Genomic DNA, 86379 nt, shown 5'->3' with positions numbered 1-86379 from the left:
GCTTGTCCGCGCCCCGGGTCACAAGCCCCGCCGTCTCACATTCTCAAGCGTTCCCGCCGGCCGCCTCACGCCTGGGCCCCGGTCCTCGGCCCCTGGCCGAAACCAGGACGACGGCCGTGGGCGATCTCCGTACGTCGGGCAAATCCGTCGCCTTGGGACTGGGCGACACCGCCGCACTGGCCCGTCCGTTTCGGCCTTGTCCGCGCCACAGGTCCGCGCCACTTAAGCGCAACACCGCCCAACTGTCGGAAGATCGCCGTGACCCAGCCCAACGCCGTTATCGAGATCAAGGCGCCGACCGGCGCGCCGGTCCGGATCGGCAACGCCGAACGCCTGTCGCTCATCGCCGGCCCCTGTCAGATGGAGAGCCGCCAGCACGCGCTGGAAACCGCGCATGCGCTCAAGGAAGTCGCCGCGCGGCTGGGGATCGGCCTGATCTACAAGACCTCCTACGACAAGGCTAACCGCACCTCGGCCAACGCCCAGCGCGGCATGGGCCTGGATAAGGCCTTGCCGGTCTTCGCCGAAATCCGCGAAAGCGTCGGGCTGCCGACCCTGACGGATGTCCATGAGATCGAGCACTGCGCCCTCGTGGCCGACGTCATCGACGTGCTGCAGATTCCCGCCTTCCTCTGCCGCCAGACCGACCTCCTGGTCGCCGCCGCGCGCACCGGCCGGGCGATCAACGTCAAGAAGGGCCAGTTCCTGGCGCCCTGGGACATGAAGAACGTCATCGCCAAGATCACCGGCGCCGGCAATCCCAACGCCATGGCCTGCGAGCGCGGCGTGAGCTTCGGTTACAACACTCTGGTCTCCGACATGCGGGCCCTGCCGATCATGAGCCAGATCGGCTGCCCGGTGGTGTTCGACGCGACCCACTCGGTGCAACAGCCGGGGGGGCAGGGGACCTCGTCCGGCGGCCAGCGCGAATTCGTTCCGGTGCTGGCGCGCGCGGCCGTGGCCGTGGGAGTCGGCGCGGTCTTCATGGAGACGCACCCCGATCCGGACAACGCGCCCTCCGACGGGCCCAACATGGTGCCGATGAACGAGTTCGAGCCCCTGGTGCGCGAGCTTCTCGACTACGATGCGCTCGCCAAGCGGCGCATGCAGGCCGCTTGACCGGCGCGGCGACGCGCGCGACAGGCTGATCCATGGATCTTTCGGCTCTGCAGCAGGTGCTGGCCGCCGTCTCCGGCGCCCGCGTGGCCTGCGTCGGCGACCTGATGGTCGACCGCTTCGTCTACGGCGAGGTCACCCGGGTTTCGCCCGAGGCCCCGATCCCCGTCCTGGCCCGCGCCCGCGAGCTGGTGATGCTGGGCGCGGCGGGGAACGTCGCGCGCAACGTCGCCGCCCTGGGCGGTTCCGTCGCCTTGGTGGGGCTGATCGGCGGCGACGCCGAGGGCCACGAGGCCCTGCGCCTGGTGGGGGGCGAAAGCGGCGTCGAGGGGTTCCTGGTCAACGACCCGACCCGCCCGACGACGCTGAAGACCCGCTTCGTGTCGGGCGGCCAGCAGCTCCTGCGGGTGGACCTGGAAGAGAGCCACGCGGCGACCGGCGAGGTCGAGCACCGGCTGGTGCGGACCATCCGCGACGTCGCCAAGGGCGCCGGCGTGATCCTGATCTCCGACTACGGCAAGGGCGTGGTCACGCCGGCGGTGATCGAGGCCTGCCACGAAGCCTCCCGGCAGGGGGCCCGGGTGATCGTCGATTCCAAGGCGCGTAGCTTCGCCCGCTACGGCGCCGTGGACATCATCAAGCCCAACGCCGCCGAACTGGCCTACGCCACGGACATGCCGGTCTCGACCGACGCCGAGATCGAGGCGGCCCTGGCCCGGGCGCTGGAGCTGTGCGAGGCGCGCGCCGTGCTGGTGACGCGCGCGGCCAAGGGCATCTCCCTGGCGGTCCGCGGCGAGCCCGTGCGCCATTTCGCCGGCGTGCCGCGCGAGGTGTTCGACGCCTCCGGGGCGGGGGACACGACCCTGGCGGCTCTCGGCCTGGCGCTCGCGGCCGACGCGCCGATCGAGGCGGCGGTGCAGTTCGCCCAGCTCGCCTCCGGCGTTGCGGTGGGCAAGATCGGCACCGCCACCGTCTCTCCGGAGGAACTGATCGAGGCGGCCATCAGCGCCCACCTCGCGCCCGCGGAGGCCAAGATCGCCACGCCCCAGCGGCTGGCCGAGGAGGTGGCGCGCTGGCGGGCCAAGGGGCTGAAGGTGGGCTTCACCAACGGCTGCTTCGACATCCTTCACCGCGGGCATGTGGCCTACCTCAGCCAGGCGCGGGCCTGGTGCGACCGGCTGGTGGTCGGCCTGAACAGCGATGCTTCGGTGCGCGCGCTGAAGGGCGAGGGCCGTCCGGTCAACGATCTGGAGAGCCGCGCCCTGGTGTTGGCGGGGCTCGGCTCGGTGGACCTGGTCGTGCCGTTCGACGAGGACACTCCGCTCAAGCTGATCGAGATCGCCCGGCCGGACGTCCTGGTGAAGGGCGCCGACTACACCGAAGATCAGGTGGTGGGCGCGCGCGAGGTGCGCGCCTGGGGCGGGGACGTGAAACTGGCCCCCGTGGTGGAGGGCTATTCGACGACGGCGGCGATCGCCAAGCTGTCGAGCAACAAGGAGACGGCCGGATCATGAACCGCCGCATCGCCTTCGTCACCGGCGGGGCCGGTTTCATCGGCTCCAACATCGTGGCCAAGCTGGCCGAGGACCGCAGCCTCGACGTGGTGGTCTGCGACCGGCTGCGGGAGGCCGAACTCGGCAAGTGGCGCAACATCGCCAAGCATCCGATCGGCGACTTCGTCGCGCCGGACGCCATGTTCGAGTGGCTGGAGAAGCGCTGGCGCGAGGTGGAGGTGGTGATCCACATGGCCGCCATCTCCTCGACCACCGAGCCTGACGCCGACAAGATCGTTCAGCAGAACTTCGGCCTCAGCCGCGACCTGTTCCGCTGGTGCGCCGACCACCAGCGGCGCTTCATCTACGCCTCCTCGGCGGCCACCTACGGCGACGGCGCCCAGGGCTTCGCCGACGACGACAGCTACGACGCGCTGATGAAGCTGCGGCCGCTGAACACCTACGGCTGGTCCAAGGCGCTGTTCGACCTGTTCGCCGCGCGCCAGGCCGCGCGCGACTATGCGCCGCCGCAATGGGTGGGGTTGAAGTTCTTCAACGTCTACGGCCCCAACGAAGAGCACAAGCACTCGATGAAGTCGGTGGCCTCGCAGATCTGGCCGCACGTGCGCGACGGTCAGTCGGTGCAGCTCTTCAAGTCCTACCGCGACGACGTGCCGGACGGCGGCCAGAAGCGCGACTTCGTCTATGTGCGAGACGTCGCCGAGGTGGTGGAGTGGCTGGTGGCCAGCCCGCAGGTCAACGGGATCTACAACCTGGGCTCGGGCCAGGCGCGGACCTTCGAGGACATGGCCCGCGCGGTGTTCGAGGCGGCCGGCAAGAACGCCCAGATCGACTACACGCCGATGCCGCCGGCGATCCGCGACAAGTACCAGTACTTCACCGAGGCCCAGATGGGCCGCCTGCGGGAGGCCGGCTACGCCAAGCCCTTCACGCCGCTGGAGGAGGGCATCTCCGACTACGTGACCCGCTTCCTGTCCCAGCCCGACCCGTATCGCTAGAGGGTGTTGCTGGCGGCCTCGCGCTTCGTGTAGGCAGGGGCCATGGCGGAGAGGCCCAAGGGGTTCAAGCGTTGGCTCGTCGCGGGCCTGGCGGCGTTCACGGCGCTGATCGTGGTCGCCAGCTTCGTCTGGCGCGACGACATCCAGCGGACCGGGCTGGACCCGAAAGTGCCGTTCCAGACCTATAACCCGCCGCCGGCGCCGGACTACGCCGAAGGCTCGGCCTGGTACCTGGCGCCCAATCCGCGCAACGCCTGGAAGGCCTCCGACCCGCCGGCGGACATCTTCTTCATCGCGCCCACCACCTTCGACGGCGGCGGCGACTGGAACGGGCCGATCAACGATGCGCGGGCCGAGCGGCTGTTCCGCCGGACCATGGCGCCGAACTACGCCGGGCCCTTCGTGCGGGTCGGGCGGATCTTCGCGCCGCGCTATCGGCAGGCGAGCCTCTACAGTCTGCTGACCCTGCGCGACGATGCGCGCGACGCCCGGCGCTTCGCCTATGAGGACGTCGCCGCCGCCTTCCGCCAGTATCGCGACGAGTACAACAAGGGCCGGCCCTTCATCATCGTCGGGGTCGAGCAGGGCGGCACCCTGGGCGCCCGCCTCCTGGCCGAGGAGGTGGTCCCGCATGCCCGGATGAGCCGGCTGATCGCCGCGGCCTACCTGATCGAGACCGCCGTGCCGGCCGATGCGCCGCCGTTGAAGCCCTGCGACCGCCGAGCCGAGCCGGCGTGCCTGGCGGCCTGGGTGTCGGCCGGGCAGGGCGACCTGGAGGCGGTGCGCAACGTGCTGGACCGTTCGCTCGTCTGGGGGCCGGGCGGGCAGCTCGACAACCTGAACGGCCGCGAGCCCTTGTGCTTCAACCCCCTGCTTGGCGCGGTGAGCGACGCGCCGGCGCCGCCGCGGCTGAACCAGGGAGCGGCCAACGCGACCGGGCTGGAGTGGGGTGCGCGGCCGCCGTTCCTGACCCGCCAGGTGGCCGCCCACTGCGAGGACGGCGTCCTGCGGGTGACCCGGCCCAAGTCCACGGCCCTGAAGCCGACCGGCTCCTGGTCCGATCGCCGAAAAGTGCCTGGATACAATCTGTTCTATGCGGATCTTGAGGCGGACGCCAAAGCCAGGCTGGCCGCCCTGATGGCCGAGCCGGAGTTCGAGGCGGCCAAGCCCTCGGAGATCGAGGTCGTCGACATCACCAACACGCCCCTGCGCCGCATCGACTGAACGCTTGGCGGACGGGCCTGGAGCGGGCCATGGTCGGGGCAAGCAGGAACGAGCCTACACCCGAGGGAGCGAGCGCATGGCCGGGACGAACCGACAGATCGTGCTGGAGTCCATTCCGCAGGGACGCCTGGGCCCCGAGCACTTCCGCCTGACCGAGACCGAGCGGCCGAGCCCGGGGGAGGGCGAGGTGCTGCTGAAGGCCCGCTACATCTCGCTGGACGCGGCCAACCGCGCCTGGATGCAGGGCGCCACCTACCGCTCGGCCCTGTCGGCCGGGCAGGTGATGGCCGGCGGCGCCTTGGCCGAGGTGGTGGAGAGCCGCGCCCCCGGGCTGTCGCCTGGAGACCTTGTGTTCGCCGACATGGGCTGGCGCGACTATGCGGCGCTGCCGGCCAAGGGCTTGGCCAAGCTGCCGGCGATGGAGCCGCTGACGCATCTGCTCAGCGTCTACGGCGTGGCCGGGCTCACCGCCTATTTCGGCCTCCTGGAATGCGGCCGGCCCAAGCCGGGGGAGACGGTGGTGGTCTCGGCCGCGGCCGGCTCCGTGGGCTCGATCGTCGGCCAGATCGCCAAGATCAAGGGCTGCCGGGTGGTCGGCGTCGCCGGGGGCGCCGAGAAGGGGGCCTGGCTGACCGGCGAGCTCGGCTTCGACGCCGCCGTCGACTACAAGGCCGGCGCGCTGCGCCAGGAGCTGCGCGCGGCCTGCCCGGCCGGGATCGACGTCTATTTCGACAACGTCGGCGGCGACATCTTCGAGACCTGCCTGTTCGCCATGAACGTCCATGGCCGCATCGCCTGCTGCGGGGCGGTCTCGCAGTACGACGGCGCGGCGCCGGCCCACGGCCCGCGGGGGGTTCCGGGACTGATCGTCACCAAGCGCCTGACCCTGCAGGGCTTCATCGTCTCGGACTTCTACGACAAGCGCGAGGCGGCGCTGGCGGAGCTGAAGTCTTGGGTGGAGAGCGGTAGGCTGAAGGTCCAGGAGGACGTCATCGAGGGGCTGGAGAATACGCCGGCCGCGCTCGTGGGCCTGCTGCACGGCGAGAACCGCGGCAAGCGCATGGTCAAGGTGAGCTGAGGGCTCAGCCCGCGTCGCTGAGCTTTGCGCCCGGCCGCCAGTCGAACAGCTCCTGCAGGATCCGCAGGGCCTGCCCGCGGGCGCTGGTGAGCTGAGGATCGCGAGCGACGATCAGGCGGGCGTCGTCCCCGGCCGCGGCGATCAGGTCGCGGTGGGCGAAGGGATCGACGAAGACGTAGTCAGGAAAGCCCGACTGCCGAAGCCCCAGGGCGTCGCCGCCCCCGCGCAGCTCCAGGTCGGTTTCGGCGATGACGAATCCGTCGTCGGTGCGGCGCAGGATGTCGAGCCGGCGCTGGGCGACCTCGGAGAGCGGCGGGTCGTAGAGCAGCACGCAGGCGCTCTCCCGCCGGCCGCGGCCGACCCGGCCGCGGAGCTGGTGAAGCTGCGCCAGGCCGAAGCGCTCGGCCTGCTCGATGACCATGATGGTGGCGTTGGGCACATTGACCCCGACCTCGACCACCGTCGTGGCCACCAGCACCTTGATGACCCCGTCGGCGAACTCGGCCATCACAGCGTCCTTCTGGGCCGGCGGCATCTTGCCGTGGATCAGGCCGACCGAGGGGCCGATGCGCTCGCGCAGCTCGGCGTCGCGGACCTCGGCGGCCTTGAGGTCGACGGCTTCGGACTCTCCCACGAGCGGACAGATCCAGAAGGCCTGGGCGCCCTCGGCCACGGCCTTGCGCAGGCGCGCCTCGACCTCCTCGACCCGGGGCATGGGCACGGCCCGGGTGGCCACCGGCGTGCGGCCGGGGGGCTTTTCGTCGATCCGCGAGACGTCGAGATCGCCGTAGAGGGTCAGCTCCAGGGTGCGCGGGATCGGCGTGGCGGACATGGCCAGCAGATGGACCGCCCGGCCCTTGGCCTGCAGGCGCTGGCGCTCGTTGACGCCGAAGCGGTGCTGCTCGTCGACCACGGCGAGCTGCAGGCGCTGGAAGTGCACGTCGTCCTGGAAGAGGGCGTGGGTGCCCACAGCGACCTGGATCGCGCCCGACGCCAGGCCGCGCAGCTTGTCCGCCCGGCCGGCGCCCTTGTCGCGGCCGGTGAGCAGGATGGCGGCGACGCCATGGCTCTCCAGCGGCGCGCAGAGGGTTTCGAAGTGCTGGCGGGCGAGGATCTCGGTGGGCGCCATCAGCACCGCCTGTCCGCCGGCGGCCACCACGTCGGCCATGGCCAGCATGGCGACGACCGTCTTGCCCGAGCCGACGTCGCCCTGCAGCAGCCGGCTCATGCGCTCCCCCGAGGCGAGATCGCCGCGGATCTCGCCCAGCGCCCGGTCCTGGGCGCCGGTGAGGCGGAACGGCAGGTCCGCGCGGATGGTCTCGGCGATCCGGCTCGCCGGGGCCGGCGCCGCCGGTTCGGCGCGGCGCTCGGCCTTGCGCTGGGCCATGGCGAGCTGGTGGGCGAGGAGCTCGTCGTAGGCCAGGCGCCGCTGGTGCGGGGCGAGGGGGGAGAGATCGGCCTCGCCGAGGGGGCCGTGCAGACGGGCGAGGGCCTCGCGCCATGCGGGGAAGCGCTCGCGCTGGAGCCACGCCGGGTCCTGCCACTCAGGAAGTTCGGGCGCACGTTCCAGGGCCTCGTGCGCAAACCGGCGCACGCTGCGGGCGGGCAGGCCGGCCGAGGCAGGGTAGACCGCCTCCAGCAGGGGAATGGCGTCGGCCTGATCGGGCGGGACGAGGTGGTCGGGGTGGGCGATCTGCCACTCCGAGCCGAACCGCTCGACCTTGCCGGACACCAGACGGCGGGCGCCGACGGGATGGCGCGCTTCGAGCTGGCCGCCATAGCCGCCGAAGTAGACCAGCGTGAGGAACCCCGTCCCGTCGAAGGCGCGTACCTTCCAGGGCTGGGCCGGCGTGCGCGGCCGCTGATAGGCCTCGATCTCGACCGTGAAGATCTGCACCTCGCCTTCGACGGCGTCGGCGACGGTGGCCTGGCGGCGGCGGATCAGGCCGTGGGGCTTCAGGAACAGCACGTCGCGCACGATCGGTCCGGCCAGCTTCTCCAGCACCGGCGCCACGCGCGGCCCCACCCCCTTCAGCGAGGTGATGGGCGCATAGAGCGGAAACAGAATCTCGGGCCGCATGGGTCCAGCTTATCGCCGATCCGGCGGCGATTGGGCGCCCGCCTCGCGCGGGGTGGCGCTCGGCGCAAAGGCGGCCTATATCCGCCGCGCCTTCATGACGACCGACGACGCACGCCTCCGACGGCTGAAGTTCCGGGCCTGGCACCGCGGCTTCAGGGAAGCGGACCTCATTCTGGGGCCGTTTGCGGACACGCACGCCCATCTCCTGAACCCAAGTCAGATCGAGGAGTTTGAGCGCCTGATGGAGGCGCCGGACCACGATCTGTACAACTGGATCGTCGAGCGGGATCCCACGCCGCCTGAGATGGATGGCGAAATCATGCGGATGCTGAAGGCGTTCCGAGACCAAGCTTACAGCGCAAGGGAGCCCGGCCGTGGCGGCTGACGACGCGCGCCCGGCGCAGGGCGCGCAGATGAAGCGGATCGTCCAGGACGACGGCCGCCTCGACCTGATCGGCGCGCCGGAGGGGTTCGACGCCCTGGTGATGGGCGACATCGCCCGCGGGCGGGGCGGCCTGTCGGTGTTCGTGGCGCGGGATGGATCGCGCCTGTCGGCCTTCGTCGACGCCTTCGCTTTCTTCGCTCCAGAGATCGAGGTGCTGCAGTTCCCGTCGTGGGACTGCCTGCCCTACGACCGCGTCGGCCCCTCGCCGGGCGTCGCGGCCCGGCGGATGACCACCCTGGCGCGTCTGGCGCAGGGACTGGAGCCGGGCCGGCCGGTGCTGCTGGCCACCACCGTCCCGGCGCTGATGCAGCGCACGCCGCCGCGGTCGGCGATCAAGGACGCGAGCTACTCCGCCCGGGTCGGCAACGTCGTCGAGATCGCCGACCTGGAGCGCTATTTCGCGGTCAACGGCTACTCGCGGGCGTCCACCGTCTCGGAGCGGGGCGAGTTCGCCATCCGCGGCGGGGTGATCGACGTGTTTCCGCCGAGCGCCGAGGAACCGGTGCGGCTCGACCTGTTCGGCGACACCCTGGAATCGATCCGCGCCTTCGATCCGGAGACCCAGCGCTCGACCAAGCAGCTCAAGGAGGTCGAGCTGCTGCCGGTGAGCGAGGCGCTGCTGGACGCCGAGGCGGTGTCGCGATTCCGCACCGGCTATCTGGAGACCTTCGGCGCGCCCGGCGACGATCCGCTCTATGCGGCGGTCAGCGAAGGCGGCCGGCGGGCCGGCATGGAGCACTGGCTGCCGCTGTTCTACCCGCAGCTTGAGACGCTGTTCGACTACCTGCCGCCGCATACGGTGATCGGCCTCGACCACCTGGTGGAGGACGCCCGCGAAGAGCGCTGGAGCCAGATCGCGGACGCCTTCGAGGCCCGCGCCCAGGCCGAGCGGCGGGTGCACTATCATCCCCTCGAGCCCGAGCGGCTGCACCTGCCGGCCGCCGAGTGGACGGCGCGGATCGCCCATCGGCCGACGCGCCGCTTCTCGGCGTTCCAGGAGATCGAGAGCGAGACGGCGGTCGACATGGGCGCGCGCATGGGCCGCACCTTCGCCGCCGAGCGCGCCCAGGACAGCGTGAACCTGTTCGAGGCGACCGCCGCCCACGCCGCGGCGCTGGCGGCCAAGGGCAAGCGCGTGCTGTTCGCCTCCTGGTCGGAGGGATCGTCGGAACGGCTGGGCTCGATGCTGGCCGACCACGGGCTGAAGCGGCTGCCCTTCGCCCCCTACTGGCAGGCGGCCAAGGCCAACGATCCGAAGGTCCCGCAGCGGGTGGTGCTGCCGCTGGACTCCGGCTTCGAGACCCCCGACCTGGCGGTCATCTCCGAAACGGACATTCTGGGCGACAGGCTGGCCCGCCCGCGGCGGCGGCGGCGCGCGTCCAACTTCCTGGCCGAGGCGTCCTCGCTGACCCCGGGCGACCTCGTCGTGCACATCGACCACGGCATCGGCCGCTACGAGGGCCTGAAGACCTTGGAGGTGCAGGACGCGCCGCACGACTGCCTGGAGCTGCAATACGGCGGCGAGGCCAAGCTCTATCTGCCGGTCGAGAACATCGACCTTCTGACGCGCTACGGCTCGGACTCCGAAGGCGTGGTGCTGGACCGCCTTGGCGGGGCGGCGTGGCAGGGCCGCAAGGCCCGTGCCAAGGCGCGCCTGCGCGAGATGGCCGAGGGCCTGATCCGCATCGCCGCGGAGCGGGCCACCAAGACCACCGCGCCGGTGGATCCGCCGCACGGGGTGTTCGACGAGTTCTGCGCGCGCTTCCCCTACGAGGAGACCGAGGACCAGCTCAACGCCATCGGCGACGTGCTGGAGGACCTGACGGCCGGCAAGCCCATGGATCGGCTGATCTGCGGCGACGTCGGCTTCGGCAAGACCGAGGTGGCCCTGCGCGCGGCCTTCGTGGTGGCGATGAGCGGCCAGCAGGTGGCCATCGTCTGCCCGACGACGCTCCTGGCGCGCCAGCATTTCAAGACCTTCGAGCAGCGCTTCCAGGGCTGGCCGGTGCGAGTGCGTCGCCTTTCGCGGCTGGTGCCCGCCAAGGAGGCGGCCGAGACCCGCGAGGGGCTGAAGAAGGGCGAGGTCGAGATCGTCGTCGGCACCCACGCGGTGCTGTCCAAGCAGGTGGAGTTCAAGAACCTCGGGCTGGTGATCGTCGACGAGGAGCAGCACTTCGGCGTCAAGCACAAGGAGAAGCTCAAGGAGCTCCGCGCCGACGTGCACATGCTGACGCTGACGGCCACGCCGATCCCGCGGACCCTGCAGATGTCGCTGTCGGGCATCCGGGAGATGTCGATCATCGCCACGCCGCCGGTCGACCGGCTGGCGGTGCGCACCTACGTCACGCCCTGGGACCCGGTGGCGATCCGCGAGGCGCTGCTGCGCGAGAAGTACCGCGGCGGCCAGAGCTATTTCGTGACGCCGCGGATCAACTACCTGCCCGAGCTCGAGCGGTTCCTGCGCGAACAGGCGCCGGAGGTGAAGTTCGTCGTGGGCCACGGCCAGATGTCGGCGACCCAGCTCGAGGAGGTGATGAGCGCCTTCTACGACGGGCAGTACGACGTGCTGCTGTCGACCACGATCGTCGAGAGCGGCCTCGACATCCCCACGGCCAACACCATGATCATCCACCGGGCCGACATGTTCGGCCTGGCCCAGATGTACCAGCTACGCGGCCGCGTCGGGCGGGCCAAGGCGCGGGCCTACGCCTATCTCACCACGCCGGTGGAGAAGCCGATCACCCTGTCGGCGGAAAAGCGGCTGAAGGTGCTGCAGTCGCTCGACAGCCTGGGCGCCGGCTTCCAGCTCGCCAGCCACGACCTCGACATCCGCGGCGGCGGCAACCTCCTGGGCGAGGAGCAGTCGGGGCACATCCGGGAGATCGGGGTGGAGCTCTACCAGCAGATGCTGGAGGACGCCGTCGCCGAGCTGAAGGAACGCGGCGGCGAGGGCCTGGTGGACCGTGGCTGGTCGCCGCAGATCAACACCGGCGCGGCCGTGCTGATCCCCGAGGACTACGTGCCGGACCTGAACGTGCGCCTGGCGCTCTATCGCCGCCTGTCCGACGCCGAGAAGGCGGCGGACCGCGAGGCCCTGGCGGCGGAGCTCATCGACCGGTTCGGGCCGCTGCCGCCGGAGGCGGGCCAACTGCTGAAGGTGGTGGCGATCAAGGGGCTCTGCCGCGAGGCCAACGTGGCCAAGATCGACGTCGGGCCGAAGGGCGCGGTGGTCAGCTTCCGCGGAGACGAGTTCAGGAACCCCGTGGGGCTGGTCGGCTACGTCCAGCGCCATGCGGCCGTGTGGCGGGTCCGGCCCGACAACAAGGTGGTGGTGAAGGGCGAGTGGGAGACCCCCACCGAGCGCCTGAACGCCGCCGAACGCATCCTGGGGGAACTGGCCAAGCTGGCGGCTTAGCCTGGACCGCCGGCCCGGCCGGAACGAAGCGAAGACCCGACGCGCGGGTGCGACTGTGAGCCCCTTTCGCCGCCACGGCGGGGAGGGCCTAATGCGAGCTGATTCTGAGACCTGCCTGACATGACCAAGCACACTCCGCCGCCGTCCGACGGGGACGGCGACCGCATCATCGAAGAGCCGCTCGCCGAGGCCCTGTCGCGGCGCTACCTGGCCTACTCGCTCTCGGTCATCACCGGGCGGGCGCTGCCGGACGTGCGCGATGGGCTCAAACCCGTGCAGCGGCGCGTGCTCTACGCGATGAACGAGATGCGGCTGAACCCGGAAACCGCCGCGCGCAAGTGCGCCAAGGTGGTCGGGGAAGTGATGGGCGGCTATCACCCGCACGGCGACCAGGCGATCTACGACACCCTCGTGCGGATGGCCCAGTCCTTCGCCCAGCGCTACCCGCTGGTGGACGGGCAGGGCAACTTCGGCAACATCGACGGCGATAACGCCGCGGCCATGCGCTACACCGAGTGCCGGCTGACCGAGGCCGCCAAGCTGCTGCTGGACGGCATCGACGAGGACGCGGTCGACTTCAAGCCCACCTACGACGGCGAGGACACCGAGCCGGTCGTCCTGCCCACTGGCTTCCCCAACCTCCTGGCCAACGGCGCCACCGGCATCGCCGTGGGCATGGCCACCTCGATCCCGCCGCATAACGCCGCCGAGCTGATCGACGGCTGCCTGCTGATCCTGGACAAGCCCGACTGCACCACCGCCGACCTGATGGCGCACGTGAAGGGGCCGGACTTCCCCACGGGCGGCGTGATCGTGGAGTCCGCCGCCTCGCTGCTCGAGACCTACGAGACCGGGCGCGGCGGCGTGCGCACCCGGGCCCGCTGGGAGAAGGAGGAGACCGGGCGGGGGACCTACCAGATCGTCGTCACCGAGATTCCCTACCAGGTGAAGAAAGCCGACCTGGTCGAGCAACTGGCCGGGCTGATCGAGGCCAAGAAGGCCCCGCTGCTGGGCGACGTGCGCGACGAGAGCGCCGAAGACGTGCGCCTGGTGCTGGAGCCGAAGAGCCGCAACGTCGAGCCCGAAGTCCTAATGGAGAGCCTCTTCAAGCTCTCCGACCTGGAGACCCGCTTCTCGGTGAACATGAATGTGCTGGACGCGCGCGGCACGCCGGGGGTGATGGGGCTGAAGCAGGCGCTCAAGGCGTTCCTGGACCACCGCCGCGAGGTGCTGGTGCGCAGGGCGCGCCATCGGCTGGAGAAGATCGAGGCCAGGCTGCACATCCTGGACGGCCTGCTGATCGCCTACCTGAACCTGGACGAGGTGATCCGCATCGTCCGCTACGAGGACGAGCCGAAGGCGAAGCTGATCGCCGCGTTCGGACTCTCGGAGATCCAGGCCGAGGCCATCCTCAACACCCGCCTGCGCCAGCTCGCCAAGCTGGAGGAGATGGAGATTCGCCGCGAGCACGGCGAGCTGTCGGAAGAACGCGACGGCCTGTTGAAGATGCTGGCCTCCGAGACCCAGCAGTGGAAGCTGGTCGGCGTGGGCCTGAAAGCCGTGCGCAAGGTGCTGGGGCCGGACACGGCCCTGGGCGCCCGCCGCAGCCAGTTCGCCGAGGCGCCGCAGGTGGACGCCGAGGCGGCGATCGAAGCGATGATCCCTCGCGAGCCGATCACCGTGATCCTGTCCGAGCGCGGCTGGATCCGCGCCGCCCGCGGCAAGGTGGACGATCCCTCGGAGCTGAAGTTCAAGGAGGGGGACAAGCTCGGCTTCATCGTGCCGGCGGAGACGACGGACAAGCTGCTGATCTTCGCCTCCGACGGGCGCTTCTTCACCCTGGGCTGCGACAAGCTGCCGTCGGCGCGCGGCCACGGCGAGCCGCTGCGGCTGATGCTGGACCTGGACGACAAGGTCGAGATCGTCGACGTCTTCCCGCACCGGCCCGGGACCAAGCGCTTCGTCGCCTCCCGCGCCGGCTACGGCTTCATCCTGCCGGAGGAGGAGGCGATCGCCTTCCGCCGCGCCGGCAAGCAGGTGCTGACCGTCGACAAGAAGGGGGCGGCCTTCGCCATGCCGATCACCGGCGACCACGTGGCGGTGATCGGCGACAACGGCAAGATCCTGGTGTTCGAGGCCGCCGAGTTGCCGGAGATGCCGCGGGGCAAGGGCGTGAAGCTGCAGGCCTACCGCGAGGGCGGCCTGCGCGACGCGACGATCTTCGCCGCCGCCGAGGGCGCGACCTGGATCGACGGCGCCGGCCGCACCCGCGCCTGGCCCGAGTGGCGCGAATGGCTCGGCAAGCGCGCGGCGGCCGGCAAGCTGGCGCCCAAGGGCTTCCCGACCAGCAAGCGGTTCCGCCCCAAGTAGCCGCGGACGTGCTTGCCGCGCGCGGGGCGGACGCTAAGCTCGGCTGAAGCTCGCGCCGGAGTCGCGAGGTTGTCCGGGGGTCTGTCCACATGAAGTTCCTGCGTGCGCGGCTGGTCGCCGCCGCCCTGGCCGCGACCACGGCCCTGTGTCCGCCCGCCGCCGTCCTGGCGCGCGAACCGGCGGCCCTGGCCCAGGCGGCGAGCCCCGAAAGCGTCGGCTTTTCGTCCGAGCGGCTGAAGCGGCTGGATGCGGCGATGCAGAAGGTGGTGGACGACGGCCGGGTGGCCGGCATGACCACCCTCTTGGCCCGCCACGGCCAGGTGGTTTCCTTCAATACCTACGGCAAGGCGAGCCAGGCCACCGGCCAGCCGATGCCCAAGGACGAGATCTTCCGCATCTATTCGATGTCCAAGCCGATCACCGGCGTGGCGATGATGATCCTGTTCGAGGAAGGCAAGTGGCGCCTTGACGATCCGGTGACGCGCTACATCCCGGAGTTCAAGGACCTCAAGGTCATGAAGATCGACGCGGACGGCAAGCAGACGCTGGTTCCGGTCGAACGTGCGCCGACCATGCGCGAGCTGATGAGCCACACGGCCGGCTTCGGCTACGGCCTGTCGGACAAGCATCCGGTGGACGTCATGTTCCGCGAGCAGAACGTCTTGTCCTCCAACGGCCTGGACGAGATGGTGCGCAAGGTGGCGGGCATCCCCCTGATGTTCCAGCCGGGCGAGACCTGGTACTACAGCGTCGCCGTCGACCTGCAGGGCTACATCGTCGAAAAGCTCTCCGGCATGCCGCTTGGCCAGTTCATGGACGAGCGGATCTTCAAGCCGCTGAAGATGAACGACACCGGCTTCGTCGTGCCGCAGGACAAGGCGGGCCGGCTGGCCGCCGTCTACGCCGGAAACAAGGACACTGGCCAGATCGAGGAAGCCAAGGCGATCTTCGATTTCGAGCTGCCGGACTACACCAAGCCCCAGCCCCTGGAATCCGGCGGCGGCGGGCTGTTGTCCACTACCAGCGACTACGCCCGCTTCGCGCAGATGATCGTCAACGGCGGCGAGCTGGACGGCGTGCGGATCCTTTCGCCGGCCTCCGTGGAGCTGATGGGGACCAACGCCATTCCGGAGAAGGCGCTGGTGACCTTCAACGGCTCCAACGCCGCCGGCTTCAACGAGGCTGTGGGCTTCGGCCTGGATTTCGCGGTCGTGAACGACCCCCGCAAGGCCGGAACCCTGGTGGGCAAGGGAACCCTGAGCTGGGGCGGGGCGGCCGGCACCTGGTTCTGGGCCGACCCGACGAACGACGTCGTGTTCGTGGGCATGATCCAGCGCTTCGGCGGGACGGGCGGCGACGACCTGAGCGAACTGACCCGCACCCTAGTCTACCAGGCCCTGGTCGATCCGAAAAAGTAGGCGAGGCATGATCATGATCGACCCGCTGATCGCGGCCGCCTTCCAGCCCTACCTGCAGAGCGGGGAGCGGATCGTCTGGACCGGGCGGCCGCGGGGCGGGTGGATTCTGCGCCCGATCGACGCCTGGCTTATCCCGCTCAGCATCATTTGGGGCGGGTTCATGTTCTTCTGGGAAGCCACGGTTTCTTCTGGGAAGCCACGGTCCTGAGGCTTGCGCCTGCGGCGTCTGCGACGCCGCTCGTCCTGATCTTTCCGCTGTTCGGCCTGCCGTTCGTCGCCCTTGGCCTCTACTTGATCGTCGGCCGCTTCGCCGTTGACGCGTGGGCGCGCAAGAAGACCGTCTACGGCTTGAGCAACCAGAGGGCCCTGCTATTGCGACGGCTCAGGAACGAGCGGCTCCTGACGCAGCCGCTCGGCGGCGAACTGAGGCTGACCGGTCAGGGCCCGCGCTACGGCGCCCTGACGTTCGGCCGGCCCGCAAATCCGTTACTTTCGACGAACGGCTTCAAGATGTGGACCCCAGCCCTCAGCGACGAGGTGAGCTTCCAGGAGGTCGAGGGGGTGATGGACGCCTATCGACTTGCCTCGATCCCGCCCGGGGCGCCCCCCGCGCCTTGACAAGAGTCAGGCTACATGCGCCCTTCCGCGCCTCAATTTTCCTGAAGTTTCGCGAACGCCCATGCACGCCTACCGCACCCACACCTGCGGCGCGCTCCGCGCCGCCGACACGGGCTCGACCGTCCGCGTTTCCGGCTGGATCCACCGCAAGCGCGACCATGGCGGGTTGGTCTTCATCGACCTGCGCGACCACTACGGCCTGACCCAGCTGGTGATCGACCCGGAGACTCCGGGCTTCAACGTGATCGAGCGCCTGCGCGCCGAAAGCGTGATCCGCGTGGACGGCGAGGTGGTGGCGCGCTCGCCCGAGACCGTGAACCCCAACCTGCCCACCGGCGAGGTCGAGGTGCGGGTGCGCGCCGTCGAGGTGCTGTCCGAAGCCGCCGAGCTGCCCCTGCCGGTGTTCGGCGAGCCGGAATACCCCGAGGAAATCCGGCTGAAGAACCGGTTCCTGGACCTGCGCCGCGAGACCCTTCACCGCAATATCGTGCTGCGCTCGAACGTCATCGCCTCGATCCGGCGGCGGATGATCGCCCAGGGATTCATCGAGTTCCAGACGCCGATCCTGACGGCGTCCTCGCCCGAGGGCGCGCGGGACTTCCTGGTCCCCTCGCGCCTGCACCCCGGCAAGTTCTATGCGCTGCCGCAGGCGCCGCAGCAGTTCAAGCAGCTGCTGATGGTGGCCGGCTTCGACCGCTATTTCCAGATCGCCCCGTGCTTCCGGGACGAGGACTTGCGCGCCGACCGTTCGCTGGAGTTCTACCAGCTCGACGTGGAGATGAGCTTCGTCACCCAGGAGGACGTATTCGCCGCCATCGAGCCGGTGATGCACGGCGTCTTCACCGAGTTCGGCCAGGGCAAGCGCGTGTCGCCGATCGACCAGCCGATGAGCTACGTCGACGACTTCGGCCGGACCATCGAGCACAAGGGCTTCGAGCGGCTCACCTATCTGCAGTCGATGCAGCGCTACGGGACGGACAAGCCGGACCTGCGCAACCCGATCGTCATGCAGGACGTCTCCGAGCGGTTCCGCGGCGGCGGCTTCGGCCTCTTCGCGCGCATCCTGCAGGACGAGAAGAACGCCGTCTGGGGCGTGCCGGCCCCCAAGGGCGGCAGCCGCGCCTTCTGCGACCGCATGAACTCCTGGGCCCAGGGCGAGGGCCAGCCTGGCCTCGGCTACATCTTCTGGAGCGAGGACCAGGGCGGCTGGGGCGGGCCGATCGCCAAGAACCTCGGGCCGGAGCCGACCGAAGCGCTGATGGCCGAGCTCGGCATGGGCAAGGGCGACGCGGCCTTCTTCGTGGCCGGCGATCCCAAGGCGTTCGTCAAGTTCGCCGGCGCTGCGCGCACCAAGGTCGCCACCGATCTTGGGCTGGTGGACGAGGACCAGTTCCGCTTCTGCTGGATCGTCGACTTCCCGATGTTCGAGTGGAACGAGGACGAGAAGCGCGTCGATTTCTCGCACAACCCCTTCTCGATGCCGCAAGGCGGGCTCGAAGCCCTGAACACCCAGGACCCGCTGAGCATCCGCGCCTTCCAGTACGACATCGTCTGCAACGGCTATGAGCTGTGCTCGGGCGCGATCCGGAACCACCTGCCGGAGGTGATGCTCAAGGCCTTCGAGATCGCCGGCTACGGCGCGAACGTGGTGGAGGACCAGTTCGGCGGCATGCTGAACGCGTTCCGCCATGGCGCCCCGCCGCACGGGGGTCTTGCGCCCGGCATCGACCGGATCGTCATGCTGCTGGCGGGCGAGACGGCGATCCGCGAGGTGATCGCCTTCCCGCTGAACCAGCAGGGCCAGGACCTGATGATGAACGCCCCGTCCGAGGTGGCGGAGAAGCAGCTCAAGGAGCTGCACATCCGGCTTGCGCCGCAGGTGAAGGTCTAGGGGGGCCGCGCGCCTTGCCGGCGCGCGCCTCTAGTCCACCGCGACCAGGTAACGGGGGGCGGCGGGCGGCGCAGGCGGCGCGGGCGGCGCGGGGATGCGGCCACGGCTGCGCGGACCGACGCATCCACGGTTGACGAGGCCGGCGGGAAGGCGAGTGCCCTTGTCGAGGCAAGCCTGGTCGATCTGGTCCTGGCTGAGCCCCCGCACGCCCGACAGGTCGACCCCCGCCAGGGAGGCCCGCCTCAGGTCGGCGTCCTTGAAGTCGGCCCCCTTGAAGCTGGCGCCGGTGAGCGAGGCGGAGGCGAAGGAGGCGTCACGGAACCGGGCCCCGTCGAACCGCCCGTGCGACAGGTTCGCCCCCTGCAGGTTGGCGTCCGAGAAGTCGGCGCCGCGGGCGTCGGCGCGGCCGAGGTTCGCGCCCTGGAAGTCGGCGTCGCGGAAGCGCGCGCCCCGCACGTCGGCCCGCCCGAGGTTCACCGCGGTCAGGTTGGCGTCGCTGAAGTCGCCCTTGCGGATTTCGGCGCGTTCGAAGTTGGAGCCGGGGCCGTCCAGGTCTGAGGCGTCGATCCCGTCCATGCGGGCGGAGCCGAAATCGGCGCCCTTGGCCTCAACCGAACGCAGCTTGGCGTTCTCGAGCCGGGCGCCGGAGAAGTCGGCGCCCATGATCTGGCTGTCGCTGAGGTCGGCGCGGGACATGTCCGCGCCGCTGAAGTTGGAGCCGAAGAAGCGGGCGTCCCGCAGATCGGCGCCGACCAGGGAAGCGCCCTGGAAGTCGGCGCCCATGAAGTGCGCGCCGGTGAGCTTGCGCCCGGAAAGCTCGCATTTCGCACAGGAACCGCCGAACGAGACCATCCGCGCGATCTCCTTGTCGCCGCCGACCATGGCCCTGGCGGCGCCGGGCGCGGCCAGGGCGAGGGCGGCGAGGGAGAGAGCCAGTCGGGTCAATCGGGTCATCAGGAGCCGCAAGCTGAAAGCATGTGAACCCGGTTTGCGCGTTGAGGTCCGCGCACGCCACTTAATTCGCGGTAATTGTCAGCAGCTTAGCAGCGGGGAATGCGCAACCCAGGCGGGAGGCGGGTGCTGTCGTCTCCGCAGGCGCGATTGAGCTGGGCCTGGGTCAGGCCCGTGGCCCGATCCATCTCGGCGCCGCCGAAGTTGGTCCCCTCGAGGACGGCGCCGCGGAAGTTGGAGCCCTGCAGATAGGCCCCGACGAAGGTGGCGTGGGTGAGGTCCGCGCCGGAGAAGTTGGAGCTGGAGAACACCGCGCCGAAGGCGTTGACGTCGCGCAGGTCGGCGCCGGCGAAGCTGGTGCGGTTCATCACCGCCGCGGACATGTCGGCCTGGCGGAGCCGGGCGCCGGAGAAGTTGCGGCCGGCCACGTTCAGGCCGGCGAAGTCGGCCTGGAAGAGATTGCACTTGGGGCAGCTCGCGCCCTGGCGGGCCCGGGCGATCTGTCCCGCGTTCTGGGCGGCGGCGGGCGCTGCGGCGGCGAGCGCGGCCACGAGGCAGGCGAGGGCGAAGGGCTTCATCACGGCGAACGTCTCCCGGAGCGCATCCATAGCTGTCCTTCGCCTGCAAGCTTGGGGCCAGACGCCCGGTCAGCCGGTCGCATCGCCGCCGTCGCGCCGGTCCGCCCGCGCGCCGCAGGTCTCGCAGATCAGGCTCACGCCCTTGCGCACGACGGCCACGTCGCCGCACTCGGCGCAGACGTCCGCCGCTTCGCGCGGGGAGGGCCCATTGCCGCGCCGCGCGACGGGGGCCAGCATGACGAGGTTGTCCGGCGCCGCGCCGCGGGAAAAGCCGCGGGAGATGAACCGCGAGGCCGGCTGCAGCTCTTCTGTATCGTCGCCGTCGTCGGCCTTGCCGCGGCCCAGGCCGTCGGCGTTCAGCTGGGCTGGGTCGCCGTTGGCGAGATCGTCGCGGCCGAGATAGGACACGCCGAGCTCGCGGAAGATGTAGTCCAGGATCGAGGTGGCCGACTTGACCGAGTCGTTGCCCGTCACCGGACCCGCCGGCTCGAAGCGGGTGAACACGAAGGCGTCGACGAACTCGTCCAGCGGGACCCCGTACTGCAGGCCGATGGAGATCGCGATGGCGAAGTTGTTCATCAGCGAGCGGAAGGCGGCGCCTTCCTTGTGCATGTCGATGAAGATCTCGCCGAGCTCGCCGTCGTCGTACTCGCCGGTGTGCAGATAGACCTTGTGGCCGCCGACGGCGGCCTTCTGGATGTAGCCCTTGCGGCGATCGGGCAGCTTTCGGCGCGTGCGCTCGCGCTCGACGATCCGCTCCACGATCCGCTCGGCCGCAGCAGGCGCCGCGGCGGGGGGCGGTTCGCGCAGCGGGCGGGCGGGCGCTTCAGGGGCGCGGGGCAGGTCGAGGGCCAGGTCGGCCGGCGGCGAGCCGCGGCGGACGCGCACGGCGCCGACACCGGCCTCCGCCGCGTCGGCGAGGAGTTGCAGCGCCTCGTCGGGGGCGGCGTCCCACGGCAGGGTGAAGTCGGCGCTGGCCGGCCAGGCGAGGGTGGGCTGCAGGGTCGCCAGCATGGCGAGGTAGGGGCCGGGGCCGAGGTCGTCGCCGGTCTGCAGGATCCGCCGCTGCTCGGGGGTCAGGAACGGCGCATCGGCCAGGCTGGAGCGGCCGACGAGGTGGGCCTCGGCGGCGGCGACGGCGCCCGGCTCGAAGCCGGCGGCGGCCAGGACGTCGAAGCCCGGCGCGTGAAGGTCGTCCTCGCCGAGGCCCAGCACGTCGCGCAGGAAGCCCTCGCCGATCACGTCGGGGGCGAAGGCGTCGGACAGCCGCGCGGCGAAGGGCAGGGCGGCCTCGACGGCGGAGATCTCGTGCTCGGTGAAGCCGCGGGCCAGGAGCTCGCGGTGATTGACGCCCGGGGCCTGGGAGAGGTCGCCGGCGCCCAGCAGATAGGCCCTGGCGGCGGCCGTATCGACGCCCAGATGGGCGAAGGCCTGGAGCGAGCTTTCCGACAGCACCCGCACGATGCGGCCGTCCTCGGTCTCGGCCTGGACGACCGGGCCGCGCCAGGGCTCGGCCGACAGGGCGGCGCCGCCGAGCATGAGTTCGAGTTCCGGGTCCTCGAGCACCGCAAGGCCGCCTTCAGCGCCCAGGCCGCGCAGGACGGCTTCGGCGCGGGCGTGCAGGCCCCGGGCGGCCAGGCGCGCAGCTTCGGCGTCATAGGCGAGGCCCTGGGCCGCCAGCCAATCGGAAAGTCCGCCCAGGGCCACCGCGATCGGCCGGCCCTGCGCGCGCAGGGCGGTGGCCACGAGGCGGACGGCGGTCTCGAACCCGGCCCCGTCGAAGGCGTCCCCGGCGCCGAACGCCATCAGGTCGATGGCGCCGCGGGCGGCCCCTCCGGCGGAGGCGAGCCGATGGGCGTCCTGGGACGAGAACACCGCGCTCACCCCGCCCGTCTCCCACGCCGACAGGGCCACGGCGCGGCCGAGCTCGCCGCCGAAGGCGTTGCGGGCGCAGACGGCGATGAGGTTGGGTTCGGCGTCGAAGGGAGGGGCTTCGGTGCGGGCGTCGGCGTCGCCGGCCTTGGCGCGGGCGATCGCCTCCAGGATCATGACGTCGCGGGCCCCGGCGGCGCGTGCGGCCTCGGCGGCGCGGGCCAGGCTGGCGTTGCGGCGGATGTCGGCGCAGGCGTCGCGGTCGCCCTCGCAGCGGAGGACTGCGTCCATCACCGCCTGCAGGCGCGCGCCCAGCTCGGCGGCGGCGGCCTCGGCGGCGATCCGCCCGCGCCGCTGCGCCCGCAAGCGCGCCAGGGCCGGCGCAAAGCCCGGCTCGTTCATCGACACCACCTGCGGCGCCGGCCCTGCGGGGACCGGACGGCCGATGGCGATCGCGCCTGAGAGCATGGCCGCGCCGAGGTCGCGCCGGAAGGCGGCGCGCTCCCGCGGATTGGCGAACAGGCCCTGGGCGGCGGGGGCCTGGATGAGCTGTTCGGCGAAACGGAACATCGCCTCGGGCAGGTCGGCCGCGCCGTCCCCCCAGTCGACCCACGCCTCGACCCGCGCGTCCGTCCACGCAGAGGGCGCCAGCACCTCCAGCGCATCGTTTGCGCGTTCGAGAATTCGACGCTCGATTCTCACCGTCCGACTCGCAGCACCGCCCCAGATAAACGCGTAGGGAGCCTAAAGGATTCGGGCCTTCGTCGCGCAAGAGTTGTTGGGAAACGGGCGAAAAGCGCCGGCGACGGATGCGTCGCCGAGGCCGCTGGACCGCATGGGTGGCGGCGCCTATAGTCCGCGCCGTTTCCTGCTGGTCGGGGTTTACCGCAAAGTGCTGAAATCGATCTTCACCTGGTGGAACGGCGCAGCGTTCGGCGCGCGTTTCCATATCGGCCGCCGCGGCGTCCTCGTCGGCTCCGACGACTACGGGAACAAGTACTACGAGGCGCGCGACGCGAGCGACAGCTACGACGGACGCAAGCGCCGCTGGGTGATCTACAACGGCTACGCCGAAGCCTCGAAGGTGCCGGCCGACTGGCACGGCTGGCTGCGCTACACCTTCGACGAACCGCCGACCCGCGAGCCGCTGCCGCGGCGGGCGTACGAGAAGGACCACCTGCCGAACCTGACCGGCACGGTTCACGCCTGGCGGCCGAAGGGCTCGCTTACCCGCGGCGGCGAGCGCCAGCGCGCCACCGGCGACTACGAGGCCTGGACGCCGGAATAGGCCGCATGGCACGGCTCGCGCCCTTCGCCGATCGCAGAACCCCGCTCCGCGGCGCGGCGGCGGCCGTTCTGGCGCTTATCGCAGCCGGCGGCGCGCTCGCCCAGACCGCCGCTCAGCCGGCCGCGCCGGCGCCCGGTGCGCAGCCGTCCGACCCGGCTCCGGCCCAGCCGGCGCCGACACCGCCCGTCGTGCTCCCGCCGGAGGAGGAGATACCGCCGGCCGTGGCGGAAGCGCCCCCGGCGGCCGAGCCCAAGGCCGCCGCCCCCGAGCCTCCGCCAAAGCCGGAGCCGCCGGCCAAGCGCGCGCGCTACGACGTCGCCGTCCTGCAGGCGCTGGACAAGATCACCGCCGAGACGGTCCGCTTCGAGGCCGCCGTGGGCAAGCCCGTGCGCTACAAGAGCCTGGTCTTCACGGTCCGGGCCTGCGAGCGCTCGACTGAAGAGGAGGCGACGCCCGACGCGATCGCCTACCTGACCATCGAGAGCCAGCCCAAGGCGGCGCCCGGCAAGCCCACTCCGGCGGCGCGGCAGGCCTTTCGGGGCTGGATGTACGCCTCCTCGCCGGGCCTTAACCCGCTGGAGCACCCGGTCTACGACGCCTGGCTGATCACCTGCAGGGCGGCGGCGCCGTCGTAGGCCGGCGCGGCCGAGAAGTCGGCCCGCGCGCCCAGGGCGGCGCCGAGCCTGCGATGGTATTCGGCGCGACCGATCTCCTGGGCGCCGAAGCGGGCGAGGTGCTCGGTCATGAACTGGGCGTCCAGGAGGGTGAAGCCCGTCGAGATGAGCCGGGCGACCAGGTGCACCAGCGCCACCTTGCTCGCATCCCGCTCTCGGGAAAACATGCTCTCCCCGAAGAAGGCGCCGTCCAGGGACACCCCGTAGAGGCCGCCGACGAGCTGGCCCTCGCGCCAGCATTCGACGCTGTGGGCGTGGCCCTCGTTGAACAGCGCGCCGTAGAGCCGCTCGATCGGCCGGTTGATCCAGGTCTCCAGGCGCCCGGGCGCCTCTGCGGCGCAGGCGGCGACGACGTCGGCGAAGGCGGTGTCGCAACGGACGGCGAAGCGGTCCGACCGCACCGTGCGGGCGAGACGCCGGGGGATGTGGAACGCATCGAGCGGCAGGACGCCGCGCCGCTCCGGGTCGATCAGGAACACCCGGTCGTCGTCCCGGGCGTCGGCCATGGGAAAGACGCCGCGGGCGTAGCAGTCGAGCAGCTCGCGGGTGCCGAACGGACGCATGGAGCCGTTTTACCGCGGAACGTCGGAGCGGGCACGCCGCACGCCGAATCTACGCCCGGTTGCGTCGGCCGGGCTTCGGCGCCAGGGTTGAGGACGGGAGGGCGCGATGTCGATCATCAGGCAGGCATATCCCGACTCGCACGGCGTGGTTTGGATCGAGGCCGATCACACCCGGATCGACATCGACCTTCGCCTGCCGGCTGCGGAGCGACCGGCGCCGCCCAGGCCCAGGCCGCCGGAGCGCGAGCGAGAACCGGACACCCAGACGTCCCCCGGCCGGGAGCCGCTTCCGAGCCCGGCGAAGCTGCCGGAGGACCCGACGCATCGGCCGATCATCACCTACCTGATCACGGAGACGCCGACCGGGGTGTGGCCCGGCCCTGGCGGCGAGTTCGACCACGAGATGCAGGCGCTCGAGGTGCTGGATCTGACGGCCGCCAGGACCCTTGGCCTGGAGGACGTCGAGGTCGTGGTCGAGGCGGCGTTGAAGCTCCCGTGGCGGCTGGTCGGGCAAGTCGCCGCGAGCCAGATCCTGGCGCCCTTCGCCAGCGCGGCGGCGGTGGAGCTGCTGACCGACCGGCTGCATGCGCGCATGGGCCAGGCCGCGCCGGCGGTCGTATGGGCGCGGCCCGGCGAGGATGAGGCGGAGCCCAGATGACCGAGGCCGCGCCCGACGGCCAGGACGAGGCGTTCCGCGGCGCGACCGCCAACCTGCGGGAGACCGCCAAGTGGCTGATCGGCGGGCTGGTGACCACGGCCGTGGCCGTGCTGGCCGGGAGCCCGCTGACGGGATTCGGCGCGCTGGAGGTCGGTTGGCGCCTGTGGGTGGCCGTCGGCGGCGCCCTGGCGGCCTACCTGCTGCTGGGGCGCCTCTTGTGGCTGGCGCTGCAGGTGGTGGTGGCCGACTCGATCACGATCGCCCAGCTGGCCGAAGCCGAGCGCAGGGGCGAGGCGGCCCCCAAGCGGATCGCCGGGCGTCTGCGGCCTCGTCTGCCCGCCGGGGCGACGACCTTTCGCGAGGTGACGGATCGGCATCGCGACCTTCGGACGGCCGCCGAGCGCGGCGATCCTGGGGCGCTGGAAGTCTACACGGCGTTCGCCGCCGACCTGCGCGCACTCGGCCCGCAGGTCGGGTTCGAGTACAAGCTGGACCGCTTCAACCTCTTGCGCCGACGCCTGTTCCTCGAAATGCCCGGAGTGATCCTCGGGGTGACGGCGTTCGCGTGGGCGGCCAACCCGCCGCCGCCGCCGCAGGTCCTGTCGGGCGTGCCGACGCGCACGAGCTTCCAGCTCGATCGGGACGAGGCCCTGGCGCTGGCGCCGGCGGTCTCGCCGGCCTGCTACCGGCCGACGCTCTCCGGAGGTCTCGCCGGAGAGGGGATCGTTCTCGTCCAGCTGGAAGGGCGCACCGAGATCGTCACCCTTCCGCCAGGCGACTGCCAGCCTGTCCGCCTGGCCCGGCAGAACGGGCGATGGTTCCTGGCCCAGTAAGGCGGCTCAGGCCGCGCCTTCGGCCGCCTGGGCCTTCATCCAGCGTTCCAGCCAGTGGATGTCATAGCGGCCGGCCAGGATGTCCGGGTTGACCAGCAGGTCCTGGAACAGCGGGATCGTCGTCTCGATGCCGCCGACCACCATTTCGCCCAGGCAGCGGTTGAGCCGGGCGATGCACTCGTCGCGATCGCGGCCGTGGACGATCAGCTTGCCGGCCAGGCTGTCGTAGTACGGCGGGATGGAATAGCCGGCGTAGAGCGCGCTATCGAGCCGCACGCCCAGGCCCCCGGGGGCGTGGAAGTCGGTGACGAGTCCGGGCGAGGGGGTGAAGGTGCGCGGGTTCTCGGCGTTGATCCGGCACTCGATCGCGTGCCCCTCGAAGACCACGTCCTTCTGGGCGAACGACAGCGGCAGGCCCGCGGCGATGCGGATCTGCTCGCGGACCAGGTCGATGCCGGTGATGGCCTCGGTGACCGGATGCTCCACCTGAAGACGGGTGTTCATCTCGATGAAGAAGAACTCGCCGTTCTCGTACAGGAACTCGATGGTGCCGACGCCGAGGTAGCCGATGCGGCGCACCGCCTCGACGACGATCTCGCCGATCCGGGCGCGGGCCACGGAGTCGATCGCAGGAGAGGGCGCTTCCTCGAGGAGCTTCTGGTGGCGGCGCTGGAGCGAACAGTCGCGCTCGCCCAGATGGCAGACGTTGCCGAAGGCGTCGGCGATCACCTGGATCTCGATGTGCCGCGGGGTCTGCAGGTAGCGCTCCATGTAGACCGCATCGTCGCCGAAGGCGGCGCGCGCCTCAGCGCGGGCCGTGGAGACCGCCTCGGCGAGATCCTCCTCGGTCTTGGCCACCTTCATGCCGCGACCGCCGCCGCCGGCGGCGGCCTTGATCAGGACCGGAAAGCCGATGGACTTAGCGGCTTCGAAGGCTTCCTCCTCGGTGGTCACCGCGCCGTCGGAGCCCGGGACCACGGGGATGCCGGCCTCCTTCACCGCCTGCTTGGCGGTGATCTTGTCGCCCATCATGCGGATGTGCTCGGGACGCGGACCGATGAAGGTGAAGCCGTGGGCGCCGACGATCTCCGCGAACCGGGCGTTCTCGGACAGGAAGCCGTAGCCGGGATGGATGGCCTGGGCGCCGGTGATCTCCGCCGCGGCGATGATCGAGGGGATGTTCAGGTAGCTCTTGGCGGCGGGGGCCGGGCCGATGCAGACGCTTTCGTCGGCCAGGCGGACCCACATGGCGCCGGCGTCGGCCTCGGAGTGCACCGCGACGGTGGCGATGCCCATCTCCTTGCACGCGCGATGGACCCGAAGCGCGATCTCGCCGCGGTTGGCGATGAGGATTTTGTCGAACATCGTCCTACTCGATGACGACGAGCGCTTCGCCGAATTCGACGGGCTGGGCGTCGCCGACGAGGATCTCCACCACCTTGCCCGCCCGCGGCGCGGGGATCGGGTTCATGGTCTTCATGGCCTCGACGATCATCAGGGTCTGGCCCGCCTGGACGGTGTCGCCGACCTGGATGAAGGCCGGAGCGCCGGGCTGCGGCTGCAGGTAGACGGTGCCGACCATCGGCGAATTGACAACGTCGCCCTTGCGCTGGGCCTCGGCCGCGGGGGCCGGATGGCCGCTCTCCGCCGCCGGCGCGACCGCCGCGACCGGAGCGGGCGCATAGACCGGGGCCTGGGCGGCCGCGGCCGCGACCAGGGTCTTGGCGACCCGGATCTTCAGGCCGTCGCGCTCGACCTCGATCTCGGACAGGCCGGTGTCGGTGAGGATGTCGGCCAGTTTGCGGACCAGACGCGCATCGATCGGGTCGGCGGGGGCCTTGGGCGTGCTCGCCATGGAAGAATCCTCGTTTAAGCGCGGGGGCCTAGCGGGCGCGGCCCGCGGCGGCCTCGACGGCCAGTTCATAACTTGCGACGCCGAAGCCGGACACGACGCCGGTCGCCGCGAGCGACACATAGGTGTGACGGCGGAACTCTTCGCGCGCCGCCGGGTTCGACAGGTGGCACTCCACGATCGGGATGGAGAGCGTCTTCAGAGCGTCCAACAGGGCCACGGAGGTGTGGCCGTATCCGGCAGGGTTGATCACCAGGGCGCAGGCGGCCTCGCGCGCCTCCTGCACCCAGTCGATGAGCTGGCCCTCGTGGTTGGACTGGCGGAACACGACCGTGCGCCCAAGGGACTGCGCGCGCCGCTCGCAGGCCCTGCGGACGTCGTCGAGGGTCTCTTTTCCGTAAATCTCAGGCTCGCGGACGCCGAGGAGGTTGAGGTTCGGCCCGCTCAGCACATAGATCGGTTTCGACATTCGGCCCCGTGGTCGATTCCGGGGTCTTGTACCGGGCCGCGGCGGGGGTCACAAGCACTCGGGCCAAGAGCGGACAGGAAGGGCCGGCATGAAGCTGACCATCAACGGCGAGGAGCGCAGCTTTTCAGCGCTTTCGAACGTGGCCGCCCTGGTGGAGACGCTGGGGCTGGACGCGCGCAAGGTGGCGGTGGAACGCAACCTGGAGATCGTGCCGCGTTCGGCCTATGCGGAGACGGCGATCGCCGAGGGCGACCGCATCGAGATCGTTCATTTCATCGGAGGCGGCTGACATGGATGGCGCGATCCACGCCGAAGACACCTGGTCCGTCGCGGGCCGCACCTTCCGCTCACGGCTGATCGTGGGCACCGGCAAGTACAAGGACTACGCCCAGAACGCAGCGGCGGCGGAGGCCGCGGGCGCGGAGATCGTGACCGTGGCCCTGCGGCGGGTGAACCTGTCGGATCCCACCCAGCCGATGCTGGTCGACCACGTGAAGCCGGACCGCTTCACCTTCCTGCCGAACACGGCCGGCTGCTTCACCGGAGAAGAGGCGGTGCGCACCCTGCGCCTGGCGCGGGAGGCCGGCGGCTGGGACTTGGTGAAGCTGGAGGTCCTGTCCAACACCAAGCACCTGCTGCCCGACATGGAGGAGACGCTGCGGGCGCTGAAGCTGCTGATCGCCGACGGCTTCCAGGTGATGGTCTACTGCACCGACGACCCGGTCTACGCCAAGAAGCTGGAGGACGCGGGCGCGGCGGCGATCATGCCGCTGGGCGCGCCGATCGGCTCGGGCCGCGGCATCCAGAACCTGTTGAACCTGGGGCTGATCATCGAACAGGCCAAGGTGCCGGTGCTGGTCGACGCCGGCGTCGGCACGGCCTCGGACGCGACGGTGGCCATGGAGCTCGGCTGCGACGCGGTGCTGATGAACACCGCCATCGCCGAGGCCAAGGACCCGATACGCATGGCGCGGGCGATGAAGCATGCGGTGATCGCCGGGCGCGAGGCGTTCCTCGCCGGCCGCATGCCCAAGCGGATGTACGCCGATCCGTCCTCGCCGCTGGCGGGGCTGATCTAGGCGGTTTCCGCGCGAAGGCGGTCGATGTCCGCCTGCGGCGACAGGCCGAGAGCCTGCATCAGCGGCGCTCTGTCCGGGCCCAGCCTGGGGGGATAGGCCGCCGCGTTGCGCCGCTTGCCCCGCGCCCAGAAGCCCAGAACCCTGACGAGGTTGTTCGGCCGCCTGAGCCAGGCCGAGGGCGGCTCCAGCATGTGGAAGCCGCGCAGCGCCTCGCGCAGGACCTCGGGGTCGGAGCGCACGGCGATGTTGATCCCGTCCTCCACGAAGCTCTTGATCAGGCGCGCGCGCAGATCGGGCCGGTAGCCGGGCGTGAGGGTGTGGCGGGCGCGGCGGATGGACGAACGGTCCTGGTCGCGCATCGAGACGTAGTAGGGGCGAAGCTCGGCGTGGACCTTCCTGTGAAACAGGCGCAGGCGCTCGGCCGGGCTGTCCGCGGCCTCAAGGGCGTCGCGAAGTCCGTAGGCCGTCACCGCCGCGAACGAACAGCCGCGGCCGTAGAGCGGGTTGGTGCGCACAAGGCTGTCGCCCACGGGAAAATAGCCGAGCACGGCGGGCTCGCCCTCGTGCACCAGGTCGCGCCAGCGGCTCTGCAGGTCCCCCATGCCGAAGACCCGGCTGATTCCCTCCGCCCGCGCGGGGTCGACCCACAGGGAAGGGCCGGGCAGCTGGCGGCAGATCGCATCGAAGGTCTCGGGCCGCACCACCGCCTTGCGCAGCTCCATCTCGATCTCAGGCAGGCACAGGGTGATCGAGAAGTGGCCGTTGTCGCCGGGGAAGACGCCGTACTTCAGGAAACCGAGGTCGCCGTTGGCGGGCGGCGACCCGCGGGGCGGCTCGGCCTGGCCGGGCAGGAGCCGGTAGTGGCGGGTGAAGTAGAGTATCCGCGACGGCTCGGCCTCCTCGCGGACACGCACGCCTTCTTCGACGAGTTGCTCGATCCCGGAGGAGGTGCGTCCGCCCGCGTCGACCACCAGATCGGCCAGCAGGTGGCGCGGCCCTTCGGCCGTGTCGACGGAGACGCCGGCGACGACCGGCGGGCCCAGGTCTGGGCGCTCCACCAGGAGCCGGCGCACGAAGGTCTCGGGCCGGATCTCCACGCCCGGCAGCCGTTCGACATACCGGCGGATGACGAGTTCCAGGGTGGTGCGCCGGCTGGTCAGCACGACGAGGTCGCCGTCCTCGGGCCGGGGGGCGTAGGTCTGTCTGTGCAGTTCGGTGAGCATGCCGTCCAGGCCGAGCTCTCGGCAGCCGGCGGCGCGCAGGTCGGCCAGGAGCTCGGGGTGGCCGTCGCGAATGATGGTGCGCAACCGCGCCAGGAACGCATGGCTGTGGCGCAGGTGCCCCACGCCGCGGCGCTCCCACTCGGCGAAGGCGGTGTCGGCGCTCCCGTCCGGCGGCTCGGGATCGCGTTCCAGCAGAACCACTTCGCGGCCCGTGGGCGCCAGGGCCAGGGCCACGCACAGGCCGGCGATGCCGGCGCCGATCACCAGAACTCGTTCGGCCATGTCGCCTCCCGCCGCGGCCGCCTGCGGTGTTGTCGCAAGAGCCTAGGCACGAGCCGGCCGTTTCGAAAAGCCTGACGCGGCGGAACTGCGGCCGAATAGTTGCGCCGCTCAGCCGGTCTTCATGGTCTTGGAGCGGGCCTCGGCGATGGCGCGGCGCAGGGCGGCCATGTCTGCCCCGGAGACGATGGTGTCGCCGACGACGAAGGCTGGCGTGCCGTTGATGTGAAGCTGCCCGGCGAGTTCGTGCACGTCCTGGAGCTGCTTCTGGACCTCGTCGGACTTGCCGCCGGCCTTGGCCACGGCCGGGTCGACGCCGACCTCCCGCAGGATGCGGTCGATGGCCGCCTCGTCGAGGGCCTTCTCGGCCATGAAGCGGGCGTAGATCTCCTTGGTCTTGGGCTTGGCCGCGGGGGAGAGGATCACCTGGGCGGCCAGGTCCGATTCGCCGCCGAAGATCGGGAACTCCTTGAACACGAAGCGGACGTCCGGGTTCTCCTCGATCAGTTGCAGGACCTCCGGCGCGGCCAGCTTGCAGTAGCCGCAGCGGTAGTCGAAGAACTCCACCACCGTGACGCCGCCGTCCGGATTGGCGACGAAGTCGCGGGGATCCTGCTCCAGCTGCTTGCGGTACTTGGCGAGGTTGGCCTGGGCGGACTTGGCGGCCTCCGCCTGCTGCTTCTCCTGCAGCTTCTCGACCGCCTCCTGGATGACCTCGGGGTGTTCAAGCAGATAGGCGCGCACGCGCTGGCCGAAGGCGGCGTCGTCCAGCTTCTGGCAGCCGGTCAAGGCGAGGAGGGCGGTCGCGCCGAGCGCGATGTGACGTAGGCTGGGAAGCATGTCTCTTGTGGCTTGAGCGCGGCTCAGCGGATGGAGCCGCGGCGGATGGAGCCCTCGCGGGCGAGATCGCGGAGGTCCTCCTTGGAGGGCTCCGAGGTCAGGACGATGTCGGTGGCGCGCCGCCACTCGGGCGAATCGCGCTCCAGCAACTCGCGGGCGCGCATGGCGAACACGCGGGCCTGACGGGAATCGCCGATGGCGAAGTTGTACTCGGCGGTGGCCAGCCGCGCGCGGCCGTCCTCGCCGAGCTTGTCGTAGGCCGTGGCCAGAAGGCGCCAGGCGACCGCGTTGTCGTCCTCCTGGGTGAGGGCCTTGCGCAGCTCGGCGACGCCTTCCTCGGTCTTGGCCTTGTCGTCCAGGGCGATCAGGGTCTGCCCCAGGTTGATGCGAAGCAGCGGGGCCTCGGGCATCAGCTCGACCGACTTGCGCTGCGGCGCCTCGGCCTCGGCCGCGCGGCCGTACTCGAACAGGATCTGGCCCTTGAGCTCCCACAGGTAGGGGTTTTCCGGCTGTTCGGCGAGGAGCTCGTCGATCTTCTTCAGCGCCTTCTCCGGCTCCTTGAGCTGGTAGTAGGCGATCGCCCGGGCGTAGCGGGCCGGGTAGGAGGTGTCGGTCTCGGCATAGTCGACCATCGCCTTCTGGGGATTGATGAACCCCTCCAGCTTGGCCTTCATGATCTCGTGTTCCGTGATCGCCTCGGGGGGATCGACCGCGTCGTAGTGGGGCAGGGTCTCGACCTTGGCCCGCAGCGCCTCGATCCGGTCGGAGGAGAGCGGGTGGCTGCGGAAATAGGCGTAGCGCCGCGCCTCCTGGAAGACCTCCTGATAGCGGAAGTTGTCGAAGAACTCGACGAGGCCGCGGCCCGACAGGCCCGCGCGCTCCAGGTTGGCGGCGCCCGCCTGGTCGGCGCGGGATTCCTGCTCGCGGCTGTAGCCGAGGGCGCCGATGGTTCCGAAGTAGTTGGCGCTGCCCATCAGGCCCGCCGCGGCTTCGCCCGAGCCGGCCACGGCGGCCAGCACCCCAAGGCCCATGGTCAGCAGGAACGGCACCATGCCCGCCCGGCCCATCTCGCCGGAGCGGGCGCTGTGCCCCCCGGCGAGGTGGCCGACTTCGTGGGCGATGACGCCCTGAAGCTGGTTCGGGTTCTCCGTCTCCAGGATCAGGCCGGTGTAGACGCCCATCGTACCAGGGGCGGCGAAGGCGTTCAGGTCCTTGGACCCGATCAGCAGGATCTCGATGTTCTTGGATTCGACGCCGGCAGCGGCGAAGAGCGGCTCGGAGTCCTTGCGCAGGATCGCCTCGATCTCGGTGTCGCGGATCAGCGACATGCCTTCCTGCGCGCTGGCGGCGACCGGAGCCGCCGCCACGCCGAGGGCGAGCAGCGCAGCCAGGGCCTTGCGGGACGCGGACCGGGCGAAGGACGTCATACCAGAACTCCGAACGCGCCCCCCGTGCCCAGTCCGCATACCCTAGCGCCTCAGCCCCTGCGCCACCAGCCTCGCCGCGGCGCCGGCGGCGGCGAGGTGATCTCGGCCGGATCCGGCTCGCGCGGCGCCGGCTCGGCTTCGACCATGACCGGCTCCGCCTCGGGGGCGGGAGCCGGTTCAGGCTCGGCCGGCGAGGGCGCCGCCGGCTCGGCGGCTTCCGCAGTCTCCGCAGCCTCTGCGGCGGCGGTTTCGGCGGCTAGCTCGGCCTTGGTCTTGCGCTTGCGCGTGCGGGCCGGCTTGGCGGGCGCGGCTTCAGGCTCGGCGGCGGGCTCCGGCGCCGCTTGCGGGGCTTCGGCCTGCACTTCGGCGGGGACCGCCTCCTCGGCCGCCGGTTCGCCGGCTGGCGCCGCGGCGGCGTCGGCCTTGCGGCCACGGCTGCGGGTGCGGCGCGGCTTCTTCGGCTTGTCCTCGACGGCGGGCAGTTCGACCCAGACGTCCTCTTCCTCGCCGTGGGCGACGGACGGGGCGACTACCGGCGCAGGGGCCGGCTCAGCCACGGCCGCCGGAGCGGACGCGGCCGGTTCGGCCGGCGCCGTGGGCAGGCGCATGTCCTCGGCCGGGTCGTACCAGATGAACGGGTTGTCGCCGTAGGGCACCCAGGGGCGGACCCAGGAGAAGACGTCCTGCGGCCGCGATTCGTCGCGCATCCGCCGACCGCCCCGGCGGCCGCGGCGGCGGCGGCGGCCGCCAGCGCCGCCCTCCTCGTCGCTCTCGCGGGCTTCGGCGGCGGGGCGCGGTTCGGCCTCGCGCGGCTCGTCGCGGCGACCGCGGCGGCGGCGACGGCGGCCGCGGCCGCCGCGTTCCTCGCTCTCGTCCTCGGACTCGGCGACGGCGCCCTCCTCGACGGCCTCGTCCTCTTCCTCGTCTTCGAGTTCCTCCGCCTCGTCCTCGACCTCCTCGAAGTCCTCGGCGATGGGCTCATAGGCGGGAACCGCGCCGGAGGCGTAGGCGATCTGGGCGTGGTCGGCGCGGGTCTCGCTGGACGTCCGTTCGATCTCGTGCTCGGCGTGGGGCAGGGCGTCGTCGATCTGGACGGTGAGGAACAGGCCCAGCTTCTCGTGGATTCGGGCCAGGTGGCCGCGCTTTTCGTTGAGGATGTAGAGCCCCACGGCGCGGGGGACCTTCAGCGTCGCCTCGCCGCCGCCCTTCAGGGCTTCGATCTCGACGGCGCGCAGGGCGGCCAGGGCGCTGGATTCCACCGAGCGCACGCGGCCGGTGCCGGCGCAGTGCTCGCAGACGTGGGTCGTGCCTTCCAGGACGCCGGTGCGGCGGCGCTGGCGGCTGATCTCCATCAGCCCGAAGGCGCTGATCTTGCCCATCTGCACCCGGGCGCGGTCGTCCTTCAGGCAGTCCTTCAGCTTCTTCTCGACGGCCCGGTTGTTCTTGGCCTCGTCCATGTCGATGAAGTCGATGACGATCAGGCCGGCGAGGTCGCGCAGGCGAAGCTGGCGCGCGGCCTCCTCGGCCGCCTCCAGGTTGGTCTTCAGCGCGGTGGCCTCGATGTTCCGCTCGCGGGTGGCGCGGCCGGAGTTCACGTCGATGGCGACCAGGGCCTCGGTCTGGTTGATCACCAGATAGCCGCCCGAGCGGAGCGGCACGACCGGCGTGTAGATCTGCGCCAGGTGGTCTTCCACCTTGTGCTTCACGAACAGCGGCGCCGGCTCGCGGTAGGGCATCACCTTCTTGGCCTGCGAGGGCATCAGCATGCGCATGAAGTCGCGGGCTTCCTTGAAGCCGGCCTCGCCCTCGACCCAGACCTCGTCGATGTCCTTGTCGTAGAGGTCGCGGATGGTGCGCTTGACGAGGTCTTCCTCCTCGTAGATCAGCGCCGGCGCGATCGAGTGCAGCGTCGTCTCGCGGATGTTCTCCCACAGGCGCAGGAGGTACTCGTAGTCGCGCTTGATCTCGGCCTTGGTGCGCTTGGCGCCCGCCGTGCGCACAATCAGGCCCATGCCCTGGGGCACGTCCAGGCTCTGCACCACGCCCTTGAGGCGCTTGCGGTCGGTGGCCGTGGTGATTTTGCGGCTGATGCCGCCGCCCCGGGCCGTGTTGGGCATCAGCACGCCGTAGCGGCCGGCCAGCGACAGGTAGGTGGTCAGGGCCGCGCCCTTGTTGCCGCGCTCTTCCTTGACGACCTGCACCAGCATGATCTGCCGCCGGCGGATCACCTCCTGGATCTTGTAGCGCCGCATCAGCCGCCGGCGGCGCCGAGCGACTTCCTCCTCCATGACGTCGTCTTCGTCGTCGGAGACAGCGTCCTCGTCGTCGGCGTCCACCTCGCGGGCGACCGGCGGTTCGTCATCCTCCTCGGCCTCCTCGCGCAGCAGCGCTTCGCGGTCGGCGACCGGGATCTGGTAGTAGTCCGGATGGATTTCGTTGAAGGCCAGGAATCCGTGGCGGTTGCCGCCGTACTCCACGAACGCCGCCTGCAGGCTCGGCTCTACGCGGGTGACCTTCGCGAGGTAGATGTTGCCCCGGAGTTGCTTTCGGCTCTGGCTCTCGAAATCGAAGTCTTCAACGCGGTTCCCGTCGACCACCACCACGCGCGTCTCTTCGGCGTGTGCGGCGTCGATTAGCATCTTCTTTGACATTAAGCGGATCTCCGCGGCGCGCCACGGACACGTGGCCCAGGCGCTGCCGCTCTGTGTGTGGGGCGCACGCCGCTCCGCCGGTCGCGCCGTCGAAGGCGACGGCGCGGGCGGTCCAAAGCCGGAATGGGGCTTGAGCGGCGAGGCCCATGATGTGTTCCCAGGCGCGCCAGGGGGCGCGGATCGGATGATGATGCGCCGTCACCGAAATCGGTCCAACCCGGCGCGAGCGAATGTCGCGCGGAACCGACCCCGGCAGGCGGGGCTCTTCTCGCGCGGCGCGACTTTGCAACACAAGGCGGAAAAAGAAAAGCGGCTCTCGTTCGCGTGGGCGGTTTAACCGTTTGTGCACCCGGCGCTGCCGTATATTCGTTCAAGGTTACTGTACTCGAAACACGGGTCTCAAAGCGCATGTTGGCGCGGCTGGGCGGCATTATCAGGCGACGGAGCGTGCGCGCGGCGGTGGTTGCGGCGGGCGCCTTGTCGTGCCTGGCGGCCGTCGCGGTGTCGCAGGCGGCGGTGGCGAACGCTGGCGTGCTGAAGGTGCGCCTGGGCGGTGACCGCAACGAAACCCGCATCGTCATCGACCTGGAGCGCTCGGCCAGCGGCAAGGTCGCGGCCGACGGGGCCGACCGGCGCCTCGTCATGTCGCTCGCCGGCGTGGACGTGGAGGGCGGCCTGCAGGGCTCCGGCCACGGGCTCGTCAAAAGCTGGACGCTGGAGGACGCGCCGGGCGGCGCGCGGCTCAACGTCGACCTGTCGGCCGAGGCCTCGATCAAGCGCCGCTTCCTGCTGCCGCCGGCGGACGGCGTGGACTACTACCGCTACGTGATCGACGTGGCCGCCAAGGCCCCGGTCAAGGACGGCCAGGTTCGGCTGACCTCGGCCCCGGTCAAGGCGCCGCCGCTGTCGCTGAAGCGCGTGATCGTCATCGACGCGGGCCACGGCGGCAAGGACCCCGGCGCCCGGGGCGCGGCCAGCAACGAAAAGGACATCAACCTAGCCGCGGCGCGGGCCCTCAAGGCCCGACTCGAGAAAAGCGGCCGCTACAAGGTGGTGATGACGCGCGACAGCGACGTCTATGTGCCGCTGGAAAGCCGGGTGCAGATCGCGCGCCGCGCCGACGCGGACCTGTTCATCTCGCTGCACGCCGATTCCGGCCCCACGACCGACCTGCGCGGCGCCAGCGTCTATACGCTGTCGGAGAAGGCCGCCGGCCGCTCCGCCCAGTTCGTCAATCGCGACGACTGGTTCATGAAGGCTAGCCTCGCCGGCGGCGGGGTGAGCGACATCCTGCTGGACCTGACCCAGCGCGCCACCAAGAACCGCTCGGCGATGTTCGCCGAGGCGCTGCTGGAGCGCATCGACGACGAGGTGCAGCTGCTGCGCCGCAGCCACCGGGAAGCCGGTCTTGTGGTCCTGCTCGCCCCCGATGTGCCCGCGGTGCTGCTGGAGATGGGCTTCGTCAACAACAAGGACGACGAGGCGCTGCTGCGCGACCCGGCCCGGCGCGCCCAGTTCATGGACGCCGTGGGCGATTCCATCGACGACTACTTCAGCCATCAGACGAGGCTGGCGGCCCGCTGAGCCTGGGCGGCCCGCGAGGCGGCGCTTCAGACCCGCGCTGCGCATCCCGATCGGGGCTCCCGGCCTCGCGGCGATGTGCGGCGCCTGAGGCCGCAAAACCGGCTTCCACTTTCGCGGGACGCGCTCTAGACCTCGCCTGAGGGCGAAGGCGCGCTCGGAGGTTTGCCAGTCTTGAAACCCCCCGAACGATGGGTCGCGATCCTCGGCGTGGCCGCGCTGAGCGCCATCGCCGTGGCCGGATTCGCCGTGGCCATCTACGCCGCCTGGCTATTCCACGACATGCCGGACGCGGGCGACCTGGTGGACTATCGCCCGCCGACCGCCACCCGCGCCTACGCCTGGGACGGCACCCTGATCGGCGAGTTCTCCCGCGAGCGGCGCATCTACGTGCCCTATGACGCCATGCCGCCGCAGTTGGTGCAGGCGTTCATGGCGGCCGAGGACCGCAACTTCTTCCATCACGGCGGCGTCGACCCGATGGGCCTTGGCCGGGCGATGATCAAGAACGTGATGAATGCGGCGCGGGGCCGGCGCCTGGAGGGCGGTTCGACCATCACCCAGCAGGTGGCCAAGAACGTCCTTCTGACCAGCGACGCGACCATCGGGCGCAAGCTGAAGGAAGCCATTCTCGCCCAGCGGCTGGAGCAGACGCTCGACAAGCCGCAGATCCTGGAACTGTACCTGAACGAGATCTGGCTCGGGTACCGCTCCTATGGGGTCGGGGCGGCGGCCTACAACTATTTCGGCAAGTCGATCTCGGACCTGACCCTCGCCGAAAGCGCCTACCTGGCCTCGCTTCCCAAGGGGCCGGACAACTACCACCCGATCCGCCGCAAGGCCGCCGCCATCGCCCGCCGCAACTGGGTGCTCGACCAGATGGCCGACATCGGCTGGGTGAGCCGCGCCGACGCCGAGGCGGCCAAGCGCGAGGACCTGAAGGTCCAGCAGGCGCCGACCAGGGCCAAGTACCGAGACGCCGACTATTTCGTCGAGGAAGTCCGCCGCCGCGGCCTGGCGACGCTGGGCCAGCGCCTGAACGAGGGCGGCTACTACATGCGCACCACCCTGGACCCGCGGCTGCAGACGGCCGCGCGGGTGGCGCTGATGCGCGGCCTGGAGCGCTACGACCGCCGCCACGGCTGGCGTGGCGCCTGGGGGCGGGTGAACATCGCCCCGGGCTGGGAAGAGGTCGCCAAGCAGAACTCGCCGCCGTCCGAGCGGCGCGGCTGGCGCGCGGCGGTGGTCACCGAGGCGCAGGGGCCGGTGCGGGTGCAACTGGCCGACAGCGGCGAGACCGGCACGATCGTCAGCGCGGACGTGGCCTGGGCGCGCGCCGGCCGCGGCCTGTCGGTGGGCGACCTGATCTTCGTCGAGCCGGACGGCAAGGGCGCCTACAACCTGCGCCAGGTGCCGATCGTCAACGGGGCGCTGGTGGCGATCGAGCCGCATTCGGGCCGGGTGCTGGCGATGGTGGGCGGCTATTCCTTCTCGCTGTCCAGCTTCAACCGCGCGACCCAGGCGATGCGTCAGCCCGGCTCCGCCTTCAAGCCGATCGTCTACGCCACGGCGCTGGAGAACGGCTACACGCCGGCCAGCGTGGTGATGGACTCGCCGATCTCCCTGCCCGGGGCCAAGCCCGGCGAGGTGTGGACGCCGGAGAACTACAATCGCAAGTTCTATGGCGCGCTGACGCTGCGCCGGGGGCTGGAGCTGTCGCGCAACACCATGACGGTCCGCCTGGCGCGGGCGGTGGGCATGCGCAAGATCCGCGACATGGCGATCAAGCTCGGGGTGACCGACGACATGGCGCCGGTCCTGTCGATGTCGCTGGGGGCGGGGGAGACGACTCCCTTCCGGCTGACGGCCGCCTACGCTTCCTTCGTCAACGGCGGACGCCGCATCGAGCCGCACCTCATCGAACTGGTCGAGGACCGCGAAGGCGAGGTGATCTTCCGCGCCGACCGCCGCGACTGCCCCCGCTGCGACGCCGGCTTCTCGGGCGAGGAGAGCCCGCGGATCCCGCCGGGCGGCGAGCAGGTGATGGATCCGATCACCGCCTATCAGATCACCTCGATGCTGCAGGGCGTCGTCCAGCGGGGCACGGCGGCGTCGGCCAGCGTGCTGGGCCGGCCGGTGGGCGGCAAGACCGGCACCACCAACGAGTACCGCAGCGCCTGGTTCGTCGGCTTCTCGCCGCAGATCGTGGCCGGCATCTTCGTCGGCTTCGACGACAACCGGAAGCTCGGCGAGGGCGAGACGGGAACCACCGCCGCGGTCCCGATCTTCATCGACTTCATGCAGGAAGCCACCAAGGGCCTGCCGAAGACCGAGTTCAAGGCGCCGAAGAACGCGAAGTTCGCCACGGTCCGCGGCATCCGCGAGGCCTTCCGGCCGGGAACCGAGCCGCGGGAGGTGGCGCCCGTCCTGGCGCCGGCCGGGCCGCAGCCCTACACCGAGGTCTGGCCCGACGGGCAGGTCACCGGAGCGCCGTCCGGCGCGGCCGCGGTCCAGCCCAAGAAGCAGACCGACGAGATGAGCGGATTGTATTGACCGGCGCGGCGCGCTATCTGGCGCCCCCCTGGGTCGCCCAGGAAGTCTGAGGAGTATTCATGAGACCGGATGTCGAGGCCGCCAAGGCCGACATCGAGCAGTCGATCGCGCTGCTCAGGAGGCGTCTTTGACTGGGAACCTGCCCTTCGCCGCCTAGACGAACTGAATGCGCGGGTCGAGGACCCGACGCTTTGGGACGACGCCGCCGCCGCCCAGGCGCTCATGCGCGAGCGGCAGCGCCTGGCTAGCCAGGTCGAGGCGGTGCAGTCGCTCGAGCGCGACCTCGCCGACGCCCTCGGCTACGCCGAACTTGCCGATGAAGAGGGCGACGAGGCCTCGCTCGACGAGGCTCGCGAGCAGCTCAAGGGGCTGAAGGAGCGCGCCGCCCGCGCCGAGCTCGAAGCCCTGCTGTCCGGCGAAGCCGACGGCAACGACGCGTTCGTCGAAATCAACTCCGGCGCCGGCGGCACCGAGTCCAACGACTGGGCCGGCATGCTGCTGCGCATGTACACGCGCTGGGCCAATGCGCACGGCATGAGCGTGGAGTTCCTGGAAGAGACGCCCGGGGAACAGGCCGGGATCAAGTCGGTCACCCTGCAGGTGAAGGGGCCCAACGCCTACGGCTGGCTGAAGACCGAAGCCGGCGTGCATCGCCTGGTGCGCATCTCGCCATTCGACGCCGCGGCCAAGCGGCATACGAGCTTCGCCTCGGTCTGGGTCTATCCGGTGGTGGACGACGCCATCGAGATCGAGATCAACCCTGCGGACGTGCGCACGGACACCTATCGCGCCTCCGGCGCGGGCGGCCAGCACATCAACAAGACCGATTCGGCGGTGCGCCTGACGCACATCCCCACCGGCGTGGTGGTCGCCTGCCAGGCCGGCCGCTCGCAGCACCAGAACCGCGACGAGGCCTGGAAGATGCTGCGCGCGCGGCTCTACGAGCTGGAACTGCAGAAGCGCGAGGCCGCTCAGCAGGCGCTGGAAGACCAGAAGACCGACATCGGCTGGGGCCACCAGATCCGATCCTACGTGCTGCAGCCGTACCAGATGGTGAAGGACCTGCGCACCAACGTGGAGACCTCCGACACGCAGGGCGTTCTGGACGGCGATCTCGATGCGTTCATGGGCGCCTCGCTCGCCCAGCGCGTGGGCGCGACCCGCGAGGGCTGAGCGGGCCGGCCGGCCGGCGGGCGGGTCAGCCCGCGGGCTGCACCTGCTTGACGGGTTCGGCGATGGCCAGCAGCGTCTCGGCCGGCGCCGCCGGGCCGGGCGAGGCCGCCGGGCGTTGGAACTTCAGGCTGCGGCCCTGGAAGAAGGCGCCGTTCTCGATCGACAGCTGCTCGTGGGTGACGTCGCCGTCGACGTAGGCGGTGCCGTAGAGGCGCACCTGCTTGGCGCTGATGGTCCCGATCACCCGGCCCCGGATCTCCACCGTCTCGGCGACGATCGCGCCTTCCACGTGGCCGGTGTCGCCTATGGTCAGCTTGTTCACGCGCACGTCGCCGCGGACGACGCCGTCCAGGTGCAGTTCGCCGTCGCCGGCGATGGTCCCCTCAAGCGTCATGTGCTCGGCGACGAGGGAGGCGACCTTGGGGGTCTTGCGGGCCGGATCGGCAGGGACGGGCAGGGCCTCGCCCTTGTCCGCGCCCTTAGCTGCTTTGCTGAACATACTCGCCGGCCCTCACGAAACGGTCGGGATTCTGGGCGCGACCGTTGACCCAGATCTCGTAATGCAAATGAACGCCGGTCGAACGTCCGGTGGAGCCCATGGCGCCGACCCGCTGGCCCACGGCCACACGCTGGCCGGGACGCACGGCGATCGACTGCAGGTGGGCGTAGCGGGTCTTCATTCCCCGGCCATGGTCGATCTCGACCGTGTTGCCGTAGCCGGAGCGCACCCCGGTGAAGGATACGACCCCGGGGCCCGTGGACAGGACCGGGGTCATGAAGCCGCCGGAGAAGTCCAGGCCCGAGTGGAAGGCCGGACGGTGGGTGAAGGGATCGAAGCGCACGCCGAAGCCGCTGGACTTGGCGCCGGCGGCCGTCGGCTTGGCGAACGGCAGGCTTTCGGCGGCCTCAGCCATGGCTTTGGCTTCCGACAGGCTCAGAGCCGCGTGCTGAATCCGCTCGGCGAAGCTCTCGTTCACGTCGAGCACGGCGGCGAGAGCCCGGGGGTCCTTGGCCTCGATGAGCGGGCCGCCCAGGGCGCCGCCGCGCGGCATGTAGGTCTGCGGCGACAGGCCGGCCAGGCGGAACGCCAGCCGCAGCCGGTCGGCCCGGCTCTTGGCGTAGGAATCGGCGGCGGCGATCAGGCGCTCCTGGCTGGCGCGCACATTCTCGACGCGGCGCACGGGATCGGCGCCCTCCGTCGCGGCGACCGCCTTGTTGAGGGCCGGCGCCAAGGCCTTGGCGGCCCCCGGGTCATCCTTGAAGTCGGTGAGCAACAGGGCCAGGGCCGCGTGGCGCTTCTCGACGCTGGCGGCGAGTTCGTCGATGCCGCCGTTGGTCGCGTTCAGCTGCGCCACGGCGCTGTTCAGCCGCGCCTGGCGGTCGGCGATCCAACGCTCGTACTTGGCCTGGGTCCGGGCGACTTCCTGGTCGCCCTTGGAGAGCGACATCACGTTGACCAGCATTGAGGCGGTGCTGACGCCCATCCACAGGGCTGCGCCCGCGACGCAGGCCGCTATGGCCATCTGCCGGCTGGTGCTGAGCACAAAGGCGCGCATTTCGCCGCCAGATCGAACGTAGAGGTGCCGCTCCGGGAAGAGGTCCTCAAGCGAACGACGTAGGCGCGCAAAGCGTGTCATGCGTATCGCTTCCCAACTGCACAACGGGTGCAGCGATATGCAATGACTTTTTTCAAACAGGCAAGGGCCTTAAACGCCGCACTCAGGCGCAAGGCTCGTTTGCACAGTGTTCGCGCGATTGATTAACGCGACATGAACGTCGCGGCCAGCCGCGTGAACGTCTCCCCGAAGGACGATCCTGAAATCCTTCAGGGCAGCGTCATTTCTACAACAATCGGCGCAGGTTCGAGTTCCTGGCGGATGCTTGCCATTCGCCCGCTCGGTGAAAATTACAACTCGCGGGCAGCCTGAAGCACCTGTTCTACGTGTCCCGGCACCTTCACCTTCCGCCAGATGCGGCGAATACGGCCCTGCGAATCGATCAGGAAGGTGGAGCGGTCGATTCCCATGTACTTCCGTCCGTACAGGGTCTTTTCCACCCAGGCGCCGTAGCGCTCGATCACCGTGCCTTCGGGGTCGGATCCGAGCTGAATCCGCAGGTCGTACTTCTCGGAGAATTTTTTGTGACGGGCGAGGGAATCCTTGGAGACGCCCACCACCGCCACGCCGGCCCTTTGGAAATCGTCCACGGCCGCCGAGAAATCCTGCGCCTCGCGGGTGCAGCCGGCGGTGTCGTCCTTGGGGTAAAAGTAGAGGACCAGCGGCCTGCCGGAAAAATCCGACAGCCGGATGGGCCCGCCTTCGCCCGCCATCTCGAAATCGGGCGCCGCAGCGCCTTCCGCCAGTTCGCTCATGCTTGGCTCCCACCAGATCGAAGGGGAGTTAGGCGCGCCCGCCGCCGGGGGCAAGCGGGCGCGCCAAGGCTTCAGACCGGCTTGACCAGCACCAGCTTCTTCTTGCCCGCGGCGAGCTTGATCACGCCGTCGCGCAGGTCGGCCGAGGTGATCGTCCGATTGGCGTCGGACTCCTGCGCGTCGTTGACGCGAAGGCCACCGCCCTGGGCGAGGCGGCGCGCCTCGGACCGCGAGGCGGCGAGCCCCGCGTCCGCCACGAGGGCGGCAAGGGTGAGGCCGGCCTCCAGGTCGGCGGCCGGCACCTCGTGGGTCGGCAGGTCGGCCGACAGCCGGCCTTCCTCGAACGCCGCATGCGCCGCCTCGGCCGCCGCGTGGGCCGCCTCGGCGCCGTGCAGCAGGGTCGTGGCGGCGTTCGCCAGCACCTTCTTGGCCTCGTTGATCTGCGCGCCCTCCAGGGCCTCGTAGCCGGCGATCTCCTCCAGCGGCATGTCGGTGAACAGGCGCATGAAGCGGCCGACGTCGGCGTCCTCGGTGTTCCGCCAGAACTGCCAGTAGTCGTAAGGGCTGCGCATGTCCGCGTTCAGCCACACGGCCCCGCCCACGGTCTTGCCCATCTTCTGGCCGGAGGCGGTGGAGAGCAGCGGCGTGGTGAGGCCGAAGGCCGGCTTGTGGTCGACGCGGCGGATGAGCTCCACGCCGTTGACGATATTGCCCCACTGGTCCGAGCCGCCCATCTGCAGCACGCAGCCGAACTTGCGTTCCAGTTCAAGGAAATCGACCGACTGCATGAGCATGTAGTTGAACTCGAGGAAGGTCATCGGCTGCTCGCGCTCGAGCCGCGTCTTGACGCTGTCGAAGGCCAGCATGCGGTTGACCGTGAAGTGGACCCCGTACTCGCGCAGGAACTCGACATAGCCGAAGCGGTCGAGCCAGTCGGCGTTGTTGACCATCACCGCGTCGGAGGGGCCGTCGCCGAACGTCAGGAAGCGGGCGAAGGTGGCCTTGATCGAGTCGATGTTGGCCTGGATCTGCGCCTCGGTCAGCAGCGGGCGCTGGCCCTCCTTGTCGGTGGGGTCGCCCACCTTGGTGGTGCCGCCGCCCATCAGAACGATGGGCTTGTGGCCGGCCTGCTGCAGGCGCCGCAGCATCATGATCTGGATCAGGTGGCCCACGTGCAGGCTGGCCGCGGTCGCGTCGAACCCGATGTAGGCGGTGATGATCCCGCCGGCGCAGGCTTCGTCGAGTTCGGCCGGGTGGGTGATCTGATGGATGTAGCCGCGGGCCTGCATGGTGCGCAGGAACTCGGATCGGAAGGGCTGTTCAGCGGACATGGGACGGGGCTCCGGCGGCGACGGGGCGGCCTCTAGCATGCGGCTGGGCGGATTATCGAGGGGCATGTGACGGTCTCCGGAAAAAGGGGCCGGGACCAGATTCACGGGAACGGCGCCGACCGGGGGGTGGCGCAAAGGATCGAGCCGCGCCTGCTCTAGGGCAGGCGGTAATAGCGGGCGGCGAGGGCGCGGGGCTCGATCATGCCGCTAGCTACATAGGCGGGGCCGTGGCAGTCAAGGCGAATGCGTGTTCTCGGATTCATGACCGGCACCTCCCTCGACGCCGTGGACATGGCGGTGCTCGACACCGATGGCGAAGTCATCCAGGGCTTCGGCCCGGCCGGCGAGCGCAAGCTCAGCGAGAGCGTGCGCGAGCTGATGCTTGAGGCCACCGAGGCGGCCCTGAACTGGCGGCGGGGAGAGCCGCGGCCGGACATCTTCGACCGCGCCGCCCTGGCGGGCGCAGAAGAGCACTTCGCCGCCGGCGAGGCCTTCCTGAAGGCGCACGACCTGGCCTGGAGCGACTTCGACCTGATCGGCATGCATGGCCAGACGGTGCTGCACGAGCGTCCGCAGGAGGGGCGGGTCGGCCGCACGGTGCAGCTGGCCGACGCCCAGTGGCTGGCGGACGCCGTCACGGTCCCGGTGGCCTACGACTTTCGCACGGCCGACGTGGCCGCCGGCGGGGAGGGCGCGCCGCTGGCGCCGGCGTACCATGTGGCCCGGGCGCAGGCCTCGGACATGGCGCCGCCGTTGGCGGTGCTGAACGTGGGAGGCGTGGCCAACGTCACGTTCTGGTTCGGAGGCGAGGACTTCGCCGCCTTCGACACCGGCCCCGGCAACGGCATGATCGACCTGCTGATGCAGGGGCGCGGCGCCGGCCGCTTCGACGACATGGGCCGCTACGCCAGCGTGGGCCTGGTGGACGAAGCGGTGCTGCACGCCCTTCTGGCGCATCCCTACTTCGAGGCGCCGCCGCCCAAGTCCCTGGACCGCTATGACTTCTCGCTGGAGCCGCTGGAGCCGCTGAAGCTGGAGGACGCCGCCGCCACCCTGGTGGCCTTCACCGCCGAGGGCGTGCGGCGCGGCTTCGACCTGGTCGGCGCGCATCCGCGCGAGGTGATCGTCTGCGGCGGCGGACGGCGCAATCCGGAGATCATGAAAGCCCTGGCCGCGCGGCTGTCCATGCCGGTGCGCTCGGCCGAGGAGGTCGGCTGGCGCGGCGATTCCATCGAGGCCGAGGCCTTCGCCTACCTTGCGGCGCGCACCGCCAGGGGGCTGCCGATCTCCTATCCCAGGACGACCGGCGTGGCCGCCCCGATGAGCGGCGGGCGCATCGCCCGCCCGGCCGAAGCCTAGAGTTCGGCGGCCAGGCGCTTGTCGAGATAGGCGCCGACCCGCCGTTCCACTTCCGGCAGATGCTCGGTCCAGAAGTGGTTGGCGCCCTCGACCAGCTCGTGGTCGATGACGATGCCCTTCTGGGTGCGCAGCTTGGAGACCACGCGGTCGACCTCCACCGGCGGCACCACCGTGTCGGCGGCGCCGTGCAGGATCAGGCCCGAGGCCGGGCAGGGGGCCAGGAAGCTGAAATCGTACATGTTGGTGGGCGGCGAGACCGAGATGAAGCCGTCGGTCTCCGGCCGGCGCATGAGCAGCTGCATGCCGATCCAGGCGCCGAAGTCGTAGCCGGCCACCCAGCACTGCGCCGCGGTGGGATTGGTCGCCTGCAGCCAGTCGAGCGCCGTCGCCGCGTCGGCCAGTTCGCCCACGCCGGCGTCGAACTCGCCCTGGCTGCGGCCGACGCCGCGGAAATTGAACCGCAGCACCGAGAAGCCGCGCTTCATGAACAGGTGGAACAGCTGAACCGCCACCGGATTGTTCATCTGGCCGCCGGCCTTGGGATGGGGGTGCAGGATCAGCGCAATGGGCGCCGTCTCGCTCTTGCCCTGCGAGTATCGACCTTCGATCCGCCCGGCGGCGCCGGTCAGAACCACTTCTGGCATGCCAACCTCTCTTGGAGCGCGCAGAATACTTGACTAGCGCGCTTGGTCTTCCTAAGTCGCGACCATCCGGTCGTTTCGGTCCAGAGCCCCGCGCGCGAAGCGGCGGCTTGTAGCACAAGCGAAACCGGATGCGCGGGAAAACTGCAACCGGGTTCGCCAGATGCGCCTCAGCACAAAAGGACGCTACGCCGTAATGGCCATGGCCGACCTCGCGCGGCGCGAGAGCGAACGCGCGGTGTCGCTGGCCGAGATCGCCGTGCGCCAGGAGATCTCCCTGTCCTATCTGGAGCAGCTGTTCGCCCGGCTGCGCCGCAAGGGCCTCGTGCAGAGTTCGCGCGGGCCCGGCGGCGGCTATCGGCTGGCCCGGGCCGCCGAAGAGACCAACATCGCCGACATCGTCCTGGCCGTGGACGAGCCGCTGCGGGCCACCCGCTGCGGCGGGCAGGGCAGCCGCAAGGGCTGCATGATGAAGGGCGAGCGCTGCCTGACCCACGACCTTTGGGAACAGATGGGCCGGCGCATCCACGACTATCTGCAATCGGTGACCCTGGCCGACGTGGTGTCCGGCCGCCTGGCCGCCGACCGGCAGGAGGCCGCATGAGCGCGGTCTACCTCGACTACAACGCCACCGCTCCCGTCCGGCCGCAGGCGGCCGCGGCGGTTGCGCGCGCGCTGCAGGTCGGGGGCAACCCCTCGTCCGTTCACGCCGCCGGCCGCGCCGCGCGGGCGATCATCGAGGAGGCGCGCGGCGAGGTCGCCGCCCTGATCGGGGCGCCGGCGTCCACCGTGGTGTTCACCAGCGGCGGCACCGAGGCCAACGCCCTGGCCATTGAAAGCGCGGTCGCGGCCGGCGCGCGGCGCCTGATCGTCAGCGCCGTGGAGCACGACAGCGTGCTGGAAGGGGCCCGCGCCTCGGGCGCTGAGGTCGAGGTCCTGCCGGTCGACGCCCAGGGCGTGGCGGATCTGGCCTGGCTGGAGGCGCGGCTGGCGCGCTGGGACGAGACGGACGGCAAGCCGTTCGTCGCCCTGATGGCCGCCAACAACGAAACCGGCGTGATCCAGCCGGTCGCGGCCGCGGCCGCCCTGGTGCGCGGGGCTGGCGGCTGGCTGCACGTCGACGCCGTCCAGGCGGCCGGCAAAATCGAGATCGACAGCCGCGGGATGGGCGCCGACACGCTCAGCGTCTCGGCCCACAAGCTGGGCGGCCCTCAAGGGGTGGGCGCGCTCACCTTCGGCCCCCGCGCGACCCTGTCGCGGCGCCTGCACGGCGGCGGCCAGGAGCGCGGCCGGCGGGCCGGCACCGAGAACACCCCGGGTGTCGCCGGCTTCGGCGCAGCGGCGCGGGCCGCCCGCGAGGGATTGGCCGCCCTTCAGGCCCAGGCCGGCTGGCGCGACGCCGCCGAGGCGCGCCTTCGCGCGGCCGGCGCGGTGGTCATGGGCGCGGACGCGCCCCGGCTCTGCAACACGCTGTGCGTGGCCTCGCCGGGACACGCCTCCGAACTGCAGGTGATGGCCCTGGACCTGGCCGGGGTGATGGTCAGCGCCGGATCGGCCTGCTCGTCCGGCAAGGTCAAGCCGAGCCACGTCCTTGGGGCGATGGGCCAGGGCGAACTCGCCGGCTGCGCGATCCGCGTCAGCGGCGGCTGGGCGAGCGCCGAAGATGACTGGAACCGGTTCGTGGAGGCCTGGAGCCAGGTCCACGACCGCTATGCCGCGCGCCGTCGCGCGCCGGCCGCTTGAGGTAGTAGCGCATGGCCGCCGTCAAACAGACCGTCGAACACGTCGAGGCGCTGGAGAAGTACAAGCACGGCTTCGTCACCGCCATCGACCAGGAGTTCGCGCCCAAGGGGCTGAACGCCGACATCGTGCGCTTCATCTCGGCCAAGAAGAACGAGCCGGAATGGATGCTGGCCTGGCGGCTGGAGGCCTTCGAGCGCTGGCTGGCGATGGACGAGCCGGCCTGGGCCAAGGTGGCGTTCCCCAAGATCGACTACCAGGACGCCTACTACTACGCCGCGCCCAAGGAGAAGACCGGGCCCAAGAGCCTGGACGAGGTCGATCCCGAGCTCCTGGAGACCTACGCCAAGCTGGGCATCCCGCTGAAGGAGCAGGAGGTCCTGGCCGGCGTCGTGGGCGCGCCGCGCTACGCCGTGGACGCCGTCTTCGACTCGGTCTCGGTGGTCACCACCTTCAAGAAGGAGCTGGCCGCGGCCGGCGTCATCTTCTGCCCGATCAGCGAGGCGATCCGCGAGCATCCCGAGCTGGTGAAGAAGTACCTGGGCTCGGTCGTGCCGGTGTCGGACAACTACTTCGCCTGCCTGAACAGCGCGGTCTTCTCCGACGGCAGCTTCGTCTACGTGCCGCCGGGCGTGCGCTGCCCGATGGAGCTGTCGACCTATTTCCGCATCAATGCGGCCGAGAGCGGCCAGTTCGAGCGCACCCTGATCATCGCCGACAAGGGGGCGTACGTCTCCTATCTCGAAGGCTGCACCGCGCCGATGCGCGACGAGATCCAGCTGCACGCGGCGGTGGTCGAGCTGGTCGCCCTGGACGATGCTGAGATCAAGTACTCCACCGTCCAGAACTGGTATCCGGGCGATGCGGAGACCGGCAAAGGCGGCATCTACAACTTCGTGACCAAGCGGGCGGACTGCCGGGGCGACCGCTCCAAGGTGTCGTGGACCCAGGTGGAGACCGGTTCGGCGATCACCTGGAAGTATCCCTCGTGCGTGCTGCGGGGCGACGACAGCGTCGGCGAGTTCTACTCGATCGCCATCACCAACGGCCGGCAGCAGGCCGACACCGGCACCAAGATGATCCACCTGGGCCGCAACACCCGCTCGCGGATCATCTCCAAGGGGATTTCCGCCGGACGCTCGTCCAACACCTACCGCGGCCTGGTCTCGGCCCACCCCAAGGCCAAGGGCGCGCGCAACTTCACCCAGTGCGACAGCCTGCTGATCGGCAAGACGTGCGCGGCCCACACGGTCCCCTACATCGAGGCGCGCAACGGCCAGGCGGTGTTCGAGCACGAGGCCACCACCACGCGGCTGTCCGAGGACCAGCTCTTCTACGTGATGCAGCGGGGCCTGTCGCAGGAGGAGGCGGTGCAGCTGCTGGTCAATGGTTTCGTCAAGGACGTGCTCCAGGAATTGCCTATGGAGTTCGCCGTCGAGGCGCAGAAGCTCGTCGCCATTTCCCTGGAGGGCTCCGTCGGATGAGCCATGACGCCGCCACTACGAGGATGAAGCCGATGTCCCTGAGGCAGGCCTTCGAAGCCGAACACGCGCGCCGGGAGGCCGAGCGCCGCGCCCGCGAAGACGCCGAGCGCCAGCAGCAGGAAGCAGACCTGGCCCGCGCGCAGGAACTCTACGACCTGCTGGCCGCGGACCAGGCGTTCCTGGGCGAGAAAGGCGTCAGCCTGCAGATGTCGGCGACGCGCTTCACGGTGATGCTCGATCACCCGGACTATCGGATCCAGGCCTATTTCGAGGGGGGCGGCATAGAGGTGCGCTCGGCCGACAAGCGCAGCGCCTCGACCCCCACCGCCGCGCCGCGCAAGCATCAGAGCGTCGACACCGTCGCCGACGCCGTGCTCGTGATCGCCCAGTTCCTCGCCGACGAGACCCGCTGAATGCTGAAGATCGAAAACCTGCACGTCTCGGTGGGCGACAAGCCGATCCTCAAGGGGCTGTCCCTGGAGGTGCCGGCCGGCGAGGTGCATGCGATCATGGGGCCCAACGGGGCGGGCAAGTCGACCCTGTCCTACGTGCTGACCGGCCGCGAAGGCTATGAGGTCTCCGAGGGCGCGGCCACGCTGATGGGCGAGGACCTGCTGGCGCTGGAGCCCAACGAGCGGGCCGCGCGCGGGCTGTTCCTGTCGTTCCAGTATCCGCTGGAGATTCCGGGGGTTCCGGCCCTGACCTTCATCCGCACGGCGCTGAACGCCCAACGCAAGGCGCGAGGCGAGCCGGAGGTCACCGCGCCGGAGTTCCTGAAGCTCGCCCGCGAGAAGGCCGCGGCGCTGAAGATCGACTTCGACATGCTCAAGCGCGCGCTGAACGTCGGCTTCTCGGGCGGCGAGAAAAAGCGCATGGAAATCTTTCAGATGGCGATGCTTTCGCCGAAGTTCCTCATCCTGGACGAGACCGACTCCGGCCTGGACATCGACGCGCTGCGCATCGTCTCCGACGGGGTCAACGCCCTGCGCTCGCCGGAGCGCGGCATGCTGGTGATCACCCACTACCAGCGCCTCCTGGACTACATCAAACCGGACCGCGTGCACGTGATGACGGCGGGCCGGATCGTCGCCTCCGGCGGGCCCGAACTGGCCCATGAGCTGGAGCGCGAAGGCTACGACAAGTACGCGAGGGCGGCTTGAGCCTGGCGGCCGCCCTTCGCGAGCGCGACGTCGCGCGCCTGCCGAGCCGGCGCGACGAGGACTGGCGCTGGACGGACCTGAGGGGGCTCATCCGCACCCTGCCGCCCCCGGCGCCGGCCTTCGACGGCGACATCGGCGCAGGGCCGTTCGGCGGCCTTGGCGAAGCCGAATTCGCCTTGGTGAACGGCGTCGCGCGGGGCGATGCGAACCTGCTGATCCTGCCCGCCGGCGCCGTGCGGACGGTGCGGCTGCGCCTGGTGGCGGCCACGGCCGAGACCGCGCAGGCGGCTGGGGTGAAGGTGCGGGTGGGGCAGGGCGCGCGGCTCACCCTGCTCGAGAGCCACGAGGGGCTGGCCGAGGGCTATGTCTACGACGTGGGGCTGGATGTCGAGATCGCCGAGGGCGGGGTGCTGGAGCGCCTCGTCATCGCCGACGACGCCGCAGAGGCCGTCCGCGTGGTCACCGCCACGGTGGTGCTGGCGGCCGGCGGCGTCTTCAGCCAGACCTGCCTGACGGGCGGAGCGCGCCGCCAGCGTCTGGAAACCCGCGTAACTCATCCGGGCGCCGGGGCCCGCGCCCGAATGGACGGGGTCTATCTGCTGGCGGGCCAGCGCCATGCCGACCTGACCAGCGCGGTGGTCCACGCCGGCGTCGGCGGAACCACCGACCAGTTGACCAAGGGCGTGGTCGCCGACCAGGCTCGGGGCGTCTTCCAGGGCCGGATCGTGGTCGCTGAAGGGGCGGACCAGACCGATGCGCGCATGGGCCATCACGCCCTGATCCTCTCGGATCGCGCCGAGGTGGACGCCAAACCGGAGCTGGAGATCTACGCCGACGACGTCGCCTGCGCCCACGGGAACACCGTCGGGGCCCTGGACGAGGAAGCCCTGTTCTACGCCCGCCAGCGCGGCATCCCCGAGCCCGAGGCCCGGGCCATGCTGACCCAGGCCTTCATCGGCGAAGTGGTCGACCGGATCACCGACGGGGCCGTCCGGGAGGCGGCGCGCGCCTGGGCGGCCGAGCGGCTCGGAGGCGTGCATGGCCTTTGACGTCGAAGCGATCCGCGCCGAGTTCCCGATCCTGAAGCGCCAGATCAACGGCAAGCCGCTGGTCTATCTGGACAGCGCGGCCAGCGCCCAGAAGCCGCGGGCGGTGATCGAGGCCATGACCCGGGCGATGGAGCATTCCTACGCCAACGTCCACCGCGGCCTGCACACCCTGGCCAACGAGACGACCGAAGCCTACGAGCAGGCGCGGGCGAGCGTGGCGCGTTTCATCAACGCGTCGACCGAGGAGATCGTCTTCACCAAGGGCGGCACCGAGGCGATCAACCTGGTCGCCGCCGGCCTGGGGCTTTCGACCCTGAAGGCGGGGGATGAGGTGGTGCTCTCGGAGATGGAGCACCATGCCAACATCGTGCCCTGGCACTTCCTGCGCGAGCGCCTGGGCGTGGTCCTGAAATTCATCCCGGTGACCGATGACGGCCGCCTGGACCTGGCCGCGTTCCACGACCTTCTCGGCCCGCGCACGCGCGTCGTCGCCGTCACGCACATGTCCAACGTGCTGGGCACGATCAATCCGGTCGCCGAGATCATCGCCGCGGCCCGGGCGGCCGGGGCGCTGAGCCTGATCGACGGCTGCCAGGGCGTGGTGCACACGCCGGTCGACGTGAAGGCGCTGGACGCCGACTTCTACGTCTTTTCCGCGCACAAGCTCTACGGGCCGACCGGGGTGGGCGTGCTCTACGGCAAGGCCGAGCGGCTGGCCGCCCTGCCGCCCTACCAGGGCGGGGGCGAGATGATCGCCCAGGTGAGCCTCGAGACGGTGACCTACGCCGACCCGCCGCACCGGTTCGAGGCCGGCACGCCGCCGATCCTGGAGGCGATCGGACTGGGGGCGGCGATCGACTGGCTGTCGGGTCTGGACCGGGACGCGATCGCCGCGCACGAGGCCCAGCTCTACGCCCGGGTGCGCGCGGGGCTGTCGGGCGCCAACTGGCTGAAGGTGATCGGCGAAGCGCCGGGGAAGGGGGCCGTGATGGCCTTCACCGTCGATGGCGCCCACGCCCATGACGTGGCGCAGATCCTGGACCGCTACGGCGTGGCCGTGCGCGCGGGGACCCACTGCGCCGAGCCCCTGCTGCGGCGTTTCGGCGTGACGTCGAGCGCCCGCGCATCCTTCGCCCTATATAATACGGACGCGGAGGCCGACGCCTTCGTGGACGCGCTCAACCGAACCCAGGCCTTTTTTGCGTAGACGCCATGGATGACGCCGCCCACATCGAGACGAACGCTCCCGCCGCCCTGTCGCAGGCGGAGCTCGATCAGATCACCGATCAGCTCATCGACAAGCTGAAGACGGTGTTCGATCCCGAGATCCCCGTCGACATCTACGAGCTTGGCCTGATCTACAAGGTCGACGTTTCCGACGACAAGGACGTGGCGATCGCCATGACCCTGACCGCGCCGGGGTGCCCCGTGGCCGGCGAAATGCCCGGCTGGGTTCAGGACGCTGTCATGGAGATCCCCGGAATCAAATCCTGCACGGTCGAGCTCGTCTTCGATCCCCCCTGGGATCCCTCGCGCATGAGCGACGAGGCCAAGCTGCAACTGAACATGTTCTGAGCCATGTCCGACCTTCACGCCGTCCCCCAACCCCGCGCCCGCCGCCCCCGGCCCAAGGTGGTCACCCTGACCGAGCGCGCCGCCGAGCGCGTGCGCGAGATCATGGACAAGGCCGAGAAGCCCTACGCCGGCCTGCGTGTCGGGGTGAAGAACGGCGGCTGCGCCGGCCAGGAATACGTCCTGGAGTACGCGGAGACCGCCGACCCGCTGGACGAAGTGGTCGAGGACAAGGGCGTCCGGATCCTGATCGAGCCCAAGGCCGTCCTGTTCCTGCTGGGAACCGAGATCGATTACGAGACCACGCGCCTGGCGGCCAAGTTCGTCTTCAGGAACCCGAACGAGACCGACGCCTGCGGCTGCGGCGAGAGCGTCACCATCCAGCCGGCGAAGCTGGACAGCTGACCCGCGCCCCGGGGCGGGGCTAGCGGCCCTTGAAGGCCGCCGGCCGCTTCTCCAGGAAGGCCATCACCCCTTCGCGGGAATCTTCGGTCCGGCCGGCGTCGCGCTGGCCCATGCGTTCGGCCCAGAGCTGCTCGGCCCAGTCCGCGTCCAGGCTGTCCCAGACGAGCTTGCGGGTGGCGGCCAGGGACTTCGGGCCGGTGGCCAGCGCCTTGGCGATCTCCATGGCGGCGCCCATCAGCTCTGCGTCGGGCACGCAGCGGTTGATCAGCCCCCAGTCCAGCGCCGTCGCGGCCGGCACCTTGTCGCCCAGCAGCATCATCTCCATGGCCCTGGCCTTGCCGATCAAGCGCGGCAGCAGATAGGTCGAGCCGCCGTCCGGCACCAGGCCGATGCGGCGGAAGGCCTGCAGGAAATAGGCGCTCTCGGCGGCGACGATGATGTCGCCCATCAGCGCGAGGGAGCAGCCCACGCCGGCGGCGACGCCGTTGACCGCGGTCACGACCGGCACCGGATATTCGCGCAGCATGGAGACGAACGGGTTGTAGACCGTCGCAAGGGCCGAGCCGGAATCCGGCCCGCCCGGGGTGGGCGCGCTGGAGCCGCCGGGGGCGGCGCGGCCCGACAGGTTGGCCCCCGAGCAGAAGCCGCGGCCTTCGCCCGTCAGCACCAGGGCCCGGACCCCGCTGTCGGGCACGGCGTAGACGGCGCAGGCATGGGCGAGCTCGTCCATCAGGTCGAGGCCCGCCGCGTTCAGGGTCGCCGGGTCCGACAGGGTGATCACACCAATGCCGTCGGCGACGTGCGTCTTGATCTTCTGATAGCTCAAGGCGTCCTCCCGTTCAGATCGCTTGGCGCGATCTTAAGGGGGAATGCCCCGGCGTCAGCCTAGGGAAATCTCAGCGGCTCAGGCCGCGTTCGCCACCGGCTCGGCGTTGGTCACCCGATTGCGCCCGCCGCGCTTGGACGCATAGAGCGCCGCGTCGGCCCGCTCCATGACGCTGTGGCCGTTCTCGCCGGGCCGCCGTTCGGCCAGCCCCGCCGAAACGGTGATCGCGCCAAGATCCTCATTGGTGGAGCGGCGCTTGAGCATCCGCGAGGACACCTCTTCGCGAATCTCCTCAAGGGTGGCGGTGGCCATGTCGGCGGATTCGCCCGGGAAGATCAGGGCGAATTCCTCGCCGCCGTAGCGGGCGGCGAAGCGGGGCGGGGCGCCCACGCGGCCGATGACGCTGGCGACATAGCGAATCACCTGGTCCCCGGTCTGGTGGCCCCAGGTGTCGTTGAAGTTCTTGAAGTGGTCGATGTCGATCAGGGCCAGGGTGATGGTCTCGCCGCTGGCGTCGGCCTCGGCGCAGGCCCGAGCCAGCTCATCGTCGAAGGACTTGCGGTTGGCGAGGTTGGTCAGGCCGTCGGTGGTGGCGTCGCGGCGCACCTGCTCCAGGTGCTCGCGCAGCTTGGCGACCTCGGCGCTGGACTCGGCCAGGCGCTTCTCCAGGGACTTGTTCTCGCGCTGCACGCGGCGCGTGGCGCTGGCGAGGTTGTCGACCGTGGCCCGCAGCGCCGAGACGTCGCCTTGTCCGTCGAGGCTCTGGCTGGCGCTGGCCAGCGTCTGGCCATAGGCCTCGCTCGACTTCTGGGCCGACTGGATCGCCAGGGAGACCGAGGCGAGTTCGCGGCTCAGCTGATCGCCGGCGTCGCGAATCTGTTCGTTGAGACGCACCTTGGGCAGGTAGAGCGCCGCCAGTTCGTCGCTGACCTTGTCGGTGAAGGCTTCCCCGCTGGTCAGCAGCCGGGCCACCTCGCGGCCCAGGGCGCTGTCGGGATCGGCCACGTAGTGGGTCCAGATCTCGAAATTGAGAGCCGTCGGCCAGACCCCGTGCTTCTCCATCTGGTCAACAGCCTGACGAGCCAAGGCGTAGGCGCCAGGCCCACGCATCCTGACCTCGAAATCTCCGGACATCTGCGCTCTTCCCCACCCAGAGTCGGGCGACGGGTTCTCCGCCGCGACCGACCATGCGCGAGACAATAGGCCGCAGAGTCAAATGAGCGGTTAAAGCCCGAAGAAAGAAGCCTATTCCTTCTCCGAAGGGATGCTCGGCGTCGGGCGCAGCAGGAAGGCCGGGACGTCCGAGCCGAAGCCGACGACGCGGTCGCGGTCGGCGTCTTCGCGCGGGCGGGCTTCGCGAGGAGTTCCCTCGCGCGGGCGGTCCTCGGCGGCGCGCGTGCGGCCGCGGGCCGGCTTCGGCGCGGGCCTTGGGGCCGGCTCTGCGGCAGGCTCTGCGGCTGTGGGGGCGGGAGGCGGCGCGGGCGTCGCCTGCGATTCAGCGGGCTCACGCCGAGGCCGACGAGGCGCGCGCTCTTCGCTGCGGCTGGAGCGCTCTTCACCGCGCCCGGCGCTGCGTCCGCGGGGACTGCGGCGCTCACGGGCGCCCTGGTCCTTCAGGGCCTCCCAGTCGAGGTCCAGCGCCAAGGTCTCAGGCGTCTTGCCGATGAGCTTGAGCACCTTGTCGAGGTTGCGGGCGTCGGCAGGCGTGGTGATCATGTACGCCTCGCCGGTGCGCCCGGCGCGGCCGGTGCGGCCGATGCGGTGGACATAGTCGTCGGCGTGGTGCGGCACGTCGAAGTTGAACACATGGCCCACCGCGGGAATGTCCAGCCCGCGGGCGGCGACGTCGGACGCCACCAGCAGCTTCAGATCGCCCTTGCGGAAGGAGTCCAGGGTGCGCATGCGCGTCGCCTGATCCAGGTCGCCGTGGATGGCCGCCGCGTCGAAGCCATGCTTCTTCAGCGACTTGGCGACGATATCGACCTCGGACTTGCGGTTGCAGAAGACGATGCCGTTGACCACGTCGCTGCGCTCGATCAGCGCCCGCAGCACCGCACGCTTGGCCTTGCCGTCGGCGACCGGGGTCGGCACGACGTACTGGCTGATGGTCTCGGCGGTGGTCGCCGGCCGCGCCACCTCGATCCGCGTGGGATCGTTCAGGAACTGCTTGGTGAGCCGGGTGATTTCCGGCGGCATGGTCGCCGAGAAGAACAGGGTCTGCTTCTTGGGCGGCGTCAGCTTGAAGATGCGCTCGATGTCCGGGATGAAGCCCATGTCGAGCATGCGGTCGGCTTCGTCCACCACCAGGATCTGCACGCCGGTGAGCAGCAGCTTGCCCCGCTCGAAGTGATCGAGCAGGCGCCCGGGCGTGGCGATGAGGACATCGACGCCGCGATCGAGCTTGGCTTCCTGGTCTCCGAACGACACGCCGCCGATCAGCAGCGCCCAGGTCAGCTTCTGGCCCTTTGCGTACTTCTCGAACGAGGAGGCGACCTGGTCGGCCAGTTCGCGGGTGGGGGCGATGACCAGCGAGCGCGGCATGCGCGCCTTGGAGCGCCCGGCGGCGAGCCGGTCGATCATCGGCAGGGTGAAGGCGGCGGTCTTGCCGGTGCCCGTCTGGGCGATGCCCAGGACGTCGCGCCCGGCCAAGGCGACGGGGATCGCCTGCGCCTGGATCGGAGTGGCGGTGGTGTACCCGGTGTCGGCGACAGCCTGGAGCGTCGCGGGCGAAAGGCCCAGATCGGAAAATTCAGTCATCAGCGGCAATAGAGGCGGTCGGTCCGCCCAAAGGAAGGCATGCGATCCGCGGCGGCGCGCACGGCGATCGTCGCGCGCCGCGGAACATACGGCTTAAGGCCTTCAAGTCAACGCGTCGCAGGCCCGCGGCCGCGATAGGACGCGTTCCGCCGAACCGGCGGGCGTTTTCAGACGTCGAGGTCGGCCGCCGCGAACTCGGCGTTCTCCTGGATGAAGCGGAAGCGCAGCTCCGGCTTGCGGCCCATCAGCGCTTCCACCAGATCGGCCACCGCCTCTTCGGAGCGGGGCAGGGTCACCCGGGCCAGGATCCGCTTGGACGGATCCATCGTCGTTTCCTTGAGCTGGGCCGGCATCATTTCGCCGAGGCCCTTGAAGCGGCTGATCTCGGGCTTCTTGCCCTTGAACTCGCTGGCCAGGAGCTCGTCGCGGTGGGCGTCGTCGCGGGCGTAGACCACCTTGCCCCCATGGCTGAGGCGGTAGAGCGGGGGCAGGGCGAGGAACAGGCGGCCCGCCCGAATGAGGTCGGGCATGGTGCGATAGAAGAAGGTGATCAGCAGGCTGGCGATGTGCGCGCCGTCGACGTCGGCGTCGGTCATGATCACCACGCGCTCGTAGCGCAGGTCCTCTTCCTTGAACTTCGAGCCGCCCTGGACGCCCAGGGCCAGCATCAGGTCGCTGAGTTCCTTGTTGCCGCCGGTCTTGTCGGAGGAGGCGGAGGCGACGTTCAGGATCTTGCCGCGCAGCGGAAGGATCGCCTGGGTGCGCCGGTCCCGCGCCTGTTTGGCCGAGCCGCCGGCCGAGTCGCCTTCCACCAGGAAGATCTCCGCGCCGTCGATCGCCTGGCCCGAGCAGTCGGCCAGCTTGCCGGGCAGGCGCAGCTTGCGGGTGGCGGAGGCGCGGGCGACCTCCTTCTCGCGCCGCCGCTTCAGGCGTTCCTCGGCGCGGTCGATGACGAACTGCAGGAGGGCGCTCGCCGCCTTGGGCTGGGCCGTCAGCCAATGGTCGAAGGGATCGCGCAGCGCTGCTTCCACCAGCCGCTGGGCGTCGGACGAGGAGAGTTTCTCCTTGGTCTGGCCCTGGAACTCCGGATTGGCGATGAACACGCTGACCAGGGCGCCGGCCTGGGCGATCACGTCGTCGGCGGTGATCAGGCCCCCGCGCTTTTCGCCGGTCAGGTCGGCGTACTGCTTCAGGCCCCGGGTCAGAGCCGCGCGCAGGCCGGCCTCGTGGGTGCCGCCCTCCGGGGTGGGGACGGTGTTGCAGTAGGACTGCATGAAGCCGTCGGCCTCGCCGAAGCCGGCGCCGGTCCAGGTGACGGCCCATTCGACCTTGCCGGTCTCGCCGGGACGCTCGTAGCGGCCGGCGAAGGGTTCCGGCGTCACGGTCTCCACGTCCTTGACCCGTTCGGCCAGGAAGTCGGCCAGGCCGTTGGGGAAGCGGAACACCGCCTCGGCCGGGGTCTGGTCGTGGATGCGCTCGGGCGCGCAGGACCAGCGGATCTCCACGCCCCCGAACAGGTAGGCCTTGGAGCGGGCCATGCGGTAGAGCCGCGCCGGCTTGAACGCGACGTTCTCGCCGAAGATCTCCGGGTCGGGCCTGAAGGAGATCGCCGTGCCGTGCTTGCGGGTGGGGGAGAGCTTTTCGATGCTTCCCAGGGGCTTGCCGCGGGCGAAGGCCTGGCGCCACTCGAAGCCGTCCTTCCAGGCGGTGACCTCGACCTTTTCCGACAGGGCGTTGACCACCGAGACGCCGACGCCGTGCAGGCCGCCGGAGGTCTCGTAGGCCTTGCCCGAGAATTTCCCGCCCGAGTGCAGGACGGTCATGATGACTTCCAGCGCAGACTTGCCCGGATGCTTGGGGTGGGGGTCGACGGGAATGCCGCGCCCGTCGTCCTTGACGCTGAGCGTCCCGTCCGCGTCGAGCCGCACCTCGATCACCTTGGCGTGGCCCGCGACGGCCTCGTCCATGGCGTTGTCCAGCACCTCGGCGAACAGGTGGTGCAGGGCCCGCTCGTCGGTGCCCCCGATGTACATGCCCGGACGCTTGCGCACGGGCTCCAGGCCTTCCAGAACCTCAATGTCCTTGGCCGAGTAGCCGCCGGACGGCTTCGGCGCCGGTTCCGGGCGCGGCTCATGGGCCTGCGCCAGCGGCGAGGCCGGGGCGGGGTTCAGGGCGTCGTCGAACAGGGAGGCTTGCGCGGAGGCCTTGGGCATGGGCGGCAAATTGGTGTGATTCGGATCGCCGCCGTATGCGGCGCGACGGCCGCCAGGGCAAGCGTGGCCGTGACTGGGGCGGCTGACGCCGCTTGAGGCGCCGATCGCGAAATCCGCGTCCGAGCCTCACGGATCACTTGCCAGGCGCCCGATTTCGCATGAGCTTGACTTCAGACGTGCGGAACAGCGCCGGGCGACGCCATTGCGGCGGCGACACACGAAATGCGCAGCCGTCCGTCGTGGAGGAAGGATATGTCTGACATCAGCAACCGCGGCCCCGCGTCGCTGTTCCGAAGCCTGCCCCGGGAAGCCGTGAACATCGTCGGCACGGCGGCGGCGATCTTCCTGACCGTCTTGATCGGGTCGGCGATCTCATCGGTCCTGCCCGAAAACCCGTCGCCGTGGCTGTTCGCGGGCTGCTACGCCGCGCCGGGCGCGGTGATGTTCGCCGTCTACTGGTTCATCGCGCAGAAGCTCTGAACCGTGGCGGCGGCTGCAGGCCGCCGCCAGGAGACGGTCGTGCGCCGAATCGAACTGGACGCCACGCAGTGGCGGACGGTGGGCGACTTCTACGACGACCTCCTGCGAGCGCTGGGCGCCTGCGTCCATCACAGACGCAGTCCCGACGCCCTGATCGAATCGATGATCTGGGGAGGCGGGGTGGACGTCGAGCCGCCGTACGTCGTCAGCGTCACGGGGCTGGAGGCCGCTTCGGCGGCCGTCGCGGCCTACGTGCGCGACGTGGCCCAGGTGATATCCGACGCACGTTCCTGGCGACGGGACAGGACGGGGATCGACATCGACGTGTCCGTCGAGGTGGACGGGGCGCTTCGCCGACTGGACCGCGCGTCTGGCGGCTGATCCGGCGGGCAGGATGTGAAAAGGGCCGCGGATCGCTCCGCGGCCCTTCTCGCCCGACTTCAAACGCTGGCGATCAGCACTTGAAGTACATGTCGAATTCGACCGGGTGCGGGTGCAGTTGCAGCCGCATCACTTCCTCCATCTTCAGCTCGATGTAGCTGTCGATGAAGTCGTCATCCATGACGCCGCCCTTCTTGAGGAAGGCGCGGTCCTTGTCGAGGCTCTCCAGGGCTTCGCGCAGGCTGCCGCAGACTTCCGGAACCTTCTTCTGCTCGCGGGGCGGCAGGTCATAGAGGTTCTTGTCCATCGCCGGACCCGGATCGATCTTGTTCTCGATCCCGTCGAGGCCGGCCATCAGCAGGGCCACGAAGGTCAGGTAGGGGTTGCCCATCGGGTCGGGGAAGCGGGCTTCGATCCGCTTGGCCTTGGGGCTGTCCACGTGCGGGATGCGGATCGAGGCCGAGCGGTTGCGGGCCGAGTAGGCCAGCTTCACCGGGGCTTCGTAGCCGGGCACCAGGCGCTTGTAGCTGTTGGTGGTGGAGTTGGAGAAGGCGTTGATGGCCTTGGCGTGCTTGATGATGCCGCCGATGTAGTAGAGGCACATGTCCGACAGCCCGGCGTACTTGTCGCCGGCGAACATCGGCTTGCCGTCCTTCCAGATCGACTGGTGCACGTGCATGCCCGAGCCGTTGTCGGCGAACATCGGCTTGGCCATAAAGGTGGCGGTCTTGCCGTAGGCCGCAGCCACGTTGTGGATCACGTACTTGTAGAGCTGCAGGCGGTCGGCCATCGTCAGCAGGTCGGAGAACTTCAGGCCGAGTTCGTGCTGGGCCGGCGCCACCTCATGGTGGTGCTTTTCGGGCTGCATGCCCAGTTCGCCCATCACCGCCAGCATTTCGCCGCGCAGGTCCTGGCCGGAGTCCACCGGGTTGACCGGGAAGTAGCCGCCCTTCGGGCCCGGGCGGTGGCCCATGTTGCCCTCGGCGTATTCCTTGGCCGAGTTCACCGGCAGCTCGACGGAGTCGTAGGTGTAGCCGGTGTTGTGCGGCTGGGTGGACCAGCGCACGTCGTCGAAGATGAAGAACTCGGCCTCGGGGCCGAAGTAGACGGTGTCGCCCACGCCCGCCGAGCGCACGTAGTTCAGGGCGGCCTTGGCGATCGAGCGCGGGTCGCGGTTGTACGGCGTGTTGGTGTCGGGGTTCAGGACGTCGCAGAACAGGCAGAGCGTGGTCTGCTGGTAGAAGGGATCGATGTAGGCGCTGTCGAGGTCCGGACGCAGCTTCATGTCGGACTCGTTGATCGCCTTCCAGCCGGCGATCGAGGAGCCGTCGAACATGGTGCCGTCGGTCAGGAAGTCGTCGTCGACCAGGTCGATGTCGAAGGTGACGTGCTGCATCTTGCCGCGCATGTCGGTGAAGCGGACGTCGACGTATTTGACTTCCTTTTCCTTGATCAGGTTCAGGATGTCTTTTGCTGTGGCCATATTGTTATCCCCTTCGGAAACTCGGTGAAGTTCTTCAGATCGCTTGCGCGCCGCTCTCGCCGGTCCGGATACGCAGGACGTCGGTGATTTCGGACACGAAGATCTTGCCGTCGCCGATGCGCCCCGTGCGGGCGGCGCCGGTGATGGCTTCGAGGACGGGGTCGAGCTGATCGTCAGCGATCACCACCTCGATTTTGATTTTGGGCAGGAAGTCGACCACGTACTCGGCGCCGCGGTAGAGCTCGGTGTGCCCCTTCTGGCGGCCGTAGCCCTTGGCTTCCATCACCGTCATGCCCTGGACGCCCAGCTCCTGCAGAGCCTCCTTCACTTCGTCCAGCTTGAAGGGCTTGATGATGGCTTCGACTTTTTTCATGGCTCAGCTTGTACTTATCGGGCCGTCCTGTGCGACCGCCGCGACGGAGCACGCCGACGCGGCGCCGCGCAAGGGGGCGCGGGCGGGCGATCCGCTGCGACGCGGCGCCTTTCCATCGGCGCCCAAGAACTGAGCAGCGGTCGCGCAAAAAACGATCATCGCGGAATTCGCCCCGGAACGCAGTCGCGAAAGCCTCGCGATCGCGCCGTCAGAGCGCCTGACGGGGGCGCACGGCGCAAGCGAGGGGGCGGATGGGCCCGCAATCGGCCCGCCGCGTGCGTCTCGGCCGGGCGCCCGCAGCCTTCCCGGCGGCCGTGCTGCTGAAGATTGCGGCGGTTCGCGCGGGTTGCGGACCGATCCGCGGGGCTGAAAAGGGGGGTGACAACGCGGTCGCCGCATGGCCCATACGCCTCGGCCGTTCGCGGTCGCCCCGGCCGCGCCGCCCATCTGGCGCGCGGCGCAGCTTCAGTTCCGGACCCGCTCATGCCGCGCCTCTATCTCATCCGCCACGGCAAACCCGCCGCCGCATGGGGCGATGCGCACGCCGACGTCGATCCGGGCCTCGACGAGACCGGGCAGGCGCAGGCGCGCGCGGCCCGGGACCAGCTCCTGGCCCTGCCGGCGCCGGAGCGGCCGAGACTGGTGGTGAGCTCGCCCCTTCGACGCTGCCGCGAGACCGCTCAGCCCCTGGCCGAGGCCCTGGGGGTGGAGCCGACGATCGACCCGGCGGTCGGAGAGATTCCGACCCCGGCGGGCGTCGCCCACGACGCTCGCGGCGCCTGGCTGCGCAAGGCGTTCGGCGGCCTCTGGCGGGAGATCGAAGGCGACCTGGACTATGACGCCTGGCGGCGCGCGATCGCCCAGTCCCTGGTCGCCCGCGGCGACACCGCCGTGTTCAGCCATTTCGTCGCCATCAACGCGGTGCTCTCGACCCTGGCCGGCGAGGACCGGGTCATCAGCTTCCGCCCCGACCACGCCTCGATCACGGTCCTGGAAACGGACGGCCGCGTGCTGAGGCTGGTCGCCAAGGGCCCCGAAGCCTCCACCACCGTGCTCTGAGAACCGGAGGGCCAGGTGACGGCGCGCAGGATCCTGACGGTGACGGAGATCGCCGCCGCCGACCGCGCGGCGATCGCCGCCGGAACCCCGGGGACGGTGCTCATGGAGCGGGCGGGGGCGGCCGTCGCCGAGGCGGTGGTCGAGCGTTTCGCTCCGCGCCCCGTCGTCGTGCTCTGCGGACCCGGCAACAATGGCGGCGACGGCTACGTCGTCGCGCGCCTGCTGAAGGCCGAGGGCTGGCCGGTCGCCGTGCAGGCGCTGGCCGCGCCCACCACGGCGGACGCCCGCGCCGCGGCGGCGCTGTGGGATGGCGAAACCGGCCCCCTGGATGCAGGCGCCATCGACGAACGGGCCCTGGTGGTGGACGCCATGTTCGGCGCCGGGCTGTCGCGACCGCTGGAGGGCGCAGCAGCGGCGGCGGCCCTGAGAATCTCCGAGCATCCGGAGCGTGTCGTGGCCGTGGACGTGCCGAGCGGCCTGTTCGGCGACCTGGCCGAGCCGGCGGCGGCCTCGGTGGTCGCGGGCCTGACCGTCACCTTCCACGCCAAGAAGCCGGCCCACGTGCTGGAGCCCGCCCGGGAGCGATGCGGCGAGGTGCTGGTCGCCGACATCGGCCTGGCCGAATCCGGCGGCTCCCTTTTCGAGAACACGCCGGAGCTGTGGCTGGCGCGCTTCCCCTGGCCGACCGCGGCCTCTCACAAGCACGCGCGCGGCCGCATGATCGTGGTGTCCGGGGCGGCCTGGAACACGGGGGCGGCCCGGCTGGCGGCACGCGCCGGTCTAAGGGCGGGGGCGGGGGTCGTGACCGTGCTTTCGCCGCCGGAGGCGCTGGCCGTGAACGCCGCCCACCTGGAAGCGGTGATGCTGCGCCCCTTCGAGACGGACGCTGAGCTGGAGGCGGCGGCGGGCGACGTGGACTGCGCGGTGGTCGGTCCCGCGGCCGGCGTCAGCGAGACCACGCTCCTCAACGTGCTGGCGCTGGCCCGCACCGGCGCGGCGCTGGTGATCGACGCCGACGCGATCACGGTGTTTCGCGAGGACCCAGAGGAGCTGTTCTCGGTGCTGGACCGGGACGACGTGCTGACCCCGCATCCGGGGGAGTTCGACAGGCTGTTCCCGGGGCTCCTGAAGAGCTCGGCCGAGCGGATCTCCGCGGCGCGGGCCGCGGCGACCCGCGCCGGGGCGGTGGTCCTGCTGAAGGGCGCTGATACGGTGATCGCCGCGCCGGACGGTCGCGCGGCCGTCAACACCAACGGTTCGCCCTGGCTGGCCACGGCCGGCTCCGGGGACGTGCTGGCGGGGCTCGTCGCCGGGCTGATCGCCCAGGGCATGGAGAGCTTCGAGGCGGCCTGCGCGGGGGCCTGGATCCACGCCGAGGCGGCTGAGCTTCACGGGCCGGGGCTGATCGCCGAGGACCTGCCGGGCCTGACGCCGGCGATTCTTCGGCGCCTGCACGGGGCGGGGCCCCTCTAGACAACCTATGGCGCAGCTTGCCGCTTCATGCTAGCTGCGGCTGCGACGCAAAGCGCGTCGACCGGACACGACCATGACCCGCACTTCCGTAGCCGCCGCAATCGCAGCCGCCGCCCGCCAGGCCCAAGCCGCCTGGGGGATGATCGCTGCCGACCTGCGGAGAGGGCGCGGACGCTGAGGGCCTGAAGTCCAGGACCAAGCCGACCCACCCTTTCCGGCGACGGAAAGGGGACCGGTTGAGGACCTCCGCCGCCGCCGGACCTTCCAGCGGAGCCTCCGATGACCACCCCGCCCACGTCGTTCACGCCTGACCTTCTGGCGGCGCTCACTCTTTTCGCCTTCGTCTCCTCCATCACCCCGGGGCCGAACAACACCATGCTGATGGCCTCGGGCGCAAACTTCGGCCTTCGGCGAACCGTGCCCCACCTGATGGGCGTCTCCCTGGGCTTCCTGGTGCTGATCCTGGCCGTGGGGTTCGGCCTGGGAGGGCTGTTCGCCGCCTATCCGGTGCTGCACGACCTGCTCAAGGTGGCCGGCTGCGCCTATCTGCTGTGGCTGGCCTGGAAGCTCGCGACCGCCAAGGGCCTGAGCGCGGCGTCGGCCGGCGCGCGGCCGATGACCTTCCTGCAGGCCGCGGGCTTCCAGTGGGTCAATCCCAAGGCCTGGGCGATGGCGGTCAGCGGCGTGGCCGCCTACACGCCCCAGTCGGGCTATGTCGCAAACCTGGTTCTGATGGGCCTGGTGTTCACGGCCGTGAACCTGCCATGCGTCGGGCTATGGACCGGATTCGGGGTGGGGCTGCGCCGGTTTCTGGACAGGCCGGGGACGCTGCGGGCGTTCAACCTGCTGATGGCCGCGTTGCTGGTGCTGTCGCTCTGGCCGATGCTGGCGCACGCCTAGGAGCCCGCCGTCACCTCGTCGATGAGGGAGAGCCAGGCTCGGCGTCCGGCCGCGGCGTCGAAGCGCTCGACGGCCGTCGCCCGGGCGGCCGCGCGCAGCTCGCCGAAGGCGGCCGGGCGCCGGCAGGCGTCGATCAGCGCCTCCGAGAGGCCGTCCACGTCGAAGAAGTCGAGCAGCCGGCCGTTGACGCCGTCCGCCAAGGCGTCGCGGACCGGCGCTGTGTCGGAGCCGATGACGTAGCAACCGCTGGCCATCGCCTCTAGCAGGGACCAGGAAAGGACGAAGGGGTAGCTGTAGTAGACGTGCGCCGTCGACGCGCGCAGCGCCGCCAGCATCTGGGCGTGCGGCAGGCGGCCGAGGAAACGCACCCGCGACATGTCCAGCCGGTCCTCGACGCCGGCCAGGCAGGCGGCCTTCCAACTGCCTCCGCCGGGGGGCGAGCCGCCGTAGCCACGCTCGCTCTCCGAGCCGACGATCAGCACCTGGGCGTCAGGGACTTCGGCCTGCAGGCGGGGCAGGGCCCTCAGGAAGACGTGCAGTCCGCGCAGCGGCTCCAGGTGCCGGTTCACATGCGTGATCAGGGGCGCGCCGGGCTCGATCCGCAGCCCGTCGGGGAGAACCAGGGGTCTGGGCGGCGCCGGACGGATGGCGTTGGTGTCCACGCCTTCGTGGATCAGGCGGATGCGCCGCTGGAAAACGCTGGGATGGGTGTCGGCCTGAAAGCGGGTGGGGCAGACGATGGCGTCGGCCTGGGTCAGCGCCAGCGACAGGACCGCGTTCTTGGCCGTGCCGCCCAGGATGGACTCCAGCGTCGTGGGGATGAACTCCTCGTCGAAGTCGATGTCGCCGCCGCGCCCCTTGTAGAAGTATTCCGAGAAGAGGATGCGCCGCGCCTGCGGGAAGGGTTCGCCCAGGAACACCGTCTCGCCCCAGCCGGGATGGCCGACGATCAGGTCCGGCACGAACCCCTCGGCCTTCAGCGCGAAGGCCGCGTCCAAGGCGGCCCGGCCGCGGATGAAATCGGCCTCCGCCCGGGTGGCGAGGGGCAGGATCCCCGGCGTCGAGCCCTTTTCGTTGGCCCAGGTCATCAGCTTCACCCCGGGCAGTCCGGGGGCGGTGCGCGCGCCAATGGCGGCGCACTCGACGCCGCGGGCGACGAGGTCGCTGGCGAGGTCGCGGAACTGGGCCGGGAAGTTGGAATGGACGAACAGCACGCGGCGAAGCATGGCCGCGTTCTGGCGCGGCGCGGGCCGGATGTCATCCGGGAACACGCTTGACGCCGGAGCGCTTCGGTCCGAAAGGCGTGGCCAGTGCGGGTGTGGCGGAACTGGTAGACGCACTGGATTTAGGTTCCAGCGCCGCAAGGCGTGGAGGTTCGAGTCCTCTCACCCGCACCAGCCCGCCGATTGACGCCGATCAAGCGTGCGAGGCCGGCCGATCGGCCATAGTCTTCCCATCGGGAGGATGCGCCGATGCAAGAGCTCATCGATCAACTGAAAACGGCCCTCGGCCCCGGCGCGGTCCTGACGGGCGCGGACGCCGAGGCCGCGGCCTTCACCCCCTGGACCCGGCCAGGCGCCCCGGCGGCGGTGGTGCGGCCCGCATCGACCGAGGACGTCTCGACGGTGCTGCGCTTGGCGAACGCGGCGGGCGCAGCGGTCGTCCCCTGGGGCGGGCGCACAGGCCTTGTGGACGGGATCTATGCGCAGGACGCGATCGCCCTGTCCCTGGAGCGCATGAACAGGATCGAGGAGATCGACCGGGACGGCGCCACCATGACCGTCCAGGCCGGCGCGCCGCTGCAGGCGGCCGCCGAGGCGGCGGAGGCGCAGGGGCTGCTGCTGCCGCTGGACCTCGGCTCGCGCGGGTCGGCCACCATCGGCGGGACCGTCTCCACGAACGCCGGCGGCAACCGGGTGCTGCGCTACGGCATGATGCGCGAGATGGTGCTGGGGCTGGAGGCGGTGCTGGCGGACGGGACCGTGGTCTCGGCCCTGAACCCGTTGATCAAGAACAACACCGGCTACGACCTGAAGCAGCTGTTCATCGGCTCGGAGGGCACGCTCGGGGTGGTGACACGCGCGGTGCTGCGGCTGCGCCCGGCGCCAGCCAGCCAGAACACCGCGTTCCTGGCGGTGAGCCGTTTCGAGGCGCTGCCCGCGCTTCTTCGGCGCCTGGAGCGGGAACTGGCCGGCGGACTGTCGGCCTTCGAGGTGATGTGGCCCGAGTTCTACGAGCTGGTCACCACCCCGCCGGCGGCCGGCGCGCCGGTGCTGCCGCACGGCTCGGCCTTCTACGTCCTGGTGGAGACCATGGGCGGCGACCAGGAGACGGACGCCGCGCGGCTCGAGGATGCGCTGGCCGGGGCTCTGGAGGAGGGCCTCGTTGAGGACGCCGCGCTCGCCAAGTCCGAGGCCGAACGCCGGCGGATGTGGGCGCTGAGGGACGACGTGGCCCAGGTGGCGCGCAACGGACCGATCTTCACCTTCGACGTCAGCCTGAAGCTCTCGGCGATGCAGGCCTATCTCGCGGGCCTGCGCGAGGCGCTGGTGGCGAAGTGGCCCGCCGCCAGCCTCGTGGTGTTCGGCCATCTGGGCGACGGAAACCTGCACCTGATCGTCGGCGTCGGCGACCGTGAGGCGCGCGAGGCGGTCGAGGACATGGTCTATGACCGCCTGGCCGAAGCGGGGGGATCCATCTCGGCCGAGCACGGCATCGGCCTGCAGAAGCGGGCTTATCTGGACCGCTCGCGCTCGCCCGAAGAGATCGCCCTTATGCGCACGCTCAAGGCCGCGCTCGACCCCAGGGGGGTGCTCAATCCGGGCAAGGTGCTGGCCCCACCTTTGGGCTTGGACGCGTGAAGGCGGCGTGACATAAGAGCCCGCCCACCGCCGGCGGCCCCGGCGGCGCTTACCATTTCATGCAAAGGCGGATCCGAAGCGCGCGCTGCGCGCCGCGTCCGAAGAACTCAAGAATGTCGATGCAGATCGTTGAAAAGTCCGGTGAAGGCCTGAGCCGCGTCTATGGCGTGACCGTTCCCGTGGCCGAGCTGGCCCAGCGCCTCGACGCGCGGATCGCCGAGATCACCCCGCAGCTCAACATCAAGGGCTTCCGCCCCGGCAAGGTGCCGCCCGCCCACGTGCGCCGGGTGCACGGCAAGGCCCTGATGAGCGAAGTGGTGCAGGAAGCGCTCAACGAGTCCACGCAGAAGGTCATCGCCGACAACAACCTGCGTCCGGCCGGCGAACCCGAGCTGAAGCCCGAGGGCGACATCGAGAGGGTGATCGAGGGCAAGGCCGACCTGTCCTACGAGATGTCGGTCGAGCTGATGCCGGAGTTCACCCCGGTCGACCCGGCCACCCTGTCGCTGTCGCGCCCGGTCTACAAGCCGACCGACGAGGAAGTGCAGGAGGCCGCCGAGGGTCTGGCCAAGCAGGCGCGCACCTATGAACCGCGCACCGGCAAGAGCGTGAAGGCCAAGGACGGCGACCAGGTGATCATCGACTTCGTCGGCCGCGTCGACGGCGTCGCCTTCGAAGGCGGCTCGGCCACCGACACGCCCCTGACGCTCGGCTCGGGCCAGTTCATCCCGGGCTTCGAGGAGCAACTGGTCGGCGCCAAACCGGACTCCACCGTCACCGTGAACGTCAAGTTCCCCGAGGACTACCAGGCCAAGAACCTGGCCGGGAAGGACGCGGAGTTCGAAGTCACCGTCAAGGAAGTGAAGGCGCCGGTCGACGCCGTCGTGGACGACGAGCTGGCCAAGCGCCTGGGCCTGGAAAGCCTGGACGCGCTGAAGGACCTGCTGCGCAAGAACCTCGAGGAGCAGTACGCCGGCGCCTCGCGCTTCAAGCTCAAGCGCGCCCTGCTGGACGAGCTCGACACCAAGCACGACTTCCCGCTGCCGCCGAAGATGGTGGAAGCCGAGTTCGGCGTGATCTGGCAGCAGGTTCAGGCCGACAAGGAACGCGGCGGCCTGCCGCCGGAAGACGCCGACAAGTCCGACGAGCAGCTCCAGACCGAGTACCGCAAGATCGCCGAGCGCCGCGTGCGCCTGGGGCTGGTGCTCGCCGAGATCGGCCGGGCCAACAACGTGGTCGTCACCGACCAGGAACTGGGCGAGGCCATGCGCCAGGAGGCAATGCGCTATGGGGCCCAGGCCCAGCAGATCTTCGACTTGCTGCGCCAGAACCCCAATTTCCAGGCGCAGCTGCGCGCCCCGATCTTCGAGGACAAGGTCGTCGACCTGATCGTCTCCAAGGCCAAGGTCGAGGATCAGGAGGTCTCCAAGGAGGAGCTTCTGAAGGAAGACGAGATGCCGGAGGGCTACGCCGCGGACTGATGCGGCGGGCCAGCGACGCCGGGCCGCCTTGCACGCAGGCGGCCCGCACGCGATATCAAGGGGGAACACGGGCGGGACTCATCCCGCCCGCATCGAAAAGGTTCTTGCAACATGCGTGACCCGCAGACGACCGCGCTCAACCTCGTTCCCATGGTGGTCGAGCAGACCAGCCGCGGGGAGCGCGCGTTCGACATCTTCTCGCGCCTCCTGAAGGAGCGGATCATCTTCCTGAACGGCCCCGTCGAAGACGGCATGTCGGCCCTGATCTGCTCTCAGCTCCTCTATCTGGAGTCCGAGAACCCCAAGAAGGAAATCTCGATGTACATCAACTCCCCGGGCGGGGTGGTGACGTCGGGCCTCGCGATCTACGACACCATGCAGTACATCAAGAGCCCGGTCTCGACGGTGTGCATGGGCATGGCCGCCTCGATGGGCTCGTTCCTGCTGATGGCCGGCGAGAAGGGCATGCGGGTCTCGCTGCCGAACGCCCGCATCATGGTCCACCAGCCGTCGGGCGGCTTCTCGGGCAAGGCCTCGGACATCGAGCGCCACGCCGAGGACATCATCAAGACCAAGCGCCGTCTGAACGAGATCTACGCCAAGCACACCGGCCAGACGGTGGAAGAGGTCGAGAAAACCCTCGACCGCGACTACTTCATGACCGCCGAAGAGGCGAAGGCCTGGGGCCTGGTCGACCACGTCTACGAACGCCGCGAGGAAGGCGAGACCGCCTGACGCCATGGCCGGCCACGCTCTCGTGGTCGGCGGCACCGGCATGCTCGCCGGCGCGGTCCGGGGCCTGGCCCTAGACGGCTGGCGGGTCAGCGTCCTGGCCCGAGGCGCTGAGTCCTTCGTCAAGGACCCAGGCGCGCCGGTGGACGGCTTCGACTGCGACTACCAGAACCTCGCCGCGTTCGATGCGGCCCTGCGCGCGGCCGAGGCGGCGAACGGGCGGATCGGCCTGGCCGTCGCCTGGTTCCACACCCTGAAGATCGAGGCGCCGCGGCGGCTGGCCGAGGCGGTCGGCGCGCCCGGCGAGGCCGGGCTCTATGTGCAGGTGCTGGGCAGCGGCGTCGCCGACCCGGCGCGGCCCGACCGCCTGCGGATCGCGGCGGACGTGTCGAGGGGGCTGCCGGACTGCCGGCTAAGCCAGGTCATCCTGGGATTCGAGATCGAGGGCGGCGCTGCGCGGTGGCTCACGCACGCCGAGATCTCCACGGGCGTCCTGCGCGCGATCCGGGACGGCGCGCCCTTGTCCGTGATCGGACGCACCGAGCCCTGGGCGGCCCGTCCCACGGGCTAGAGGCGCGCCCTGGCCGCGCTGAGCAGGGACGACCTACCGTCAGGACCCGAGACGTCGAAGCGCACGAAATCGGGATCCGCGGGCCCGCGAAGGTCGGCGAAGAGGCCGCAGGGGTCCTCGTGGAAATGCAGGAAGGCCCGGCCCTTGCGGTAGAAGACGCCCGGCCTGCGCTCGACCAGCCCCTCCAGCCCGCGCAGCTGGGCGATCAGGGACGACAACTGCTCGAGGGCGTGGGCGCCGGCGTGCTTCATGCGCCGACGATAGACCCCTGCGCGCCGGCGCCCAGTCCTCAGGCGGCCACGGACAGCCGCGATTCCAGGTCCGCGAAGTCGGCGGCCGTGAGGGTGGTGCGGGCCGCCCCTTCCATGACGCCGCGGAACACCTCCGGGGGCGCCGAGGCCTGCATTCCGCCCAGCAGGGCCGCGCGCTCCTGGCGCGTCATCGCCGGGATCATGCGCCGCATGATCGCCATGTTCGTCGCCGGATCGATGGAGGCGATGATGCGCATCTCCAGGGCCGCGAGCTCTTCGTCGGTGAAGAGGGCGCAAAGCAGGGGCCAGGTGATGGTCTCCTCCTCGTGCATGTGCGCGAGGTCGTCGGCCACGAAGCGTGAGAATGCGAGATACAGCTCGCGCAGGCGGGCAGGGCGTTCCTGGCTTCCGGCGGTCTCCACCGTCTGGATCATGCGCTCCAGCCGGCCGAAGCCCCGGCGATGGTCCTCGTGCTGCTCGGCAAGGCGCTCGGCGGCCGCGCCCTGGCGCTCGGCAAGCAGCGGATGGATGAAGGTCTCCTCGTGGTCCAGGTGGCCGGCGGCGATGCGCAGGTGTTCGCGAAGGTCGCCGAGCACCGACCGTACGGCGGCGGCGTCCTGGCCGTCCGCGCGTCCCAGGCGGATCATCAGTTCGGTGGAAGCCAGGCGCAGGCCCTTGTGAATGGGGCCGTAGATGTCCCAGCGGCCGTGCGGCAGGGCGCAGGCGTCGGTGTCTTGCATGGTGCTCGTCCCGGTGGGCGCCGGCCACAGCGGCCGGTCGATGGCGCGGGTGTCTAGGCGTCCTGTGGACCGCCGGCTTCCTAAATGGTTCCTAAGCCGGCCAGGGTGTTCCTAAGAGATTCCTATCCGCGTAGGTTGCTCTGCGCCGGGGAGAACATGGTCGACGAAACCCTCAACGCCTTTCTGGAAGGCCCGGTGATGATGGTGGCGGCGGCCGTCTCGGGGGACGGACGGCCCGTGCTGGCCCGCGCCCTCGGCGCGCGGCGCGTCGGCGGCGGCCTGGTGGAGCTGATCGTCTCTCGCGCCCAGTGGCCGCAGGCCGTGGCGGCGATGGTCTCCGACGCGGCGATGGCGTTCACGTTCTGCCGGCCTCACGACTACCAGACGTTTCAGATGAAGGGCGATGTCGTCGCAGCGCGCGCGGCGGGCGCGGACGACCTCGCGCGGGCGCGCGCCTATTGCGAGCGGATGACGCGCGAACTCATGGGGCTCGGGGTGCAGGAGCGGCAGATCGCCTGCTGGCTTTGCCTGGAGGACCTGGTCTGCGTGAGCTTCAGGCCGCGCCAGGCGTTCCGGCAGACGCCGGGGCCCAACGCAGGAGCGCGGCTGGAGAGCGCCCTGTGACGGTGAAGCTCCGGGCGATCCGCAACTGCTTCGAGGGGGTGATCCCCTCGATCATCGCCACGGCGGACGCCTCGGGCGAGCCGAACATCTCCTATCTGTCGCACGTACATCTGGTGGACGACGACCACGTGGCCCTGTCCAACCAGTTCTTCTCCAAGACTGCCGCCAATGTGCGCGACACCGGACGCGCGACGGTGCTGGTGGTCGACGCCCTGACCGGCGACCAGTACGCCCTTGATCTCCGATACGAGGCGGCCGTGGCCGAGGGCGACCTGTTCGAGCGGATGGCCGCCCAGTTGCGCGCCAGCGAGGGCCAGCACGGCGTGGGCGCGGTGATGGCGCTGCGCAGCGCCGACATCTACCGGGTGGTCGATGTCCAGGCGACGCCGAACCCGCCCGACATCGCGCCGCCGCCGACCCCGCGCAGGAGCGTGGACCGGCTGGGGGCGGCCGCGCGCCTGGTGGCCGAGATCGCGGCGGAAGCCGATCCGGACGCCATGCTCGACCGCGCCCTCGATGGGCTGGTCGAGCTGTTCGGGTTCCCGAACGCCATGGTGCTGACGCCAGACGAAAGCGGCGACCACCTGACGACCCTGGCGAGCCGAGGCTATGCGACCGCCGGCGTCGGCTCGCAGATCGCCTTCGGCGACGGCGCCATCGGCGTCGCCGCAGCCACGCGTCGGCCGGTGCGGCTGAGCGACATGAGCCGGGGCCGGCGCTTCGTCGCCGCGGTGAAGGCCGTGGCCAAGGCCGACAGCGAGCGGGCGATTCCCTTTCCCGCCCTTGGCGAGGCGCAAAGCCAACTGGCCGTGCCGATGGCTACCCGCGAGACCTTCTTCGGGGTGCTCTTCATGGAATCGGTGGAGCGGTTCGCGTTCTCGGCCGATGACGAGAACGCGCTGGCGCTGGTGGCCGGTCAGGTCGCCGCCGGCCTGCGCCTGGCGGAGCTGGAGAGCCGCACCTCGAGCGCCGCCGAGCCGGCCCCGGCTGCGGAGAGTCTGGCCGGGCGCACGTTCGTCGTGCGCTGCTACGACTTCGACGGCAGCGTGTTCATCGACGGGGACTATCTGATCAAGGGCGTGCCCGGCCGGCTGCTGGCGCATCTTCTGGAGGCCCACGCCGCAAGCGGCCGGCGCGAGTTCACCAATCGCGAGCTGCGCCTTGCGCCAAGCCTGAAGCTGCCGGATCTGAAGGACAATCTGGAGGCGCGCCTGATCCTGCTTCGGCGACGGCTGGAGGAGCGCGCGGCGCCGGTGCGCCTCCAGCGGTTGGGCCGCGGCGTGATCGGCCTGGACCTGCAGGGCGTCCCGCGCCTGGAGCGCGGCTGACCTCAGGGTCTTTCCTTGAAGACGCGATAGCCCTTCTCTTCAGCCAGCTCGAGCATCTCGCGGTCGCCGGAGGTGTCGCCGTAGGCCGCCTTCAGGCGCAGGTCGGGGCCGAAGACCTCGTGCAGACGGCGGACCTTTTCCGCGCCGCGGCAATTCGCCCCATCGAACGTGCCGACGATCCGGTCCTCGGCGTCATAGACGAGGCGCGTGGCGATCAGGGCATGGGCCGCAAGGCCGCGGGCGAAGGGCGCCACCACCAGGTCGGGCGAGGCGGACACGATCACCAGCTTGGCTTCGCGCGCGCGCCACTCGCGCCAGACGCGCAGGGCGTCGGGCCGCAGGAGTCCGACGGCCGATTCCTCGGCGAAGCGCCGCGCCTCGTCCTCGATCTGGGCCCGCGGAACGCCCTTGAGGAACTCGCGGACGGCGGCGGCCTTGATCCGGCCCCGGCTGCGGTGGAACAGGTAGGCCACGGCCGCCGGGGCAAGCCGCGCAAGGCCCAGCGCATAGCGCAGCCCGCCCGCGCGCCAGCGCAGAAAGGCCGTGAAACTGTCGCGGACGGTGAGGGTGCCGTCGAAGTCGAACGCCACCACCCCGCCCAGCAGCGCCGGCTCGTTCATGTGGCCGCCGCGCTCACGAACGCCCCGGCGTAGCACCCTCTTGCGCATTGCGATCCCCGCGGCCCCGCCCGCTCACCCCTGACAGCGGGCTGTGGATCGCACGACCCAATCCGGGGACGCAATCTTGTGCCGTATCGGGGCGACACCATCTATATCTCGAACAAGCCTGCGGTGCGGGCGTGTCACGATCACGCATCGATTGAGCGATCCAAGGGTTGTGATCGTGGCGCGGATCGGGGAATGTCAAGGATTAGACAACCTGCGGCGCGTATCCTGCATTGATATGTTCGGGAACGCCTCGGGGGCGGACCTGCGTCGGATCGGACCGGCGGCGTCCACAGAGTGAGAAATAGATCATGACCAAGGCCGCGAGCGGGGATTCCAAGAGCACGCTGTATTGCTCCTTCTGCGGCAAGAGCCAGCATGAAGTCCGCAAGCTCATCGCCGGCCCGACGGTGTTCATCTGCGACGAGTGCGTCGAGCTGTGCATGGACATCATCCGCGAGGAGCACAAGATCTCCTTCGTGAAGTCCAAGGACGGCGTGCCGACTCCCAAGGAGATCCGCGAAGTCCTCGACGATTACGTGATCGGCCAGGACCATGCGAAGAAGGTGCTCTCGGTTGCGGTCCACAACCACTACAAGCGGCTGAACCACGCGACGAAGAACAACGACGTCGAACTGGGCAAGGCCAACATCCTGCTGATCGGCCCGACCGGCACCGGCAAGACGCTGCTGGCGCAGACCCTGGCCCGAATCATCGACGTGCCCTTCACCGTGGCCGACGCCACGACCCTGACCGAGGCCGGCTATGTCGGCGAGGACGTCGAGAACATCATCCTGAAGCTGCTGCAGGCCGCCGACTACAACGTCGAGCGTGCGCAGCGCGGCATCGTCTACATCGACGAAGTCGACAAGATCAGCCGCAAGTCCGACAACCCCTCGATCACCCGCGACGTGTCGGGCGAGGGCGTGCAGCAGGCGCTGCTGAAGATCATGGAGGGCACTGTCGCCTCCGTGCCGCCGCAGGGCGGGCGCAAGCATCCGCAGCAGGAGTTCCTGCAGGTCGACACGACCAACATCCTGTTCATCTGCGGCGGCGCCTTCGCCGGCCTTGAGAAGATCATCTCCGCGCGGGGGCAGGGCACCTCGATCGGCTTCGGCGCGAAGGTGGCCGATCCGGACGAGCGCCGCACGGGCGAGGTGTTCCGCCAGGTGGAGCCGGACGACCTGCTGCGCTTCGGCCTGATCCCCGAATTCATCGGCCGCCTGCCGGTGATCGCGACCCTGGACGACCTGGACGAAACGGCGCTGGTGAAGATCCTCACCGAGCCGAAGAACGCCTTCGTCAAGCAGTACCAGCGCCTGTTCGACATGGAGAACGTGGGGCTGACCTTCACCGACGACGCCCTGCGCGCCGTGGCCCGCAAGGCCATCGCCCGCAAGACCGGTGCGCGCGGCCTGCGCTCCATCCTGGAAGGCATCCTGCTCGACACCATGTACGAGCTGCCGACCTACGACGGGGTCGAGGAAGTGGTGGTCAACGCCGAGGTCGTCGATGGCCGCGCCCAGCCGCTGATCATCTACGCCGAACGCCGCGACAAGGGCGGCGCGGCCTAAAGCCGCCCGACAGTCGACGATCGGGGCCTCCAGGCTTGCGCCTGGGGGCCCTTTTCGCATGCGACCGGAGGCCGCGCCGAGGCCCAATCCACCGCCCGGTGCTCCGGCCCAGCTTGAATGCGGGGTCGAAACGTCCACATAAATGACCAACGGATCCGCCGAAGTCCGGCGGACGGGACGCGCGACTCAGGCGCATCGTTTGAGTGACGGCGTTCCTGCGGCCGAGCCTCGCCTCCCCAATGAGGCCGGTCAGGAGTTTGAAGCATCATGTCCGAGATCAAGACCCTTCCGATCCTGCCCTTGCGCGACATCGTGGTGTTCCCGCATCAGCCGGTTCCGCTGTTCGTCGGTCGCGACAAATCGGTGCGCGCGCTTGAAGAAGCGATGCGCAACGAGGGCAAGGAGATTCTCCTCGCCACCCAGAAGGACAAGGACGACGATGATCCGGCGCCCGAGGCCATCTACGGCGTCGGCGTCGTGGCCACCGTCCTGCAACTGCTGAAGCTGCCCGACGGCACCGTGAAGGTGCTCGTGGAAGGCAAGGCGCGCGCCGCGGTGTCGCGCTTCACCGACCGCGAGGACTACTACGAGGCGGAGATCGCCTTCATTTCCGAGGACGCCGGCGCGTCTGCGGAAGCCGAGGCGCTGTCGCGCGCGGTGGTCGAGCAGTTCGAAAACTACGTGAAGCTCAACAAGAAGGTGCCGCCGGAAGCGCTGGCCGCCATGCCGCAGGTGGACAATCCCGGCGAGCTGGCCGACCGCATCGCCTCGCACCTGTCGGTGAAGATCAGCGAGAAGCAGAACCTGCTCGAGATCTTCAACGTCGTGAAGCGCCTGGAGAAGGTCTACGCCCTGATGGAGGGCGAGATCAGCGTCATGCAGACGGAGAAGAAGATCCGTTCGCGCGTGAAGCGCCAGATGGAGAAGACGCAGCGCGAGTACTACCTGAACGAGCAGATGAAGGCGATCCAGCGCGAGCTGGGCGAGCAGGACGACGCGCGCGACGAACTGATCGAGCTCGAGAAGCGGATCAAGAAGACCAAGCTGTCCAAGGAAGCGCGCAGCAAGGCGGAAGCCGAGCTGAAGAAGCTGCGCAACATGAGCCCGATGTCGGCCGAATCCACGGTGGTGCGCAACTACCTAGACTGGCTGCTGTCGATCCCGTGGGGCAAGGCGCGCCAGAAGCCCATCGACCTGGCCAAGGCCGAGGCGATCCTGGAAGAGGATCACTACGGCCTGGAGAAGGTGAAGGAGCGCATCCTGGAGTACCTGGCCGTCCAGGCCCGGACCGGTTCGCTGAAGGGCCCCATCCTGTGCCTCGTCGGCCCGCCCGGCGTCGGCAAGACCTCCCTCGGCCGCTCGATCGCCAAGGCCACAGGCCGCGAGTTCGTGCGGGTGTCCCTGGGCGGGGTGCGTGACGAGGCCGAGATCCGCGGCCACCGGCGCACCTACATCGGCTCCATGCCCGGCAAGATCATCCAGTCGATGAAGAAGGCGAAGACCACCAACGCCTTCTTCCTGCTGGACGAGATCGACAAGATGGGATCGGACTGGCGCGGCGATCCGTCCTCGGCGCTCCTGGAGGTGCTGGACCCGGCGCAGAACGGGACCTTCGCCGACCACTATCTGGAGGTCGACTACGACCTGTCGCAGGTGATGTTCGTCACCACGGCCAACAGCCTGAACATGGCCCAGCCGCTGCTGGACCGCATGGAGATCATCCGCATCCCCGGCTACACCGAGGACGAGAAGGTCGAGATCGCCAAGCGGCACGTGCTGCCCAAGCTGGCCAAGGACCACGGCCTGAAGCCGGACGAGTTCATCGTTCCCGACCAGGCGATCCGCGACCTGATCCGCTACTACACGCGGGAGGCTGGCGTGCGCTCGCTTGAGCGCGAGCTGGGCAATCTGGCGCGCAAGACGGTGCGGGACCTGGCCCGGGAGAACCTCAAGTCGATCACCATCGACGACGAGCGCCTGGCCAAGTACGCCGGCGTGCGGCGGTTCCGCTACGGCGAGACCGACGCCGAGGACCAGGTGGGCATCATCACCGGCCTGGCCTGGACCGAGTTCGGCGGCGACATCCTCACCATCGAGGCGGTCAAGATGCCGGGCAAGGGCCGCATGTCCATCACGGGGAACCTGAAGGACGTGATGAAGGAGTCGATCTCGGCGGCGAACAGCTTCGTGCGCTCGCGGGCCACGAAGTTCGGCATCGAGCCGCCGGTGTTCGAGCGGACGGACGTGCACATCCACGTGCCGGACGGCGCGACGCCCAAGGACGGCCCCTCCGCAGGGGCGGCCATGGCCACGGCGATCGTCTCGGTGCTGACGGGCATTCCGGTCCGCAAGGAGATCGCCATGACCGGCGAGGTGACCCTGCGCGGACGGGTGACCGCCATCGGCGGCCTGAAGGAGAAGCTGCTGGCGGCGCTGCGCTCCGGCGTCAAGACCGTGCTGATCCCGCAGGAGAACGAGAAGGATCTGGCCGACATCCCGGACAACGTGAAGTCGGCTCTGCAGATCGTCCCGGTCTCGACCATGGACGAGGTGATCGCCCGCGCGCTCACGCGGACGCCCGAGCCGATCGAGTGGTCGGAATCGGACGCCTCCGGACCAGTGGCGGCGGACGACGACGGCGTGGAGTCCGTCGTCACGCACTAAATTGGGCGCCTTCCACGTTAAAAATCAGCGGCGCGGGGCATTCCCGCGCCGCTGTCGTTTGACGCGAACCGCGAAGCCCGCATAATCGCGCGAAGCGAAGCAGCGTCGCCTATGGGGGGCGCGCGACGCCATTTGCCAAAATGGGCTGGAGATACAACAAATGACCAAGGCCGAACTCGTGACGGCGATCGCCGACAAGGCGGGCCTCAACAAGGCGCAGGCGAAGGATGCTCTGGAAGCGTTCATCGATTCCGTCACGGAGTCCCTCAAATCGGGGCAGGAAGTCCGGCTCGTCGGTTTCGGCAGCTTCGTGCCGGTGAAGCGCGCGGCGGGCACGGCCCGCAACCCGCGCACGGGCGAGACCGTGAAGCGCCCGGCGTCCTCCACGGCGCGGTTCCGCGTCGGCGAAGGGCTGAAGAGCGCGCTGAACGGCTAAGACCTTCCGAGCTAGCGACACAGCGATTTGGATGGGGCGGCTGCGGATGCGCGGCCGCCCTTTTTCATGAGGCGTTGGCGAAACGCCGATCTGGTCTAAATACGCGACGACGGGCGGCTAGCTCAGCTGGTCAGAGCACCTGGTTTACACCCAGGGGGTCGGGGGTTCGAACCCCTCGCCGCCCACCACCGTTCGATCGAACGTCCAGCCCGGACGAGGCGCATGCTCTACAGGCCGCTCGGCGCCACCGGGCTCACCGTCTCGGAGATCGGTTTCGGCGCCGCCAGCTACTGGGGGCTGCGGCGCTTCCCCGAACGCCAGGCCCTTGGACTTGTCCATGCGGCCCTAGACGCCGGGATCACCTTCTTCGACACCGGCGCCGGCTATTCGCGGGGCGAGGCCGAGCCCCGCCTGGGCCGCGCGCTCAAGGGGCGGTCGCTCCAAGACCTGGTGATCGCCACGAAGGCCGGCACGCGCCACGCCGGCGGCGGGCGGATGGCCCGCGACTTCACGCCCGCCGCCGTCACGCAGAGCGCCGAGGCGAGCGTGCGCAGGCTCGGGATCGACCATCTGCCCCTGCTGCAGCTTCACGGACCGGCGCAGGCCGAACTGACCGACGAGCTGATCGAGGCCCTGGAGCGCCTGCGCACGCGGGGGCTGGTGCGCGCCTTCGGGGTGAACAGTTTCGATCCCGCCGTCATCGAGGCGGTGCTCGCCTTGCCCCTGTTCGACGTGGTCATGGTCGACTTCAACGTCATGCGGCCGGAGCGCGAGCCGCTGATCCAGCGAGCCGCCGCGGCAGGGAAGGGCGTGCTGGCCGGCATGGCGCTGGGCATGGGGCACCCCGGCCGCAAGGCGATGAAGATCCGAGGCCCGCAGGACGTCTGGTACGCCCTGCGCGCCCTGAAGAACCACAGGTCCGACATCGCCCGCGGCGCCTGCTTCGGGTTTCTGGAGCACACGCCGGGGATGACGGGCGCCCAGGCGGCCCTGGCCTATGTGCTGGCCCATCCCGGCGTCTCCTGCGCGGTCACCGGGACCACGCGCCTGGCCCATCTGCAATCCAACGCCGCGGCCTCGGGCCTGCACCTGCCGCCGGAGGTGTGGGCGCAGATTCGCGCGGCCCAGGGGATCGCGGCCGCCTGACGCCGGGGAACCGCGCGGCAATGTGTGCAGGGGAGGCTTCCGTCCCCAGCGGCAAGTTGCGTATCCTGCCCGCAGAACAACGATAACTGAGGCAGGAAACCCGATGACCCAGGTCCAGGCCACGCTCGACGAGGCGCTAGAGGCGGCGCATCTTCCGGCGCTCGTCATGTCTCTCGTCCATCTCACCGGGGACGACCGATTCCTGCGCCCCGAGTGGCGGCCGCAGTACAACCCCCTGGACCGCAACGAGATCGGGGTGTCGGCCGAGGAGCAGGCGAAGATCCGCGCCGCGGCGAAGGACCTGTTGAGCGCCTTCCAGAGGGGCGAGGTCAAGCCCAGGGCGGACCTGCCGCCCGAGCTCGTGCGGCGGATGATCAACTTCGTGACAGGCTCCGACATTCCAGAGGGTTACAGCGACTTCCTCATGGATGAGCTGGCGATCACCGGCCAGAGCACGAAGGATCCACAGTTCGACGCGCCGCGGCTGAAGGAGGCCGCGCGCCGGATGAAGGTGCTGGTCGTCGGGGCGGGCATGAGCGGCCTGCTGACCGGCATCCGCCTTTCACAGGCCGGCACGCCCTTCGAGATCGTCGAGAAGAACGCCGACGTGGGCGGCACCTGGTTCGAGAACACCTATCCCGGATGTCGGGTCGACAGCTCGAACCACATGTACTCCTATTCCTTCGAGCCCAACCACATGTGGCCGCAGCACTTCTCCACCCAGCCTGTGCTGCTGGACTATTTCCGCGGCGTGGCCGAGCGCTACGGCCTGCGCAAGCACATCCGCTTCGAGACCACCGTGGTCGAGATGGCCTGGGACGAGGCGGCCGCCGTCTGGAAGGTGCTCCTGCGCGGCAAGGACGGCCGCGAGGAGACGGTCGAGGCCAACGCCGTGGTCACGGCCGTGGGGCAGCTCAACCGCCCGCGAATCCCCGACATCAAGGGGCGGGAAAGTTTCGAAGGCGTCGCCTTCCACTCGGCCGAATGGCGTCACGACGTGGACCTGGCCGGCAAGCGGGTGGCCGTGATCGGCACCGGCGCCAGCGCCTTCCAGTTCGTGCCTGAGATCGCGCCGAAGGTGGCGCACCTGACGGTCTTCCAGCGCACGCCGCCCTGGGCGTTCCCGGCCGAGCACTATCACGAGTACGTCCCCGAGGGGATGAAGTGGCTGCTCGAGCACGCGCCGATGTACGACAAGTGGTATCGGTTCTACCTGTTCTGGATGGCGACCGACGGCTTCCTGCCCGCGGTCAAGGCCGATCCGGACTGGTCCGGCCCGCCGACGGCGGTGAGCGCCGAGAACGCCATGTTCCGCGAAATGCTTGCCGCGGCCCTGGCGGCGCAGGCGCAGGACCGGCCGGACCTGGTGGAGAAGATCGTCCCGTCCTATCCGCTGGGGGGCAAGCGCGCCCTGTTCGACAACGGCGTGTGGATCAAGGCCCTGAAGCGCGACAACGTCGAGCTGACGACCTCCGCCATCACCGAGATCACCCCGAAGGGCGTGCGCACCGCCGACGGCGTGCTGCACGAGGTCGACGTGATCATCTACGGGACCGGCTTCCACGCCAGCCGCTTCCTTTGGCCGATGAAGATCAAGGGCCGCGGCGGCAAGGACCTGCACGAAACGTGGGCCGGCGAGCCGCGGGCCTATCTGGGCATGACCACGCCGGGCTTCCCGAACTTCTTCATGATCTACGGCCCGAACACCAACATCGTCGTCAACGGCTCGATCATCTTCTTCTCCGAATGCAGCGTCCGCTACATCGTCGGCTGCCTGAAGCTGCTGGCGGAGACGGGGGCGGCGGCCCTGGAGCCGAAGCAGGCCGTTCACGACGCCTTCAACGCCAGGGTGGATGCGGGCAACAAGCTGATGGCCTGGGGCGCGCCGCAGGTGACGAGCTGGTACAAGAACGAGAGCGGCCGGGTCACCCAGAACTGGCCGTTCGCCCTCGTCGACTACTGGCGCGCCACCCTCGCTCCGAATCCGAACGACTTCGAGTTCCAGCGAAAGGCCGAACTGGTCGGCTGACGGCCGCCGGCCTTGACCCGGGTCAAAGCCGGCCGGAGCTTTCTCCGGTCAACCTGAAGCCGCGGCGGGAGCGCGCGGCATGGAGGTCCGGATGACTCACCACGATGACAAGACCGGCGCCGCCGCAGGCGGGGCGGGGGCGCCGATCTCCCTCAGGCCGGCGGCCGCGCCGGTCGCCGCTGCGGGGGCCGGCGCGCTGGGGGCTCTGGCGATCGGGGCCATCGCCCTTGGGGCGCTGGCCATCGGAAGGCTTGCGGTGGGCCGGATGGCGATCGGACGGCTCAGGGTCAGGCGCCTGGAGGTAGACGAGCTGACCGTTCGGCGCCTGCACGCGCCGCCCGCGCCCTCGGAGCCCCCCAGGCGCCCGGCCAGGGGCGGATAGCGGTCGATCGCCGTGGGCGCAGAGGCCAGTTCATCATCGGCGCCCGCGGATCCGCAGCCCGCCTTCGCGATCCGAGGGCTGACCAAGGTCTATGAGACCAGCGCGGGCCAGGTGCACGCCCTGCGCGGCCTCGATCTGGACATCCGCAAGGGCGAGATCCTGGTTCTGCTCGGGCCTTCCGGTTCGGGCAAGTCGACCCTGCTGAACATTCTGGGCGGGCTCGACCGCGCCAGCGCCGGCTCGGTCCGTTTCGAGGGGCGCGAGCTGACCGCGGAAACCGAGCGCGGCCTCACCGCCTACCGTCGCGCGGCGGTGGGCTTCATCTTCCAGTTCTTCAACCTCGTGCCGAGCCTGACGGCGCGGGAGAACGTGATGCTGATCACGGAGGTCTCCCGCGACCCCATGGCGCCCGAAGACGCCCTGGCCATGGTGGGCCTGGCCGACCGGATGGACCACTTTCCGGCCCAGCTTTCCGGGGGACAGCAGCAGCGGGTGGCGGTGGCGCGCGCAATCGCCAAGCGACCGAAGGTGCTGCTGTGCGACGAGCCGACCGGGTCGCTGGACTCTGAGAGCGGAATCCAGGTGCTCGAGGCCATCGTCAAGGTGGCCGACGACGTCGGCGCGACGACCATGATCGTGTCGCACAACACCGACATCGCCCTGATCGGCGACCGGGTCATCCGTTTTCGCGACGGTCACATCACCGAGCTCAGCGCCAACGCCGCGCGGCTGGCGCCTCGGGAAATGCGCTGGTGATGCGCTCGCTCGACCGCAAGCTGCTGCGCGACCTGTGGCGGCTGAAATGGCAGGTGGCGGCGATCGCCCTCCTGATCGCCTGCGGGGTGTCGGTGTCGGTCATGGCGTTCTCGGCCCAGCGCGCCCTGCGCGAAGCCCAGGCGCTGTTCTACGCCCAGACCCGCTTCGCCGACGTGTTCGCCGAGGCCAAGCGGGCGCCGCTCTCCCTGGCCAGGGAGTTGGCGGCCATAGACGGCGTGGCCGGGGTGGACGTGCGCCTGGTCGAGTCGGGCCTGCTGCAGGCCGAGGGGCTGGTGCGTCCGGCGACCGTGCGGCTCATCTCCCTGCCGGCCGAGGACACGCTCGCCCTCAACCGCGTGCGCCTGGTGCAGGGACGCCTGCCGCACCCCGGCCGCCGGGACGAGGTGGTGGCGCTCAAGACGTTCCTGGACGCCGCGGACATCGAGCCAGGCTCGAAACTCAAGGCCGTCATCGGCGGCCGCGCCTTCACCTTCACCGTGGTGGGCGCAGTGCTCTCGGCCGAGCACATCTATGTCCCGAGTCCGGAATCGTTCATGCCGGATGACGCGCACCAGGCCGTCCTCTGGGCGCCGCGCGCGACGGTGGAGCTCGCCTCCGGCATGAGCGGCGCCTTCAACGAGGCCGCGCTGCAGCTTGCGGCCGGGGCCTCGGCGCCCGCCGCGATCCAAGCGATGGACCGTCTCCTGAAGCCCTACGGCGGCCGGTCGGCCTACACCCGCGAGGACCAGGTGTCGCACCGGTTCCTGGAGGCCGAGTTCAAGGAGCTGTCGACCTCGGCCTCCATCCTTCCGCCCGTCTTCCTGGCGGTCGCCGCCGCGCTCGTGCACATGGTGGTGGCGCGGCTGGTGGACGTCGAGCGCGAGCAAATCGGCCTGCTCAAGGCCTTCGGCTACGGCGACGCCGAGGTGTCGGCGCCCTATCTGAAGTTCGCCCTGGCGATCGGCCTCGTCGGCGTGGCGGGCGGCGGCCTGGCGGGCGCGGCTCTGGGAGCGGCGATCATTGAGCAGTACCGCGCCTACTTCCGCTTCCCGACGCTGGTCGCCTCATTTCATTGGACCGCCTTTGCGGCGGCGTCCCTGGCCTCGGTGGCCGCCGCCTGTGCAGGTTCGCTGCAGGCGGCGCGCCGTGCGGCGGCCCTGTCGCCGGCGGTGGCCATGCAGCCGCCGCGGCCGGCGGCCTACAGGAGGGGCGTGCTGGACCGCCTGGCGCCTGGCGGAACGGTCGACCAATCGAGCCGGATGATCGTGCGCAACATCGAGCGCTTTCCGGTGCGAGCGGGGCTGACGGCGGCGGGCCTCGCGGCCAGCCTCTCGATGCTGGTGGGCACGCAGTTCCTGTTCGGCAGCATCGACCGCGTGATCGAGCAGGCCTACTACCAGGTGCAGCGCTGGAGCGACTCCATTGGCTTCGGCGAGATCCGTGAAGCCTACGCCGTGCGCGAGGCGCTCCGCCTGCCCGGCGTGTTCGCCGCCGAGCCGGTTCGCGTCGTCGGCGCGGTGATCAAGGCCAACGGCCGCCAGGAGCGGACATCGGTCACGGGACTGGAGCCGCGGGCCCAGTTGAGCCGGCCCCTCGACGGCGCGGGGAGGCCGCTGCCCTTGCTCGGGCGCAGCGTGATCCTCAGTCAGGCGCTGGGCGAGCGCCTGGGCGTCGCCCCCGGCCAGATGGTGCGGGTGGAGATAGTCGACGGGCGTGCCCCGGCCGTGGACCTGCCGGTCACGGCCCTGGCCCAGGACTTCAGCGGCTTTGCGATCTACATGGATAGGGCTGAGCTCAACCGCGTCATGGCCGACGGCGACGTCGTCAGCGGAGCCCAGTTGCTCGTGGCGCCGGACCAGCGGGCGGCGTTCTACCGGGCGCTGGAAGCCGTTCCGCGGATCATCGGCGCCTCCTCGCGCGACGACACTGTCGCCAGCTGGCGACAGGTGATGACCGAAGCGTTCCGGGTGATGATCACCTTCTATGTGGGCTTCGCTTCGGCGATCGCCTTCGGCGTGGCCTACAACACCGCGCGGATCGCCTTGTCCGAACGCGGACGCGACCTGGCGACCCTGCGGGTGCTCGGCTTCGGCCAGTCGGAGTGCGCCTACATCCTTCTGGGGGAGCTCGCGTTCCTCGCCGTCGTCGCTATCCCGCTGGGTCTGCTGGGCGGCCAGGCGCTCGCCCATGGATTCACCCTGGCCTATTCGCGCGAGGAGCTACGGATCCCTCTGGTGATAACGGCGCGCAGCTACGGCATTTCGCTGACCGCCTACGCGCTCGCCGTGGCCGCGGCCGGGGCGGCGGTCGGACGGCGGGTCTGGGGCCTCGATCTCGTGTCCGTACTGAAGACGAGGGAGTAGACATGGCA

79 protein-coding genes and 2 tRNA genes (1 of these 81 cut by a window edge) are annotated in these 86379 nt (G+C 70.0%); 54 read left to right on the top strand and 27 right to left on the bottom strand.

The window, feature by feature from the left end; all coding sequences use genetic code 11:
* Positions 1–252: 252 nt before the first annotated feature.
* The 5 genes from kdsA (at position 253) to ACK4YQ_RS12565 (ending at position 5930) form a co-directional block, all read left to right on the top strand.
* On the top strand, positions 253–1119 hold the full coding sequence (gene kdsA, locus ACK4YQ_RS12585) for a 3-deoxy-8-phosphooctulonate synthase (RefSeq protein WP_409611760.1): 867 nt from the start codon (positions 253–255) through the stop codon (positions 1117–1119).
* A 32-nt stretch (positions 1120–1151) separates the two neighbouring features.
* Positions 1152–2630, top strand: a complete 1479-nt coding sequence (rfaE2, locus tag ACK4YQ_RS12580; protein ID WP_409611750.1) for a D-glycero-beta-D-manno-heptose 1-phosphate adenylyltransferase — start codon at positions 1152–1154, stop codon at positions 2628–2630.
* Positions 2627–3628 (top strand): ADP-glyceromanno-heptose 6-epimerase, encoded by a 1002-nt coding sequence (gene rfaD, locus ACK4YQ_RS12575; protein WP_409611749.1) that lies wholly within the window; start codon positions 2627–2629, stop codon positions 3626–3628. The genes rfaE2 and rfaD overlap by 4 nt, the downstream gene beginning before the upstream one ends.
* A gap of 42 nt (positions 3629–3670) precedes the next feature.
* Positions 3671–4852, top strand: a complete 1182-nt coding sequence (locus tag ACK4YQ_RS12570) for a DUF3089 domain-containing protein (protein WP_409611748.1) — start codon at positions 3671–3673, stop codon at positions 4850–4852.
* Between the two features lie 76 nt (positions 4853–4928).
* On the top strand, positions 4929–5930 hold the full coding sequence (locus ACK4YQ_RS12565; protein ID WP_409611747.1) for an NADP-dependent oxidoreductase: 1002 nt from the start codon (positions 4929–4931) through the stop codon (positions 5928–5930).
* A 4-nt stretch (positions 5931–5934) separates the two neighbouring features.
* Here the strand turns inward: ACK4YQ_RS12565 and recG are convergent, their stop codons facing one another.
* Complete coding sequence (recG, locus tag ACK4YQ_RS12560; RefSeq protein ID WP_409611746.1) at positions 5935–8010, bottom strand: ATP-dependent DNA helicase RecG; 2076 nt, start codon at positions 8008–8010, stop codon at positions 5935–5937.
* Between recG and ACK4YQ_RS12555 the strand changes: the two genes are divergently transcribed.
* The 7 genes from ACK4YQ_RS12555 to aspS all read left to right on the top strand — a co-directional run bounded on the left by ACK4YQ_RS12555 (position 8009) and on the right by aspS (position 18167).
* A complete protein-coding gene (locus tag ACK4YQ_RS12555; RefSeq protein ID WP_409611745.1) occupies positions 8009–8395 on the top strand; it encodes a succinate dehydrogenase assembly factor 2 in 387 nt (128 codons plus the stop codon). The genes recG and ACK4YQ_RS12555 overlap by 2 nt on opposite strands.
* Positions 8396–8423: 28 nt before the next feature.
* Positions 8424–11870 carry a transcription-repair coupling factor gene (gene mfd / locus ACK4YQ_RS12550; protein ID WP_409611759.1) on the top strand — a complete coding sequence of 1149 codons (3447 nt, stop codon included), beginning with the start codon at positions 8424–8426 and terminating at the stop codon, positions 11868–11870.
* Between the two features lie 120 nt (positions 11871–11990).
* Complete coding sequence (gene parC, locus ACK4YQ_RS12545) at positions 11991–14240, top strand: DNA topoisomerase IV subunit A (protein ID WP_409611744.1); 2250 nt, start codon at positions 11991–11993, stop codon at positions 14238–14240.
* Between the two features lie 89 nt (positions 14241–14329).
* Positions 14330–15658: a serine hydrolase domain-containing protein gene (locus ACK4YQ_RS12540; RefSeq protein WP_409611743.1), complete on the top strand. Its 1329-nt coding sequence runs from the start codon at positions 14330–14332 to the stop codon at positions 15656–15658.
* Between the two features lie 7 nt (positions 15659–15665).
* Complete coding sequence (locus ACK4YQ_RS12535) at positions 15666–15866, top strand: hypothetical protein (protein ID WP_409611742.1); 201 nt, start codon at positions 15666–15668, stop codon at positions 15864–15866.
* 140 nt (positions 15867–16006) lie between these two features.
* Entirely contained in the window at positions 16007–16276 is a 270-nt protein-coding gene (locus ACK4YQ_RS12530) for a hypothetical protein (RefSeq protein WP_409611741.1), read from the top strand.
* 61 nt (positions 16277–16337) lie between these two features.
* Positions 16338–18167 carry an aspartate--tRNA ligase gene (aspS, locus tag ACK4YQ_RS12525; protein WP_409611740.1) on the top strand — a complete coding sequence of 610 codons (1830 nt, stop codon included), beginning with the start codon at positions 16338–16340 and terminating at the stop codon, positions 18165–18167.
* A 30-nt stretch (positions 18168–18197) separates the two neighbouring features.
* Here the strand turns inward: aspS and ACK4YQ_RS12520 are convergent, their stop codons facing one another.
* The 3 genes from ACK4YQ_RS12520 to ACK4YQ_RS12510 all read right to left on the bottom strand — a co-directional run bounded on the left by ACK4YQ_RS12520 (position 18198) and on the right by ACK4YQ_RS12510 (position 22270).
* Positions 18198–19121, bottom strand: coding sequence for a pentapeptide repeat-containing protein (locus ACK4YQ_RS12520; RefSeq protein WP_409611739.1), 924 nt, complete (start codon positions 19119–19121; stop codon positions 18198–18200).
* A gap of 86 nt (positions 19122–19207) precedes the next feature.
* Complete coding sequence (locus ACK4YQ_RS12515; RefSeq protein WP_409611758.1) at positions 19208–19696, bottom strand: pentapeptide repeat-containing protein; 489 nt, start codon at positions 19694–19696, stop codon at positions 19208–19210.
* Positions 19697–19765: 69 nt separating this feature from the next.
* On the bottom strand, positions 19766–22270 hold the full coding sequence (locus tag ACK4YQ_RS12510) for a ribonucleotide reductase (protein ID WP_409611738.1): 2505 nt from the start codon (positions 22268–22270) through the stop codon (positions 19766–19768).
* 190 nt (positions 22271–22460) lie between these two features.
* Here ACK4YQ_RS12510 and ACK4YQ_RS12505 point away from each other — a divergent pair, with 190 nt between their 5' ends.
* Entirely contained in the window at positions 22461–22856 is a 396-nt protein-coding gene (locus ACK4YQ_RS12505) for an NADH:ubiquinone oxidoreductase subunit NDUFA12 (protein WP_409611757.1), read from the top strand.
* Positions 22857–22861: 5 nt separating this feature from the next.
* A complete protein-coding gene (locus ACK4YQ_RS12500; RefSeq protein ID WP_409611737.1) occupies positions 22862–23491 on the top strand; it encodes a DUF2155 domain-containing protein in 630 nt (209 codons plus the stop codon).
* Here ACK4YQ_RS12500 and aat read toward each other — a convergent pair.
* The gene (aat, locus tag ACK4YQ_RS12495; protein WP_409611736.1) at positions 23446–24093 is read right to left on the bottom strand and encodes a leucyl/phenylalanyl-tRNA--protein transferase; all 648 of its coding nucleotides are present in this window, start codon (positions 24091–24093) and stop codon (positions 23446–23448) included. The genes ACK4YQ_RS12500 and aat overlap by 46 nt on opposite strands.
* A 106-nt stretch (positions 24094–24199) precedes the next feature.
* On the opposite strand from aat, the gene ACK4YQ_RS12490 reads away from it, so the two are divergent.
* Both ACK4YQ_RS12490 and ACK4YQ_RS12485 read left to right on the top strand, forming a co-directional pair.
* Positions 24200–24751, top strand: coding sequence for a hypothetical protein (locus tag ACK4YQ_RS12490; RefSeq protein WP_409611735.1), 552 nt, complete (start codon positions 24200–24202; stop codon positions 24749–24751).
* Positions 24748–25584 carry a hypothetical protein gene (locus ACK4YQ_RS12485; protein ID WP_409611734.1) on the top strand — a complete coding sequence of 279 codons (837 nt, stop codon included), beginning with the start codon at positions 24748–24750 and terminating at the stop codon, positions 25582–25584. Before ACK4YQ_RS12490 ends, ACK4YQ_RS12485 begins: the two co-directional genes overlap by 4 nt.
* Before the next feature lie 6 nt (positions 25585–25590).
* Here the strand turns inward: ACK4YQ_RS12485 and accC are convergent, their stop codons facing one another.
* Genes accC through aroQ form a run of 3 tightly spaced genes read right to left on the bottom strand, consistent with a single transcriptional unit; the run spans position 25591 to position 27905 of the window.
* Positions 25591–26949, bottom strand: a complete 1359-nt coding sequence (gene accC, locus ACK4YQ_RS12480; protein ID WP_409611733.1) for an acetyl-CoA carboxylase biotin carboxylase subunit — start codon at positions 26947–26949, stop codon at positions 25591–25593.
* 4 nt (positions 26950–26953) lie between these two features.
* Positions 26954–27439, bottom strand: a complete 486-nt coding sequence (gene accB, locus ACK4YQ_RS12475) for an acetyl-CoA carboxylase biotin carboxyl carrier protein (RefSeq protein ID WP_409611732.1) — start codon at positions 27437–27439, stop codon at positions 26954–26956.
* A gap of 28 nt (positions 27440–27467) precedes the next feature.
* Complete coding sequence (gene aroQ / locus ACK4YQ_RS12470) at positions 27468–27905, bottom strand: type II 3-dehydroquinate dehydratase (protein ID WP_409611731.1); 438 nt, start codon at positions 27903–27905, stop codon at positions 27468–27470.
* 88 nt (positions 27906–27993) lie between these two features.
* Between aroQ and thiS the strand changes: the two genes are divergently transcribed.
* A complete protein-coding gene (thiS, locus tag ACK4YQ_RS12465) occupies positions 27994–28194 on the top strand; it encodes a sulfur carrier protein ThiS (RefSeq protein WP_409611730.1) in 201 nt (66 codons plus the stop codon).
* 1 nt (position 28195) lies between these two features.
* Positions 28196–28984: a thiazole synthase gene (locus ACK4YQ_RS12460; protein ID WP_409611729.1), complete on the top strand. Its 789-nt coding sequence runs from the start codon at positions 28196–28198 to the stop codon at positions 28982–28984.
* Here the strand turns inward: ACK4YQ_RS12460 and ACK4YQ_RS12455 are convergent.
* The 4 genes from ACK4YQ_RS12455 to ACK4YQ_RS12440 all read right to left on the bottom strand — a co-directional run bounded on the left by ACK4YQ_RS12455 (position 28981) and on the right by ACK4YQ_RS12440 (position 35404).
* Positions 28981–30489, bottom strand: coding sequence for an FAD-dependent oxidoreductase (locus ACK4YQ_RS12455; protein WP_409611728.1), 1509 nt, complete (start codon positions 30487–30489; stop codon positions 28981–28983). The genes ACK4YQ_RS12460 and ACK4YQ_RS12455 overlap by 4 nt on opposite strands.
* 108 nt (positions 30490–30597) lie before the next feature.
* The gene (locus ACK4YQ_RS12450; protein WP_409611727.1) at positions 30598–31326 is read right to left on the bottom strand and encodes a DsbA family protein; all 729 of its coding nucleotides are present in this window, start codon (positions 31324–31326) and stop codon (positions 30598–30600) included.
* Between the two features lie 23 nt (positions 31327–31349).
* Entirely contained in the window at positions 31350–32753 is a 1404-nt protein-coding gene (locus ACK4YQ_RS12445; protein WP_409611726.1) for a M48 family metalloprotease, read from the bottom strand.
* Between the two features lie 50 nt (positions 32754–32803).
* A complete protein-coding gene (locus tag ACK4YQ_RS12440) occupies positions 32804–35404 on the bottom strand; it encodes a ribonuclease E/G (protein WP_409611725.1) in 2601 nt (866 codons plus the stop codon).
* 408 nt (positions 35405–35812) lie between these two features.
* On the opposite strand from ACK4YQ_RS12440, the gene ACK4YQ_RS12435 reads away from it, so the two are divergent.
* From ACK4YQ_RS12435 to prfB, 3 genes are all read left to right on the top strand, one after another.
* The gene (locus ACK4YQ_RS12435) at positions 35813–36988 is read left to right on the top strand and encodes an N-acetylmuramoyl-L-alanine amidase (RefSeq protein ID WP_409611724.1); all 1176 of its coding nucleotides are present in this window, start codon (positions 35813–35815) and stop codon (positions 36986–36988) included.
* Between the two features lie 171 nt (positions 36989–37159).
* Positions 37160–39538, top strand: a complete 2379-nt coding sequence (locus ACK4YQ_RS12430) for a penicillin-binding protein 1A (RefSeq protein ID WP_409611723.1) — start codon at positions 37160–37162, stop codon at positions 39536–39538.
* A gap of 59 nt (positions 39539–39597) precedes the next feature.
* Positions 39598–40711 (top strand): peptide chain release factor 2 gene (gene prfB, locus ACK4YQ_RS12425; protein ID WP_409611722.1). Its coding sequence is split into 2 segments (ribosomal slippage): positions 39598–39666 and positions 39668–40711, totalling 1113 coding nucleotides; the frame shifts between segments, so codons are not numbered across the junction.
* A 25-nt stretch (positions 40712–40736) separates the two neighbouring features.
* Here the strand turns inward: prfB and ACK4YQ_RS12420 are convergent.
* Entirely contained in the window at positions 40737–41210 is a 474-nt protein-coding gene (locus tag ACK4YQ_RS12420) for a polymer-forming cytoskeletal protein (protein WP_409611721.1), read from the bottom strand.
* Positions 41191–42354 carry a M23 family metallopeptidase gene (locus tag ACK4YQ_RS12415; RefSeq protein WP_409611756.1) on the bottom strand — a complete coding sequence of 388 codons (1164 nt, stop codon included), beginning with the start codon at positions 42352–42354 and terminating at the stop codon, positions 41191–41193. The genes ACK4YQ_RS12420 and ACK4YQ_RS12415 overlap by 20 nt, the downstream gene beginning before the upstream one ends.
* Before the next feature lie 126 nt (positions 42355–42480).
* Between ACK4YQ_RS12415 and ACK4YQ_RS12410 the strand changes: the two genes are divergently transcribed.
* Positions 42481–42639 (top strand): hypothetical protein, encoded by a 159-nt coding sequence (locus tag ACK4YQ_RS12410; RefSeq protein ID WP_409611720.1) that lies wholly within the window; start codon positions 42481–42483, stop codon positions 42637–42639.
* Here ACK4YQ_RS12410 and ACK4YQ_RS12405 read toward each other — a convergent pair.
* Together ACK4YQ_RS12405 and tyrS are read right to left on the bottom strand one after the other, a co-directional pair.
* Positions 42618–43082 carry a peroxiredoxin gene (locus ACK4YQ_RS12405; protein ID WP_409611719.1) on the bottom strand — a complete coding sequence of 155 codons (465 nt, stop codon included), beginning with the start codon at positions 43080–43082 and terminating at the stop codon, positions 42618–42620. The two genes, ACK4YQ_RS12410 and ACK4YQ_RS12405, sit on opposite strands and share 22 nt — an antisense overlap.
* Before the next feature lie 71 nt (positions 43083–43153).
* The gene (tyrS, locus tag ACK4YQ_RS12400; RefSeq protein ID WP_409611718.1) at positions 43154–44479 is read right to left on the bottom strand and encodes a tyrosine--tRNA ligase; all 1326 of its coding nucleotides are present in this window, start codon (positions 44477–44479) and stop codon (positions 43154–43156) included.
* 177 nt (positions 44480–44656) lie between these two features.
* On the opposite strand from tyrS, the gene ACK4YQ_RS12395 reads away from it, so the two are divergent.
* Positions 44657–45772 (top strand): anhydro-N-acetylmuramic acid kinase, encoded by a 1116-nt coding sequence (locus ACK4YQ_RS12395; RefSeq protein WP_409611717.1) that lies wholly within the window; start codon positions 44657–44659, stop codon positions 45770–45772.
* Here the strand turns inward: ACK4YQ_RS12395 and ACK4YQ_RS12390 are convergent.
* Complete coding sequence (locus ACK4YQ_RS12390) at positions 45769–46416, bottom strand: alpha/beta hydrolase (RefSeq protein WP_409611716.1); 648 nt, start codon at positions 46414–46416, stop codon at positions 45769–45771. The genes ACK4YQ_RS12395 and ACK4YQ_RS12390 overlap by 4 nt on opposite strands.
* 160 nt (positions 46417–46576) lie before the next feature.
* Here ACK4YQ_RS12390 and ACK4YQ_RS12385 point away from each other — a divergent pair, with 160 nt between their 5' ends.
* The 9 genes from ACK4YQ_RS12385 to ACK4YQ_RS12345 are packed head-to-tail and all read left to right on the top strand — an operon-like array spanning position 46577 to position 53823.
* Positions 46577–47017, top strand: a complete 441-nt coding sequence (locus ACK4YQ_RS12385) for an Rrf2 family transcriptional regulator (protein ID WP_409611715.1) — start codon at positions 46577–46579, stop codon at positions 47015–47017.
* Positions 47014–48156: a cysteine desulfurase family protein gene (locus tag ACK4YQ_RS12380; protein WP_409611714.1), complete on the top strand. Its 1143-nt coding sequence runs from the start codon at positions 47014–47016 to the stop codon at positions 48154–48156. Before ACK4YQ_RS12385 ends, ACK4YQ_RS12380 begins: the two co-directional genes overlap by 4 nt.
* Positions 48157–48167: 11 nt before the next feature.
* Complete coding sequence (gene sufB / locus ACK4YQ_RS12375) at positions 48168–49637, top strand: Fe-S cluster assembly protein SufB (RefSeq protein ID WP_409611713.1); 1470 nt, start codon at positions 48168–48170, stop codon at positions 49635–49637.
* Between the two features lie 32 nt (positions 49638–49669).
* Positions 49670–50050 carry a hypothetical protein gene (locus tag ACK4YQ_RS12370; RefSeq protein WP_409611712.1) on the top strand — a complete coding sequence of 127 codons (381 nt, stop codon included), beginning with the start codon at positions 49670–49672 and terminating at the stop codon, positions 50048–50050.
* The gene (gene sufC, locus ACK4YQ_RS12365) at positions 50051–50797 is read left to right on the top strand and encodes a Fe-S cluster assembly ATPase SufC (protein WP_409611711.1); all 747 of its coding nucleotides are present in this window, start codon (positions 50051–50053) and stop codon (positions 50795–50797) included.
* Complete coding sequence (sufD, locus tag ACK4YQ_RS12360) at positions 50794–51846, top strand: Fe-S cluster assembly protein SufD (RefSeq protein ID WP_409611710.1); 1053 nt, start codon at positions 50794–50796, stop codon at positions 51844–51846. Before sufC ends, sufD begins: the two co-directional genes overlap by 4 nt.
* Complete coding sequence (locus ACK4YQ_RS12355; protein ID WP_409611709.1) at positions 51836–53053, top strand: cysteine desulfurase; 1218 nt, start codon at positions 51836–51838, stop codon at positions 53051–53053. The genes sufD and ACK4YQ_RS12355 overlap by 11 nt, the downstream gene beginning before the upstream one ends.
* A gap of 5 nt (positions 53054–53058) precedes the next feature.
* A complete protein-coding gene (locus ACK4YQ_RS12350; protein ID WP_409611708.1) occupies positions 53059–53421 on the top strand; it encodes an SUF system Fe-S cluster assembly protein in 363 nt (120 codons plus the stop codon).
* Positions 53422–53424: 3 nt separating this feature from the next.
* A complete protein-coding gene (locus ACK4YQ_RS12345) occupies positions 53425–53823 on the top strand; it encodes a HesB/IscA family protein (protein ID WP_409611707.1) in 399 nt (132 codons plus the stop codon).
* 19 nt (positions 53824–53842) lie between these two features.
* On the opposite strand, the gene ACK4YQ_RS12340 is transcribed toward ACK4YQ_RS12345, so the two are convergent.
* From ACK4YQ_RS12340 to parE, 4 genes are all read right to left on the bottom strand, one after another.
* A complete protein-coding gene (locus ACK4YQ_RS12340) occupies positions 53843–54649 on the bottom strand; it encodes an enoyl-CoA hydratase/isomerase (RefSeq protein ID WP_409611706.1) in 807 nt (268 codons plus the stop codon).
* A gap of 78 nt (positions 54650–54727) precedes the next feature.
* Complete coding sequence (locus tag ACK4YQ_RS12335) at positions 54728–55783, bottom strand: GGDEF domain-containing protein (RefSeq protein WP_409611705.1); 1056 nt, start codon at positions 55781–55783, stop codon at positions 54728–54730.
* 111 nt (positions 55784–55894) lie between these two features.
* Positions 55895–57406 (bottom strand): DEAD/DEAH box helicase, encoded by a 1512-nt coding sequence (locus tag ACK4YQ_RS12330; protein ID WP_409611704.1) that lies wholly within the window; start codon positions 57404–57406, stop codon positions 55895–55897.
* A gap of 167 nt (positions 57407–57573) precedes the next feature.
* Complete coding sequence (gene parE / locus ACK4YQ_RS12325; RefSeq protein WP_409611703.1) at positions 57574–59619, bottom strand: DNA topoisomerase IV subunit B; 2046 nt, start codon at positions 59617–59619, stop codon at positions 57574–57576.
* 252 nt (positions 59620–59871) lie between these two features.
* Between parE and ACK4YQ_RS12320 the strand changes: the two genes are divergently transcribed.
* Both ACK4YQ_RS12320 and ACK4YQ_RS12315 read left to right on the top strand, forming a co-directional pair.
* Positions 59872–60099 carry a hypothetical protein gene (locus tag ACK4YQ_RS12320; RefSeq protein WP_409611702.1) on the top strand — a complete coding sequence of 76 codons (228 nt, stop codon included), beginning with the start codon at positions 59872–59874 and terminating at the stop codon, positions 60097–60099.
* Between the two features lie 39 nt (positions 60100–60138).
* Positions 60139–60480: a hypothetical protein gene (locus tag ACK4YQ_RS12315; protein ID WP_409611701.1), complete on the top strand. Its 342-nt coding sequence runs from the start codon at positions 60139–60141 to the stop codon at positions 60478–60480.
* Between the two features lie 73 nt (positions 60481–60553).
* On the opposite strand, the gene glnA is transcribed toward ACK4YQ_RS12315, so the two are convergent.
* Together glnA and ACK4YQ_RS12305 are read right to left on the bottom strand one after the other, a co-directional pair.
* Positions 60554–61963 (bottom strand): type I glutamate--ammonia ligase, encoded by a 1410-nt coding sequence (gene glnA / locus ACK4YQ_RS12310; RefSeq protein WP_409611700.1) that lies wholly within the window; start codon positions 61961–61963, stop codon positions 60554–60556.
* 34 nt (positions 61964–61997) lie between these two features.
* A complete protein-coding gene (locus ACK4YQ_RS12305) occupies positions 61998–62336 on the bottom strand; it encodes a P-II family nitrogen regulator (RefSeq protein ID WP_409611699.1) in 339 nt (112 codons plus the stop codon).
* Between the two features lie 483 nt (positions 62337–62819).
* Between ACK4YQ_RS12305 and ACK4YQ_RS12300 the strand changes: the two genes are divergently transcribed.
* The 3 genes from ACK4YQ_RS12300 (at position 62820) to ACK4YQ_RS12290 (ending at position 65768) form a co-directional block, all read left to right on the top strand.
* Positions 62820–63395 (top strand): histidine phosphatase family protein, encoded by a 576-nt coding sequence (locus tag ACK4YQ_RS12300; RefSeq protein WP_409611698.1) that lies wholly within the window; start codon positions 62820–62822, stop codon positions 63393–63395.
* A gap of 15 nt (positions 63396–63410) precedes the next feature.
* Positions 63411–64868, top strand: coding sequence for an NAD(P)H-hydrate dehydratase (locus ACK4YQ_RS12295; protein ID WP_409611697.1), 1458 nt, complete (start codon positions 63411–63413; stop codon positions 64866–64868).
* 279 nt (positions 64869–65147) lie between these two features.
* The gene (locus ACK4YQ_RS12290; protein WP_409611696.1) at positions 65148–65768 is read left to right on the top strand and encodes a LysE family translocator; all 621 of its coding nucleotides are present in this window, start codon (positions 65148–65150) and stop codon (positions 65766–65768) included.
* On the opposite strand, the gene ACK4YQ_RS12285 is transcribed toward ACK4YQ_RS12290, so the two are convergent.
* On the bottom strand, positions 65765–66994 hold the full coding sequence (locus ACK4YQ_RS12285) for a glycosyltransferase (RefSeq protein WP_409611695.1): 1230 nt from the start codon (positions 66992–66994) through the stop codon (positions 65765–65767). The genes ACK4YQ_RS12290 and ACK4YQ_RS12285 overlap by 4 nt on opposite strands.
* Before the next feature lie 86 nt (positions 66995–67080).
* Here ACK4YQ_RS12285 and ACK4YQ_RS12280 point away from each other — a divergent pair.
* The 5 genes from ACK4YQ_RS12280 (at position 67081) to ACK4YQ_RS12260 (ending at position 71413) form a co-directional block, all read left to right on the top strand.
* A tRNA-Leu gene (locus tag ACK4YQ_RS12280) sits at positions 67081–67165 on the top strand.
* A 75-nt stretch (positions 67166–67240) separates the two neighbouring features.
* Positions 67241–68629: an FAD-binding oxidoreductase gene (locus ACK4YQ_RS12275; protein WP_409611694.1), complete on the top strand. Its 1389-nt coding sequence runs from the start codon at positions 67241–67243 to the stop codon at positions 68627–68629.
* Between the two features lie 119 nt (positions 68630–68748).
* On the top strand, positions 68749–70110 hold the full coding sequence (tig, locus tag ACK4YQ_RS12270; RefSeq protein ID WP_409611755.1) for a trigger factor: 1362 nt from the start codon (positions 68749–68751) through the stop codon (positions 70108–70110).
* Positions 70111–70221: 111 nt separating this feature from the next.
* On the top strand, positions 70222–70845 hold the full coding sequence (locus ACK4YQ_RS12265) for an ATP-dependent Clp protease proteolytic subunit (protein WP_409611693.1): 624 nt from the start codon (positions 70222–70224) through the stop codon (positions 70843–70845).
* A gap of 4 nt (positions 70846–70849) precedes the next feature.
* On the top strand, positions 70850–71413 hold the full coding sequence (locus ACK4YQ_RS12260; RefSeq protein ID WP_409611692.1) for a hypothetical protein: 564 nt from the start codon (positions 70850–70852) through the stop codon (positions 71411–71413).
* On the opposite strand, the gene ACK4YQ_RS12255 is transcribed toward ACK4YQ_RS12260, so the two are convergent.
* A complete protein-coding gene (locus ACK4YQ_RS12255) occupies positions 71410–71664 on the bottom strand; it encodes a hypothetical protein (protein WP_409611691.1) in 255 nt (84 codons plus the stop codon). The two genes, ACK4YQ_RS12260 and ACK4YQ_RS12255, sit on opposite strands and share 4 nt — an antisense overlap.
* Positions 71665–71702: 38 nt before the next feature.
* Positions 71703–72404 (bottom strand): hemerythrin domain-containing protein, encoded by a 702-nt coding sequence (locus tag ACK4YQ_RS12250; RefSeq protein ID WP_409611690.1) that lies wholly within the window; start codon positions 72402–72404, stop codon positions 71703–71705.
* Between the two features lie 156 nt (positions 72405–72560).
* Here ACK4YQ_RS12250 and ACK4YQ_RS12245 point away from each other — a divergent pair, with 156 nt between their 5' ends.
* Both ACK4YQ_RS12245 and ACK4YQ_RS12240 read left to right on the top strand, forming a co-directional pair.
* Complete coding sequence (locus ACK4YQ_RS12245; protein ID WP_409611689.1) at positions 72561–73028, top strand: hypothetical protein; 468 nt, start codon at positions 72561–72563, stop codon at positions 73026–73028.
* Positions 73025–74356 carry a GAF domain-containing protein gene (locus ACK4YQ_RS12240; protein WP_409611688.1) on the top strand — a complete coding sequence of 444 codons (1332 nt, stop codon included), beginning with the start codon at positions 73025–73027 and terminating at the stop codon, positions 74354–74356. Before ACK4YQ_RS12245 ends, ACK4YQ_RS12240 begins: the two co-directional genes overlap by 4 nt.
* A gap of 2 nt (positions 74357–74358) precedes the next feature.
* Here the strand turns inward: ACK4YQ_RS12240 and ACK4YQ_RS12235 are convergent, their stop codons facing one another.
* On the bottom strand, positions 74359–74976 hold the full coding sequence (locus ACK4YQ_RS12235; protein ID WP_409611687.1) for an HAD-IB family hydrolase: 618 nt from the start codon (positions 74974–74976) through the stop codon (positions 74359–74361).
* A 356-nt stretch (positions 74977–75332) separates the two neighbouring features.
* Here ACK4YQ_RS12235 and clpX point away from each other — a divergent pair, with 356 nt between their 5' ends.
* The 10 genes from clpX to ACK4YQ_RS12185 form a co-directional block, all read left to right on the top strand.
* On the top strand, positions 75333–76595 hold the full coding sequence (gene clpX / locus ACK4YQ_RS12230; protein WP_409611686.1) for an ATP-dependent Clp protease ATP-binding subunit ClpX: 1263 nt from the start codon (positions 75333–75335) through the stop codon (positions 76593–76595).
* Positions 76596–76862: 267 nt separating this feature from the next.
* Positions 76863–79259 carry an endopeptidase La gene (gene lon / locus ACK4YQ_RS12225; protein ID WP_409611685.1) on the top strand — a complete coding sequence of 799 codons (2397 nt, stop codon included), beginning with the start codon at positions 76863–76865 and terminating at the stop codon, positions 79257–79259.
* 160 nt (positions 79260–79419) lie between these two features.
* Positions 79420–79695: an HU family DNA-binding protein gene (locus ACK4YQ_RS12220; RefSeq protein ID WP_409611684.1), complete on the top strand. Its 276-nt coding sequence runs from the start codon at positions 79420–79422 to the stop codon at positions 79693–79695.
* A 111-nt stretch (positions 79696–79806) separates the two neighbouring features.
* A tRNA-Val gene (locus ACK4YQ_RS12215) sits at positions 79807–79883 on the top strand.
* A 34-nt stretch (positions 79884–79917) separates the two neighbouring features.
* The gene (locus ACK4YQ_RS12210) at positions 79918–80841 is read left to right on the top strand and encodes an aldo/keto reductase (RefSeq protein WP_409611683.1); all 924 of its coding nucleotides are present in this window, start codon (positions 79918–79920) and stop codon (positions 80839–80841) included.
* A 103-nt stretch (positions 80842–80944) separates the two neighbouring features.
* Positions 80945–82870: an NAD(P)-binding domain-containing protein gene (locus ACK4YQ_RS12205; protein WP_409611682.1), complete on the top strand. Its 1926-nt coding sequence runs from the start codon at positions 80945–80947 to the stop codon at positions 82868–82870.
* Positions 82871–82961: 91 nt separating this feature from the next.
* The gene (locus ACK4YQ_RS12200) at positions 82962–83252 is read left to right on the top strand and encodes a hypothetical protein (RefSeq protein WP_409611681.1); all 291 of its coding nucleotides are present in this window, start codon (positions 82962–82964) and stop codon (positions 83250–83252) included.
* Between the two features lie 12 nt (positions 83253–83264).
* On the top strand, positions 83265–84008 hold the full coding sequence (locus ACK4YQ_RS12195; protein WP_409611680.1) for an ABC transporter ATP-binding protein: 744 nt from the start codon (positions 83265–83267) through the stop codon (positions 84006–84008).
* Complete coding sequence (locus ACK4YQ_RS12190; protein ID WP_409611679.1) at positions 84008–86371, top strand: FtsX-like permease family protein; 2364 nt, start codon at positions 84008–84010, stop codon at positions 86369–86371. Before ACK4YQ_RS12195 ends, ACK4YQ_RS12190 begins: the two co-directional genes overlap by 1 nt.
* A gap of 2 nt (positions 86372–86373) precedes the next feature.
* A protein-coding gene (locus ACK4YQ_RS12185) for an efflux RND transporter periplasmic adaptor subunit (RefSeq protein WP_409611678.1) crosses the window boundary here: on the top strand, positions 86374–86379 show its 5' end (the start). Its footprint extends 1188 nt past the window's final position; 6 of the gene's 1194 nt are visible here — the first part of the coding sequence; the start codon lies at positions 86374–86376; the stop codon falls past the right edge of the window.

The sequence above is a fragment of the Phenylobacterium sp. genome (assembly GCF_046291545.1).
Classification (GTDB): domain Bacteria; phylum Pseudomonadota; class Alphaproteobacteria; order Caulobacterales; family Caulobacteraceae; genus Phenylobacterium.
Note: the sequence above shows the minus strand (reverse complement) of the source record. Positions and strands in the feature narration are given on the sequence as shown.

Excerpts from the sequence above, each read along its gene's own strand:
- rfaE2 (WP_409611750.1), top strand. The coding sequence starts at position 1,152 with ATGGATCTTTCGGCTCTGCAGCAGGTGCTGGCCGCCGTCTCCGGCGCC.
- rfaD (WP_409611749.1), top strand. The coding sequence starts at position 2,627 with ATGAACCGCCGCATCGCCTTCGTCACCGGCGGGGCCGGTTTCATCGGC.
- ACK4YQ_RS12570 (WP_409611748.1), top strand. The coding sequence starts at position 3,671 with ATGGCGGAGAGGCCCAAGGGGTTCAAGCGTTGGCTCGTCGCGGGCCTG.
- ACK4YQ_RS12565 (WP_409611747.1), top strand. The coding sequence starts at position 4,929 with ATGGCCGGGACGAACCGACAGATCGTGCTGGAGTCCATTCCGCAGGGA.
- ACK4YQ_RS12555 (WP_409611745.1), top strand. The coding sequence starts at position 8,009 with ATGGGTCCAGCTTATCGCCGATCCGGCGGCGATTGGGCGCCCGCCTCG.
- recG (WP_409611746.1), bottom strand. The coding sequence starts at position 8,010 with ATGCGGCCCGAGATTCTGTTTCCGCTCTATGCGCCCATCACCTCGCTG.
- mfd (WP_409611759.1), top strand. The coding sequence starts at position 8,424 with ATGAAGCGGATCGTCCAGGACGACGGCCGCCTCGACCTGATCGGCGCG.
- parC (WP_409611744.1), top strand. The coding sequence starts at position 11,991 with ATGACCAAGCACACTCCGCCGCCGTCCGACGGGGACGGCGACCGCATC.
- ACK4YQ_RS12540 (WP_409611743.1), top strand. The coding sequence starts at position 14,330 with ATGAAGTTCCTGCGTGCGCGGCTGGTCGCCGCCGCCCTGGCCGCGACC.
- ACK4YQ_RS12535 (WP_409611742.1), top strand. The coding sequence starts at position 15,666 with ATGATCATGATCGACCCGCTGATCGCGGCCGCCTTCCAGCCCTACCTG.
- aspS (WP_409611740.1), top strand. The coding sequence starts at position 16,338 with ATGCACGCCTACCGCACCCACACCTGCGGCGCGCTCCGCGCCGCCGAC.
- ACK4YQ_RS12520 (WP_409611739.1), bottom strand. The coding sequence starts at position 19,121 with ATGACCCGATTGACCCGACTGGCTCTCTCCCTCGCCGCCCTCGCCCTG.
- ACK4YQ_RS12515 (WP_409611758.1), bottom strand. The coding sequence starts at position 19,696 with ATGAAGCCCTTCGCCCTCGCCTGCCTCGTGGCCGCGCTCGCCGCCGCA.
- ACK4YQ_RS12500 (WP_409611737.1), top strand. The coding sequence starts at position 22,862 with ATGGCACGGCTCGCGCCCTTCGCCGATCGCAGAACCCCGCTCCGCGGC.
- aat (WP_409611736.1), bottom strand. The coding sequence starts at position 24,093 with ATGCGTCCGTTCGGCACCCGCGAGCTGCTCGACTGCTACGCCCGCGGC.
- ACK4YQ_RS12490 (WP_409611735.1), top strand. The coding sequence starts at position 24,200 with ATGTCGATCATCAGGCAGGCATATCCCGACTCGCACGGCGTGGTTTGG.
- ACK4YQ_RS12485 (WP_409611734.1), top strand. The coding sequence starts at position 24,748 with ATGACCGAGGCCGCGCCCGACGGCCAGGACGAGGCGTTCCGCGGCGCG.
- accC (WP_409611733.1), bottom strand. The coding sequence starts at position 26,949 with ATGTTCGACAAAATCCTCATCGCCAACCGCGGCGAGATCGCGCTTCGG.
- accB (WP_409611732.1), bottom strand. The coding sequence starts at position 27,439 with ATGGCGAGCACGCCCAAGGCCCCCGCCGACCCGATCGATGCGCGTCTG.
- aroQ (WP_409611731.1), bottom strand. The coding sequence starts at position 27,905 with ATGTCGAAACCGATCTATGTGCTGAGCGGGCCGAACCTCAACCTCCTC.
- thiS (WP_409611730.1), top strand. The coding sequence starts at position 27,994 with ATGAAGCTGACCATCAACGGCGAGGAGCGCAGCTTTTCAGCGCTTTCG.
- ACK4YQ_RS12460 (WP_409611729.1), top strand. The coding sequence starts at position 28,196 with ATGGATGGCGCGATCCACGCCGAAGACACCTGGTCCGTCGCGGGCCGC.
- ACK4YQ_RS12455 (WP_409611728.1), bottom strand. The coding sequence starts at position 30,489 with ATGGCCGAACGAGTTCTGGTGATCGGCGCCGGCATCGCCGGCCTGTGC.
- ACK4YQ_RS12450 (WP_409611727.1), bottom strand. The coding sequence starts at position 31,326 with ATGCTTCCCAGCCTACGTCACATCGCGCTCGGCGCGACCGCCCTCCTC.
- ACK4YQ_RS12445 (WP_409611726.1), bottom strand. The coding sequence starts at position 32,753 with ATGACGTCCTTCGCCCGGTCCGCGTCCCGCAAGGCCCTGGCTGCGCTG.
- ACK4YQ_RS12440 (WP_409611725.1), bottom strand. The coding sequence starts at position 35,404 with ATGTCAAAGAAGATGCTAATCGACGCCGCACACGCCGAAGAGACGCGC.
- ACK4YQ_RS12435 (WP_409611724.1), top strand. The coding sequence starts at position 35,813 with ATGTTGGCGCGGCTGGGCGGCATTATCAGGCGACGGAGCGTGCGCGCG.
- ACK4YQ_RS12420 (WP_409611721.1), bottom strand. The coding sequence starts at position 41,210 with ATGTTCAGCAAAGCAGCTAAGGGCGCGGACAAGGGCGAGGCCCTGCCC.
- ACK4YQ_RS12410 (WP_409611720.1), top strand. The coding sequence starts at position 42,481 with ATGAACGTCGCGGCCAGCCGCGTGAACGTCTCCCCGAAGGACGATCCT.
- ACK4YQ_RS12405 (WP_409611719.1), bottom strand. The coding sequence starts at position 43,082 with ATGAGCGAACTGGCGGAAGGCGCTGCGGCGCCCGATTTCGAGATGGCG.
- tyrS (WP_409611718.1), bottom strand. The coding sequence starts at position 44,479 with ATGCCCCTCGATAATCCGCCCAGCCGCATGCTAGAGGCCGCCCCGTCG.
- ACK4YQ_RS12395 (WP_409611717.1), top strand. The coding sequence starts at position 44,657 with ATGCGTGTTCTCGGATTCATGACCGGCACCTCCCTCGACGCCGTGGAC.
- ACK4YQ_RS12390 (WP_409611716.1), bottom strand. The coding sequence starts at position 46,416 with ATGCCAGAAGTGGTTCTGACCGGCGCCGCCGGGCGGATCGAAGGTCGA.
- ACK4YQ_RS12385 (WP_409611715.1), top strand. The coding sequence starts at position 46,577 with ATGCGCCTCAGCACAAAAGGACGCTACGCCGTAATGGCCATGGCCGAC.
- ACK4YQ_RS12380 (WP_409611714.1), top strand. The coding sequence starts at position 47,014 with ATGAGCGCGGTCTACCTCGACTACAACGCCACCGCTCCCGTCCGGCCG.
- sufB (WP_409611713.1), top strand. The coding sequence starts at position 48,168 with ATGGCCGCCGTCAAACAGACCGTCGAACACGTCGAGGCGCTGGAGAAG.
- ACK4YQ_RS12370 (WP_409611712.1), top strand. The coding sequence starts at position 49,670 with ATGTCCCTGAGGCAGGCCTTCGAAGCCGAACACGCGCGCCGGGAGGCC.
- sufC (WP_409611711.1), top strand. The coding sequence starts at position 50,051 with ATGCTGAAGATCGAAAACCTGCACGTCTCGGTGGGCGACAAGCCGATC.
- ACK4YQ_RS12355 (WP_409611709.1), top strand. The coding sequence starts at position 51,836 with ATGGCCTTTGACGTCGAAGCGATCCGCGCCGAGTTCCCGATCCTGAAG.
- ACK4YQ_RS12350 (WP_409611708.1), top strand. The coding sequence starts at position 53,059 with ATGGATGACGCCGCCCACATCGAGACGAACGCTCCCGCCGCCCTGTCG.
- ACK4YQ_RS12345 (WP_409611707.1), top strand. The coding sequence starts at position 53,425 with ATGTCCGACCTTCACGCCGTCCCCCAACCCCGCGCCCGCCGCCCCCGG.
- ACK4YQ_RS12335 (WP_409611705.1), bottom strand. The coding sequence starts at position 55,783 with ATGTCCGGAGATTTCGAGGTCAGGATGCGTGGGCCTGGCGCCTACGCC.
- ACK4YQ_RS12330 (WP_409611704.1), bottom strand. The coding sequence starts at position 57,406 with ATGACTGAATTTTCCGATCTGGGCCTTTCGCCCGCGACGCTCCAGGCT.
- parE (WP_409611703.1), bottom strand. The coding sequence starts at position 59,619 with ATGCCCAAGGCCTCCGCGCAAGCCTCCCTGTTCGACGACGCCCTGAAC.
- ACK4YQ_RS12320 (WP_409611702.1), top strand. The coding sequence starts at position 59,872 with ATGTCTGACATCAGCAACCGCGGCCCCGCGTCGCTGTTCCGAAGCCTG.
- glnA (WP_409611700.1), bottom strand. The coding sequence starts at position 61,963 with ATGGCCACAGCAAAAGACATCCTGAACCTGATCAAGGAAAAGGAAGTC.
- ACK4YQ_RS12305 (WP_409611699.1), bottom strand. The coding sequence starts at position 62,336 with ATGAAAAAAGTCGAAGCCATCATCAAGCCCTTCAAGCTGGACGAAGTG.
- ACK4YQ_RS12300 (WP_409611698.1), top strand. The coding sequence starts at position 62,820 with ATGCCGCGCCTCTATCTCATCCGCCACGGCAAACCCGCCGCCGCATGG.
- ACK4YQ_RS12290 (WP_409611696.1), top strand. The coding sequence starts at position 65,148 with ATGACCACCCCGCCCACGTCGTTCACGCCTGACCTTCTGGCGGCGCTC.
- ACK4YQ_RS12285 (WP_409611695.1), bottom strand. The coding sequence starts at position 66,994 with ATGCTTCGCCGCGTGCTGTTCGTCCATTCCAACTTCCCGGCCCAGTTC.
- ACK4YQ_RS12275 (WP_409611694.1), top strand. The coding sequence starts at position 67,241 with ATGCAAGAGCTCATCGATCAACTGAAAACGGCCCTCGGCCCCGGCGCG.
- tig (WP_409611755.1), top strand. The coding sequence starts at position 68,749 with ATGCAGATCGTTGAAAAGTCCGGTGAAGGCCTGAGCCGCGTCTATGGC.
- ACK4YQ_RS12265 (WP_409611693.1), top strand. The coding sequence starts at position 70,222 with ATGCGTGACCCGCAGACGACCGCGCTCAACCTCGTTCCCATGGTGGTC.
- ACK4YQ_RS12260 (WP_409611692.1), top strand. The coding sequence starts at position 70,850 with ATGGCCGGCCACGCTCTCGTGGTCGGCGGCACCGGCATGCTCGCCGGC.
- ACK4YQ_RS12255 (WP_409611691.1), bottom strand. The coding sequence starts at position 71,664 with ATGAAGCACGCCGGCGCCCACGCCCTCGAGCAGTTGTCGTCCCTGATC.
- ACK4YQ_RS12250 (WP_409611690.1), bottom strand. The coding sequence starts at position 72,404 with ATGCAAGACACCGACGCCTGCGCCCTGCCGCACGGCCGCTGGGACATC.
- ACK4YQ_RS12245 (WP_409611689.1), top strand. The coding sequence starts at position 72,561 with ATGGTCGACGAAACCCTCAACGCCTTTCTGGAAGGCCCGGTGATGATG.
- ACK4YQ_RS12235 (WP_409611687.1), bottom strand. The coding sequence starts at position 74,976 with ATGAACGAGCCGGCGCTGCTGGGCGGGGTGGTGGCGTTCGACTTCGAC.
- clpX (WP_409611686.1), top strand. The coding sequence starts at position 75,333 with ATGACCAAGGCCGCGAGCGGGGATTCCAAGAGCACGCTGTATTGCTCC.
- lon (WP_409611685.1), top strand. The coding sequence starts at position 76,863 with ATGTCCGAGATCAAGACCCTTCCGATCCTGCCCTTGCGCGACATCGTG.
- ACK4YQ_RS12220 (WP_409611684.1), top strand. The coding sequence starts at position 79,420 with ATGACCAAGGCCGAACTCGTGACGGCGATCGCCGACAAGGCGGGCCTC.
- ACK4YQ_RS12210 (WP_409611683.1), top strand. The coding sequence starts at position 79,918 with ATGCTCTACAGGCCGCTCGGCGCCACCGGGCTCACCGTCTCGGAGATC.
- ACK4YQ_RS12205 (WP_409611682.1), top strand. The coding sequence starts at position 80,945 with ATGACCCAGGTCCAGGCCACGCTCGACGAGGCGCTAGAGGCGGCGCAT.
- ACK4YQ_RS12200 (WP_409611681.1), top strand. The coding sequence starts at position 82,962 with ATGACTCACCACGATGACAAGACCGGCGCCGCCGCAGGCGGGGCGGGG.
- ACK4YQ_RS12190 (WP_409611679.1), top strand. The coding sequence starts at position 84,008 with ATGCGCTCGCTCGACCGCAAGCTGCTGCGCGACCTGTGGCGGCTGAAA.